The sequence below is a fragment of the Desulfosporosinus acidiphilus SJ4 genome, from assembly GCF_000255115.2.
Taxonomy (GTDB): Bacteria; Bacillota; Desulfitobacteriia; order Desulfitobacteriales; family Desulfitobacteriaceae; genus Desulfosporosinus; species Desulfosporosinus acidiphilus.
This window is the reverse complement of the sequence record NC_018068.1, coordinates 634,385-749,727: the sequence shown is the minus strand read 5'-3', so window position 1 is coordinate 749,727 and position 115,343 is coordinate 634,385. Positions and strand designations below refer to the sequence as shown.

The following is a 115,343-nucleotide window of genomic DNA, read 5'->3' as shown; positions in this document are numbered from 1 at the left end:
ACTTGCGGAGCACCTTCTTTAGCAGCTAATGCCAACTGCAAGCTTCGATAACCACACTCTCCTGCATTTTCGATAAGCCGAACCGGTATGTCGTTGATTTTTCTCACGTCACGCTGCAAACCCCTGAAAATTGCCTGGTCAAATTCCGGCCCGGCGGGGTCGAATCCATAAGGTCCCTCTTTCTTTAAGCGATGGGAAAGATCTCCGCTGGCAATAAGAGCGACTCTTCCCTGATATTGATCAAGGATCCGCCCTATCTGCCTGCCATACTCATCAGGATGTTTCAAAGGCATTCCCATCAGTACAACCTTACCTCTCCATCCTGCCTCTTGCAGAAAATAAAGCGGCACCAAGGCTCCATGGTCAATTTTTCCTTTGATTGGGATCATGTTTTTAAGATGTTGTTGTAATTCGTTGACGATTGATAGATCATTGGACCAGGAAGAATTTAATCCCCCTGCCCCAAATTGAGCAAAACTGCCTTGTACATTTGCCTCCGCAAATAGAGTTATTCCTTCATTTGTTAGGGGAGCATGAGGCGAGACTAAAACTACCGTCTCAATATCCGCAGCAGCCAGCCGCCTTGCTATTTCCCGATACGCTTCCAGAGTTGATTGACATTTATGGACTTCCTCACCGCCGATTTCCGGAATAACAATAGGTGGATGCGGAACAAAGGCTATGTAAACTAAACTCATGTCAGCACTCCCTTCTACAGTATTCTATTGAGATTATTTTACCCTGTTCCTATTGCAAAATCCAAAACCAAAGAACTAAAATACAATTTGCTTGGTTAATTCTTCAAAAATCAAGTATACTTATAGCTAGTGTTCTTACTAGAATTATTTTTCCAAGGAGATGATATGATGAGCAAACAAACCCTTAATACTCAAAAAGCCCCTGCAGCCATTGGCCCCTATGCACAAGGGATTAAAGCAGGAAATCTGATTTTTACCTCCGGCCAGCTCCCCATAAATCCAGAAACCGGAGAATTAGCAACAGATATTGAAGGGGCAACCAGACAATCGTTAGATAATGTTAAAGCTATCCTAGAGTCCTCTGGGGCTTCCATGGAGAAGATCGTGAAAACTGTAGTTTTTCTCAGAGACATGAATGATTTTGCCGCTATGAATGCCATTTATGCCGGGTATTTCCCAAATGATCCTCCGGCTCGTTCCGCTGTGCAAGTTGCCCGCCTGCCCAAAGATGCAATTATCGAAATTGAAGCAATTGCACTTGCCGACTAACGTTACATTTCATTAAAGATATAAAGAAAACTTAGCTGTCGCTAAGCCTCTGGCGAAAGCGGCAGCTAAGTTGCACTTATGCTAGAAGACGAAGACACTGTCTTCGCACGAATTAGCTCTTCTTGCAGTATATAACCAAAGGTTATACTTTCCGATAGTATGAAATAAGAGCAAGCAGCTGCACATTTTGTGATAACTGCTTGCTCCTTTCTATTATTCAACATAATGCAATAACTTACATAATTTATCCATTATTTTAACAAATTCCCATCTAATGCATATCGTGTATTATGAACAAAAACCATCCTGTAATTCAAAAGGGGGTTTTGCCCATGTCTCCATTAACGGGGCAACGGGGGTTTTTCCCAACTCAGCAGACAACGTTCTCTTCTCCTGATCGATCCTATGATTTTATTTCTAAGCAAAGACCAGGGCTCGTCCCGGTTCAGGGGAATAGTTCCAAAACCTTCATTCCGCTGGACATTAAAGCGGAAGAAGTACCTGCCCCACAAGAAAATGTCAAACCTTTTCCTGTTTTAAAGAAAAACTCTCATCAAGAAAAAGAATCTTCATCTTCATCTTCATCTTTCACCTCAGAAACAACCGATCTTTGGCAACAACAAGCAGGAATTCTCCTGAAACAATACGGTCCTTCTTTTATGAAACAGTTTGGTCCTCCTCTGGCGCGAAAAATCGGATTACCTCTCGCGCAACAGTTCGGACCGCCTTTAGTCAGAAAAGTAGGGCTGCCGCTTGCCCAACGTCTGGGTAGTCCTATTGTGAACAAACTGTTTATACCCCTTGCCAAAAGAGCCGGGTTTGCGCTCATTCGGCGCCTAGGATTTCCTTTCTAAACTATAAGCAAATTTGTAAGGGCCGTTGCAAAACGAACTAGAACAGTTCGCAAACAACGAGCCCTCTTTTGACCATAATACCATTGCTCGATTTCGAAAGGATTATCTGAAGAACTTCGAGACACCCAAAGAAGGAATACTGCTACTTCACAATAAGAACGGGACACTTAACTCGTTGCAGGACGCCTTGGCTTACACTCCCCAATACAGAACCAGTGATAGGCCCATAGCCATGACTTCCCATGACCACTAAATCAAACGTCTCATTTTCTGCTTCAGAAGCAATGACGGTTGCGGGATGCCCCTCAAGTTTTTTCCTGGTGATTTTTACGCCCTCAATATCCATGCCTTCAAGAGTTGTATCTAAGGCCAGCTCTCCTCCTTCTTCAAGTTGTTCGGGAGGAACTATGAAACTTGCCGCAATAGCATATCCCCAATAAGCTTCCGGAACGTACGTCACGAAGAGCAGCTCAATTTCAGAATTAAACGTTCTTGCCATGTCCAAAGCAGTTTTAAAGGCACGGCGAGAATATTCGGATGCATCTGTGGGTACTAATATTTTATTAAACATAAGATTACCTCCTTTATCACTCAATTAAAGTACTTGAAACTATATATAAAATATTCTTCGTAATTTATTAAACTCCTTCTTTTTTAAGAAGAATTATATTAACAGGCAGGAATTCCTAATTGAGTGTAGAAAAAATCTCTAAGGATGAAGTTATTTAAACATAGAAAGGATGGGGCCCTACATGCAAAATGCTAAAATGATTCAAGCGCTGAACGAACAACTTAATAAAGAACTCTTTTCTGCTTATTTCTATCTTGCCATGCAAGCATATTTTTCATCCCATAATCTTGATGGCTTTACTAATTACTTTCGGGTCCAAGTACAGGAAGAACGTGATCACGCTTTAGGCTTTTTTAATTATTTGAACAAAATTGGCGGCAAAGTCACCTTAACAGAAATTCAAGAACCTCAAAATGACTTTTCCAGCCCTTTAGAAGTTTTTGAGCTTGCCTTAAAGCATGAACAATTTATAACCCAATCCATCTATTCCCTAATGGATATTGCACGAGAGATTAAAGATCATACTACGGAAATTTTCTTGCAATGGTTTATTACAGAACAATCGGAAGAAGAAGAAAACATGGGGCGTATCGTCAATAGATTAAAGCTTATCAAGGAAGACGGAGCCGGGCTCTTTATGATAGACAATGAACTTTCGCAAAGACTATATACACCGGCTGTTATCCCGGGAATAACACTTTAACCTTAACAGCCAATAACAAATACTATCGTACTGAAGGGTGGACTCGACCCCCATCGAAGCAGAAAACAGGGCCTAATCCCAATAAAAGTGGAAGTCTCACGATTGGATAAATTAGAGGCAGTAACCATATGTTGTTACTGCCTCTAATATTATTTAGCGGTTTTGATGGCTGCGGGCTTCATGAAATCCTTCAATATTAAGTCCTTCAATTCAAAGGCAAAATATGGTCTAATATCTCCCACAGGAATAGGTTTGGCAAGCAGAAAACCTTGTACCACATCACAGTCCTTTTTGCTAAGGAAATCTAACTGGTCAGGACTTTCTACTCCTTCAGCGATAACCTTGAGGCCTAAATTCTTAGCTAACTGGATGATCGTTAGAACAATAGCTTGTTTGTCTGCATATTCACTCAAAGAGGAAATAAAAGAGCGGTCAATTTTTAATGTATCCAGAGAAAACCGGCTAAGATAACTCAGTGATGAAAATCCAGTCCCAAAATCGTCAATGGAAAGACGGATTCCCATAGATTTCATTTTTCGAAGAATCTCCGAACTTAATTCTACGTCTTCCATACTCAAACTCTCGGTAATCTCCAATTCCAGCCAATGCGGTTCCAGCCCTGTATCATCTAAGATCCGGGTAATTTTTCCAATGAGATCCTTCTGACGAAATTGACGTGGCGATAGATTTACTGCAATGCTCACGGGGGGGTAACCCAAATCCTGCCAAAGTTTATTCTGAGTACAGGCTGAGCGTAGAACCCATTCTCCTAAGGGCAAGATAAGGCCATTTTCTTCAGCCAAGGGAATAAATTTCCCCGGATAAAGAATTCCTCTTTCCTGGTGCCGCCAGCGTACTAACGCTTCTATGCCACAAATCCGTCCATTCTTCAGACAATATTGAGGTTGATATTCAAGAAAGAATTCATTATTTTTCAAAGCACGACGCATTTCATTTTGCAGTTTCAACCGTTCCGACAGACGCTCATTAAGCGCTTCCGTATAGAAGTGATAATGGTTGCGTCCTTCAGCTTTAACCTGATACATAGCCACATCAGCATGTTGAATCAGAACCTCCGGTTCTTCGCCATCCACAGGATAGAGGGCAATACCCAAACTGGCCGATATATAAGTTTCTTGATCACCAATCTGAAAGGGGGAATTCAGGGCCTTTAGCAGTTTTCGCGCGATTTGAGCAGCTTGCTGCTCAGAAGACAGTTCCGGCAATAAAATAAGAAATTCATCACCCCCTTGTCTGGCGACCGTATCATCAGGCCTCAAAGCTTTTTGCAGTCGTTCGGCTATCTGGCAAAGTATAGTATCACCTACCTCATGTCCATAGGTGTCATTGATAAGTTTAAAATCGTCCATGTTAACGAAAAAGACGGCAATCTTTTCTTGACGACGGCAGGCCTGCAAAATAGCCAATTGTAAGCGGTCTTTAAACAATAAGCGATTGGGCAAATCTGTTAATGAGTCATGATTAGCCTGATGGGTTAAGCGATAAAGCAACGTTCGTTTTTCGGTCACATCGCGAAAAACTAAAACTGCCCCAACCACCGTTTCTTCCCGGTCGCGCATAGGAGCTACAGAAACTTCAATATGAAAGTACTGTTGGCTATGTCGCTGCCTAATCATGGCCGGATTTGTCACAGTGATGACTTTATGTTCCCGCAGGCATTGACGAACCGGCTGAACTAATGCTGTCTCCGCACTTTCACTGCAAATATCAAATACCTGCTCAATCCTCAGACCGACAGCCTCCTGACCGTTCCAGCCCGTTATCGTTTCAGCAACAGGGTTAAGGTAGGTTATATTCCCAAGAACATCCGTGGTAATTACACCATCTCCGATCGAGGCCAGGGTCACTTCAGCACGTTCTTTTTCTTGCCAAAGAGCTTTTTCGTTAAGTTTACGGTGAGTTACATCATCATACAAGAAGACAATGTTCCCAGTGGCGAGTTTATAGATGACCCCTTCGCTCCATCCTGAACAGCGCGGATTATTATAATAAACGGCCGGGAAATGTCTCTTCTCTCCAGTGCGATATACTTCAAGCACAAGGTCCCAGACACCTAATTCTTTGATCATTGGAAATAGTTCAGTGATCAATGCCCCAATCCCTTGCTGCCTGGGAATATTTTCAACTCGCTCCGCCGTCTGATTAAGAGCCGTGCAGATAAAATTTTCTCCATTGTTAATAGGTTCAAAAATCACCACCGCACTGCTCATGTTTTCAAACATATCACGATATAGTTCTTCCTGCCGCAGCAGCTCATTTTGAATTGTTAGGCGTTCACTGATGTCTTGTTTCACAACGACAGCGCAGCCTAACATCAGATCATCTTTTAAAATTGGAGAAGTAATAACTAAAGCGGAAATATTGGTCCCATCTGAGCGAAGGATTTCTTTTTCTTTAGCTTTGACAGGTTCTGAAGAAATTAGCGAACTCTGAAAAAAACAGCATTCTTCTTGAGAAATCTGAGCAGGGTCAAACAAATCCTTGAAAGATCGCACCCCTATGTCTTTAGCCGCATTCCAACCCAAAAGACGCTCAGCTTCCATATTCAAATAACGAAGAATCCCTTCCTGATCAAACAGCAGCAAGCCCTCTGCTAAAGCATAGGTCAGTGACTGAAACTGAAACTCGTTCGTTAAAAACACATCCATACTTCTCCTCCCAACGGAAAGGATTTTCAGCTTACATTATTCGACATAAACAGACTTAAAACCTTGTTAATTAAGATCTTTGCGAAAATAAAAATCAACGTTAAATTAATCATTTTTCTTTCACACTGATATTTCACCAGATCATTATTTTGAAGGCTCGAACTGTTGAAAAGGGATCAAACGATCCTCTAATTCTAGAAGGACCCTGTCCTAAAACCCCTTAATCCGGCATACAAAGAAACTATAGGTAATCAATCTCCACACCTAATAATTATCATCTTCGCATAACCAAACCTGCCAAAATTATTTACAAACATTCAAGCAAACATTATAATGTTTATTAAGTAAACTAAATAAGGGGGGATATTTTTGAAACGTCTAGTTAATCAACACTTGTGCAATCCGGATTGCCACATTCCCCCTAACCGTTCAAAGGAGTTGTCTCACTCACTCTCCCAAATGGAAGGCGTAACCCCTATTTTTAAGGCCTTAGCCGATGAAACTCGGGTGAAAATTATTTATGCTTTACTCCAAGAACCAAATCTTTGCGTTTGCGATCTTGCTCAGATTACTGAATTGACGATTTCAGGAGCCTCTCACCATTTACGCTTGCTTAAGAACATGGGACTCGCCCGCTCGCATAAAGAAGGAAAACACGTGCGCTATTGTATCCATGATGAGCACGTAAAAATTATCTTAGAAGAAGCGCTCAACCATTGTAACCACCTCCCAAGATAACCTACCTATGGAGATGATTTTGCATAATACGTCAGTGGAGGATGAAAATGAGTAGAGTTTTAAATATCGGATTAGACGTAGGTTCTACAACAGTAAAACTCGTCGTGCTCGACAATCGAAAAATAGTCTATAAGAATTATTTACGACATTTTTCCAATATACGAAATACAGTTGTTATGATGCTTGAGGATGCCAAAACAATCCTCCAAGGACATGCCTTGACCTTAATGGTTACAGGTTCCGGGGGATATAACATTTCTCAAACATTAGACGTTCCCTTTATTCAGGAAGTTATGGCCTGCTCCAACGCCATAAAAATTGTTATCCCCGCCACCGATGCGGCAATAGAACTTGGTGGTGAAGATGCTAAGGTCACTTATTTTGGCGATTCCCTTGAACAGCGAATGAACGGAACCTGTGCCGGAGGAACCGGAGCCTTCATTGATCAGATGGCTTCCTTGCTGCAAACAGATGCTCTTGGTTTAAACGAACTGGCGAAAAATTACAAAACCATTTATCCCATTGCCTCACGCTGCGGCGTATTTGCTAAAACAGATATTCAACCCTTGCTTAACGAGGGAGCTGCAAAAGAAGATATTGCCGTTTCTGTTTTCCAGGCTGTTGTTAACCAAACCATCAGCGGTTTAGCTCAAGGACGTCCGATCACGGGTAACGTGGCTTTTTTAGGTGGCCCTTTATTTTTCCTTTCGGAACTAAGAAAGCGTTTTATTGAAACCTTGAATTTGGATGAAGAAAGCATTATTTTCCCTGATGACTCTCAATACTTTGTAGCCATCGGTGCAGCCCTTTCCTCTCGCGATCAGCAACCGGTCACTCAAGAGTGTCTCTATGAACGGGCACCTATGATTTACAAAATCAACAATGAAGAAAACGCAGAGTTAAATCCCCTCTTTAAAGATGAGGAAGATTATGAGGCCTTCAAACAAAGGCATGCCCAGCATAAGGTTAAGCGCGTAGATTTAGAATCTTATCAAGGGAATGCTTACCTGGGGATTGATGCCGGATCTACAACGACAAAGCTGGCCTTGATTGACGACCAGGGAGGTTTGCTCTATTCTTTCTACAATAGTAATCAGGGGAATCCTCTTGAGTCAACGGCTGAAGCCTTAAAGAGCCTTTATGCCAAACTGAATCCGAAGATTAAAATCCTTAACTCTGCCGTTACCGGCTACGGCGAACATCTCATTAAAGCGGCTCTCAAAGTCGACATTGGAGAAATAGAAACAGTAGCTCATTATGCAGCTGCAAATTTCTTCCTTCCCGGCGTTGACTTTGTGTTGGATATCGGTGGACAAGATATGAAGAGCTTAGTTATCCGTAATGGAGTCATCGAATCCATCACGTTAAACGAAGCTTGTTCATCAGGATGCGGCTCTTTCGTGGAAACCTTTGCCCAATCCCTGAATATGAGTGTCCAAGAATTTGCTAAGATCGGCCAAGAATCCAAGCATCCAGTGGACCTCGGCACACGCTGTACCGTCTTCATGAACTCCAAGGTTAAACAAGTCCAGAAGGAGGGTGCTGAGGTCAGCGATATCTCCGCAGGCATCGCAATTTCTGTGATTAAAAACGCCCTTTTCAAGGTCATCCGTTTGCGGAACGCTGATGAACTGGGTCAAAAGATTGTTGTCCAAGGAGGTACGTTCTATAACGATACAGTCTTGAGGGCTCTCGAAACGCTTGTTAATCGTGAAGTGGTGCGTCCGGATATTGCCGGGATTATGGGAGCTTTTGGAGCTGCTCTAATAGCTAAAGATCGCTTGGAGACCGGCTATCAGACAACACTCCTGCCTCTTGAAGAACTTCAAGAGCTCTCCTCAGAGACCTCCATGAAACGATGCGGCCTCTGCGGAAACAACTGTCTGGTTACAATTCGACGCTTTTCCAACGGCAATGAATTTTTCTCCGGGAATCGCTGCGAACGCGGTGAGGGTAAAACCATCACAAAATCTCAAATCCCCAACCTTTTTGACTATAAATATAAACGGGTCTTTAATTATGTGCCCTTATCTCCCTCTAAAGCGACTCGCGGCACCCTTGGAATTCCCCGGGTTTTAAACATTTATGAAGATTATCCTTTCTGGTTTACCTTTTTTACCGAGTTAAACTACCGGGTTATTCTCTCCGGGCGATCTTCAAAACCCCTCTATGAACGTGGTATGGATACTATTCCTTCCGAATCGGCCTGTTATCCGGCAAAACTTGCCCATGGTCATATTGCCGATTTAGTGAAAAAAGGGGTAAAAAAAATCTTTTATCCTTGCATACCCTATAACCGTCAAGAAGACCCGGAATCCAATAACCATTACAATTGTCCCATCGTCACTTCCTATCCGGAGACCATTAACGCTAACATGGATATCCTGAGAACCCCGGAGATCACCTTTTATCACCCATTTTTACCGATTGACAATCCCCGTCGCATGGGGAAACGCTTAATTGAAGAGTTAGCACCGGAAAAAATCCCAAGCCAAGAGATTCTCAAGGCCATGGAAAAGGCTTATGCAGAGTTAGACAACTATAAAGAGGACTCCCGAAAGAAGGGTGAAGAAGCCCTTCAATATATCAAAGATCATCAAATAAAAGGGATTGTTCTGGGGGGAAGACCCTATCATCTTGATCCTGAAATTAACCATGGAATTCCGGAGATGATTCAATCCTACGGGTTTGCGATTTTATCGGAAGACTCTATCAGTCACTTAAACCAGGTCGAACGGCCTTTGCGGATTGTGGACCAGTGGGTCTATCATACAAGACTTTATGCGGCAGCAAGCTATGTAGCCCAACAGAGCTCTCTGGAGTTGATACAGCTAAACTCCTTTGGATGCGGTTTAGATGCCGTCACGACAGACCAAGTTAAAGAAATCCTCGAAGCATACGGCAAGATTTATACCGTTATTAAAATTGACGAGATTAATAATTTAGGGGCTGCCCGAATTCGTGTCCGTTCTTTAATCGCTGCCATCAATGAACGGGATAAACGTCAGGTAACCCCCGAAAAGCTGATCACAAGACCTTCGCGAGTAATTTTCACTCAGGAAATGAAAAAAACTCATACTCTCTTAGTACCTCAAATGTCCCCAATTCACTTTCAGTTTTTTCAAACCGGTTTTGAAATGGCAGGCTATACGATTGAAATTTTACCTTCCGTCGATAAATCTGCCATTGATGAAGGCTTAAAATACGTGCATAATGATGCTTGCTACCCGGCTATTATTGTCGTCGGACAAATCATGAAAGCCTTAAATTCCGGCAAGTATGATTTAAACAACACCTCAGTTATCATCTCCCAAACCGGTGGAGGATGCCGGGCGACCAACTATATTGCCTTTATCCGCAAGGCCTTGGCGGACGCCCATCTGGGACACATCCCGGTAGTTGCTTTAAATACGGGAAATTCATCCAGCTTAGAGCAAAACCCAGGCTTTAAAATTACCCTTCCCATTTTTAAGAAAGTGATGCAGGGATTGATCTACGGAGATCTCCTGATGCGCGTTCTTTACCGAGTGCGCCCTTACGAAATGGAACCAGGCTCAGCGAATCGCTTATATGAATCCTGGGTAGCACGCTGTCAAGAATCCTTAAAGACAGGTAATACCAAGGACTATGAAAAAAACATCCGGCAAATTGTCGAGGACTTTGACTCCCTCCCGATTCACGAAGATTGGCTCAAACCTAAAGTCGGGGTTGTGGGTGAAATTCTTGTTAAATTCCATCCCACGGCTAATAATAACATTGTGGAACTGCTGGAATCTGAAGGCGCGGAAGCAGTTGTACCTGACCTCGCAGATTTCCTATTATACGGTGCTTTTGATAACCGTATTAAATACCAACAATTATCCGGAAGTTTTTGGAGTATGGTGTCCGGCAATTTCTCCATCGGTCGGATTGAAGCCTATCGCCGGGAGATGAAAAAGGCTCTCAATGCCAGTAAACGCTTTACAGCCCCCAAACCTATTGAAGAAATAGCCAAATACGCTTCAAACCATCTTTCCCTTGCCAATCAGTCAGGAGAAGGCTGGTTTTTGACCGGAGAGATGGTGGAATTGATTCGCAGCGGAGTCAACAATATCATTTGTTTGCAGCCTTTTGCCTGCTTACCAAACCATATTACAGGAAAGGGTATGATTCGTGAACTCCGGCGCTCATACCCTGCGGCCAACATTGCACCTATTGACTACGATCCCGGAGCCAGCGAAGTTAATCAGCTTAATCGGATTAAACTAATGCTGTCAGTAGCCATGGAAAACCTCTAATTGAACTACTTCTAAGGAAATCGCCTCCTGTGCGAAGTACCTGGCACAGGAGGCGATTTATTTAATCCAACTGTCTTTAACTCAATTACTACAGAGTTTATTAAGTATCTCCTTAAAAAATAGCCCCGAACACTATAGACCTCAAAGGAAGGCAGCTTCGCCCACAATAGTGAACTCATTGCATGGAGAATCGGTAAAGCTCTGGGCGAAGCTACCCGACCTAAAGTCATGATCTATTTTCATCATCCGCTGGTGCTGCAATTGCAGCATGGGAATCTAAACAAGATTTTATATAATCAACGGGCACATCCATTCTAATAGCAGTTTCTTCGACCGATAGGCCACTATTTATAAATCGCCGGACAACCATCATCAAATTTTCTCCAACTTCTATGATATGCTTGTCTGGATCATAGAAGCGAACAACACGCTGTCCCCAAGAATGTTCCAGCAAAGGATGTACATAGTTAATGTCTGCAATAACATTTATCTTTTGAAGAAAACCCTCAAAATCATCTTCTTCAAAATATAACTCCGCTGCATTTCCTCCGAAAACAATTTCATGATCCTTTTTTCGAATAAATTTAAGCCAAGTATCTTTTGTTTGTAAAGCAATACCGCCTGTTAGAGTTACATTGGCGCCAAAATCAAAAATAACTTCTAGGCCAAGCACTTCATAGTAAAAATGTTTTGCCGTTTCCATATTCGAAACGACTAACAAAGGACTTGAGAATTTCATTGTACGCCTCTCCATTCTAATTCTAATCTCTAATCTCATTTCTGTTTTTTAAACCGAATTTACCTTGCAAAACATCTTCCAGACACTTTTGCGGCCTGATTACTTATCATCATAACCCTAAATCAGGGAAATTCAACCATCAGTTTACAGAACCTGAGGAGTTAGCGGTAATCCATAAATTACCTCAAACTATTACTCCATTTACATCTTGACAGAAAAAAGGGTTTACTTTATAGTAGCTATATTATCTTGATTCCAAGTAAATATTGAATCTCTTATCAAGAGTGGCGGAGGGACTGGCCCTATGATGCCCGGCAACCGATAGCAAAGCTATAAGGTGCTAATTCCAGCAGAACCTTACTTAGGTTCTGAGAGATGAGAGCAGCGTGTTAAATACTTAACGATCGCTTCTCTGAAGCGATCGTTTTCTTTATTTATCAATAACTTCGCTGAACTTACCCTCTCCTGATAACCTATATAAACTCAACGGCAATCAAGATTCTCAAAAGTACGTCTCAGTGGAAATTACTGCCCCGAAAAACCTATTACGAAAAGGAGAGAAATGCAATGACCGAAAAACACCAATTTGGATTTGAGACTGTTTCATTACATGGGGGACAAAGTCCCGATTCTGCAACCAATTCCCGTGCCGTTCCTATCTACCAAACCTCTTCCTTTGTTTTCAACGACACAGAACATGCTGCTAACCTCTTTTCTTTAAAGGAACCCGGCAACATTTATTCTCGGATCATGAATCCCACCCAAGATGTTTTTGAGCAGCGCCTTGCCCTTCTTGAAGGAGGCGTAGGTGCACTGGCTACCTCGTCCGGACAAGCGGCTATTACGTATGCTATCCTTAACATCGCCCAAGCCGGAGATGAAATTGTCGCTTCAGGCTCTCTTTACGGCGGTACGTATACCTTGTTCGCCTACACCTTAGCTAAATTGGGAATTAAAACTCACTTTGTCAACGGCGATCATCCCGAAGAGTTTCGCGCTAAAATTACGGAACGAACAAAAGCTCTCTATACCGAGACCATTGGCAATCCTCAAATCAATGTAGCCGACATTACGAAACTTGCCATTATTGCTCACGAAAATAATCTTCCGCTCATCGTAGACAATACCTTTGCCTCCCCTTACTTATGCCGCCCCATTGAACATGGCGCTGATATCGTTGTTCATTCAGCGACTAAGTTTATCGGCGGGCACGGGACATCTATTGGAGGAGTCATTGTTGATTCCGGAAACTTCAGCTGGAATAACGGCAAATTCTCCGGACTCAGCGAGCCCGATCCTAGCTACCATGGAATTGTCTATACCGAAGCCTGCGGCAGAGCCGCCTATATCACCAAGGCCCGGGTATCTCTCCTGCGTGATACTGGAGCCGCCCTATCTCCGTTTAACTCCTTCCTATTTTTGCAGGGCTTAGAAACCCTTCCGCTTCGTATGGAACGTCACGTAGAAAATGCTCAGAAGGTGGCAGAATTTCTAAACCAGCATCAATTCGTCACTTGGGTAAATTACCCCAGCCTGCCTAACAGCCCCTATCGCGCCCTTGCCGAGAAATATTTACCTAAAGGTGCCGGCTCAATCTTTACCTTTGGGGTCAAAGGCGGTTTACGCGAGGGAGAAAAATTCATCAACAAGCTTCAGCTGTTTTCTCATTTAGCCAACGTGGGCGATGCAAAATCCCTGGTGATTCACCCGGCAAGTACCACTCATCAACAGCTCGATGAAGCCTCTCAACGCGCCGCCGGAATCTCACCGGACATGATCCGCCTCTCTATTGGTTTAGAGACTATCGATGACCTTCTTTATGATCTGGATCAAGCTCTTAGTGCCAGCCAGATATAAATATCGTAAATTTAGAAGGGCAAAGAAGGAAAAGAATCAACGATTTCGCCTTGAATATCAGGAATTGAAAGATAGAACCTCCGTTTTATCACGATCTTAGCAGCAACAATAAATTTGCAGATACCAAATCAATGAGTTTTCAAAATTCTTTATCTATCTGAAGTGAAACGGAGGTTTAGTTAAATGCCGATTAAAATCCCGGAACATTTACCGGCTATGGAAATACTCAATCAAGAAAATATTTTCGTCATGGGTTACGAACGTGCTTTTCACCAAGATATTCGCCCCTTGAAAATTGTGATCCTTAATCTTATGCCCCGCAAAGAAACCACAGAAACTCAACTCTTAAGACTGCTCGGAAATTCCCCCTTGCAAGTCGAAATCGTTCTTTTGCGAATTGAAAGCCATCAGTCCAAAAACACCTCTCAAGAACACTTAGATGCTTTTTATCAAAGTTTTAGTGATATAAAGAACCACAACTATGATGGCATGATTATCACAGGGGCACCGGTAGAACACTTAGACTTCGAAGAAGTTACCTACTGGAAGGACCTGCAGGAAATTATGGATTGGTCAACAACTCACGTCACATCGACGTTTCACATTTGCTGGGGAGCTCAGGCCGGATTGTATCACCATTATGGTATTCCCAAATACCCTTTGCCTGAAAAGTTGTTCGGTATCTTTCAACATGATGTCAATAAGAGCGGCTTCAACGGTATGCAGCTCCTGCGGGGTTTTGATGACGAATTCTATGTTCCCCACTCCCGTCATACGGAAACCAAACGCAGCGACCTCGCTAAGCATCCCGAATTAGAGATTTTATCCGAGTCCAGCGAAGCAGGAGTTTACATTGTTGTTTCCAAGGATAGGCGCCAGGTCTTTGTCACCGGTCATTCTGAGTATGATACCTTAACCCTCAAAGAAGAATATGACCGGGATCTTGCCAAAGGTCTCCCAATAGCTCTTCCCAACAACTACTTCCCTAACAACGATCCCACGAAAACTCCCGTTCACCTGTGGCGCTCACATACAAATTTACTCTTTCAGAACTGGTTGAATTATTACGTCTACCAAGAAACGCCCTATGATCTTGGCGGCCGCTAAGAGGAAACCGCCAATCTCAAAAGCGCACCCCAAATGTTGGCTATCCAATATTTGAGGTGTGCTTTTTTAATATTTTTTATAACTGAAAAGATCCCTAAATGAAACAAGGCCGCCTTTCTTAGAAACGGCCTGATGATATCACCCTCTGGATAGGAACAAATCTACATGCATATACTGAAAAGGTCAAATCACAAACATTTTATAGGAAAGGAAGCAAGAAATTTGACTTCGGTACAGAACAAATCTTCCAAAATGTCGGCATTTTCCTTAACCATGTTGGCCATAGGGAGTATTATCGGCGCGGGAATGTTTTTGGGAGTCGGCTTAACGATCAAACTTGCCGGTCCGTCGATTATTCTCGCTTACGCCCTCATGGGTATCTTAATGTATTTTAACTTATCCTTTTTGGCAGATCTCTCTTTGCTCGATCCGGAAAAAGGTTCGTTTCAAACCTATGCTTCCAAGGCTTTTGGAACGGGAGTCGGGTTTGTTATCGGTTGGCTTTACTGGATCTCCGGAATTCTGGTTATGTCCAGTGAGGCAACAGCCGCCGCAATTTTCAGCGCTCTTTGGTTTCCAGGAATTCCGCTTTGGGCCTTCATGCTTATCTATTCGGTTGTTCTGACAGTGGTAAACCTTGCTGATCCGCGCTGGTTTGGGAAATTAGAATCAGGTCTGGCAATCATTAAGGTCATCGCCCTTATCGGATTTATTCTTTTGGGAATAGTTCTTGCCTTTTTCCCTCTTCTCGGAACTGCCCCAGGTTGGCACAATGTTACGAATACTCCCTTTTTTGCTCATGGCATTTCAGGCTTCGCAGGCTCTCTTTTACTTGTCTTTTATGCTTTTTCAGGAACTTCGGTAGTTGGGTTAGCGATCTCAGAATCTTCCGATCCGGAGAAAACTGTACCTAAAGTAGTTCTCTCTACTTCGGGGATAGTCACATTCTTTTATGTTATTTCTGTTCTCTTCCTGCTTTTACTCCACCCCTGGACTACGTATAACGCCAGTACAAGCCCCTATGTCAGCGCTCTCTTGCCTTACAAAATCCCTATTGTTCAATCTCTTATGAACTTTGTCATCCTAACAGCTACCTTATCGGCCATGAGCGCCAGCATGTACGGAACTTCACGGATGTTAAATGCCCTTGCCCAACAAAATGAAGCACCGAATTTTTTTAACAAAGTCACACCAAAGGCAGTTCCAAGACGTGCTCTCCTGTTCACAAATGCCTTTCTTATTGCCATCGCCTTCCTCTCCTATATTATTCCTAACAAAATTTACTTGCTGGTAACCGGCGCCAGCGGCCTGCTCTCACTCGTTAATGTCTTAACCATTAGTCTTGCACACTGGCGCTTACGTCAAAAGCTGCTGGAAAAACGGCAAGACTATAAAACCCATGTCCTCGGTTACCCAACAAGCAATTTTATTGTAACAGCGATTTTTGTAGGTGTTTTCTTCTCGGCTTTTGCAATTCCTGACCAAAGGGCTTCCTTCTTTTTAGGGCTTAGCCTGATCGCTGTTACAGCAGGCGTTTATTTCTCAGTTCGCCACAAGCTCGGAGCAAAGTCTCAATGGCCTATAAGTACGGCAGAGCACCATGAAATCCCAACTACAGAGAATAGTTTACATACCCTAAAACATTTGGCTCAGGAAACTGAAAAACGAATATCCGAAGGATTAAGACCTAAGAATAGATCTTAATGGCCTTCATTGCAATCCCACTTTTACTTGCCTAACATTAAGGAAAGCTTAGCTGACACTCTAAGTGTCTTCGCATGAATTAGCCTTCTCGCAGCCTCTGACGAAAGCGGCAGGTCAGTAGCACTTGGGGCTAGTGGACCAAGCACGTATTACACCTTTTTGCGGTATTTTGCCGAAGGTTACTTTCTAAATTGGATAAAGAAAGGCGTTTTCACTCCACTATACACAATAATAGTGACGTGAGAACGCCTTAGCTATTTACACTCACTTTGGATTTTTATAGTTAAGTTTTAGACGCCCCCTTTCTCTCCATCAAATCGAAACAGGTTTGATTTCTGTAATGTCTGTTGTCCTAGAATTGGGAACTAACTTAATCCTAACCCTTTTCGTTTGCTAATAATATGGGCTTCAATATTATTGGCAACTTCCACAGGATCGTCCCCAAGCGCGATCTTCCCTCCCGTTAATCCTTCCACATCTTGAGTCAAGAGTTTCACGAGTTGGGGAGCACCGGTCACGAAAGGAGTCGGAGACAGGTGCGTATAGGCACCATAGGCTACAGCAAAAACCCCGTCAATAGTGGCTTTTTGTTCCATCCACTCAGGAGCGGTTACCGCAATCGGCAATTGAGGAACATCTACGTCAAGATGATCTGCTAAGGCTGTTACCAACATGGAAATTCTCCCAGTATCGGTACAGGTTCCGAAGCTCAACACAGGCGGTATCTTTAAGGAACCGCATACTTCGCCTAAACCTTTGCCTGCCATCTTCACGGCATCAAGATTGCAAAGCCCCGCTACTTCCAAGGCATGATTTCCGCAGCCACCTGCAACAACCAAAATATCTCGTTTTATCAATTCTTTAGTTAAGTTCACCGTATTCCAATCCTGGGGACCGTTGCGCAGCGTTGAACAGTTAGCTAAAGCAACAACCCCTTTGATCTTGCCTGCAGCTATCACATCGACAAGAGGATCGAGCTTATTACCTAAAGCTCCTAAAACGGCTTCCGTAGAAAACCCAGCTATGGCCTTTTGGGTGATTTTAGGAACCTTAGCTGTAATCTTCCCATGACGCTTTTTAAAATTTTCAATCCCCAAATTGATCAGTTGATCTGCCATACTCTCGACTTCATTGGGATGGTAAGGGATTTTATGTTCAAGTCCCGGTACTCCGATAATTGTGCTGACACTGACAAGAGTCACTTGATATTTTTCCGCATACATATCAATGGCCGGCGGAGAGCAATTTTCTTCCATAGCCATGACATCGACGGTACCGGTTGCCAGTAGAGGTTCTATGGACAGCCAATTTCCCATAAGTCCCACAAAAACATCATCTACAGGAAACCTTTGGAGCAGCTCTTGCCCGGTTTCAATAGAACCGACAACTCTCAAACCTTTGGCCCCGGCCGCTTTGGCCTTGGCTTGAATTTCCGGAGTTTTGGCCTTTTGAATCGTCGCCACCCCAGCCCAGGGTTGGTGCCCGTTAAAAACAATATTAACGTAGTCAGGATCCATAATTCCAAGATCGACATTAACTTCATGAGGTTGAGGTGTGCCAAACAAAATATCCTGAACCATTTCCAGTCCAATCTGAGAATTATAGATGGTTGATAATCCAAGTCTCAGAGCTTTCAAGGCCAAGGAAACATAATCTCCGTCAACATTAGTCAGACAGCTCGCCACACAGTTCTGTTCCTCATGCACAGTCCCCGCCGGATAGATATGTAGATCTCTCCAAATCTTTTTTCTTTTTTTGGGGGCAAAGGCTTCCACCATGAGGTTAGGTTCTTCTGTGCCAATATTCATCTGGTTGTTGAGAAGGTCTGCCAATTGAATTGCCATCTGATTAACATCCTGATTGGCATTAATGCCAAGAGTTTCGCACATCCACTTTAGTTTATTAACATCAGTGATTTTAAAGGGGGTTTTACCTTCTCCCGTTGCCCGAAGAGTACGAAATGCTTCGTAAGCGTGATGACTGTAGGTCCCTGCGCCCATAATATTTTGCAGCAGCAGTTTCCTCATAGCCATTGCATCGGCTCCAATTCCACAAACGCCCTTGTCTTGACCGCTCTTCTCGCTGATCCGGCAAGGTCCGTTGGAACACTGCTGACAGCTAAGCCCCTGCAGGCAAAAATTACAGCGGATTTTTTCCTGTTTCGTCCAACGGTCAAAAACGTTAGACATTCCGTCCTCTCGAATTCTGGGCAGCATTTCTTCAACGGAATCGTGATAACTTACCCTTCCTTCAGATCTTTCTAAGATTGTTTCAGTCATTGCCTATCCTCCTTTTGAATTACTATACAAAGTTTGTACATCAGAATACCTAAATATGTACATGCTAGAACATGAAGAATGCCTGCAAAATTATTATTCTCCCCGTGAAAAGTTGTTGCGTCAAACTATTGTTTAGCTTGCCGGATATTTGGGAAAATAACTTGTATCAACTAAAGGAGGTATAACCATGGACGAAGGTACTGTAAGGAAATCCGGGCCGGAACATCTTAAAGCAAAACAAATTGTCTACTATGTTTTAGGGGTTCTCGAAGTCCTCTTCACCTTCCGCCTTATCTTTAAACTTCTTGGAGCAAATCCTCAAAGCCCCTTTGTCTCTCTTATGTACGCAGTTACGCAAGTTTTCTTAGCTCCTTTTTCGGGAATTTTTCCATCAGCTGTCACCAAAGGCCTGGAAACCCAGTCGGTGTTAGAATCCTCAACCATTATTGCCATGATTGTCTATGCTGTCCTCGCCTGGGGCGTTCTTAAGCTGATTGAAATCAGCCGGAATTCTCATAACTCAGAAATTCATTGACAGCTCAGCAACATACCATCACATCTAATAAACTGGTGAATGAACATGCTTCTATAAGTGGGGGTTATCTTTTCTCCTCGATAAAACCGAAAAAACAATTAGGGCGCAGCGAACTTCTTTAAGTTCCGCTGCGCCCTTTTGGGGTCTATTTATTAAAGCCTTTTTTTGCTCCTTCGCTGAATATTTAGCTTTTAGAGCAATTCGTAAACTCCTGCTGCTCCCATACCACCGCCTATGCACATGGTAACTATTCCGTATTTTTTCTTCTGCTTAATCAATTCATGGAGTAAGGTTGCTGTGAGCTTAGCTCCCGTACAGCCCAAAGGATGGCCTAAAGCAATGGCTCCGCCATTAGGATTTACTTTCTCCGGGTCAATGTCCAGCGTCTTAAGGATCGCCAGCGATTGTGATGCAAAGGCTTCGTTCAGTTCAAAGATATCAATGTCCTCAAGCTTTAAGCCGACTTGCTTCAGTACTTTAGGGATAGCCTTGATGGGGCCGATTCCCATCAGTTCCGGTTCTACTCCGGCAACCGCAAATCCGCGCCAAACCGCTAAGGGTTTTAAGCCAAGAGTTTTGACTTTCTGTTCTGACATGAGAAGGGTCATAGCCGCTCCGTCACTAGTCTGGGACGAGTTCCCTGCTGTGACTGAGCCTCCGTTCATAAAAGCGGGCCGAAGTTTAGCCAAAGTTTCTGCTGTGGTCTCCGGGCGTATCCCCTCATCTTTCGTGAACCATTTCTCCCCCGGCTTCCCCCAAGTCGGCAAGGGAATCGGAACAATCTCATCATCAAAGCGCCCGCTGCTTTGAGCAGCCCAGGCCTTTTGATGGCTTCGTGCAGCAAAAGCATCCTGCTGTTCCCGAGTAATTTCATATTTTTTTGCCACATTCTCAGCGGTTATGCCCATGGAGAGATAGACTTCCGGAGCATTAACGAGCATAAAAGGATTGGGGGCCGGTTTACTTCCGCCCATGGGAACCAATGACATACTCTCTGCTCCGCCTGCGAGCATCACATCAGCTTCACCCAAGCGAATTCTATCCGCGGCCATGGAAATTGCCTGAAGTCCTGATGAACAAAATCGATTAATCGTCACGCCAGGAACGTCGATGGGAAGACCGGCGCGCAGGGCTATAATTCTGGCCATATTCATTCCCTGCTCGCCTTCCGGAAAAGAACAGCCGAGTACAAGGTCTTCTATTTCTTCCGTTTTAAGGGCAGGAACATTTTTTACAACGTCTTGGATTACAAAGGCACCTAGATCATCCGGGCGGACCTGAGCTAAAGCTCCCCTGGCCGATTTTCCAATGGCCGTCCGCTTCGCTTGGATAATGTACGCTTCTTGCATGGTTTTCCCCCCTAATTCCGTAATGGCTTGCCTTTAGTGAGCATATGGCGAATGCGGTCCAAGGTCTTCGCTTCCCCAAGCAAACTCAAAAAGACTTCACGCTCTAAATCTAAGAGATATTGCTCATCGACGAGCATGCCTGCGGGGCGGTCTCCGCCGGTAATGGCATAAGCCAGTTTATTGCCGAGATGCCGGTCATACTCTGAGATGTAACGACCTTCAAGCATTCCATACATGGCCAATTCCAAAGTACCGCGAACACCTGGACCCGCAATTTTCACCTTCGTCGACAAATTAGGTCTGAAGTTTTGAGCCAGATCCTCAACCCGTGCTTTAGCATCCATAATAATATGATCCGGGTTCATGCTGTAACGGTCGTGGTCTCGTAAAAAGCCCAGCTGACGAGCCTTTTCCGCACTTGTAGAGACTTGTGCCATTGCTATTACTTCAAAGCGTTTGGCGAAGAAATAGTCCGGAGCAACTTGAACTCCCGGTAAAATTCCTTCCATGGCCCGAACAGCCATTTCCTTCGTTCCACCACCGGCAGGAATTAAACCCACACCAACTTCAACAAGACCCATATAGGTTTCGGAGGAAGCCTGAATAGCATGAGAGTGCAGACATACCTCCGCTCCGCCGCCCAGGGTCATACCAAAGGGAGCCGCTACTACAGGCTTTTTGGCATATTTCAAAGCCATCGTCGCATTCTGTAATTGACGAATGCCCTGATCCAGATCCGACCAGTTCCCTTTTTCTGCCTCCCGCAGGATATCCACTAGGTTAGCACCCACGCAGAAATTCTTGCCTTGGTTGCCAATGACCATGCCTGTGTAATTTTTCTCGACTTCTTCCAGCGACTTGTAGATCATCTCCACAACATCGGTGGTAATCGAGTTGTTGGGAGAATGGAATTCTAAGCAGGCAACCCCGTCTCCTAAATCTATTAAGCTTGCTCCGGCATTGCCAATAATGACTTTGCCGGTCTTATGAGCCTGCTTCAGAGAGCAGGAATATTGGCTCACCGTTTTCTGTCGATATTCGCCATGATCATAATAGGTGATCTCACCGGCTTCAGTCTTGCGATAGAATCTCTCATACCCTTTGGAGAGCAATTCTTCTACAATAGCCGGCAGTTTCCCGCCTTCAGCGGCAATACGATCCGCTGTTGCTTTTACTCCAAGAGCATCCCATAATTCAAAGGGACCCAGTTCCCAGTTATAACCCCAGCGCATGCCTTCGTCGATTCCGGTAATATCCTCAGCAATGTCTTTGACTAAATTAGCTGCGTAGAGAAGCGTTGGTTTTAATACATTCCAAGCAAACTCTGACCCGACATCATCACTGCTGACTAAGGTACGGAGTTTCTCGGGCAGGCCTTTAGCCGCTTTGGCCTTTTCCAGGCAGGGAAAACTCACACTCTTTTGCGGACCGTAGGTCATGGTTTTGACGTCCAAAACTTCAATGACCTTGCCTTTGGGGCCTTTTGATTTCTTGTAAAAGCCCTGTTTCGTTTTATCTCCTAGCCAGCCGTTTTTCTGCATGGTAAAGATGAACTCTGGCAAAACGAAATCATCTTTCTCCTCTGGAACTCCGTTGGCAACATTATTATTAGAATGGATGAAAACATCCAGACCAACGAGGTCGATTAACCTGAAGGATGCACTCTTCGGGCGTCCCATAACAGGTCCCGTTAAAGCATCGACTTCCTCAACTGTCAGCCCCAAACGGAGCATTTCCTTTAGCAGAACAGGGGAACCGATAGCTCCAATACGATTAGCTATGAAGTTAGGCGTATCTTTACACATGACCACGCCTTTGCCCAAGACGCGTTCGCCAAACTCTTTCATAAACGCAATCACATTCGAGTCGGTATCAGGCCCGGGAATAATCTCTAAAAGTTTCATGTAGCGCGGCGGATTAAAGAAGTGGGTTCCGCAGAAATATCGCGTGAAGCTTTCCGGCAGCCCTTCCACCATAGCCTTCAGCGAAATCCCCGAGGTATTGGAAGTGACAATGGTTCCCGGACGAACCACTGCGGCAACCTTTTTGAAGAGATCTTTCTTAATATCAAGTCGTTCAACAACGACCTCGATAACCCAATCGACTTCGTTTAAACGCCCTAAATCATCACTGATGTTTCCAACCTCGATTCGCTCTGCAAATTCCGGAACCAGGAATGGAGCAGGATTCAGCAAATTTAACTTGTTTTGTTCGGCTATACTGTTTCTGACTCTTTTGTCCTCAAGTGTTAAACCGGCCGCTTCCTCTTTAGCAGACAGCTTGGATGGGACAATATCCAACAATAGGCTTGGGATCCCGGCATTAGCCAAATGAGCAGCGATGGTACTTCCCATCACGCCGGACCCTATGACCGCTACTTTATGAATCTGCATTGATATCCCCCTCTCGTTTTGTGAGATAACTGAAACTAAACTTCTGCTCCAGTTCAAGATGGATTTAACAAGTCCAGAATTAGAGTCATGAAGTTTCCCAATTCAAATTAATGGCGTGCTGAATGACCGATCATTCAGTGCTCCCCCTTAAAAAGCTGCTTCCGGTATGTCCATAGCTGAAGTATCGGCTTCCTTAATAATTCTTACGGTTGCCGCTACATCAGGGACGATATTAAGCACAAAGAATTTCGCCGACTGAATCTTACCGTTGTAAAAGTCTTGGTCAATATTTCCTTGAGCAAGCTTTTCTTTGGCGACCAGTGCTTGCTGCATTAATAAGCATCCTCCATAAAGTTCGGCAGTAATCCGCAAAATTCTTGTACTATAGAGCGGGACCAGCCGGATATTTTCTTTATAGTAACCGAGAACTGTGCTCACCAGGTCTTGATAAGCTAATAAGGCTTTGCCTAATACCGCGAATTCACGGGCAAAGGTGTCATGGTTCTGATTAGCTTGGACAAATGCTGCCAGCTCCATCATCCACTCCCTGAAGACATTTCCTTTATCCAGATTCCACTTACGACCCACAAGATCCATGGACTGAATAAAATTAGTGCCCTCCCAGATAGAATAAATTTTTACATCTCTGGCTTGACGAGCGATGGGATATTCTTCGGTATACCCATAGCCCCCTAAAACTTGAATAGCTTCCGTAATCATGAGCCATCCCTGATCGGAACAATAAGCTTTGACCAGAGGGGTGATAACTTCAAGGGAACGTTTAGCGGAATGAATGTCTTCCGGATCATCTCCATGCTCGATTAAGTCGATATAATAATATCCTTTGAAAATCATGGCCCGCATAGCTTCCAACGTTGCCTTCTGTGTTATAAGCATCCGCCGGACATCTTCATGCTGAATAATGGGTACACGATTCCCTTTAGGATTAGTAATGGGGCGGCCCTGAATACGCTCTCTGGCATAGTTGACAGCATTGTTGTAAGCCACTGTAGCTACTGCTAAAGCACTGTGTCCGGTATCCATCCGGGAACCATTGATCATCTTAAACATTTGTGCCATGCCTTGTCCTACGCCATTTTCATCAGGCGCGCTCCCTAACAAGACACCCCGGCAATACCCCTCTTCTCCGAAGCTAAGTACAGCGGTTGCCGAACCTTTAAGACCCATTTTATGTTCGATGCCCACGGTAGCAACATCATTGGATTCGCCTAAACTGCCGTCTTCATTGACCCAAATTTTGGGAACAATAAATAGAGACAAACCTTTAGTCCCCGGAGCAGCTCCGTCAATTCGAGCAAGCACCAGATGAATGATGTTTTCAGTAAGATCATGATCTCCTCCGGTAATAAAACATTTTGTTCCTTTGACTTTATAAATTAATGGGTCATCGGTGGGATAAGCTTTGGAAGTCATATCCCCCACATCAGAACCTCCGCCGGGTTCCGTTAAGCACATAGTGCCCTCCCAAACTCCTTCGAACATTTTCGGAGTATAAAGAGCAATCTGCTCCTGAGAGCCAAAGGCCTTGATCACAGAAGCAATTCCGCCGCTCAGACCAATATAGGGGGACATGGAGGGATTAGCCCCAATAATATACTCACGGACAGCCTGGTTAAGGATCTCCGGAAGAGCTCCTTCTCCGTCTACGTCATTGTTGCTGGCCCCCCACCCATTGTCGTGAAGAAATCGAAAAGCCTTGTGAAAGGATGGCGGAACTGTTACTTTTCCATCATGAAATCTTGCGCCGATGGTGTCACCATCATCATTAGTTGGAGCAACCACGTCTCTGCACACCTTCAGGGACTGGTCGAGGATTCCATCGACATCCTCAATAGAGAGATAATCCCGAAAACGCTTTAAACCAAGAATCTTTTTGCAATCCAGCCATTCTTTGAAAATAAATTTATGATCCCTGTTGCTGTAAATAAAATTACTTGCCATGAGACTCATCCTTTCATTTTAAAATTGATATTCCAGAATCTCTAACCAATCGTTATTAGAAATCCATGGATTTCCTGGTCTTCTTTAATTAGCCTAGATCATAATTATTGAACACTCCTTTTCCGAAAAACTTAGAAATTTTATACTAATTCTCTAAGCAATATTTATGCCAAGTATAGAAAACTTAGCTGGCCCTCAGAGACACTGTCTTCGCACTTGTTTGGCTTCAGAGACACTCGGCCAATCCACAAGCAGGAGTATGCGTGATGAGTTACGGTGTGGAGATTAGCTCATATACCTATCAAAACACCTCCTGAGAGACTAATGACCTCAGGAGGTGTTTTGATAGGTGTATGATTATGGTACAAAAACCTGTTTTTAATTTAAAATTTGTGCGTAAAACACACATCTGCTCTTACTAATTCGTCTATGATCGCTCTGTTCCGCTCATTCAATACCGTAACGTCGCAATTTATCGTAAAACACTCGCCTGGAAAACCCTAATTCTTTCATAGCCTTAGTCCGGTTATTCTTATTAGTTGCTAAGGCTGATAAAATAAGTTCCTTTTCCAGGGAAGCAACGATTTCCTTAACAGTTTGGGACTTACTCCTAACTTTTAACTGGTCGTCGTTAAGGTGAAGCACCTGTGATGGCAAATGAAACATTTCAATCGATGTGCCATTGCAGACAATACTTGCATGTTCAAGTACGTTTTGCAATTCTCGAATGTTGCCTGGCCAGTCATACTCCTGAAAAAACCTTACAACTTGGGGAGACAGTGTCAGTTCATGGCCGATCTCCCGGGCAAACCGTTCCAGGAATGTTTTAGATAAGGCTAAGATGTCATCTTTTCGTTCTCTGAGGGGAGCAAGATTTAGAGGGACAATGTTTAAGCGATAATACAAATCACGCCGGAAGGTACCTTCTTTAATCATGGTTTCTAAGTCCCTATTTGTGGCAGCAATCACCCGTATATCAACTTTGATTGTTTTCGTACCGCCTACCCGCTCAAATTCTTTTTCTTGCAGTACGCGCAGTAACTTGGCTTGCATAGTAATACTCATATCACCGATTTCGTCCAGGAAAATCGTGCCGCTATGAGCCAGCTCAAACTTACCGAGCTTCCCTCCCCTTTTAGCCCCTGTAAAGGCGCCCTCCTCATACCCGAACAATTCACTTTCAATCAGGTTATCATTGATGGCAGCACAATTTACCTTAATCAAAGGCTTATCCTTGCGGCGGCTGCTATTATGTACCGCCCTGGCTAATACTTCTTTGCCCACACCGCTTTCCCCCCGGATTAAAACGGTGCTGTCTGTTTTAGCCACCTTTGCCGCTAACACCAAGGTTTCCTTCAAATTACTGTTTTGTCCCACGTATTCTTTAAAAGAAAGAGGCAGTTGTTCCCACTGTTCTAACTGCTCTTTCAAATAATCTGCCACGCCTTTCGTTTGCTCCAGCTCACGATTTAATTCTATAACTTCGGAAATGTTTTTGAAGATTGAAACACAGCCAATGATTCCGTGTCCATCGTTTAAAAGAAAGGAGCTGCCTACGACATCAATACCCAAAGAATCCAAATAGTCTTTCCCCATATGAAAGGACTTTCCGCTGCGCATTAACTTAATCGCTTCTGATTTGGGTTCAATTTTATCCAGCCTGCGGCCTAAGACTTTCTCCACCGGTACCCCTAATATCCTCGCATAAGCCTCGTTGGCATAGACAATGGTCGTATCGGTATCAATAACAAGTACCACATCGTGAATGTTGTCCATAATTCGGAAGAGGAGCTCTCGATCCCATTGCGGAAAATTACTGGTTGTCACAGCATGGACTCCGGTACTCATATTTATCCCCCACTTATATTGCATCTTCTATCACCATTATATAGAACGATGACAACCGAAGTAAAGGAACAATTTTCAATAGTCTAATAATTGAGGCTATATCTCTTGCTTGCGACTGTTTCAACCCTATGTAGGTGCCGTCCATAATGACTGTAACCTTTAAAAGAGCATCGTTCTTATAATCAGCATCGACAACCTTGGCACTCACTAACGTATTGATGGGTTCAATCTATGGTTAAGGATAATTCAGGACCGCTACCTATTTAATTTACGATAAGAGAGTCTTCCGGACACTCCTGGATTGAAAGATCGGTATTTCTTATTATTTCTGTCAAGTTAAAAACACCCGGCAAGATATTATTGGCATAGTACTTAGCGCAGGCAATTTTCCCTTGATAGAAGTTAAAATCATAGTGGTCTGCTGACAATTCAGCCATTGTTCTTTGTGCAGCTAAAGACTGCTCCAGCAAACAGGATGCAACCATAACCATAGAACATATATATAACGTTCTTAGAGCATAGAGTCCGATTAACTCGTCCTTTTTGTTAAGATGCCAAAAATCATAGAGATTTTTCACTTCGGCCAGGCAATGATAAGCCTGACTAAGATTGATAAACTCTCTTTCCAATCCTGCAGTCCCTTCATTCACAGTAATAAAGGATTCTATATCCTTCATCCAGCTAAGAAACGGCTTTCCATCACCCATTCTCATTTTGCGTTTAACGAGGTCCTGAGCATGAATAAACGACGTTCCTTCCCAAATGGTTAGGATTTTGGAATCTCTCAAGGACTGTTCAAGGGGAAACTCTTGAGTATAGCCCACTCCCCCTAATACCTGCATCGCCTCGCAGTTCATTAAAACAGCTGTCTCACTGCCATAGCACTTAATTAAAGGAGTGAGTATAGCTGCCCTTTCGGCACTTTTTTGGGCCTTATCCTTATCTGCCGAATTTTCAGCGATATCTAAATTAAAATAGCCCTTAAAGATCATCGCTCTTATGCCTTCGGTATGAGCCTTCATATCCATAAGCATTCTGCGCACATCCGGGTGTTTTATAATGGGAACACGTTCTCCTTTAATATAACCCTGGATTCTTTGGCAAGCATACAGAGAGGCCTGGGCATAGGCTGAAGACGCTTGGGCGTTAGCATTGTGGCCTGTTCCGATTCTGGATTCATTCATCATTCTAAACATCATCGCTAAACCTTGAGATCGTCCCTTCTCATCTGGCGGAGCACCCAGCATAATGCCAAAACACTCGTCATTCTCCCCATAGTTCAGCATGCAGGTAGCCGAACCTTTAAGCCCCATCTTATGCTCAACTGCTACAGTAGTGACATCATTGAGCTTACCCAAACTCCCGTCTTCATTGACCCAAAACTTAGGAACAATATACAGCCCTAACCCTGCCGAACCTTGGCAGCCTTGGGGAGGACGCGCTAAAACTAAGTGGATGGTATTTTCGCAAATTGAACCATCCCCAGCAGTAATAAACATCTTAGTACCTTTGATTTTATAGACTTTTGGATCATCTGTGGGATAAGACTTTGTTAAGGCATCACCCACATCGGAACCGGCAGAAGGTTCGGTAAGATTCATCGTTCCCTGCCATTCCCCGCTTAACATCTTGGGAAGAAACCTTTTCTTATCGTCTTCGCTCCCAAAATTAATAATCACATTAGCGGCTCCCGACGTTAATTTTATATTCGAGCCCATAGCCGGACAGGCCGCTGCGATCATCTCAAATACTGACTTGTAAATAATCAGGGGCATGCCGCCTTCTAATTTGCTGCACTCGCTGCTGGAACCCCATCCATTCTTCTGAATAAATTGGAAAACTTCTTTATAGCCTGGCGGAGATGTAACGACTCCATTATTAAATACCGCCGGATTTCTATCGCCCACCACGTTAATTGGACTAATAACCTCACGGCAGACTTTATAGCCTTCCGTAAGAATTTGGTCAATATCCTCCAGACTGTATAAATCCTTGAATCTATCACACTCTAAGACTTCCTTTGTCGGCAGCCACTCTTTCAAAATAAATTTTAAATCCCGGACATTGTATTTAAACTCCATAGCCAAGCCTCCCAATTATGACATCTTAAATTGCAGTCTTTGGACAAGCTCCCAAACAGTTTGTGTTTAAGTATCTAGCTGAGATTCTCTACTACTGTAGAAATGCCTTGACCGCCGCCGATGCACATGGTAGCTAAGCCGTATTGTTTTCCGCTGCGCTTCAGCTCATTGATTAATTTAATTAAGATGATTGCCCCCGTGGCACCTAAAGGATGCCCTAGGGCAATCGCCCCACCGTTGACATTCGTCTTAGCCATATCCAGTCCCAGTTCTTTGATAACCGCAAGGGACTGGGCTGCAAAGGCTTCATTAAGCTCAATACGATCAATTTGGTCTAACGTCAGTCCGGCCATCTTAAGAGCAGCTTGTGAGGAGGGCACAGGGCCAATGCCCATGATTTGAGGCGGCACTCCTTTGGCACCAAGTCCGATCACCCGAACTAACGGTTTTAAGCCATAGCCTTTGGCCCTTTCCGGAGTAGTTACAAGCAATACAGCTGCCCCATCGTTGCGCCCGCTGGAATTTCCGGCTGTGACAGTGCCTTCTTCCTTAAAAACCGGCGGCAATTTGGCAAGCTGTTCGATATTCGTTTCCCTGGGATGCTCGTCCGTATCAAAGGTGATAGTCCCTTTTTTCCCTTTAACCTCATAAGGAACAATTTCTTCTTTGAACAACCCCTCTTTAATTGCTCGCATAGCTCGCTCTTGACTGCTTAGGGCAAATTCATCCTGCTCTTGACGGCTAATATTATACTTTTCAGCTAAATTTTCAGCAGTTAATCCCATGTTCAAATATCCGTAGCGTTCCTGAGGTTGACAGCGGGGCTGACTCTCAGTATTGGAATCCAAAATCTCGGCATTCCCCATGCGAAAACCGTAGCGAGCTTTTCTCAGATAGTAGGGGGCGGTACTCATGCTTTCTGCTCCACCGACCAGGACAATTTCTTGAGCTCCCGCCCAAATAGACATAACCGCATTATTGACCGCAGTCAGGGCTGAACCGCATTGCCGGTGGACTGTATATGCCGGAACCTCTTCGCACATATTGGCCCTCAGCCAGGCTAAGCGGGCCACATTTGGATTATCGCCGCTTTGTTTCGTATGCCCAAAGATAACCTCATCAATATCCCTGTCTGGAATTCCGCTGCGAGTCATAATTTCTTTTATAACCTGAGCTGCCAGGTAATCGACCTCGATATCCTTCAAGGTTCCGCCGACTTTGCCGATGGCCGTGCGAACCCCGGCAACGATCACTGCCTCTTTCATCCTGCCCTCCTCCTTTTCTTATCAGACAAATTCTTTTCTTAATTGGGCCGCAATAATGTTGCGCTGAATCTCTGAAGTCCCCTCATAAATACGGGCAATTCGAGCATCCCTGTAATATCGTTCTACTTCACATTCCCGCATGTATCCCATGCCGCCATGAATCTGCACTGCTAAATCTGCAACCCTCCCGAAGGCTTCCGAACCAAAAGCTTTGACAATGGCAGCTTCTTTTATCACCTTTTGGCCCTCATCAATTTTACGGGCGACATCATAGGTCAAGCTGCGCAAAGCCTCAATGTCGATAGCCATATTTGCTAAATAATGCTGGATAATTTGATTTTCAAAAATCGGTTTGCCGAATTGTATTCGCTGCAAAGCATATTTAACACTTACTTCCAGCAGTTTCTCGCAAGAACCAAGATTACGGGCAGCCAACCCGGCTCGTCCATTAGCCAATATTCTCAGGGCATTAACATAACCTTGCCCCACTTCGCCTAAGACATTTTCCACAGGCACTTCGCAATCTTCAAAGATAAGCTCTGCTGTTTGAGACCCGTGCAAACCCATTTTCTTCTCAAATTTTCCTACCGAAAACCCTTTGAAATTCCGTTCCACGAGAAAGGAAGTAATTCCTTTGCTCCCTTTGCTCTTATCAGTGATGGCCATGACAGTGAAAATATTGGCTATATCACCATTAGTAATAAACTGCTTAGTTCCATTTAAAACGTAACGGTCGCCTTTCAAAACAGCCGTTGTTTTCAAACTAGCCGGATCGGAGCCGGCAGATGCTTCCGTCAGGGCAAAGGCTCCTATCATTTGGCCTGACGCAATTTTCGGCAAGTAACGTTCCTTTTGTTCTTCGCTGCCGCACTCTACAATTCCGACACTGCCAATTCCATTATGACAGCCAATAATCGAGGTGAAACAATTGGGACCTCTGCCCAATTCCTCGTAAATCATGACCTTGCCGACCATTCCCGCACCTAAGCCGCCGTATTCTTGAGGTGTGCTTAAACCGAATAAGCCAATCTCTGCAGCTTTATCCAGTAAGCTTCGCGGAACCATATCTTCTTCTTCCATTTGCTGAGCCAGGGGTTCAACTTCTTTGGCAATAAAATTATGCACCGTCTGCCGGATGATATTAAGCTCTTCTGTTGTGACTTGAGATTCGGCCATAACGTTTCCTCCAATCTGACAATCTCAGTTAGCTGAACGTGTTGTTCACTTTCAATGACCTTCTGCCTCTTTACTAATTTACAGGGAAGCTATCATTTTAACAGCAACAGCATTTAAGCTATTTTTCTGGATACTCGTAGAATCCCTTACCCGTTTTCCGTCCCCACTCTTTCCTGATATACTTTTCCACAATCGTTGGAGAAGGACGATAGGCCGGATCACCGGTTTCTTGATAACGCTCCGTTCCCACGTAATAGGTCAGATCAATCCCTGTAAGATCCATCAAACGGAAAGGACCCATGGGATGACCCAAAGCAAGAGTGACAGCTTGATCTATTTCTTCATGGCCGGCGATCCCCATATCATGCAAAAAGATAGCTTCATTTTTAAGGGCTGCCAGAATTCGATTAACGAGAAATCCATAAATTTCTTTCTTCAATAACACCGGCGTTTTGCCCATGCGTACAGAGACATCCATTACGATGTCCGTGGTTTCTTCCGAAGTATGAGGTCCTTTAACCACTTCCACAAGTTTCATAACTAAGGCAGGGTTAAAGAAATGCATATTGCAGACTTTCTCCGGACGGCTTGTGACATCTGCGATCTTGGAGCTTACAATGTAAGAACTGTTGGTGGCCAAGACTGTGTGCAAGGGACAAAGCTTATCCAGCTGCCTGAATAATTGACGCTTGAGCCCTAATTTTTCAAGCGCAGCTTCTATGACTAGGTCTGCATCCCCTGCAGCTTCTTCCAAACTGCCGGTAAACAAAATATTAGCTCTGGCAGCGTCAGCCTCAGAGGTCTGCAATTTTCCTTTAGCAACTCTCTCCGGAAGATAGTTGGCCACGAATTGCTCAGCTTTTTGTAAAGCCTCCTGATTAACATCGGTACACTTCACCTTAAAACCGGCTAAAGCTGCGCTCAAGGCAATCTGGTGCCCCATGTTCCCTGCTCCGACTACGCAGATACGATGGGTTTTAGGCTTCTCCACATTAATCCCCTCCTGATCCATATCCCCCAACCTTTACAAGTCGGGGGACCTCTTAAATCGTTTCCCCATTGGCCTAAACCCGTTCCAAAATAGTCGCGATACCCTGACCACCACCGATGCAGGCGGTAAGCAAGCCAAACTGGACATCCCGGCGACTCATCTCATAAACCAGTTTTGTCGTTAAGATGGCACCGGTAGCACCAATGGGGTGACCGTGGGCAATGGCTCCACCGTTGACATTCACTTTGTCCATATTAAACTTCAGCTCCCGATGAACGGCCAAAACTTGCGCCGCAAACGCCTCATTTAATTCGATGAGCTCTATATCGTCTAAAGCAAGTCCGGCTTGAGCCAAAGCTTTTCTTGTCGCAGGAACAGGACCAATCCCCATAATATTCGGATCGACCCCGGCAACGGCAAAGGTCCGAATCTTGGCTAGAGGCATAAGACCCAGACCCTTTGCTCTGTCAAGGGACATGACAATCACTGCCGCCGCCGCATCATTTAAACCGGAACTATTACCGGCAGTGACTGTTCCGCCCGCTTTAAAAGCCGGCGGCAGCTTGCTCAGCCCCTCAAGAGTCGTCTGCGGGCGGGGATGTTCATCAGTATCGAAAACAACAGTTTTACCTTTACCCACGGGAATCTTCAAGGGAACAATCTGGCTTTTAAATAAACCTTCTTCCATGGCTTTACCCATTTTTTGCTGGCTGCCCAGGGAGAACTCATCTTGTTCCAGACGGCTGATCTCATACTTTTCAGCCAAGTTCTCGGCCGTGATTCCCATAGGCGGGTTCCCGATTTCCTCGGGGGAGAGCTGGAACCCAGCGCGGAACTTCGGCGGTGTCTTGCTGAAAAACTCCATATGTTCCATAACATAAGGCTTAAGCGAACAACTCTCCGTTCCACCGGCAACATAGACCCCATCCATACCGGCCATCACGGCTTGAGCCGCCAGGTTGACGGCATTGAGCCCTGACCCGCACTGGCGATCCACAGTGATCCCCGGAGTCTCCAAGGGCAAACCCGCCATCAAAGCACATAAGCGTGCGATATTGCCGCCGGCATTGAGACAATTGCCAAAGATCACATCAGAAATTTCAGCGGGGTCAAGATTTATGCGCTTTACAGCTTCTTTAATAACTTCCGCTCCGTAATATTCTGGCGGAGCCTTGCCTAAAGTGCCTCCGGCACGGCCAATTGGACTTCGTACGGCTGAAACAATTACGGCCTCTTTACTCATTTAGAACCCTCCTAAGTTTCACTCACTCGTAAGTGTAGTAACCTTTTTTCGTTTTCTTGCCCCATTCGCCCTTAACAAATTTCTCCACAACTAACGGCGAAGGTTTATCTTTAGGATCACGAGTCCTTTGATAGCGTTCCAGAGAAGAATAGTAAGCAAGATCAATACCCGTTAAATCCATTAAACGGAAAGGCCCCATAGGATGCCCCAAGGCATTCGTTACAGCAAGGTCAATCTCTTGGGGAGTGGCAATTCCCATGTCAGCGAGGAACAACGCCTCTTGAGACAGGGCCGATAATATCCGATTGACCAAGAAGCCATAAATTTCTTTTTTAAGCAAAACAGCGGTCTTGCCCAATTTAGCACTTAGGTCCATGGTGATTTGCGCAGTTTCAGCAGATGTATGGGGTCCTTGTACAACCTCCACCAGTTTCATAACCAAGGCCGGATTAAAGAAATGCATGTTGCAGACTTTGTCAGGACGCTTTGTTACATCGGCGATCTCCGAACTGACAATATAGGAGCTGTTGGTGACAAGAATTGTCTGAGGAGGAGCAATTCTATCCAAATCGGCAAAAAGCTTCCGCTTAATATCCATTTTTTCCACGGCCGCCTCAATAACAAAATCGGCGTTTCCTGCCGCTTCTTCTAGACTCACAGTAAATTTCAGCTTCGTCAAAGCACTGTCTGCCTGCTCTTGCGTCAGTTTTCCTTTACTAACCCGTTCCGGCAAATAGGATTTGGCAAAAGCCTCTGCTTTGTCCAGCATATCCTGACTTATATCCGTACAAGTGACGTTATAGCCGGCTAAAGCGCAGCAGAGGGCAATCTGATGGCCCATGTTACCGGCTCCGACAACACAAATTGTTTTAATGTCTTCTAATTTCAATTGAATCATCTCCCTATGAATAATCTTTAAAATGCTCCCTCAGGAATCTCGATGGCTGATGGATCATAATCCTTAATGATTTGAACAGTTGCCATGACATCCGGCAGGATATTTCGCAAATAGAATTGGGCTGAACTAATTTTGCCTTTATAAAAATCTTCATCAACGATTCCCTGAGTTAACTTTTCACGAGCTACTAAAGCTTGCTGCATCAATAAAAAGGCCCCATAAAGCTCAGCGGTCACCCGTAAAATCCTCGTGGTATACAAAGGAACGAAGCGAATATCCTCTTTCATGTATACAAACACGGCGGCCATTAGCTCCTGATAGGCTTTTAAAGCCTGACTCAGGATAGCAAATTCGCGAGGAAATTCGCGGTTCGCAGAATTTTCTCTGACAAATTCCACGATTTCCTGCAGCCAATCCTTAAATACGCTTCCTTTATCCAAGCCCCATTTGCGGAAAACGAGATCGAGAGACTGGATAAAATTCGTTCCCTCCCAGATGGAATATATCTTGCAATCCCTGGCCTGGCGGGCAATGGGATACTCCTCGGTATAGCCGTAACCACCATGAACCTGAATGGCTTCCGTAATCATGAGCCAGGCTTGATCCGAGCAGTAAGCTTTAATTAAAGGAGTTATAACTTCAATATAACGTTTAGCTTTTCGAACATCTTCCGGATCATCTCCGAAAGAAATTAAATCCAGCGTATAGTACCCTTTAAAAATCATGGCTCGCATTGCTTCCAGGGTGGCCTTTTGAGTGAGCAGCATGCGGCGGATATCTTCATGCTGGATAAGAGGAACCCTATTTCCCTTCGGATTGTTGATAGGTCTGCCTTGAATACGTTCTTTAGCATAAGCAACCGCGTTATTATAGGCCACAGTTGCTACAGACAAAGCACAATGACCGGTGTCAACCCGAGAACCGTTAATCATTTTAAACATTTGAGCCATACCTTGACCTTGCCCTTTTTCATCCAAGGGCGCACCTAACAAAAAACCACGGCACAAACCCTCTTCGCCGAAATTAAGCACTGCAGTCGCTGACCCTTGAAGACCCATCTTATGTTCAATTCCCACTGTTACAACGTCATTGGGCTCTCCCAGGCTCCCATCCTCATTGACCCAAATTTTAGGGACTAGGAAAAGGGACAAACCCTTCGTTCCAGGCACTCCACCGTCAATTCTCGCCAAGACCAAGTGAATAATGTTTTCCGTCAGATCATGATCCCCGCATGTAATAAAACATTTTGTCCCTTTAATTTTGTAAATCCTAGGATCATCTGTTGGATAGGCTTTACTTAACATGTCTCCTACATCAGAACCCCCGCCAGGTTCCGTGAGGCACATGGTTCCTCCCCAAGTGGTTGCGAAGAGTTTGGGAGTAAAAAAGTCAATTTGTTCCTTAGAACCAAACTGTTTAATGACGGAGGCAACGCCGCCCGGCAAACCTAAATAAGCCACAAAAGCTGGGTTGGCCGCAATCATATATTCATGCACGGCACCATAGAGAAGGGATGGCAGGGAAGCTTCTCCATCGACATCCTTGTTGCTGGCACCCCAGCCATTGTCGGCAACGTATTTGAAGGCATGATGGAACGAGGGGGGAACCATCACGTTTCCATTCTTAAAGACTGCTTTCATCGTATCCCCGTCATCATTAGTCGGGGCAACCACATCTTTGCAGACCTTTAAGGCTTGCTCAAGAATACCATCCACATCTTCCATGCTGTAGATGTCTCGAAAGCGTTTTAAGCCAAGAATCTTTTTACCATCAAGCCATTCTTTGATAATAAATTTATGATCTCGGGTGTTATATCTAAAGTTACTGGCCATCTAAAACACACTTCCTCTATACACTCGTTACGATTTGACGTTGTTGGATTTTCTGAAGGAATTAAACGAATAGACTCTAATTTATCTGTCATAGCGGGAGGACGCACCATCTGACTGTTTCATGAATTAAGTAGATTTTGTGAAATACTCCTTAACATTTTTGGAAGATGCTCGTTATTTCCCTTGAAAATTTGGTTTACGTTTTTCCATAAAGGACTTCATGCCTTCTTTTTGGTCCTCAGTAGCAAACAATAAGCTAAAGCATTTGTGCTCATACTGTAAGCCCATTTCCAAGTCCATGCGTTGGCCTTCATTGATACATGTTTTCGCAAGACTTAAGGCTACGGCTCCTCTGGAAGCAAATTTTTTAGCCATTTTCTTAGCCTCCGCTAATACCTGATCTGCGGGAACCACTTTATTAACAAGGCCGATCCTTAACGCTTCCTCGGCGTTAATAAAATCTCCGCTGAAGATCAATTCTTTGGCTTTGCCGGCTCCAATCAAGCGCGGCAGGCGCTGGGTCCCTCCTCCGCCGGGCAAAATGCCTAATTTAATTTCCGGCAGACCCAATTGAGCATTATCAGCGGCGATGCGGATATCCGCCGTCAAGGTTAATTCACACCCTCCGCCAAGAGCATAACCATTGATAGCAGCGATAACCGGCTTGGACATGTTTTCCAGACGGTCAAAGGCAATCCTTGAAGGTCTGACACTTGTCGCGACATCAACAGCGCCTAAGGAGGCCATCTGCTTAATATCCGCTCCCGCCGCAAATACTTTATCGCCGCCGGTAATGATAACTGCTCGAACCGAATCATCGGCCCCCAAATTCGCGGCTACCTCGGCCAATTCATTAAAAACCTGGCTATTTAAAGCATTCAGAACTTCCGGGCGATTTAGGGTGATGGTTGCAATTCCATCTTCAATTTCCACTACAATTGTTTCGAACGCCAATTCCACTACCTCCCAAATAGTTTTAAGATAAACTGTGACCTACTCCCCCCTTTTGGTCTTTTCAAACTCCTCTGCTCTTTCTATTACAAAAATCATGCCAGCTTATATTTTGCGGCTCAAAGTAGCATGAGCCTTTAATTTATAGTGCGATTAGTCCATATATCATCCTGTCAATCCCTTAGAGTTGTATAAAAATAAAACTAAATAGGCTTTAAAACCCCAATTAGAGTTTACAAAGTAAACTATTCCTTTCTGCCCCTCGTTAGTAGCATTAATACCAGATCATAATTAAGGCAGAAATCCAGCCTGACAAAAATAATAACCTCTCTTAAATGCGTAATCAGCATAGAGAGGTTTAAAACCTTGCCAGAAGATAACAAAGCGTTTATTAATCCGTCCTTGTCTTATAATCGATGAATAATACAATAGCAGCGGCAATTTCCATGAAAATTAATTCCCATATCATTAAGACCCCTCTTTTCAGGTTTTTTGTTCCTGACAAGAAATCCGTACCTATAATAATTTGAATGGTTATACTGCATATTATGATTCTTGCTGAATATTTGCGAAAACTTCCTAACCAATGCTCCTATTGCTCGTAGGTTTCATATTCTAGTAAAGAAAACTTGGCGGCTGCCTAATTAAAATAAAACCGCCGGTTTGGCGGTTTTTAAGGACATTTAATTTCTTAGAGGAAATTCTGTTAAATTGCAGAAATACTAAAGCTGTGTAGTACTTACCTTAAGTCTTATACACTTTATATTTCATCAGTTTTCAAACATACTAAGGATAATACTAAAGATAATCTTAAAGGAAAAAAATCAAGAGAAGAGGTTACGCTATGAGTATTCCTGTTGATAAATTTGTCAATTTCCAGGGCAGCATGGTTCATTACCTAATTTGCGGTGCAGAAAACCCCGGCGACTGGGTCGTCTTACTCCATGGCAAACGTTTTTCTGCAAAGGATTGGAAGGAATCCGGTCTTCTCGATCAACTGAATAAAGAAAATTACAAGGTCGTTGCCTTAGAGCTTCCCGGTTATGGGACAAGCGAAAAGCTTCAGAACGAACTGAGTTTTGAGGATTTTATCAGTGAATTTACTAAGCAGCTTACCCTGCCGGCGTTTCACCTCGTCGGCCCCTCCTTCAGCGGAGAAATTGCCTTAAAATTTGCCTTAAAGCACCCGGAACGGCTTTTGTCATTAACCTTGATTGACAGTATTAATGTGGACCAATATGAAATGCAATTAAATAAAATAAACGCTAAGACCCTCATTGTCTGGGGGAAAGAAGATCAAATTGCACCATATAACTATGCGTTAATTCTTAAAGAGAAAATTCCTAACAACCAATTATTGACCTTCGATCATCTTGGTCACACATGCTATTTCGATGATATGCCAACATTTTCTCAGAAACTCTTAGGATTTTTGCGCTGAAGGATGGACTCGAATCAGGCCGAGTTAGTGCTATATTTTGCCTACCCGGCTAAAATCTTTTATTATGCCTTGTTGTCCCGGGCACCATCCCGCCTGAACACCAAACCCGGTTGCTTCCTCATACTGAAGTCCCTGAATGACCCGAATAATTTCTCCTACATTGCGGCCAACTTCAGGGGGATATAGACAGGAATATTTTACTTCGCCGCCTGGAGCTACAATGAATGTTGCTCTAAAGGCCACCCCCGACTCTTCTCTCAGAACACCGTAATCAAGAGAGATTCGATGCGTTCTGTCAGAGAGTAAGGGATACTGTACTGACCTTGCAGAGGGAGATACTTCAGCAAAAATTTTATGCGAAAATACACTGTCAGTACTAATGGCCAATACCTTAACTCCTAACTGCTCAAAAAGGTGGTGATGGGCAGCCACGGCTCCCAACTCTGTCGGTCAAACGAAGGTAAAATCGCTGGCATAAAAGAACAGAACAACCCAATCTTTTCTATAGCTGCTTAAGGTAATTGTAATTCTATTTCCTAAGAAATAGGCATCGGTTGAGAAATCGGGGGCAAGCATTGTGGGTTTAATCATAAAAAATGCCTCCCAAATCATTTTGGTTACAATTACATTACGCCCAAAGGTTTAATTCTGACATTGAATTCTCCCGGATTATTTTTTACTCAAGATTTCTTGAACAATTTCCGGAACTTGAAAGGGCAATTCGGCCACTCTAGCCCCTGCCAAAGTCAAAGCTTTTACCTTGCCCTGATAAGTCCCATTCCCTCGTTCGATAATTGCGCCGGCGTGTCCCATGCGTTTTCCCGGAGGTGCGCTTTTACCGGCGATATACGCTATCACCGGCTTTGTCATACCTCGAATATACTTGGCAGCCTCTTCCTCAGCGCTCCCGCCAATTTCCCCGATTAAAACAACTGCCTTGGTCTCCGGGTCCTGTTCGAATTTCTCCAAAACATCGGTAAAAGAAAGACCGACAACCCGATCCCCGCCCAAACCCACAACGGTGGACTGACCAATACCCTTAGCGGTTAAGTTCCCCACGATTTCGTAAGTTAAAGTTCCGGAGCGAGCCACAACACCAACAGGCCCAGAAATAAAAAATTGGTTAGGCGGGATACCCATCTTACATTTTCCTGAGGAAACGATGCCAAACGTATTTGGTCCAATAACAACAGCCTTAACGCGTTTAGCATAAGCGACTATCGCCATTTCATCATGGACGGGAATGTGTTCGGTAACTACCACGACTGCCTTAATCCCGGCTTCTAACGATTCCAAAGCGGCATCTTTGGCCAGCGAAGCCGGGATAAAAATTACCGAGGCATCGATTTTATGGTCTTCACAGGCGGCACGAACACTGTCATAGACAGGAATACCTTCGACACGGGTTCCTCCTTTCCCGGGCGAAATGCCGGCGACAATCTTTGTCCCATACTCCAGCATTTGTCTAGTATGAAAAAGTCCCTGTTTACCGGTTATTCCCTGGACCAATACATTTGTTGTTTCATCAATGATAATAGCCACTTATTGCCCTCCTTTAGCCTTCTTTTCCAAAACACAAGAAGTTTGACCGGCAAAGTCACATCCACTATCTTGCTAATTCTACAGCTTTCTTGATAGCATCTTGCATGTAATCATAAGCTTCTATTCCAACTTCATTAAGAATAGCTCGCCCAGCTTCTTGATTAGTACCAACTAAACGAATGACAACGGGAACCGGAATTCCTCGTTTCCTTTTAACGGAGGCCAAAGCCCTGGCGACATCATCACAGCGCGTAATTCCGCCAAAGATATTTATAACGATTGATTTAGGATTTCGGGACAAAATAAGTTCCAAGGCTTTTGCCGTTCCTTCTTCACCTGTTCCCCCGCCGGCATCCAAAAAGTTTGCAGATTTTCCTCCGAAGTAGGCAACGGTATCCAATGTTCCCATAGTAATCCCAGCCCCGTTAGCCATTATTCCGATATCACCATCCAATTCCACAAAAGAAAGTCCCAGATCATGGGCAGCCTTTTCAGTGGCAGTGCGTTCTTCCACCCGCTGCAAATCCAATTGTCGATAGAGGGCCTCATCATCAATCGTCATTTTTGAATCAGCCGCAATGACCCTGTCTCCGCTGATTACGAGAGGATTGATTTCAACCAGTTCAGCATCTCTTTGGCTGAAAAGCTTATATAAGATAAGGATAATTCTCACTAATTCCTTACCCTGCGGGCTGTTTAAGGCAATCCCCATTCTACTGACTATATCCTTGGCCATGAAGGTCTGCATGCCTAAATCTATGTCAATCGTTCGTTTAATAATATACTCTTCGGCGACCTCTTCGATATCTATACCGCCATGGGAGGAGGCAATCAGAACGGGCCTTTGGGCAACTCCGTCTATAGCGAGTGACAAGTACAATTCTTTATCAATTTTTAGCTTTTCCTCCACTAAAAGATAGTTTACCGGCAAACCTTGTATCGTCATTCCCAACAATTCCTGGGCTGCAGCTTGTGCCTCTTCTGGATTATCGGCAAACTTGATCCCCCCGGCTTTACCCCTTTTACCCGATAAAATTTGAGACTTAATTACCACAGGAGCACCCATTTCCTGAGCTGCCCGAGCGGCATCCTCCGGATTATCCACCATGCGCCCTTTGGGAATTGGAAGTCCGAACTCGGCGAATAGTTTCTTCCCCATATATTCGAATAACTTCAATCCATATCTCCTCCATCTTCGAGCATTTTAAATTTTTAAGAAGTGAACTCGTTCGGCTAAAACTGAAAATCGGGGCTTCGGTAACGAAAGTGTCCTCGGAAGTCTCACGATTGTCTGAAACAAGCCAACTATTTTTATTTCAACATTATGTTAAATATGTCAGCTATGACTAAATTATTGCAAGATTTATACCAATACATTTTAGATATACTTATCATCAGCCTGATTTTTGAGATCTCCACCGCCCTTAGAGACGGTTGCCTAGATTCACTCTCGTTTGAGACCCCATGTGGTTTAAAGCAGCCCAGAAATAGGTACAAAAAAACCCTCTCTGCTTTTTCAGTCAAGAGAGGGTTTTAAGGAGTTCTAGAATTCTGTATATAGTTTATACAAAAAACTATACTGGGCTCATAATTTAGTTTACAAAAAAAACACCCGCCGCAAGAGGTTAAAGTTCAATTCCATACTTCCGTAACTTTTCGTAAAAGGATCTCCTGGAAATTCCTAAGGCATGCATCGCTTTGGTACGATTATTGAAGGCAGCCAGGGCTGACAGAATCAATTCTTTTTCCACTCGGCAAAAGGCCGCTTTCACATCAAAAGGCTTTTCTTCATCGATTTGATTTAGATTTTGATTATTAGCAGGGATAATATATGCAGGCAAATGATGAACCTCAATAGAACCGTTACTGCAAACAATACTTGCATGTTCTATAACATTCTGCAATTCTCGTATGTTCCCCGGCCATTCATAGGCTTGTAAAATCCTTACAACTTGTGGAGTCAAAGACAGCTCGCGTCCTACCAACCGCGAGTTTTGATCCAGGAAGGTTTTGGCCAATGCCAACAAGTCATCTTTGCGCTGGCGCAGAGGCGTTAGATGAAGGGGGACAATATTTAAGCGGTAATATAAGTCCCGCCGAAAGGTTTCATTTTCAATCATACTTTTGAGGTCACGATTGGTGGCGGCGATGACTCGGACATCAACCTTTATCGTTTTAGTCCCTCCAACCCTTTCAAACTCCTTTTCCTGCAAGACGCGCAATAATTTAGCCTGCATGGTAAGGCTCATATCTCCAATTTCATCAAAAAATATAGTACCGCCATGGGCCAGTTCAAATTTTCCCAGTTTTCCCCCTCGTTTCGCTCCGGTAAAAGCTCCTTCTTCGTACCCAAACAGCTCACTCTCCAGCAGAGCCTCCGGAATCGCCGCACAATTCACTTTGATCATTGGCTTATCCGGGCGCCGGCTGCTGTTATGGATAGCTCTCGCCAACACTTCTTTACCGACACCACTTTCACCAAGAATAAGGACCGTACTGTCGGTAGGCGCTACCTTTGCTGCTAAGATCAAGGTTTCTTTTAATTGATTGTTTTGACCCACATATTCTTTGAAGGATAGGGGCAATTTCTCCCACTGTACCAGTTGTTCCTTCAAGTAATCTGCAACGCCCTGTGACCGTTCCAGCTCGCGATTAAGATGAACAACGTCGGTAATGTTTTTAAAAATCGAAACAGCCCCAATTATCTTTTTGCCATGGTATAAGGGGAAGGAACTACCGACAACATCAATATTTAAAGAGTCTAAGTACGATCTGCCATTATTGCTGACTCTTCCTGTCCGAAGGGAAGTGATTGTTTTAGAGTCAGGTTCAATGGTGTCCAGCCTTCGGCCTAATACTTTTTCCACCGGCACTCCGAGAATCTTGGCATAGGCTTCATTGGCATATACAATGGTTGTATCCAGATCAATTACAAGAACGACATCATTAATATTATTTAGGATTTCGAATAAAAGGTCACGGTCCCAGCGGGGAATATTACTGGTAGTGACTGCGTGCACTCCCTCACTCATTCTATTCCTCCGTCGTTTGTTTCTTTTATAAACATTATACAGGAGCAATTTCCTTTGAGTAAAGAACTATTCTAAAAATACCCAAATTTCAAATAATAATATCCTATGCTGGGTGATGGACGCTTATTGATGAGGTACCGACACTGTCAAAACTGCGAGAGTTTTACCTCCAGCTTTTAAAGGCATATATACTTTCAAGAACCCGCTGTTTAAGGAGCTCGTTGTCTTTCCGCTCTTCATAACCTCTCTAACTGTCTCAGGTGTCGGGAAACCTTTTAAGACCCGTTCCGTCCCTTTTTTTACGCTCGATGAAATTCTCTCCTCGCCAATGAAAATTGAGATGCCCATTGTCCCGGGAAATAACGTTTCAATTCCGTCCACCAATTTATAACGGCCATTTTCAATATAATTTCCCTTACTTAGCGTTGTTCCCACAACATTCCAGTTACCCGGGTAGTTTTTAGCCAGCCAATCGTTGATTTTTGATTCCACGGCCAATTGACTCCCCTTATCACTGGTCGTATCCGGAGTTTCCGCCGGATGACTTTCCGAAAGTTGTGCGCTGGTTGGCAAGGGCTTTGAGGTTCCAAGATTCTGATCCTTGGAGCAGCCCGTCTGAGAGGCCATCAAGACCATAATAGCTGCGGTGATCAGCCATTTTCTCTTTATCATAGTTTCCTCCTTTAATTCCTTAAATTTTAGACTTCAGAATCCTAGCTTTCCCTATACTTTGTCCATAACTAGTTGTATAATATGCGGACTTACCCAGAAATCTAAGGATATTTAAAGGTAACTCCTTTAAACTATAATCAGGTGGTGAAACAGTAATGCGCTTACTTTTAATTGAAGACGAGCCGCGACTCTCGGAGGCTCTGGCCTACATACTTAAAAAGAATAATTATGGCGTGGATACTGCCTTTGACGGAGAAACCGGACAGACGTTGGCTGAAACCGGAGTTTATGATTTGATTATCCTCGACCGAATGCTGCCCCGCAGAGAAGGGGTTGAACTACTAAAAAATTTGCGCCGCCAGGGCATTCATATCCCTGTCTTGCTTTTAACCGCAAAAGATTCTATTCAAGATAGGATCGATGGACTTGACGCCGGTGCAGACGATTATCTCATTAAGCCCTTTTCCACGGATGAACTTTTAGCTCGCTTAAGGGCCTTAGGAAGAAGAATTCAGGGACAAATCCAGGGGGACACCCTTACTATGGCTGGAGTCATGTTCAAACCCCAACACTGTGAACTGACAAAAGATGATCACACCATCAAACTTACGCTTAAAGAATCTTTACTTTTAGAACTCTTTATGCGTAACCCCGGTCAAGTAATTACCAAAGAACAGATCCTTGACCGCGTTTGGGGACTGGAATCGGATGTTGAAGCCAATAACGTAGAAATCTATATACACTATTTACGTAAAAAGTTGAACTCGCCTAACCTTAAAATTGATACGATACGAGGAATTGGCTATTGTATGAAGGAGGAGCCTAATGTTCCGTGAATTAAGGCTTAAATTAACACTCATCAACGTTGGAATCATGGCTTTGCTCCTGTTGTTCTTTATTATTGGCACCTTCTTGGTCATGAAGATTCAAGTCTTTAATCAATCCCAGCAATTAATGCAGATCGTCGCTAACGAAGCCGGTTCAGGCACCATTGTCAATCCCAGAGAGCACGATAAGCACCTTGCTAAATATTTTTATATAAAAACCGATAATGCCGGTACAATCACTGATAGTTCTTCCGCTCTCCCCATGACTCTCGACCAATTGACTCCTTTAGTTAATATGGCATTTCACAAGCCTAATCCCCAGGGAGAACTGGAACTGCACGATGAAACCTATAGCTATCTAAAGGTGCCTCTTAAGGAAACTCCAGGGTTTATCATTATCTTTGTCGATCTTGAACGGGATAAAGATATTCTCCAGGAACTATTGCTGTCTCTCACCGTCGGAGGGTTTATTTGCCTGGGTCTGGCCTACTACGGCAGCCGATTTATGGCCGACCGGGCGATGGCTCCTATTAAAAGCTCCTGGCAGCGTCAGCAGGAGTTTGTCGCTGACGCCTCACATGAACTTCGAACCCCTCTGAGCGTCGTACAACTCAATCTAGATATCGTGAAAGGAAACCCTGAGGAAACTGTGGCCAGCCAATCAAAATGGATAGATTACAGTCTGCTGGAGATACGGCGTATGTCCAAATTAGTAGACGACCTCCTCTTCCTGGCCCGAGCTGATTCACAACAGCAAACCTTAAACCCTCAAATGTTTTCTCTCAAGACCGCACTAAGCGAAGTGATTGAATCTTTCACACCACTGGCTCAAACAAACGGAATTTCTTTAGAAGCTTCCTTCCGCGAAGAAGGAATGTATTACGGAGATGAAAACAGGATTAAACAACTCATTGTCATTCTCTTGGATAACGCTCTTAAATACACCCGCCCGGGTGGAATGGTCACGCTTCGTTTTCAGGACTGGAGTACCCATGCGGAAATTACGGTCTCTGATACGGGGGAGGGAATTGAGCAAGAGCACTTAAACCAAATTTTTGAACGATTTTACCGTGTGGATCGAGCACGCTCTCAGCAAAAAGAAGGGACCGGACTGGGGCTGGCCATAGCGGATTGGATTATCAAAAGCCACCGGGGCCGAATAAAAGTAACCAGTTCTCCCGGAAAAGGAACAACGTTTGTCATCAATCTTCCCCACGGAAACTTAGATAAACTATAATTGCTTTACCGTATGCCTATAAAAGCTTGCACAAAAACTCAACCCCTAACGTAGTCTAGATTAGGACTTGTTTCATTTTGGAATTGGGTCGTTAGGGGGAAGAATGAATTTGATTGATTATAACCATTGTCCTCATCAATGGACACAAAGCGTTCCCTTTATACCTGCCTGGGTACAAGAAATGCCTAAGACACCTTGCTGCCCGCAGACTCCCCGCCCTGTCACACCCAACCCGATCTTTCCCACGAATGCCGCCTTGCCAACATGCACCCCTTTAGAATTAAAGAAGACCGGCCCACGTACAGTCTTAATCACAGTTTCAATCCCGGCAGAATCGATTATCACGTTACCATCAAAGGCATTAGAAATTAAGACGATCCGAAAGAATTTAAAATTAACCCAATGCCGCTTTTTCAATTCCCCTCCGCCGCTGCGCTGTATTCCTCAAGATACCCCTAAATTATTCCTTGGCGGGTATGTTCGCAAAAATGTCCAATACTCCGAACCGATTCGGCAGACTGCAACCACAGTTGAAAGCTCTCTCAAAGATTTTGTTATTGATGTGCCCTATTCCTGCGTCATCGACCTTGGCCGGATACGCGCCATTGCACCTACTCTTTTTAGTGAGCAGCAAGAGTATGAATTTTCAAGCACGGCACCCCTGCCTTCCGGTTTCTCAACCAAGGATAAATTAATATCCGGTGACCTTACGGAATTAAATGTTGTAAGTCATCAATTCATGAATTCATTGCCGAGCTGTGAACTTATTTTTAGCCAAATTAACGAAATGGATGATGCCCTTGATCGTGTTCCGATGACTGGCGGTCCTTTTGAAGAAGGTGTATTTAGAACTGTTCAGGAAAAGATGGTCATACTAATCCAACTTGAACTGACATTCCCGGCCGAGATCAACCCTCAGCCCGCCCCTCACCCTCCAAATGATCATCATCACTCAAATACCGGGAACTGTCACAATCCGTTTTTTTCGATGACGCTGAAAGTATTAAGAGCTTTTATTAAGATTAAAATATGATCCGACATCCCATAACTTTAATCATCCTGTGCAATGATCTAAACACCTTGCTCCGGATGATTTTTTACGCCGCTTTCTCTCCTTGGGAGTATGAAGGATTACTTCTTCATTATTACAACGTAGTTTTATGATATGCTATAATAATTTAAGAAAAACTCAGCTGATGCTGATACATAATAAAGATCTAAAATAATCCTTATGCTTAATTCTCAATAGCTTATGGCTTATACGAACATTTTAAGGAGAGATAGGTGCGGTAAACAATGCCAAATGATGTTTCTTATACTCCTGAGGAAGTTGCCAAAATCCTTAAAATTTCCAAGTTTACTGTTTATGAAATCATCAAACGAGGTGAGCTGAAGGCCTATCATATAGGACGCAAGGTACGAGTAGAGGGTGCAGATATCGAGAGTTACAAACAAAAATCAAAAGCTATGTCAAGGACGTCTGCAACTGAATCAAGCTCCGGTTCCCCCCTGCCCTTCAATGAATCATATCAGCAAGAGCCGGCGGAAGCCCTGGTAATCTGTGGCCAAGATATTGTCTTAGATATCTTAACTCGTTATTTAGAAAAGCAATTTCCCCATGTTCGTTTTCTGCGCCGTTACACAGGCAGCATTGATGGCCTTATGTCCCTTTATCGCGGCCTCGCCAATGCCTCAGCGGTCCATTTGTGGGACAGTGACTCTGATGACTATAATCTGCCTTATGTGCGCAGAATTCTGCCTGGTCATCCGACCTACATCATTAACTTACTTTTTCGATTTGAAGGTTTTTATGTCGCTAAAGGAAATCCTAAGAATATTGTCACTTGGAGCGACTTGACCAAACCAGGTGTGCGTTTTGTCAATCGGGAAGTAGGATCGGGGGCAAGGGTTTTATTAGACGAACAGTTAAAACTTCTAAAAATCCGCCGTCATGATATTCTTGGTTATAAAGATGAAGAAATGACTCATCTGGCCGTTGCCAGCAAAGTTGCTCGATCGGAAGCGGATGTTGGCTTAGGAATAGAAAAGGTTGCTATGCAAGTCAATGGTCTCGATTTTATCCCCCTAAAAAAAGAACGCTATGATCTGGTAATTCGTCAAGAGGATCTTGAACGCCCTCATTTTCAGGCCATGATAAACATCCTGAAGTCGGCTTCTTTTCAAAATGAAGTGGCAGGAATAGGAGGGTATGACTTATCACTTATGGGACAGATTATTTCTGAAGTATAACTCATGAACTTAAAGTTCACTGCCGCCGGATAATCTAGACTATCACTGAACATTAATAGTCTAGATTATCTAATACGCACCTCTGCCTGAACATAATGAATGTTCATATTCCTAATTCGCTTAAAAGGTATTTCGCTAAGTATCGCGAATTTAATATTTAATACTTAAAAAACTCACACTAATCGGTAAAAGAGGTGATTTTTTGCGTTCTCTAAAACAACAGATTCTTATATTGCTCCTTGGTTCCCTAGTTTTACTTGCCGCTTGCTTCATCACAATCCTCGGATGGTACATGAAGGATAAAGCTGAAGCAGCCGCTTTTATAAAGGCACAAACGGATTTGGCAACCTGTGAAGAAATTATTGAAAAAACTTATCCCGGCTCTTGGGCTGTAAAAAATGGAGAACTATATAAAGGATCCGAAAAAATCAACCTCAATAATAATTTAGTGGATCATTTATCTTCTCTTACCGGAGATACCGTTACGATCTTTTTGGGTGACACAAGGGTGGCGACGACAGTGCGCGGCTCAAACGATGAAAGAGCTATTGGAACCAAAGTTTCTGCCAGCGTAGCCCAAACCGTTTTGCAGGATGGGCAAAACTTCGTGGGTAAAGCTAATGTCATCGGTCAATGGTACGAGACAGGATACATGCCCCTGAGGGCCGAAAACGGCCTTATAGTAGGAATGTTTTACGTAGGTATTTCTCATTCCTACGATCAAAAAACTATTAACGGTTCATTAATTACCTTTGCAGTATTAGGGTTTTTTTTAACGTTATTCGTATCACTGATTGCTTGGTTTTTCCTGCAAAAGTTTGTCATCAACCCCCTGCACAATATTACACTGGGCACTAGAGACGTGGCAACGGGACATCTGACCGAAAAGATTAAAGTCTCCGGAGCTAAGGAAATCGAAGAACTAGAGGAAGCTTTTAATCAAATGGTAGAAAAAATTCAATCACTGACAGATGACCTGAATCGAAGGACCGATGATTTTGACAATAATTTAGTGGTAAAAGACGACAATCCCGAAGTCATACTAGAAAAGGGCGAAGAATTTTATGAACCCCCTTCATTCTTAACTGATCTTTCCGGACCAACATCTACAATGTCCCAACCTCCAACAGATTCATTAGGTGAAGAAGATTTACCAAAAGGATTAAATCAAGCAACACTTGACCATATCGTACAATTTATCCAAACAACTCAGCGCCCTCTGTCAGCAGAAGAAGTCGCGGAAAGCGTAAAATTGACCAGAGTCACCGTACGTCGCTATCTTGAGTATCTTGAGCAACAAGGACTTGTGAAATCCGAACAAAAATACGGAAGAGTCGGTCGACCTGTAAAACTGTTTATCCCCATCTAACCTCCATTTCTAAAATGGGGGTTACTACTTTTACTTCTCGTCGGAAAGAGTTCGCCACCGAAACACCGGGATTCGGGTTTAGTTGAAGAGGAAATTATACAATCCAAAATTGCACTTCGATATAAAAGTATGCAATTGAAGGTTATCCTTGCTGGCAGTAGTACAAAGGAGGTGTCGCAAAACTACTTTTCTAAAGTAGCAAGCGATGCTCCCTTTTTCTTTTTCCCTTGAAAGATATTTATTGGTTTGATTGAAATGCTTAATCTCTACTTTCTTCTTAAATTTGAGTATAACAAAATAAGCCTTCAGGATTAGGCCGTTTTTCTCTCCTTTTTATGCGGTTTTTAGTGGATGAAGGGGTTTCCCAATTCGTTCATTTTGTATTTTAGAGTGAAGTTTATTCACGTTATACCCAAAACACAGCAGCATAAATTCAGTTTTCACACTGTTTTTGCCTCGTGTTAGAAAGCGGTTGAAGTTATAGTCATTTTTGAGGACCCCAAAGGCTCCTTCAACCTGTATGGACCGATTTACTCTTAGCAGTATTCCTTCTTTGGTTGTGATGTTTCTATACGAGATCTGGCGTTTGGCCACAAACGTTTTGGATACTTGCATTCGTCGATTGCCTTTAGCTTTTGTACAGCGACTTTTACACGGACAGTCACTGCAGTCTTCACATTCATAGACTGTTATTTCGGACTGGTAACCGGTTGCTGATGTTCGATGAGTGATTCCAACGGGTTTGAGTTGTTTTCCATTATGACACGTGTATTCATCGATTTCCGCATTGTAAGCCATGTTTTCTCGCTTACTAATATCTTTTTTGAAGCTCTTCTTTTTCCATTGTTCATAGGTCTGTGGCTTTATGTAGCAGGTCTGATGTTTTCCTTCGAGATAAAGATAGTTCTCTTCGCTCTCATAACCAGAGTCTGCGGTAACATTCTCATAATGCGCCTGTAGTTTTGATTCAAGCATGTTTAAAAAAGGAATTAATGTGGCTATGTCGTTACGATCCTGGAAGATCCCAACCCCTGTTACATATTCGCTTTCCACGCCAATCTGGACATTGTAAGCCGGCTTTAACTGAGCATTGCGCATATGATCATCTTTCATATGCATGAACGTTGCATCAGGATCGGTCTTAGAGTAGCTATTTCTTCCTTCGAAGAATTGGTGATGTGCATTGTACTTTTCTTGCCGGGTATAGAATTCCTTCAGGCTTTCTATAAATTTCTGCAGCTTTGATTTCCGTTTTCCAATACCGTGAACAAATTCAATCTGCTCTTGCTGACATTTTTCTTCTAGGTAAGAGATAGCAGTCTTAAGATCCTTAAGTAACGTCTCTTTGGTTACGTTGAAGTCCTTTAAATAGGTCAAATTGATCTCCTCAAGACAAGACTGAATTTTCAAGAACATCTTTGCCTCATTTTTGTTAACGACTTTTTTCCAGACAAAGGTATAACGGTTAGCACTGGCTTCAATTTTTGTTCCATCGACAAAGAGGTTCTTAAACTCTACTTCACCAAGCTCATGTAAATGCTTTACCATTTGGAAAAAGAGGTCTTCTATGGCTTCCTTCAGATAGTCTTTTCGGAATCGAGCAATGGTGCTGTGGTCAGGTGCTTTGCATCCTGCCAATAACCACATGAAGTTAATGTCTCTTTTACAGGCGACTTCAATTTTTCGGCTGGAGTAAATGTTATTCATATAGGCATAGGTCAATACTTTAAACAGGATTTTGGGTTCGACTACCGGTTTTCTTCCAGTGGAAGAGTAGGCCTTATACAACGCTTCGTAATTTAATCCCTCCAAAATGTGGCTTAGTAGTCGAACGGAATCATCCTCTGGTATTAACACGTTAAAATTAAATGGCAAAGCTAATTGATAGTGTCCACCTAATTCGTTATAATTCTTAGTGTGTAATTTGGTTTTTAGCATAACTTAAATTATACGCTAACTGCGAGTTCTTTGGGACCCGCAGTTTTCTATTTTTAGTAAGAAAAAGGGCTGTTGCTTGCGAACTATTTTAGTTCGTTTTGCAACGGCCCCTTTATTTACAAAACCAATTAGAATGTTTTCCTAACTTACAATATTCACATAAGGGTTTTTTAAATTTTCATAAACAAGACAATTCAGATAATTAGCTCTAAACTAAAAATAACTCAATCAGCTTATCAGCCCTCTACTCTCCCCCTGAGCCGCTGAAATGTTGGATTGAAATTTCATAATGAAGGAGTGGCTAATTTGGAGACAAAGGGATTTTTAACACCGGCAGAAATAACCCAATCCACTATCCAGACAGGTATGAAAAAGGTAGCCCTGCCTATTCCAAAACAGATCCTTTTAGGGATTTTGGCAGGTGCGTTCATAGCCTTTGCCGCAGAAGGTTCAAACATGGCAGCATTCAATTTATTTGCAAAACCGGAAACCTATGGCCTCGGGAAAGTTTTGGCTGGAGCAATCTTTGGTACCGGACTTATGCTTGTTATCATAGCCGGAGGGGAATTGTTCACTGGTAATACCTTGATCTCAGCTGGAGTATTAGAAGGAAAAATTAAAATAACCGATATGCTTAAAAACTGGTTTTTTGTTTATATAGGTAATTTTATCGGCTCAGTATTTATTGCCTACCTCATGGTTCAATCCGGATTATTCAGCAGCAGTGTTGGTCTCTTAGGTGGAATCACGATAAAGATTGCTTCCTATAAAGTTGGGTTATCTTTCTCCTCTGCCTTTTATTTAGGGATTATGTGTAACTGGTTGGTTTGTTTAGCAGTTTGGATGGCATATGGAGCCAAAGACATGACAGGCAAAATTCTTGCCATCTTCTTCCCAATCTGGCTCTTTATCACATCAGGTTTTGAACACAGTGTCGCCAATATGTACTATATTCCAGCCGGAATCTTAGCTAAGGCAAACCCAAGTTGGGCGGCTGCCTCTCATTTAAGCCCTCAGGCACTTGCCGGACTAAACTGGAGTACTTTTATCACTAACAACTTAGTTCCGGTAACTCTTGGAAACATTGTTGGGGGCTGTGTCTTTGTAGCCGGTATCTATTGGTTAGTCTATAAAAAATCTGCCGTTGAAAAAGATTCCATACCATCATTGTCGCCCCAAGAATTAGAAATGAACGCAGGAAAATAGCAGTTACAAATGTTTTATAACCCTAATCAACTCTTGGCTTTACATTAATAATGTGAAAATTCAACGAGCGCGCGGAGACACTGTCTTCGCGCGTATAACTTTCTTGCAGTATTCAACGGAAAGTTATTTTTAAAAACACCACAGCTTTTCCCTCTGAATATTCTATCCATGGATTCAGGAGAAGGGGGAAAGTTCAATGCACATAATGACTGCCTTATTCGTTGGCCTCGCGGCAAACCTTGATAATTTTGGAGTTGGTGTAAGCTACGGAGTTCAAAAAATCCGTATTCCTTTCCTCTCCAACTTTTTTATTGCCTTATTATCCGGTCTCGTTACCTTCGCGGCTGTTTTTACCGGTCATTTTTTGAGTCACTATATCACCGTCGCTAATATGATTGGCGCAATATTAATAATTCTGATCGGAATTTGGGTTACCTTTCATAAACCAGCCGTCGATCAACCCTTACCGGCAGCGATTCCAGCCATGAAAACCTATTCTATTTCCATTAAACCTCTCAGCACCATTGTTAAAATAACCAAGAATCCCTCAATGGCTGACATTGATGCCAATGGCTACATTTCTGCCAAGGAAGCAGCAGCCCTCGGATTAACCCTATCCTTTAATTGTATAGCTACAGGAATAGGAGCCGGCCTAACCGGACTTGCACCTTTACCGCTGGCGATTTCGGTGGGTCTGTTCAGTATGGTTACCATCAGTTCAGGTTATTGGACTGGATGGAAAACTGCCTCAGACCATTTCGAGCGCTGCTCCCAAATTCTTTCGGGGGCTCTGCTGATACTTATAGGAATCTATGAATTAATCAATTGAAAAAGAAACCCACACTATACTTCCAATCAGTTCGGTTGGAAGTAATTACATAATAGTTCACTTAAAGGCTTCACTCCTCATAAAGTAGTTTAAGGGCCAATTATGGAGTCAGTCGTGTAATTTGTACAAGGCTATTTTTGCGAAGGAGGAGTCTTAAAAATAATGTTCTGGAGATTAGTTTTCTTAATAATTTATATTGCCTTTTTTCTTGTCCGCTCACGTTACGGAAACAAGAAGCCGAATAGGAAAGAGGCTATCGAGTATTTTGATGAGCAAAACCTAGCACTCCAACGTGAAGGAAGACTAAGCATGACCTTGCGTTCAATTCTTTCCTTCATTATGTTGCTTAGTATTATAATTTATGGTATAAGCCCATCATGGCTGCAGTTTTTTAACTTGCCCTTGCCAAATTTCTTAAGGCTTGCCGGTTTAGGCCTGGCTATAGCCATACTTCCTTTCCTCTATTGGGCGCATCGTGCGTTAGGACGTCACTATTCGCCGGATCTTGATCTGAAAGAAGGCCACAAGCTTATTACTAGCGGACCCTACAACATTGTCAGGCATCCTATGTATACGATTCTCATTGTCTTTATGCTTAGCATCTCAATAGTCTCAGCCAGCGCCTTGATTCTCATCCCGCATACTGCAGCTATTCTTTTGCTGATAATGCGTTTAGACAAAGAAGAAGCCATGCTGATTGAAGAATTTGGGGATGACTACCGGGAGTATATGATAAAAACCGGACGCCTCTTGCCGAAATTCAATTAAGCTTGCATCCGTAGTTTGCAAGCTTAATTGGAGTATTTATGTCGCCTGCATTTCCAACAAATGGAGATCAGGCGACATAATTTCTCCGTTGTTTTGTTCATTTCACATGCTATCGCGCTGAAGGATGGAATCCCCCACCGAAGCAGAGACCGGGGACCACTCCCAATAAAGAAGTGGGTGTCTCACGATTGGATCAATTATTTTTATAAACATTAGATTTGGAAATGACCTTATTTCTGCTGTCAGAGAGTTTAACTTGGATCGTTGCCTTTACCAGACTCTCAGGCAGATCAATACTTAAGGAGTTAGGATTTAAATAAGTCGTTTTGACTTCCTTACCGTTCAAATATACTTTGTCATTTTCTACGAAGTTATTCCCTTCGATTATTAGCGAGCCCTCGGAGGGTATAACATCAGCAACTGTTGGCAAGGCATCACCTTGAATATAGTTAGTTTTCGATGGAGGTCTATGATCCGGCAGAATATCATAGCTGTACTCTTTGCCGAACAGCAGATCATATTGAAGCGATTCATAATCCGCGAAGGTATTGGCAGGGATATTGGCTGCATTCCAGTAATCCTTATTAATAATTATATCTGTCCCGTTTTGCATCAGATTGGATAGGAGATCAGTCATGGGGCTTCCTGACTTTTGAGCAAGTTGAAGGGCAAAAGTTCCCATAAAATTAGCAGACAAATTGAGATTGTGATGCACAGTTGTCGAAAAGTTATTCCAAGTTACGAAAGGAACACTATGAAGATTTAAATAATCTTGATACGTGTTGCCGTTTTCAATAAATCCGGCTTCTTTGTATACACTGTAATTATCACCGAGCATAGGCAGATGATCGCCATAGAATATGACCATCGTCGGTTGATTGATTTGCTTCAAGCCATCAATAAGCTGCTTTAGTGATTGATCAACATCAGAAATTCGATTGGCATAGTTATCAAGTATCGCTTGAGAGTCAGGACTTAAATTTGCTGAACTTGCCTTGATCGTATTTCCGGGGTCCTCGGTGGTGTCGTATGGACCGTGGTCTTGCATGGAAACCGAATAGATGAAATCAGGTTTATTCGTTTCTTTTACCTGATTCAATATTTGTTGAGTCAGAACTGTATCGCGAATGTAAGGACCTTTGTACTCAGGATTGTTTAAGAATTCCTTACTGATGAATTTATCAAAGCCTTCTTGCTGATAGACCTTATCCCTGCTATAGAACCAATCATCATAAGTATGGATGGCAGAGGTCGCGTAACCTTGCCTGCTTAGAATTGTGGGTAAAGCTTCAAGCGGACGATTTACGTATTGATCATAGGCAATAGAACCATTAGGTAAAAACTGAGTTGAGAAGCCTGTCAGGGCCTCAAATTCAGTATTGGCCGTACCCCCGCCGTAAACAGCGGAAAGCATTGTCCCGCTCGTCTGTGATTTTTGGAGGGAGTGAAAAAAGGGAATCGGGTCTTGACTAAAAGAAACGTTTTTCATCAGAGTTGGGTCCCAAAACGCTTCACTCATCACGAAAATAATGTTGGGCTTAAAATCAGCATTCACCGGGTATGAAGGGGTGTTCTTTTGGATAATATCATTTATCGTAGACTCTTGATAATTACTTGGTTTGGCAATCTTGAGATACTCTGTATCCATAAGAAAACCCAGCATTGTTCCGTTCTGCTGATAATTCAGAGATTGGCTATAGCTAATGAGCTGGAGAGCAAAAACATTTTGGATAGAGTTAAAGAAGGAGTAGAAAACAAACACGACTAAGAATGAAGAAACGAATACTATTGAGCTATAACGCTGCTTTCTTTCTCTAGCAATATGTTTAAGGATCAGCCTTACCAAGGCAACTGTCACCGCAAGCAAAATTCCGAGGACAACAAAAACATTTCGAAAATGATCAGAAATTCCAATCGCCTCCTTAGCCAAAAGAAAGTCAGAAGGCAGCAAAGGGTCTCCTTTAACTTTTAATTTTTGCTGGCTAATAAACCCGAGGCAAGAAAATAGGGAAAGAAAAATCGTTGCAATCACTAAGTAGGCTCTTTTCGGCAAAATGTAAAATATGTTAATAATCCCGAACATCAGAATATAACTAAGGAAAAATTCCGAAGGATAACTTCTAATCCAAGTTATAGCTTTTATTAAGCTCCCATTCGAAAAACCTTCCAGGGCTAATAACGCGATCAAAGGCACGACAGCAATGACAAGCGGCTTGTTTTTAGTAAAGAACTTAAAAGTAGGCTTGAACATAAAAAACTCTTCCTCCACCAGTTAAAACTTAATACAAAACATTATAACAAATATACTTCCCGATGATCATAAAATGTTTGTAAAAGTTGTGAGAAACTACGAAGTCAATATTAAATTATCTGCTGAATATTAAAACAATATGCCGTTTCCAAGCACTCACTGAAAATTAATTGTAGAATATAAGTTCAACAAGTTAAAGGATCACCCTCCAGTGTGCTGTATTTTGCTGCCTTATGTTACTTTCAAAGCTCTGAAGCATCTAAAGTATTCGGGAAAAAGAAATTGAGTTTTCAGTACTTTCTTCTTCCTTCCATCCATCTTTTATGTAAAATCTTATAGCTCTTTTATTCCAGGGTAAAGCAGATAATCCTGCTTCCTCATAACCAAGTTCCTTCATTTCTTTGCAAAACTCAGCCGTTAAGTCACTTGCTATACCTAATCCTCTATAACTTCGATCCACTGCAATGGCCAATAGCCTTGGCTGCCCACCCTTCATTTCCACGTGATCGATAGACCCTTCAGAAAAGGAAACCAGCGCTTTCAGCGCTAAGAATATATGTCCAAACTTCTCCTTAAGATGTTTTCGGATAAAGGCATCCTTAAGAAATCCCGATATTGTGAGGCAAACTAAACTTATAAAGTTATCCCGATAAAAATTACGAAATGGGTTTTCTGAGGTACTTGCTAAAATGAAACCGATTGCTTCATTTTTAAAGGTTGCCACATATCCAAAATTTCCTCTTGAATTAACAAACTCAGAAATAAAAAGCATGAGAAACTTCTGTCCCATATGACCTAAAAAGTGATTTTGAAAAGATCTCATATATAGCTGGGCAACTATAGGGATGTCTCGGGCCTTAAGATGCTCAACGTTCACTTCACATTTGCAATTAATATAATTAAGTCTATCAGTTGGCACGCAAACATACCTCTCTTTGGATCATTTCCCGAGCACTATTTTCTACGGCAACCTCCAAGCCTAAAAAACCATAACTAATGCCCAAAGACTTTGTTTAAACTACATGTTAACCTCTAAAAACTCAAGCAATCCTATGTTCCCATTCCAGGCTTTGGCTTTGGCTTTAGGGTATAGGATAATCCATGGAATCGGCTGTCTAATTGCACCATCATTATTTAAGGCCGACAGTACTTGCTTATACTATGATAAGATATATTCATAACTGTATCTTTAGCATAGTTTATAACTTTTAAGATATTGTCAAGTCACTTTGATATTTATATGGAGATCTCATTAAGATTAGAAAATCATTGTATATTCGATTTAATTTACAAGCAGTAATGTAAAATATCCTACTAAAGAGGTGATGCCGCATGGGTATTGATTTTCGAGGCCTGGGGCTTGGTTCCGGCACAGGAGGTAACGACTCCGGAAGAAAGCGCTGGCAGTTGAGAGAACTGGCGAGTCATGAACATTTCGACTGGCCGATCATTAAACGGGTCCTTCTGGCGTTTAGACCGTATTGGCTGAAAGCTATCCTGGTCACACTCATTATTTTTATAACCTCCATAGGAAGTGTCATCCCTGCCTGGCTGACACAGAAAATTATTGATGACGGTATCCAAAAAGGACAAATGATGACGGTTATTTATTTGACATGCGTGATTATTGCCGCTGCGATTAGCACAGGCTTACTCGGTGTTTGGCAAAACTGGCTTAGCAACCAAATCGCCCAAAGCGTGATGGCGGATTACCGATTGTCATTATTTCGCAATCTCCAGCGACAGACCGTGAATTTTTTTGCATCTCGTCAGTCCGGAGACTTAGTATCTCGGATTATCAGCGATGTTACGGCAATACAAAATGTGATTACCTCAACGTTGGTAGGGTTTATCAGCAACATCCTTACCATTTCTGTAACCATACTTCTCATGTTTCAAATGAATTGGCGAATGTCAATACTCGCCCTTATTGTTGTGCCTGGTTTCGTAATCCCCACTCAAAAGGTCGGCAAATTCAGGCAGATACTCCAAGCAGAAATACAACAATGGCTGTCGGCAATGACTGTCCAGCTCAGCGAGGTTCTCGGAGTCAGCGGAGCCCTTCTCATTAGAATATTTAACCGTGAGGCAAGTGAAGAAAAAAAATTTATCGTTGCTAACGATAATTTACGGGATTTACAAGTACGTCAAGGCCTTATTGGACGTTGGCTGTTTATGTGGCTGGGGATGTTCTCTTCAATAGGTCCGGCACTTTTGTGGGGATATGGCGGATGGTTAGTTATCCATCAGGAAATGCGTCTAGGAGTCATTGTCGCCTTTACGACCTTGTTAACCAAATTGTATGGCCCACTAAGCCAGTTAGCACAAATTCATGTCAATGTCCTCTCGTCTATTGCTCTATTCCGAAGAATTTATTCTGTCATGGACATTGAACCTGAAGTTCAAGGCGGTTTTAAGACGATTTCCCCCAACAGCGTCAGAGGACATCTTGAATTTAAAAACGTCTCCTTCTCTTATCAGCGCGACTCTCAAGTCCAGGAAGGAAAAATGGCCTTACATCAGATCAACTTAACCATAGAACCCGGGCAAACAGTCGCACTGGTTGGTCCAAGCGGTGCCGGAAAAACCACGCTCTTAAACATGATACCCAGGTTTAGTGATCCAATATCAGGCCAAATATTTTTAGATGGCATTGAAAGCAGAAACTTGTCCTTAGAGTCATTAAGGTCACAAATGGGATTAGTCCCCCAAGACCCCTTCTTTTTCCATGATACCGTCTATAATAACCTTCTTCTTGCCAAGGAAAAGGCAAGTCAAGAAGATATGGAAGCAGCTTGTAAGGCAGCCCAAATTCATGATACTATCGTCAGTTTATCTCAAGGTTATCAGACCATCGTCGGAGAACGGGGATACCGGCTCTCGGGCGGGGAACGGCAGCGGTTGGCGATTGCCCGAGTACTGCTCCAAAGTCCCCGAATCGTCTTGTTGGATGAAGCAACGAGCGCTTTGGACACAGTTGTAGAACGAAAAATTCAGGAAGCTTTGGCCTTTTTATTAAAAGGAAGAACTGCCATCGTTATTGCTCATAGGCTGTCAACAGTTCTTGCGGCAGACAAGATCATTGTTCTGGACAAAGGAAAGATAATTGCCTCAGGCAAGCATCAAGATCTTGTGCAAACGAATCCCCTATATAAGATACTTTACGAGACCCAATTTTCCGTTCCGCAAGACCCTAGCCAACGGTGATTATTCTCAAATTAATCATAATCACTGCCAAACCGAAGCTGAACTTTTAGCTGCTGCCTCTGGGAAGCTAATGTATGCTTCATATATTCAACAATTTCTACATCCAGCTCTTGACTGAGAGCTAATATTTCATCAGAAGAACTTTTTCCCCAAGCTGAATGAAGCTTAGATCTTAGCTTTTCAATTCTTTCAAACATAATATAATCCTCCCTCAAACTTACTTATTCTTCTTGCATTCATCTTTGGTTTCAGAAAACGACTTTAGAATAAATCCGACAGCACCTGACTCCATGGCCTCTTGTACCTTCTGTTCATGATCAGAAGAGGCAATAATGAAAATCCTGGCATCTTTATCTATTTTTTTAATTATTTTAAGCGTCTCTATACCGTCTAACTCCGGCATTGAAATATCCATTGTCACAAAATCGGGGTTCAGCTCATGATAAAACTTTATACCCCTTAACCCATTTTCGGCTTCGCCCACAACAACAAAGCCGCTATTTTCCAAAAGCTTCTTGATAGATCGTCTTTCCGATGCTGAATTATTAACAATCAATGCTCTTTTCAAAATTTCACCTCATGTTCCCCTGATGGAAGCATTCAATTTTTCTTGTTAATATTGTAGCAATTCTTCGAATGCATGATTAGTACATTAGGTCATTGATTTTGATGCTAAAAGCACTTCTCCAATTTCAAATTATGCCTTTTGCATTTTATAGTCCTATCAGCTTAGGGATTTCCAGAAATTATTTAATAATAAGACGCCTTATTCCAAATTTTCTTAATATATTGTAAAGTTCATTTCTACACAATGTCGTTGTATAATAGCTAAGGATAAATTTATAGAGGTGTATCAAATGTCATCAGAAATTAAAGATAATGATAAGATGATTCAAACGTGTCGGGATATCTTGGAATCTTGTGATAAACCTTTTGTCTGGGAAGAAGAAGGTTCCTATCGATATGGCAACTTCAAAAAGTTTTTTAATCTTTTTTTCCCTCACCCACAGATAGAGCATGAACTGCAAGCGTTGCTTGAGAAATTCTCCAATTCCCCCTATTTATACGATCAGGTAAAAGCCACCTGCTCCCTCGATGCAGAATGGGCTGAATCCGGAACATACGGCTTAGATAGGGATTTTACCTGTTACTTCAGCAAATTCAGTTTAAAACCCGAATATGCATCGCACATCAAAACCTATTTTACACATCGCCTTAGTGAGTTGCTAAGCCCCGATAGATAATTGTTTTATGCTGCTTAATTGACAAATCATTGTCTAAGTAAGGCTTTATTTAAAATGAGAGATTTCATCCAGCATTTGAAACATAGTTTTGTAGAATGAAACATGGCTAATGCAAAGTTTCCGAAATATGCTGTTAACACAAAATTTTGTTGCGCTACTTCTTGATAAAGGCTTTACTTTTGGGTATGTTAGAAGTTGATGGTTATTTGCCCGAGCAGAAGTTTTTTGGGGATATGTGAAATATTTGACAATTAACTAATAGGAGGATTAATCGATGAAAATCAACAAAACTGCACAAGCCGGAGCTATCGAATCAAGTGATGTTCTTGTTACAGTTGCACCTAATCCTGAAGGCGGTATTAAAGTCGAGCTCGAAACAAAACGTGTCATTCAAAAACAGTTTGGTAAACAAATCGAAAAAGTAATTCTGGAAACCGTAAAGCAAAAAGGAATTGATAACGCACTGATTAAAGCTCAAGACAAAGGTGCTTTAGATTATACCTATAGAGCAAGAGTTCTGACCGCCCTTGAAAGAGCTTCTATTTGAGCTTGGAAAATCACTAAGATGAATGCAAAAGGAGTATCGAGATGAGTTTAAACAGGAGTATGCTTATTATTCCAGGAAACAATCCCCAACGTCTTCAAAATGCACCGGTGTTTAATCCGGATTTGCTTGCCCTAGATTTGGCAGATGGTGTAAGTATTGACGAAAAAGACAGTGCCCGTATCTTAGTAAAAGAGGCCATTAACTTTATGGATTATGAAAACGTTCAAGTTGTAGTGAGAATAAACTCCCTGCAATCAGGTTTGGGAGCTAAAGATATTGAAGTCATCACCCCTGTAAAGCCGGTTGCCTTCATAGTTTCTCAGGCAAGCGCAGAACAGCTGCAAAACGTTGAAAAAGTTTTATCAGAGTCTGAAAAGAACGCCGGACTTAACCAAGGCAGTATTGGATTGATCCCGGTGATTGAAACGGTTGAGGCTCTTGAGAACATCTCTTCAGTTCTTAGTGCTTCACCCAGAGTCAACGGAGTCTTTTTCAATGCAGAAGGTTTAGCACGAGAACTTGGGATCAACCGCAGCAAAGAAGGCGACGAAATCCTCTATGCTCGGAGCAAAGTCGCCATGGCTTGCCGAGCAGCAGGCATTAAGAGTTTTGATACCGTCTTTACTGACGTCAACGATATCGAGGGCTTAGAGAAGGATTCTCTAAATGCTCGTAATCTTGGTTTCACGGGCAAGGCTGCCATTGATGGCCGGCAAATTGATACAATTCATAAAATCTTTGTTTAAGCAAATGGAAACGAGGGGTATGCATGAAGAACAGAGTAGGACGTGAAATTCCAGAGTATATTAAGGGTTACGGTCAAGTAAAACCTTTTGACGGAGCTCTTGCAAATTATGGAGAGCGCACTAAAACATCGGTAAAATTGCGTTCGGTAAAGCCAGGTGAAAACAAACTCGTAGAAACTATTGAAGAAGTCCTGGATAAAGTCGGCATTCGAGACGGCATGACAGTTTCCTTCCACCACCATCTCCGGAATGGAGATTACGTAATGAATCTAGTCATGGAAGCCATTGCGAAACGCGGGGTTAAGGACATTACTGTTGCTGCCTCCGGTATTTTCAAAGTTCACGAACCACTTGCCGATTATATTAAACGTGGGATTATCACCGGAATGTCGGCAAACTACATCGCACCCGGGTCTGTAGCCACAGCAATCTCTAAAGGATTTTTACAAAAACCGGCAGTTCTTATGAGTCATGGAGGCCGTCCCCGTGCCATAGAGAGCGGAGACCTGCATATCGATGTTGCCTTTATTGCTGCACCTACGGCAGATTTTTACGGCAACCTGAATGGAGTTCAGGGAAAGGCTGCCTGCGGCACATTAGCTTATTCAGTTTCGGATGCTCAATATGCGGATTATGTGGTTGCTGTTACCGATAATCTCGTACCTTACCCGGCTTGCCCTATTGAGATAAGTCAGGATAATGTTGATTATGTCGTTAAAATAGAATCAATCGGTGATCCCAACGGAATTGTCTCGGGAACTTTAACCGTCACGAAAGATCCCGTTGGTTTGCGCATTGCTAAGCTTGCAGCTCAAGTGATTGAAGCAACGGGATATATTAAAGAGGGTATGTCCTTCCAAACGGGTGCCGGAGGAACATCTTTAGCAGTAGCGGCCGAAGTCCGTAAGTTCATGCAAGAAAAGAATGTCGTGGGAAGCTTTGCTGCCGGCGGCATCACCGGTTATATGGTAGATATGCTCAATGAAGGTCTATTTCGCTCACTTTTTGATGTTCAGTGTTTTGACCTAAAAGCAATTGCTTCAATTCGTGATAATCCCAAACACCAAAAAATGAGCGGTTCACTTTATGGAAATCCTCACAACCGGGGAGCCGTTGTCAATAACCTCGATGTCATGATCTTAGGTGCTACAGAGATTGATACCGACTTTAATGTCAATGTTGTCACCGGTTCTGACGGAATTATTATTGGCGCTTCCGGCGGACATAATGATACCGCTGCAGGCTCAAAACTGGCTATCGTGGTTACAAACCTAACTAAAGGCCGCCTTCCTGTTGTCAAGGATCATGTAACCACGGTAACGACTCCCGGAGAGACCATCGATGTACTTGTTACTGAACGCGGGATAGCGGTTAACCCTGGTCGTCAAGATCTGATCGATAAACTTAAAGAGACTGACCTTCCAATCGTCCCGATTGAAGAATTAAAAAACATTGCCGAACGTTTAACCGGCAAACCGGAACCAATCGAACTATCTGATCAGATTGTTGCCATTGTTGAGTACCGGGATGGAACCGTTATTGACGTGGTTAGAAAACCACTCTAAACATTTTGTTGCGGTACCGTCTAATTTTATAATCCATAGTCGTCAAGTTCGTAGCTACTATAGGAACCCCGCAGATTTAACTGGGGGTTCCTTTTTGTAGTCAAAGCTAAAAAAGCCGTTTTTCGGAATCTTGGATAACCGGCTTTTTTAACTTTGTTAATTTTTGATTTCTCATTATCTTATGTTTGGCTGTTTGTTTAATGTAAGCGACTTAAACTTTCACTTCCAATATTCGTCTGATTATACATAATTTCAGGTGAGAGTTTTGATTTACTTGATTGACTTATTCCCGTATAAGTTGAAGGAATTTGTTTTGAGGAACTATTAATTTTGGAGGGAAAAAGGCTATCATCACCCAGCTTTGTAATTAGCGTTGAACACAAAGCTCCATATAATAGGTGTTCTAATAAACGCATAGTCGGCGCAAACGGTTTACTGCTCTTTATTTTTAATAGTTGACTTCCGATGAATCCATCGACCATAATCCAGGAAAACGCACCTGCCCCCAGACCTTTTAAAAGTTTATAGTCTTTACCCGTTGCAGACAGAAGATAGGTCAGTGCTATTCCGTTGGCAGCTACACCAATATTGTTAACAACCAAACCAAGCAGTACACCTTGCCGGCTCTGGATAACTTTCTTGGGCAAAAATAAATTAGCTGCCATGGGATTATATCTAATATCGGTCAAGCCAAGCGCATAATTAACTTTATTTGCAGTTCTTCCAACAGATGCTGAGAGGATGCCGCTAATAGCCCCCACTACAATACGATCTTTAATTTTGAACATTAATAAAGTCACCTCCAGTATCAGGGTCTCCATTAATTTCATAAGAATACACTCCTAACGCTAGAAGTTTGTTTTGGTTTCATAAAACTCCGTGCCAAAACCAGCATTACTCAAGATACCTTGAAGGATCAAATGCTTGTTTAAGAGTAAGAGGCCGAGAGTGAACTCGTTCAGCTAAAGCTGAACATCGGGTTTTCAGATGAGGACTCTACCCCACCTTCGTAAACCGTATAAAAAATAGGCTATCACTTTTTAACAGTGATAGCCCTCTAAATCCTGCTTAGCCATGGCTAATTTTTAATTGCCGCTGTTTTATTGCCATATCTCTTTCCCCCGGGAACTGTCGTATCAGTTTAAAAATCTGATAACAGGAAGTAACTATTACCACTGCACAGGAGATAAGAAAAATACTCAGGATAATCATTGAAATCCATGTTAACATAAACAACGCCTCCTTAAAATATCATTAACCGTATTAACCATCCAACTTAACCAGGACTAATCCTTAGTAAGAGTAAATTTTTTAAATAACTTAAAGAAAATTGTCTTCGGCCTTGAGATAGTGTATACAATCACAAAACCTTTTGAATTATTTCCTTTTTCTGCACTTTTAATTAACCTTACCTTTATCCTTTACCTGTTTCTTTTCTTGGCTTATTGCTTGTGCTTGTGTGTTCTTGCTCATGTTCATTGAATTTCTTTTCTTGTTCAAATAATAACATTCACAAGGTGAAATGTCTATAGGCAGAGCGGATTTTAGTGATATGATTTATTAATGACCATTTATTCATGATTAGAGTACCAGTACCTCTCATTTTTAAGAATTTAGTTATCGCCCCTTTTTTTCGGATGATCAATATGATGTATAATAAACACAAGCTCAATCACAGGATTTATAGTATTTCTATTTGATTTCCCCCATAAATAACCAATATCCGTTGTGGATTGATAACGGACAATGAAAAATCCAATTAAGGATGTGACTTCATGGCATCATTTTCATTTCGAATTTTAGTTGTCGATGACGACCTCTCGATCCGGCAAATGTTAGATTTAGGCTTGCGTAAGGAAGGATATATTGTTAAAACTGCAGCCAATGGCCAAATCGCTTTGGATCTCATTCCTGATTTTGATCCTCATTTGATTATTTTAGATTTAATGATGCCCGTTATGGATGGAAACAGCTTATGTCAGGCTGTCCCAGAAATCAGTCAAGCGCCAATGATTATGTTAACAGCAAAAAATTCAGCTACCGATATTGTTATAGGCTTAAGGCAAGGGGCCAACGATTATCTGACGAAACCGTTTCATTTCGAAGAACTATTGGCTAGAATCGAGGTTCAACTGCGCAACCGCTACCCGGAATTAGCAGGACAACATACTATAGGGGCGTTTTGCTTAGATGAAGCGCACCATTCCATTACCCTTAACAACTGCTCCCTTCCCCTCTCTCCCACCGAATATAAACTGTTAACCTACATGCTTTGGAACCCTGGCCGAATACTTAGCAAGAATTCTATTTTGAACCACGTATGGGGCTATGACTTTGAAGGTGAGGACAATATCGTCGAAGTATATGTCCGTTATCTTCGTGATAAACTGGGCGACAAAGAACATCGATGGATCGAGACAGTACGTGGCGCAGGTTATCGCCTAAACCCTGCACTCAAATAGCTATTGCTTGCAGCTTATGTTTCAGTGATCTAAGATTCAGAGAAGAGGACGGTGCAAAATGACGAGGGCTGAAGGTAAAGTATCTTGGAAGGATTCCTTAACCGGAAAATTATTATTGAGATTTTGGTTAAGCCTTATACTAGTTTCCCTATTTATGGGAGAAATACAATATCAGGCACTTCATTCGTTTTTAATGAAAGGTGAAACCCAAGCACTGCAAGCACAGATCGGTTCGTTCGATGTCAATCAACTAAAGCTATGGATTAACCATAAAGAGTCCTTTCCCAAAGCTTGGACAAACCTTGGTCCCGGGGTTGTTGCCGGTTTCTTTTCACCGGATAAAAAATTAGAGGACATACTAGGCCGGCAAGAAACTGAAGCCAAAAGGCCCTACGCCTTGGAAAGGTCCTTTTTTCTAAAACAGATTGCTAAAAACAAACTTCGCACTACCGCCGTTTTTACTTCTCCAAAAGGAGTCCGGTATCTGGTTATTTCCGGGCCTATATATCTCAACCAAGAGCCGGTAACCAGTTTAACCGGACAAAATATAAGCCTGACTGCCAACAGCACTTTAATCGGCTATGCGATACTATCTGCCCCGCTAACGCAAATGAGTAATATCCTCGACCACCAACTCCAGGTTTTTCTTATCAGCACTTTACTAATCCTCGTGATTGGCGGGCTTCTAACATTTTATATATTGAAAAAACCTCTTCAGCCCTTGTCCCGCATGTCTGAGATATCCGACAAGATTGCTGCCGGCAATTATACCCTGCGAATTCCTTCCGAGCCCTCGGCCTCGGAAATAGCACATCTAAGATCTGCCTTGAATCAAATGTTAGAAACTCTTAACCGTTCTTTAGCGACTGAAACAGAAGCGAGAGAACAAATGGCAAGATTTATCGGCGATGCTTCCCACGAATTAAGGACTCCATTGACTTCCATACGCGGATTTCTGGAAATCTTGCTGCGCAACCAGGAAACAGACCCAGAAACTTTAACTTCAGCCCATAAATCAATGCTGACTGAAACCGAACGATTGATTCATCTTACCGAGGATTTATTAACTCTCAATCGCTTGACTAAACAGATCAACCAGGAATCTTCGTCAAAACCAGAAACCTCCATTCAAAGCATTCTTCCGGAACTCTTACCCCTGCTTAATTCGCTTCTGGAATACCGAACATTAGAAGTCGATGTTGAGGAAACATCCCTGCCGGTGGAACCAGGCGAATTAAAACAAATCATTTATAACCTTGTACATAACGCTATTCAGCATACACCAGTCAATGGAGTCATAACGCTTAAAGCCGAAACTAAAGCTAACTTAAGATGCCTATCCGTAGCAGACAACGGGGAAGGAATTGCTTCCCAAGATCTCCCTTATATATTTGAGCGTTTTTATCGGGGCAGCCGTTCCAGGGAAAGAAAGGCCGGCAGTGGCGCCGGATTAGGATTGGCTATTGTCTGGGAAATTGTAAATTTACGCGGCGGCAGAATTGAGGCCGAAAGCAAACAGGGTGAAGGAACAACTTTTACCATTAGTTTTTCCATATAGTTGGTCTCTCCCCGCCATCCTTGGCCAGTGGTCTCTTCCCGCCATCCTTGGCTCCAGAGACAATCGGCTAATCCATACTACAGGAGTATACGTAATGAGTTGCAGTGTGGCGATAAGCTCGTCCGTATATTATCTTGGCCGGCAGCATGTTATTTGCACCATGTCAGAGGAAAGCAAAAAGTGAAATTTGCACTTTCTGCCCTAGAAAATTAATTTCCATCGTAAGCGGTATTACTATGAGGGGCCGAAAGTACAAAAAAGGAGCCGTCTTACTAATTTTAAGCAGCTCCTCTTTACTTATTGAAAAATATGATAGATGGCCTAGATTAGGTACAAGAAGTAACAAGTTTAGACAATCATTCCAAACTTGAACCGACGTGCGACTTCAGCCTTAGGTTGTCTGCGCACTTGATGGTGCAGTATTGGAAGGAGTAGTTGTCGAGGATGCTGTAGTCAAATCCCCATTAATTTTCTGAAGATCTCCTAAAATCTTTTGATAGACGCTAATTCTATTCTGAATGTCTGATTGGACTTTACTCAAGTCCGCCGTGACCGCCGAAGCGTTATTGGCTTTATTGTCAGTCCGTAATTGGGCCCAATCGGTTTTAGCGTTTTGAGCAGCTTCCCGGGCACTGGCTATATCATCTTGCATAGGGATCATATCATTAAGTGCTGCAAGTAACGCGGTATAATTTTTGGCTTGACGGTCCGTTTTTACCTGTGCCTGAATAGTTTTTCTCAGGGCTATCACCTGATCGTGCAATTGTTTGTCTTGAGCCTGAAGCTGACGAATAGGAGCTAAATCTTGTTGGAATTGCTGGGCATTTTGCAAATGAAGTATTTCATTTTGCAGCTTCTGTTTTCTGGCTGCCGCTTGGTCAGCCGGAGTTATCTGAGTCGATGAAGGTGTTGCAGTTCCTGTGGATGAATTTTGAACTTGGTTAGTCGAGGGTGCAGTCGTTTGAGTAGATGTATCTGCCAGTGCGGGTATAGTAAAACTTAAGATAGAAGAAGACACAATAAGGCAAGCCAACATTTTACTTGATTTTCGCATATTAATAATTCTCCTTTAAGTAAATTCACTTGAAAATTAAGTTTTTGCATGTATCATTAAAATCATCCTTGACCAACGGCCAGAACCAGACTTAAAGGCTTCCTAAGCTTTTATTTAGGTCATTAAGAGATTTATCCAGGTTTTTGAGGTTTTTATTGATTTGAACATTAACCTCTTGCTGTCCTTTGGCCGCTTTTATGTCGATTGATTTTACCTGTTGCTGATTTGTTATAAGCTGAGGATCCGTGGTTCCCTGAGTATTAGCCGTTGAAGCCGAAGTTGTAGCACCTGTAGTCGAGGCAGAAGTTTGAGTACCACAGCCTGTTAGAACTGACACGGATGACAGGATTACTAACGAAACTGCAATGAAGTATACATTGAATCTCTTCATTTAGCAGACCTCCTTTCTTGTCAGAGATATCGTTTACAGTTGATATTCTAAAAAATGAAGCTGAGAATTCGCTGAGAATTATCACATTACGCAAAAGTTTCCTAAGAAAAGTTCTTGAGCAGCCGTGGCCAAATAAAAAAGCAAAGGAGCAGATTACTTTATGATTAATAAAAAAATAGCCCCATCAATGGATGAATGGCTCAAAGAAGCAAAAAGCGATTCGGCGGCATTACAGGAAGGGATGTTTCTAGTGCATAACGGAGTTGTGCGCCAAACTCCCAAAGCCAAAGTACGCCAGGGAATTGATGACGGTTCTTCAGTAAAGGGGATGGAATTTACCTATAACGCGGCAAAAGTGGATGCCGCGATTGCTGAAACCTCTAAGATGGGCGGTATCTTCCATGTCAGGGTCTGGCTTAATGAAGGTATGCTTGAACTTGGTGACGACATAATGTATGTACTCATTGGCGGCGACATCAGACCTCATGTTGTTGATGCCCTGCAATTCCTGGTTGGAAAGATAAAGAGTGAATGTGTTACTGAAATTGAGCAAAAGTAGTAGTTTGCTTCAAGTGTTCGTCATACTTCACGGTCTAGGCTAATTCTGTTTTCAAAATTAGGAAGCGGGTTGCAACAGTTTAATATAACAGTTTGCAACCCGCTTTTGTATTTTCATTTTGACATTTCGGTCTAGTTTATAACCAAGAAAGTCCCGCAGCAAAGCGGGACTCTTTCCGTATCTGAAAACTTCACCCATTGAATTCACTTCGCCATTAATTCGCACAATGCAGCGTGGTCTCATCGCAATTAGTTGTATCCAGTATGTTTTTCGCCTTTTCTAATTCCTCAACAGTTCCATGTATAATCACCAGAAACTTATCAGCCCTCAGTGAAGTTTCATATTTTAGGATGCTGTCTTTTGGAATACCCATACTGTATAACGCTGCCCCAAAAGCGCTTAACCCACCCGCAAGAACTGCACCTTCAAGCGCACCAATGATCCATGTCACTAGCGGACCGCCAACAACTATAGGACCGATTCCGGGAATGAAAAAGAACGCTGACCCAAAAAGAAATCCCCATAATCCGCCCCAGAATGCCCCTAGCTTTCCCCAGTATTTTACACGATCGCCAGTATTATAATAACCTACTACATGCTCATCAGTATGATAGTCCTTGCCAACGACTGATAGTTTCTTCATATCAAATCCTGCTTTTTGGAGTTCCTTTATACCCTCCTCAGCCTCTTGGTGAGTGTTAAAAACAGAAACAACCGAATTCCCTTTTGACATAAGCTCACAACCTTTCTTTTAGGCTCGTCTAGTTACCGTATTATTTAACTATAAGCACAGAACATTTGGCTTTATGGAGGACGTGCTGACTAACGCTGCCGATTAAGGAACCAGCAACCGCCCCATAACCATGACTTCCCATTATAACTAAATCAATTTTCTCATTTTCGATTTCTTCTAAGATTCCTTTTGCCGGCTTTTCAGCCTGTGATTTCTTTTTAATTACGCTAACATCACTAATATCAATTCCATTAAGTGTGGCCTCGAACACGTGGTTTCCAACTTCCTCAATCTGTTCCGGCGAAATTATATAACTATTGAAATTAGAATCATATGAAATCGGACTATGCATTACAAATAACAATTCAATTTCTGCATTAAATTTCCGGGCAAACTCCAAGGCAGTTTCTAAAGCCCTTCGTGAATATTCTGAAGCATCGGTCGGAACTAATATTTTTTTCATCTTCACCACTCCTCATTATTAGTCATGATCTTATTATTTTTCATTGCTCTTGACCGTTACCATATCCTTACTTTGCGATTAGTACCGAACATTTTGCCTTATGGATGACATATTGACTTACACTGCCTAGTAAAGTTCCCGTGAACGCCCCGTATCCATGACTCCCCATAACAATCAAGTCAATATTTTCAGATTCAGCTTCTTGGATAATAACTTCCCCAGGTCTTCTCCCAACGATCTTTTTCTGAATCACAGTGACTCCACTGGTATCAATTCCTCTAAGTGTGTTTTCGAAAACATTTTCACTTTCCTTTTCTATATTTTCCGGCGATATTAAATACGCAAAGACAGTTGATTCATATGCTATTGGCATTTCCATAACAAATAGAAGCTCGATTACTGCGTTAAATATCCGGGCAAGCTCCAGAGCGCTTAATAATGCTTTTCGTGAATAACCTGAAGCATCTGTTGCTACCAATATCTTTTTCAATTAAATTCCTCCCTAAGAATATGACCTTTTAACACTTTCAACGTCATTATTAATTTCATGACATTTCCGGTCACTTCTTCAAACGTCTCATCTGAAACTATACTAATTTACCCAACCTACAGGAGGTCTTTTGTTTGAAGAATCTATGCTTTTGCTAGACATGATTGCCCGAATTATTTTAGCCCATTTTTCAAATCCTGCTTTTTGGAGTTCCAGAATAGTATCCTCCACTTCTGGTTGGGTGTTAACAACGAAAATCAATGAATTATCTTTCGACATAATCACACAACCTTTCTTCCGATTATTGGCCCATTTCATGCGATTGCCGGCCCTAACCGATTGATTTTACTTAGGCTGATTTTCCCGGTATAAGCCTTTATCGACTTAGGTAATCGCTATCATTTACCGTTTTTTCCTTTGTCACTGAACCTGACCGGAAGATTGGATAACATGATTTACAGCGAGATTAGCAGCTGATTTAGGCAAAAAACCTATTCCTATGAGTAATAATGCCGATAAGGCAATGAAAATTATTATTTCTTTTGATTCCCTCATGATTACCTCCTCCGCTTCCTATTAGACTTCTTAAAGTGTTTCCCTTACTGAGTGCCGCATTTATTGTCGTTTATCTTGGGTAAATGATAATAAAAAAAAATGCCATTATCATGACATTTTAATACTATTCAAATAATATTTAAGTAATATTATTTATAAATTAACGACCTAGAAACTTAATTTGCGTATGATTTTAATTTTAATCTGATATTTCATCTGCAAAGGCCGAAAGTAACTAATGAAATAGTTTTCGAACTTCCTTATAGATTCTTAAGCATTCGTTTTTCTCCCGCTTTTTAACTGCTTTTTCAAGATCTCCAACCAATTGATAAATTGGAGTTATACATAGATTTCCGGCGGTCCCTTTTTCCTTATGAGCAAAAATCTCTAATTTATCCAGTTCTTCATTGGCAAGATAATTTTCAGCCTCCAGCAATATCTGGGGGAGTTTTTTAGCATAATCTATAAATATTTCCTCAGCATCATTTCTTGAAATGCCGGTGCGATCAATAAATCCTTCAATATAATTTACGATAAAATTAAAGTATTTCGAACCGCCCTTACTTTTCTCTATATAGGATTCTATTATTTGAAACAAGTTATCAAAATTGATAGGCTTGCCAATATAATCATCCATACCGGCCTGAATACACTTTTCTTTATCGCCTTCCATAACATTAGCTGTCATAGCAATAATGGTAGTGTGTTTACTGCTGCCCTCCATCTCTCTTATTTTGGCTGTACACTTATACCCATCCATAACCGGCATCTGGCAATCCATAAGAACAATATCGTAGTCTTTTTTCTTAACAGCTTGATAAGCGTCCAGGCCATTTATCACGACATCACACGTAATGTCCCTCGTTTTAAGCACTGCTGTGACAATTTTACGATTTATTTCATTGTCCTCAACTAAAAGTATTTTAGGTTTCCTATGATCAAGACCTTCTTGAACAACATATTTGGTCACAATAGGTTCATTATTTTCCTCGCTTTTTAAGCCTAAAACGATAGCAATACAATTAAGCAGGTCATCTCTTTTAATGGGCTTAATAAGATATCCCGCGAAGCCTAACTGCTTTGCCTCTTTGGCACCTCCACTTTGAGCTGCCGAGGTAAGCAGTATTAATTTAATATCTGATGCAAAAGGAATGGCTTTCAGAGAAGTCGCCAGTTCAAAGCCGCTCATACCGGGCATTCGGTAGTCTATTAGCGCAATATCAATTTTATCTCTTGTACTCACTTTGGAAATAATGGTAGTGATTGCTTCGCCAGGATCTTTAGCTTCAAATACTTTGCAACCCATACCTCCTAGGTATGATATAGCAATTCTTCGATTACTGGGATTATCGTCAATGATAAGGATATTGACTCCCGCCAACTCTTTAAAGACATAGTTGTGGTCTGGAACTCTTTTCGCTATTTTGAAACGCACGTCAAATTTAAAGTTAGAACCTTCTCCAAGTATGCTTTTAAATTCAATATTCCCTCTCATCAGGGACACTAATTCCTTTGAAATTGCAAGCCCAAGGCCCGTTCCCCCATACTTTCTTGTCGTTGAGGAATCAACTTGGTTAAAAGACTGGAACAGTTTTTGAAAGTCTTCCTGACTAATTCCGATTCCAGTATCCTTAATCTCAAATTTAAGTAAAGCAATTTCATCCTCTTCCTCTATGCAATCAACTGTAACAGAAATCTCGCCTTTTTCGGTAAACTTCACAGCGTTCCCAATTAAATTATTTAAGACTTGTCTTAACCGTTGAGCATCACCAATAACCTCTTCCGGAACATTGGCATTTATCATAGAATGAAGTTCTAAATTTTTCTCAAAAGCTTTATGCACATGGAGCGATACCGCATCTTCAATAGCTGTTCTGGTCTTAAAGCAGGATTCTTCCATTGTAAGCTTACCAGCTTCAATCTTAGAAAAATCCAATATATCATTAATTACATATAATAATACCGCTGAAGCAGACTTCGCCTCACGTATATACTCTTTTTGTTCTGTAGAGGGGTTGGACATATTCAGCAACTCAAGAAAACCCATGATGCCGTTCATGGGTGTTCTAATTTCATGGGACATATTCGCAAGAAAGAGACTCTTGGAAATGTTTGCGGCCTCGGCCGCCTCTTTGGCTTTAATTAATTCCGCTTCACGTTTTTCTTTCTCTTTGTTTTGATTGGAGAGCTCATTTATTGTCATTGCCAGACGTTCTGTCATACTGTTAAATGACTCAGAAAACTCTCCCAAAAAAGCAACACGTTGAGAAAAGTCGCCCGAGGAAATTGCCTTCGTTTGCCATACTAAGTGACGCAAAGATGCTTGCCAACTCTTGATCGCACCGGGAAAGTATCCTTTTGACTTAATAGGATATGTCAGTTCTCCCTTACCAAGAGCTATAAAAACATTGCGAATCTCCAGTAAAGAGGAATATATTGCTCCAAACTCTTCGATGTTTGCAATCTCTTCCGGAGGTACTTCGGGAACTTCTTTGTCTTCAATGAGGCTCTTTAAACATTTTATAAGTAGAACAATTTCTTTCGAGTTATCCATCTAAAGTGCCACCTATACTCTATTTTATCGCCTTTGCCCTAAAGCGACACGTTCTGTCACCAGTACACCAGCAATCCACTTCCTTGACTTGGAATGGTACTCCCGAAAAGCATTCAAGCAGTGATGAAATAAAACCCTCATCGTATGTGCAAATTTCAAAATCCATTTCTGGCAAACCAGAACAATCTATGTCTTCAGAAACTGTCCAGACAAGTTCTCCATGTTCCAGATCTGTTTTTTCAACGCGCAAAATCCCTATTCCTAGTTCCAGTAAAGCCAATTGTAATTGTCGAAGGAATTCATTAAAATCTTTTGTCGGAGTAAGCACGTGATTATAGAATTCCTTACCGGCCAGTTTACCGGCTTGATAGAATACTTCATCGGTTTTTTCCGTACCTAGATATTGTTCCATAACATCTCGACAAGAAAACTGCATGAGACGATAGGCCTCGACACTTGCCGTATTGCCCAAATTAGGACGACCGTCTGCAATATCGCCAATATGATTCCACGAAAACGTGTATTTTCGGCCTTGTTCCATATATACCCCTCCTTTCGTTCTTACATACGAAACGGTACAGCGAACCACCCCTGGCCAATTCGTTAAAGAGGTTTCACTCCCAGTTTGTATCCCACCCCATGGATCGTTTTAATATAATATTGATTAGAAACATCGGGCTCAATCTTTTCTCGAAGACGTTTTACCAGTGAGGTTACAACTGAAGTGCTCCCGTAATAGTCTACATCCCATATTTGATCAAGAAGCTGTTCTCTTGTGAAGACCTGTTCCGGGCGGTTAGCCAGAAGCCAGAGCAGAGCATATTCTTTGGGGGTTAGATCAACAACCTTCCCTTTAACCTCGGTAATTCTGCTGGTATTATTAATTGTCATGCCAGGAAGCTCAACAATATTCCGTTCGTTTTCCGGCTTACTGTGTTCTTTAGCTCTGCGCAATACTGCTTTAATGCGTAACACAAGTTCTGTGCTATCAAACGGCTTTGTTATGTAGTCATCACAGCCCAAGATTAGTCCTGAAATCTTATCCTCATTATTTTCCCTTGCAGTTAAAATGATGATGGGCAGATTACTTTCTTTCCGTATGTTGCGACATACTTCAAAACCATCCATCCCAGGCATCATTATATCAAGCAATAGTAGATCCGGCTTAGAAATACGGCACTCAGTGATTACCTCAGTACCTCTTTCAACGACTTTTACATCAAAACCCTCTCTAGTCAGCAATATACTTAGGAATTTTCTGATACTATCATCATCTTCCGCGACTACTATTGTTTCGATGATCAACAACCTCCTTTTCCCTGGATACCGAAAACTGCAGTAAAATAAAACTTACTCCCAATCCCCTCCGTACTTTCGACATATAGTTTACCCTTCATTAATTCAACGAGTTTTTGGGAAATTGCCAGCCCTGCGCCTTCAGATTCCAACCTATTGATACTTCCATCCTGACCGAAACTCTCTAACAGTCGGACAAGCTTTTCCTCAGGTACCCCTGTACCAGTATCTGTCACAATGAATTTTAATTGCATACTAATTTCATCTTGATCTTCAATATCAACTTGTATGGTTACTTCACCGTTGTCAGTGAAGTTGATACTATTATCAATTAAGTTCGAAAGTACCTGTTTTAGTCTGGTTGCATCGCCAATAAGCTTTTTCGGAATACTTTTATCCAAACTATTAAGCCTTAGATGAATATTCTTTTGTTTTGCCGCAATCGTAACTATATCAATCACTTCATTAATTGTTTCACGAATAGCAAATGGAACTTGCTCTAGATTAGCTTTGCCCGCTAGGATTTTCGAATAATCCAGAATATCATTTAACACTTTCAAGAGTGATTTTGTTGATGACTTGATGACTGTTAAATAATCCAACTGTTCTTCTGTTAGCTCCGTCATAAGTGTTAAATCTGTCATTCCAATGATTCTAGTCATATATGTCCGAATTTCATGGCTCTTATAATCTATAAGATGGCTTTTTAACTTATGGCTGCTTATATCTTCTTCCATTGCTAAATAGCTCCTTAGCTTTTATTTGATGATTATTACATTAGCCAGATGTAACATACAAAGGAATTCGATTATCTTAGCGCATAAATTGACTTCGTGAAAATATTGTTGAGTGAGCATATACATGAGTTTAAAGATGATAATTTATTATTCTACATTTTAACCGCTGTTTCCTCCTATGATATCTACAGAAAAACCCATAGAAGGTCAGACCGTCCAAAAGACAGTCTGACCTTCTATGGGTATCCCCCATCACCAATTCCATATATCTTATTTTGAATTAAACTTATCACAACGCCATTACATATACCCTTTAAGAACTTAATAACTCTCCATCGTCTGTATCAGGGTAATTTTCAATATTTTCTTCGAAAAGATTAAGAACATCCTGCCAATTAATGAAATTCCACCATGCTTCGATCCAACTTGCTCTCTTGTCTTGATAATTGAGATCATTTACGGGATTCCAAGCATCAAAGATTAAAAGTGGAATAACTCCCCACTGGGTAAGATCCTGATTTTTCTCTGCTTGGATAATTTCCAATTCTTTAAAACATGGACTCCAAACTAATAATGTCCAGCTAAATTCCTCAACTGATGCAGAAGTATCCATAAACTTCTTTTTAAAATTATCAAAAGAGCCAAAATCATTAGTAATTTGCTCAGCTAATATTCCCTGTACCGGCCCATTGCCGCCAGGACATAAATTCTGCAAAATAATGTTGTTTAACTTGGATTTTCTGCTATGTAAACCTTGGCAAGGTTTTATATTGATCTTGTTGTAATAGTATTCTGATAAGTTATAAGGATATAGCCATTCTGGTAATCGACTTGTCATTTTGATCTCCTCCTAGTTATTTGTAAATCTTTAACCAAATGTCTTCCTTAGATAGAATGTTAACTGAAAAGAATGCCATTATTATGACATTTTTCTTCTATTTGAGTGATTTCATAATGTTAATATTTTCATCTAAACATCAAAGACAACAACTAAAGGAGTTTTACAGTCCCTCTGCATTAAAATGATATGCAGACTTCGTTCGTCTTTTAGTAAATGATAAAGAAAACTTAGCTGGCGCTTAGCCTCCGGCGAAGCGCCAGCTAAGTTGCACTTATGCCAGAAGAAAGTATACAACCAAAGGTTATACTTTCCGATAGTATAACAAAAAAAATGCCATGATTATGACATTTTTCTCAAATAGAGTCATTACGCCCTGCCCCTCATGGGTTTTCTTTGAATCATAATGTACTACAGTTCATCAATGATTTTGAACATTTCTTCAAAGTCAATGGGTTTGCTGATATAATCATCCATGCCCGCTTCAAGACATTTTTCTTTGTCACCCATCATAGCATTTGCCGTCATAGCAATAATTTTTGTATGCTTGCTGCCTTCGGCTTCTCTGATCTTCTTTGTGGCTTCATACCCATCCATAACAGGCATTTGACAATCCATAAACACTAGATCGTAATCTTTTTTTAGCATGACTTCATAGGCTTCTTGTCCATCCATGGCAACATCACAGGTCATGCCGCGAGATTTAAGTGTTGCTAAAACGACTTTACGATTCACTTCGTTGTCTTCAACAAGTAATAGTTTGGGTTTGAGTACACTTTGATTTTCATTGTGAGTATATTTTGTAACTATTTCCCGGCTATTCTCTGGATCTCGTTCCAAACCTAATACGATTGACATACAATTAAGTAACTCATCTCTTCTAACCGGTTTCGTAAGATACCCTGAAAAACCTAGTTCTCTCGCCCTACCAGCATCCCCCATTTGGGCAGAAGAGGTTAATAATATTAATCTTAAATCCTTTGTAGCGGGAATCATGTTTAAAGCTGTGGCCAAATCAAAACCATTTATACCGGGCATATGATAATCTACCAGAACAAGCTGTATCTTGTTGTTTTCTGAATAAGCATTGTTTAGGATAGTAGATAGTGCTTTATCACTAGATTTGGCTTCCATAACTTTGCACCCTGCATCCTCAAGATAGGATCTAACTATTCTGCGATTGTTATCATTATCGTCCACAATAAAAACATTGACGTTATTTAAGCTGACATACTTGTCGCAAACAGCTTTCTTATTAAGAATTTTAAATTTTGCCGTAAAGTAAAATGTAGAGCCCTGGCCCGGCACACTATCCACACCGATGGTTCCCTTCATGATCGTTACTAGTTCTTTAGTTATTGCAAGGCCCAGTCCTGTTCCTCCATACTTCCTCGTTGTTGATGCATCAGCTTGGTCGAAAGGCCGGAAAATCCTTTTGGTATCCTCTTTAGGGATTCCAATCCCAGTATCTCTAACCTCAAATCTAATGGTTGCAAAACCATTTTTTTCTTCAACTGTTTCAACGACAATCGATACTTCCCCATTTTCAGTAAACTTCAAAGCATTAGAGATAAGATTGCTTAATATTTGCTTAAGTCTTGAAGGATCGCCGCTCACTTCATCCGGTACGTTTGCTTTTATTTGGGTATACAGTTCAAGATGTTTTTCATAAGCAGTTGGTACAAACAATGACATTGCATCCTCTATAGTAGTTCTGAGATTAAAGTTCAAGTTTTCCAACGTGAGTTTTCCAGACTCTATTTTGGATAAATCCAAAATATCATTAATAAGGTGCAGCAATGTTTCGGAAGAGGATTTTACCTCACGAATATATTCCCGTTGCACCTGTGACAGCTGGGAATGATTTAATAATTCCAGAAACCCAAAAATACCGTTCATCGGTGTTCTGATTTCATGGCTCATATTGGCAAGGAATTGACTTTTGGCCTGGTTTGCTGCTTCGGCAGCTCTTTTCGACGCTTGTAATTCTAAGGCTGTTCTTTGATGGTCTGAAATTTCCTCCTCAAGAGTTGCATTGGTTTCTTCTAATTCGGCATTCATTTCTTCTAATTCAGCATTCATTTCTTCCAATTCATAGTTCATTCGCTTTATTGCTTCGTCTGCTTTCTTCTTTTCCGAAATATCATTACTTATAAGAAGATAACCAATGGGATTCCCTGCAGCGTCATCTCGGCGTGTGACAACAACACTTGCAATAAAACGCGAGTTATCTTTCCGAACGCGCTGAAACTCACCTTCGGCAATACCCTGCTCATAAGCCAACTTCAACATCTTAGCCACCTCACCCGATTGGAGGTCTTCGGGTGTATGTAGGATGCTTGAGTCCTGGCCGATAATCTCGTCCGCTCTATAGCCGTAATTTCGCACCGCTCCCTCGTTCCAGGAGAGTATCCGGCCATTTAAATCTTTACCGATGATAGAATACCTCGTTGAACTTTCTAAAATATTATTAAGGTATATCTTCGTCTCCAAAAGTTCATGCAAGGTTTCTTGTAATTCTGATGTTGTTTCTCGATGCTCATGAATTTCTTCTTCCAGAGAAGCATTTGTCTCTTCCAGAAGCATGTTTGTTTCTAATAGCTGTTTATTCAGCTTTTTAATGTCATCCTCGGCATGCTTTTGATGAGTGATATCACGCGCTGTTACTACTGAACCAATGATGACACCATTCTCATCTCTTATAGGACCAAAGCTATAGCTGCCGATCCAAGTCTCCCCGGTATCTTTCCTCCGCAGTGTATATTCAGCATTGCTGATTGATTCACCCCTCAATGCTCTCGATACAGCCCACCCCTCTAAAGGCGCTAGCTTGCCGTCTGCCGTAAAAACATCAAGTATATCCGGGTATTCGCTCAGAGTCTTCAAGCATTCATCTTTGTCCCTAAACTTATGGAAGGTCGCGAAGGCATCATTGAAATTGATGAAATTACCCTCTGCATTAGATATGAAGACGGCATCGGTCATGCTTGCAAGAGCTGATTCCAGTTTTGCTTGGCTTTCCCGCTCCTGTTTAACTTTTTCGGTAATATCTCTAATGCAAAGAATAGCTTCTTTAACCAAACCATCATTTCCTATAATAGGGCTTCCATTGATGCTCGTATAAATCTTTTTGTCAGGCCGGACAATTGTTAAGATATAATTATCAAAACTACCTTTATTGATTATCCTAAAAGCCGGCAAATCAGTCTTTGGGATCTCTTCACCATCAATACCATAATAGTACTTGTTATTTTTTAAGGAATCCCCGGCATTTAATTTTGATTCGGGACAATAAAAAAAATCTTTCGCAGACTGGTTCAAGAAGGATATTTTTAATTCATTATCAACAATTTCCAGACCATCAGACATACTTTTAATAATTGCTTCTAACCGTTCTTTTTGCTGTTGTTTTTCTGCCTCACTTTTCCTAAGCGCTTCTTCGGCTTTTTTATGTTCAATAATATCAGTTCCCAGAACGGTAATTCCTTCCACCGAAGGAAATGCAGCCATTCTATAATGGGCTTCAGAATAAATACCGCTCACTTCGAAGCGTGTTATCGCCCTTGTGCTCATTGCTGCCCGAAAGTTCTTTTCAAATAGTGTTCCCTTATATTTCGGTAAAACATCCCAAATATTATTCCCGATTATATCTTTAGATTCCTTACCGATTCTAGAGGTAAATTGTTGGTTGGCAAAAACGAAATTCCAATTATAGTCAAGAACATAAACATCATCTCGTATACTGCTCAAAACCTCATTAATCCTCTTATTTTGAAATTCATTAATTTCAATCTGCTCTTCAATTAGAGTCTTTTTTAGTACTCTTTCTGTTACTTCCGTGCATGTTTGAAAGATATATTTGAGCTTTTTGCCTTGAAATATTGGAACTACCGAACCATCCCAATAGGTAATTCCTCTTTCATAGTGGTCATATTTAAATTCGTTATAATATCTAGGCATACCGGTTTTCAGGATAGATAAAAATAACTCTTCAGAATTACTGCCTTCAAATCCGGGTATACTTTCCCACAACGATAAACCTATGCATTTTTCCATTGTACTGTAGGATTGATCCATGAAATCAAGATATTTGTGATTTGCTTTTAACAAAATTAAATCCGGTGCACTGTAAATAGAACAACCTACAATATTATCTTTAAATAATTGCTCTTCAAAAATAAGTTTATCGTCTAGCCTGGAATTTTGCTTTTCGACAACAGTATAAATGAGACTTTTCGAATCTTGATCCTGAACAGATATTATGACTTCTCTTACTTCTAAAGACTTTGTGAATATGTAACACTCCAAATCATTCTTCGAGTCAATTTGTTCAAACTTCTTTTGTGATAATCTTAAGAGTTTGGTGAACACTTCAGAAATATCTTTATTTTCAAGTTCATTTTTTAAATATCCCGTTAACTCAAGAAAACCATTACCTATGTAAGTCACCTTGGAGTCCGAGGATATTATGTTCGAATTATATTTAGAATCAAGGTTATTTGCTTCCGTTAACAATTATAATTCCCCTCTCTCCAAAACGATTAAATTAATTTATTAGATAAAGATATTTATAATTACCAGATCTTTGTAATTCTGTAACCCTCTTTATAAATTCCGGATGGTCATACGATAAGATTTTTAATCTATAACGGATTATTTTATTTAATATTAATATTGAATTATTATAACATTATTTACTCAACTTTAGCATCCCGGTGGGTCGAATAAATCTTTGATATACGTAGGCAATTTCATAGATCCGGTTGTGTAACTGACTAAGCAATTTCCGATTCTTCGAATTGTTCAATGTTCAATAGTTCAGCACGGTGCTTTTACAAGTGAATAAATTTAAAATAGAACAAAAATGTCATATTAAAGGCATTTTCTTTTATTATCATTTTTATTGGGTAAGTTTTTATTATTAAATAGAGAACTAAAATGAAGGAAGGAGACTAAAACATGCCAGACTTTGGAAACCCTTTTTCAGGATTAGCAAACAATCACAAGTTAACCGATGAGGAACTTATAAGAGCAATCCGGTTCATGGTTTCGGCTGAATATGAAGCCATTCAGCTCTACATGCAGCTTGCAGAATCAACTGACAACAAGCTAGCGATTGAAGTTCTGAAAGATATTGCCGATGAAGAACGTGTACATGCAGGAGAGTTTTTAAGGTTACTAATGGCACTCGCACCTGATGAAGAAAATTTCTATGCGAAAGGCGCAGAGGAAGTCGAAGAAGAAATTGAGAAATTGACAAATTAAGTGATCATCATAAAGATTTAAAATGGAGGTGTCGCAAAACTACTTTTCTAAAGTAGCAAGCGATGCTCCCTTTTTCTTTTTCCCTTGAAAGATATTTATTGGTTTGATTGAAATGCTTAATCTCTACTTTCTTCTTAAATTTGAGTATAACAAAATAAGCCTTCAGGATTAGGCCGTTTTTCTCTCCTTTTTATGCGGTTTTTAGTGGATGAAGGGGTTTCCCAATTCGTTCATTTTGTATTTTAGAGTGAAGTTTATTCACGTTATACCCAAAACACAGCAGCATAAATTCAGTTTTCACACTGTTTTTGCCTCGTGTTAGAAAGCGGTTGAAGTTATAGTCATTTTTGAGGACCCCAAAGGCTCCTTCAACCTGTATGGACCGATTTACTCTTAGCAGTATTCCTTCTTTGGTTGTGATGTTTCTATACGAGATCTGGCGTTTGGCCACAAACGTTTTGGATACTTGCATTCGTCGATTGCCTTTAGCTTTTGTACAGCGACTTTTACACGGACAGTCACTGCAGTCTTCACATTCATAGACTGTTATTTCGGACTGGTAACCGGTTGCTGATGTTCGATGAGTGATTCCAACGGGTTTGAGTTGTTTTCCATTATGACACGTGTATTCATCGATTTCCGCATTGTAAGCCATGTTTTCTCGCTTACTAATATCTTTTTTGAAGCTCTTCTTTTTCCATTGTTCATAGGTCTGTGGCTTTATGTAGCAGGTCTGATGTTTTCCTTCGAGATAAAGATAGTTCTCTTCGCTCTCATAACCAGAGTCTGCGGTAACATTCTCATAATGCGCCTGTAGTTTTGATTCAAGCATTTTAAAAAAGGAATTAATGTGGCTATGTCGTTACGATCCTGGAAGATCCCAACCCCTGTTACATATTCGCTTTCCACGCCAATCTGGACATTGTAAGCCGGCTTTAACTGAGCATTGCGCATATGATCATCTTTCATATGCATGAACGTTGCATCAGGATCGGTCTTAGAGTAGCTATTTCTTCCTTCGAAGAATTGGTGATGTGCATTGTACTTTTCTTGCCGGGTATAGAATTCCTTCAGGCTTTCTATAAATTTCTGCAGCTTTGATTTCCGTTTTCCAATACCGTGAACAAATTCAATCTGCTCTTGCTGACATTTTTCTTCTAGGTAAGAGATAGCAGTCTTAAGATCCTTAAGTAACGTCTCTTTGGTTACGTTGAAGTCCTTTAAATAGGTCAAATTGATCTCCTCAAGACAAGACTGAATTTTCAAGAACATCTTTGCCTCATTTTTGTTAACGACTTTTTTCCAGACAAAGGTATAACGGTTAGCACTGGCTTCAATTTTTGTTCCATCGACAAAGAGGTTCTTAAACTCTACTTCACCAAGCTCATGTAAATGCTTTACCATTTGGAAAAAGAGGTCTTCTATGGCTTCCTTCAGATAGTCTTTTCGGAATCGAGCAATGGTGCTGTGGTCAGGTGCTTTGCATCCTGCCAATAACCACATGAAGTTAATGTCTCTTTTACAGGCGACTTCAATTTTTCGGCTGGAGTAAATGTTATTCATATAGGCATAGGTCAATACTTTAAACAGGATTTTGGGTTCGACTACCGGTTTTCTTCCAGTGGAAGAGTAGGCCTTATACAACGCTTCGTAATTTAATCCCTCCAAAATGTGGCTTAGTAGTCGAACGGAGTCATCCTCTGGTATTAACACGTTAAAATTAAATGGCAAAGCTAATTGATAGTGTCCACCTAATTCGTTATAATTCTTAGTGTGTAATTTGGTTTTTAGCATAACTTAAATTATACGCTAACTGCGAGTTCTTTGGGACCCGCAGTTTTCTATTTTTAGTAAGAAAAAGGGCCGTTGCTTGCGAACTATTTTAGTTCGTTTTGCAACGGCCCCATTTCTTTAGAGATATGCAATTTTTATTCTCTGTTTTGACGTGAAGATATGATTTCATTTACACTGTCTGACAATTCTTCAGTGCAAGGTAGGTTTATTTTAATTGCTGAATAACCTCCTCAACATCTGGGATCTCAGGAATATCGTAAATTTTAACCCAACTGATTTTACCGTTTTCATCAACAATCACATTGGCCCTTTCAGAAAACCCTTCCAGTTCACGAAACAAGCCGTAGGCTTTGGCAACGGCTCCATGAGGCCAAAAATCCGAGGGCAATTTGAGATTGGCAATTTTAAGTTCCTTGGCCCAGGCATTTTTAGAAGGAACCGGATCAACACTTAACCCCAAGGGAATCGTACCGAGTTCTGCAAATCGCGCATAATTCGTTTCTAATGATTTCATCTGTTCGGCACATACACGAGTCCAGGCTAAAGGATGCCAGGAAAGCAATACCTTTTTGCCGGTATAATCACTTAAGCTAAGCATATTACCACGATTATCCTGCAACTTAAAATCCGGAGCAGTTGCTCCAATCATTATTGGATTTTCCATGATTCGTACCTCCTATTTATATTCTACTTACCTTCTGTTGTTCAGTAATAATAGTTTCATACATCGGAACGAGATATCTCTTGAATTTACAGATATTCGTTCTACTCATTTGGATATTAACAAATAAAAATGCCATTATAATGGTATTTTTATTACATTGCGAAGCTATATTATTTTTCAGTGCTTTGCCTGAAAAATAAACACCCCTCTACCCTTAAGTCACTTTCAATCACCTATTTGTTTTCTCGGTTTGGGTTCGCAGCCAAGTTTTTATTTCATCCGTAACTAAATTTTTATCCATCTTCCACTGCCAATTCCCATAAATAGTCCCAGGTACATTCATTCTTGCTTCCTCGCCTAAACCTAAAATATCTTGCATCGGTAGGATTACCCACGCCGCTTGACTGGAATACACTTCTTCCATCAATTTACGGCATGATTGTTTATTCGATGTTTTTTGGTCAACACCACTGCTGAGCTGATTTTCCTCTTCCACCAAATTATTTAATTCATACCAACCTAATAAAGTGTTGTTATCATGGGTTCCTGTATAATAGACAAAATTGGTCTCAGAATTCCCTAATATCTCTTGTAGTGAAGTAAATTGCAGGACCTTTATACCCGGAAAACCGAAAATTTGTTTTAAGATGTTAACTTCCGGAGTTAAAACCCCCAAGTCCTCAACAATAAAAGGGCATCGTCCAAACTCTTCTAACATACTTTCTAAGAACCTTTTCCCAGGTCCTTTAATCCAGCGACCCGTTTCAGCCGTCTTTTCTCCAGCATCAACTTCCCAGTAGGCTTCAAAACCCCGGAAATGGTCAAATCGCAGGTAATCAAACATTTCCAAGCCGAGCTGAATCCGTCTTTTCCACCAACCATAGCGAGTAACAGCATGAACGTCCCAAGCATAAACAGGGTTTCCCCATAACTGACCTGTCTTGCTGAAATAATCAGGGGGTACCCCTGCAGTTTTAAGAGGTCGGCCATGCTCATCCAGAACAAACAAACCGCGATTTACCCAGACGTCACAGCTGTCGGCGGCAACAAAATGGGGTAAATCCCCAATGATTCGAACTCCTTTTTCCTTGGAATAGGCCTTGAGTTTACCCCATTCGTAGGAAAAAGTATATTGTAAGAACTTTATATAATTAATATCATCTTGCAAAAGCCGAGCATAATCGGCTAACTTACTTGGATCACGCCAAGCAATTTCGGATTCCCAATCATACCAGGGAACATCCCTAAAATATGCCTTTAAGGCCTTGAAGAGTGAATAATCTTCCAGCCAATCTTTGTTTCTGGTTTGAAATTCCAAAAAGCTTTCCTGTGATAGATACGATGATTTTACAGCATCAACAAGATTCATAAATTGCCGGTAGGCTTCACGAAGCAATTCCTGTTTTAATTCTTTAAAAGCAAGAGATAAGAAGCTGTCTCTCGGGTCAAGGCTCCGAATCTTATCGTATTTTTCTTTAGTTTCCTCAAAATTTAATAATCCTTCCCTGATTAAATGATCAATACTGATAAATAGCGGATTTCCGGCAAGCGCTGAATCACTTTGATAAGGGCAATCCCCTTCTCCGGCAGGATTCAAGGGTAAGACCTGCCACAAAGATTGACCGCAGTCAGCCAAGAAATCTATAAATTCATAAGCCTCTTCCCCTAAATCTCCCAGTCCCCAAACGGAAGGCAATGAACTGATATGCAATAATACACCGCATGAACGGTCAAGCTGCAAATTACGAGGCCGGCTTTTCTTTCTCAACAAACACCTTCCGCTCAAAGCATTTATGGGCAAGGCACTTAGCGCTTCCACCGCCAGTGTTTCCCCATTTATAAGATCAATTATAAATGGGCTAGGCTCTAGCTTTGTATAGAGATTTACGATTTTAGACTCCAAAGCATGACGATTGATAAGGATGATGATTTCTTCTTCATCCACGGAACGTGTAAAACCAAAAATATCCGGAGCGAAATAGAACGATCGGAAATCACCCATCATCAGCGTCTCGTATTCTTGACGCCAGCGCAGGATGCGTCGATACCACTCCATGATCCGGTAGTCTTCCTGGCCCCACGGATATGTCCCCCGGTTATAAGGGTCGGCATACCCCTCCATACCTGCTTCATCTCCATAGTAAATACAAGGAACTCCCGGAAAGGTCATTTGCACTAAACTTAATAATTTTAGTCTTTGTACAGCTAATTGCTTGGCAAGAGGAGAAAGCCGAAAGGTCCTCTGTTCGGTATCCGTTAAACTCTGTTGCGGGGGAGCATCTCCCAAAAGGGTCAAAACTCGAATAGTATCATGACTCCCGATCAGGTTCATAGCAGCATAAAAATTTTCTCGAGGATAATTTTCATATAAACTCATAACTTCTTGATCAAGGGAATCCGAATCACCTGTTCCGAGAATAAAACGGAGAAAACTAGCCCGAAAAGGATAGTTCATCGTCGCATCCAGTTCATTTCCCAAGAAATATTTGCGTTGTTGACTATAGCTTACTTTATTGGAAGCGTCTTCCCACACTTCGCCGATCAGAACAGCGTGGGGGCTAACAGTCTTCACCGCCTGGCGGAGCTCCTGAATGAACTCATCAGGTAGTTCATCGGCAACATCCAACCGCCATCCGGCAACCCCTAAAGTTAACCACTTCTTAATGACACTATCTTCCGAACCATAGATAAACCTTCTGTAGGTATGGTCCATTTCGTTGACTTCAGGCAGGGAATCAACGCCCCACCAGGCTTTATAATCATGGTTGTCTTTATTAAATTTATACCAGTTGTAATAAGGTGAGTCAGAGGATTGGTAGGCACCCACCCCCGGGTAATTGCCATATTTGTTAAAATAGATACTATCACTTCCTGTATGACTGAAGACGCCATCCAGGATTATAGAGATTCCTAATTGCCGGGCAGTCTCAATTAAGGCTTGAAATACCGCCTCATCTCCATACATTGGATCAATCCGATGATAGTTCGCCGTATCATATTTATGATTACTTGGAGCGTCAAAAATAGGGTTAAAATAAAGAATGCTTACTCCCAATTCTTTAAAGTAGGGTAATTTTTCGATGACCCCTTGCAATGTTCCGCCAAAAAAGTCCCAGTCTGTAACTTTACCGAGCTGGTCTTTAATATAAACCGGCTGATCAGACCATCGGGCATGCAGCAAAGCATTTTTGCGCGGATATCTAACGAACATGTTAGGGTCATTGTTAAAAAAACGATCGACAAAAACTTGATACATAATCCCTCGTTTATACCAGTCAGGTACTGTCATCTGCTTATAAACAGTGATTTGATAGGACTTGGGCTCTCGCTCCCAGAGTGCTCCCTCTCCCCCAAGACCTTTTTGATTATTACCATAGTAATGAACTTGGGTTCCAACCTGAATCACAAAATAGTACCAGACAAGCCCAGGATCATCGGGCACTTCGTATTCCACCTCAAAGATACCGGTATCTGCAACTTCCTCATTCGCAGAAGCTGTCCCGCAATCCGCTGATTGACATTGGCGGCCCTTGGTATTTGGGGACATATCAATAGTTCTTTCTCTATCCATTTCCCAAAGACGAAGAACGCAATGGTCAACAGAAACATCTGAAAACGTTCTCAAACGGAATGTTATCCTTTGACCGCATACCACCGCTCCAAAAGGTTCCCGATAAAGCAAATCATGTGAATCATGAAACGCGTTAAACATTATCATAATAATGACTCATAGATCTGCATGTAGGCATTTGCAGATCTCTCCCAGCTGAAATCACTTCTCATAGCGTTCTGACATAAGTTGTCCCAGACAGCCTTATCCTCTTGGTACAATTTTACCGCCCGCTGCACTGCGAACAATAATTCATGGGCATTATAATTGGTGAAGCTAAACCCATTACCCTCACCGGTAAATTTATTGTAGGGTATGATCGTATCCTTTAATCCTCCCGTTTCCCGCACAATGGGAATTGTCCCATAGCGCATAGCAATCATCTGGGAAATACCACATGGCTCATAACGAGAGGGCATTAAAACCATATCCGCTCCTCCGTAAATTTCATGAGCATGTCTATCAGAGTATTCTAGTTTTATGGCTGCCTTTTCGGGATAGTTTGAGGCGAAATATCTAAGCATTTCTTCATATTTCTTTTCACCTGAGCCGAGGATAACTATTTGAATATCCAGCTCAAGTATTTCTTTGAGGACGTGGGCCAATAGATCCACACCCTTTTGGTCTGCTAGCCTGCCGATCATCCCCAAGACTGCAACATCTCCCCGAACCGGGAGTCCAAAATCTGCTTGCAAATTCTTCTTATTTTCTTCCTTAGCGAGACGAAAATTGTTATACGGCCTGACGAGATAGGGGTCAGTCAGCGGATTATAAACCGCATAATCAATACCATTCAGGATTCCGGTTAGAGATTGACTTCTTTTCCTCAAAAGTCCATCAAGTTTTTCTCCGAAGTAGGGATTTTGAATTTCCTGAGCGTAGGTTGGACTGACCGTTGTTAGCCAATCTGCATAAAGTAAGGCGGCCTTCATAAAATTGACTCCGCCATGAAATTCCAAGCTGTTTTCCGTAAAATACTCCATGCCCAGCCCCAAAATATCGCCAAGGACTTCCTTAGCAAATATCCCCTGATATTTAAGGTTATGGATGGTAAAAATAGTTTTTATCGGAAAATAAAGGGGCTCCTGGCCGTAAAACACCTTAAGCATGAGCGGAATTAAAGCCGTATGCCAATCCTGACAATGGAGAATATCCGGTTTAAACCCCGGTATATGGATTAAGCTTTCCAGAGCTGCCCGGCAAAAAAATACAAATCGTTCCGCATCATCATATTCCCCATAAATACTTGGCCGGGAGGAAAAATAATACTCATTGTCAAGGAAATAATAATGAACCCCTTCATAGACAATCTCATCTAAACCGCAATACTGTTTACGCCAAGCGACTGGGACATCGAAATGAGCGAGATGCTCAAACTCTCTTTGGAAACTTTCCGGAATGGCATTGTACTTCGGCATAATAACACGAACGTCTACACCTTTTTTATGCAAGAAGGCCGGTAAGGAGCCCATCACTTCTCCCAAACCACCGGTTTTAATAAAAGGATCAGCTTCCGCAGTTACAAAAACAATTTTCATACTCTCCCACCTTCCTAATATTCAATGAGAAGTTAGGTTATTAACATTACGATATTTGATTTTCCATATCCCATCTGCATATTCTCTAATTGACCTGTCACTCGAAAAGACCCCTGACTCCGCCATATTAACCAGAGAAATTCGGTTCCAACTTTTTTGATCTAAATAAAGAGCTTGGAGTTTTTTATGGGTATCAATATAGGAAGGAAAATCCTTTAAGACAAAAAATTCATCATTATAGATCAGCAGGGAATCGTATAATACTCTGAACTCCTCCCCCATGTTCTCGAAAAATCCACCCCTTAATTGATCCACACACGTGCTGATAACCGAATTGGCATGGTATTCATCCCAAGATTTATAACCGCCATTGCGAGTGTAATTCAATACTTGTTCGGCGTTAAGCCCAAAAATAAAGATATTTTCCTCGCCCACAGCCTCTTTAATCTCAACATTGGCTCCATCCAAAGTGCCAAGGGTAAGGGCACCATTCATCATGAATTTCATATTTCCGGTCCCGGAAGCCTCCTTGCTCGCTGTTGAAATCTGTTCACTAATATCTGCGGCAGGATAAATCAATTCTCCTTGTGATACATTGAAGTTTTCAATAAAGACGACCTTCAACTTTTTGTTAACCTTCGGGTCTTGCTCTATTTTCCGGCTCAGAGCATTTATAAGCTTAATCACGGTTTTGGCATAATGATAGCCTGGGGCTGCCTTCCCGCCGAAGATAAAAGTATGTGAACCGGTTAAGGATTCTGGGTCGTTTAGCGCCTTGTTGTATAAGTGCATAATCTTCAAGACATTAAGCAATTGTCTTTTATAGGCATGGATTCTCTTTACCTGCACATCAAAAATTGACGCAGGGTCAAGGATAAGCCCTTGGGTCTTCTTAATCCTCTCCACCAAACGACATTTATTTTCGTATTTAACTTTCGCTAGCTGTTCCAAAAAGCTGGAATTATCCTTTAAGCCATGCAGTTTCTTAAGTTCAGCCGCATCTTCCTTCCAGTTTGGTCCTATAGCATCCGTTATCAAATGAGACAATTTTGGATTAGCGGCCAAAAGAAATCTTCTATAATTTACACCGTTTGTTTTATTATTAAATTTATAGCCAAAAATTCGATAAAAATCTCTAAATATCTCATTCTTAATAATATCGGTATGTAATTTAGCAACCCCATTTACCGATGAACACCCAATGATTGCTAAATTTGCCATCCTAACATAGCCGTCTTTAAAAATCTGGGTATTGCCAATTGTCTCCTCATCATCCATAAACCTCCTCTTCAAGTCCTCCTTAAATCTGCGATCTATTTCTTCAATAATTAGATAGATTCTTGGCAGAAGACTTTTAACCAGATCAATCGGCCATTTCTCCATAGCTTCCGGCATAATGGTATGGTTAGTAAATGAGATAGTGTTAACAGTGATATTCCACGCCTCATTCCAACCCAATCCTTCTTCATCAAGCAAGATGCGCATCAACTCAGGGATACACAAAACCGGATGGGTATCATTGATGTGAACTGCCACCCAGCGTGAGAAACCTTGTAAGGAACTTGAATTATGCCTTTTTTTGTAATCTCGTACGATGGATCCTAAGCCTGCGGCAACAAAAAAGTATTCCTGTTTAAGCCTTAACTCTCTGCCGGCGCGGCTGCTCTCGTCAGGATAAAGAATATAGGAGATGGTCTCAACTTCTGATTCATAACTGGAAGTCAGATTAAACTCTCCACGATTGAAACAGGCCAGATCCAGTTCTCCGCAAATAGGTTTCGCACTCCATAACCTTAATGTGTTAATACTCAAAGTGTTATCGTAGCTCATAATCGGAACATCATAAGGTACAGCCAGTACAGATTCATAGTTCTCGTGGAAAAACGTCAGGCGCCCGTCGATTATATCTGTTCTCACATTTCCTTTGAGTTTTACAACAATCGCCTCTTCAGGCTTACAAGTCTCCCAGGGATATCCATTCGTAAGCCAATTATCCGCTACCTCAACCTGGTTGCCGCTTACAATCTTTTGTTCAAACAACCCATACTTATAGCGAATCCCATTACCATGACCGCCGATTCCCAAGAAAGCCATTGAGTCGAGAAAACAAGCTGCCAATCTGCCTAACCCTCCATTACCCAGGCCCGGATCCGCTTCTTGCTCCAAGAGATCATCAAGGTCAATACTTAAATCCGCTAAACCCTCTCTGACAAGGTCTTCAATTTTAAAGTTAATTAAGTAATTTAACAGAAGCCTGCCAATAAGAAACTCCATTGAAAAGTAATAAACCTGTTTAACCAGCGACTGAGAATTTCTGTTTACGGCCCGATACATACTGATTTTTTCTTTGAGCAAGATGACCAAGGCACTAAACTTATCCCAAAGAGTTGCTTCATTGAGAGTAAGCCCTTCCCCCTCAAGCAACTTCATTAGATAGGCCTGCTTAAAGCTTTCTTTGTCCGCAAACATAATTTTTGTTCCTCCAATACATTACTAGGCTGTTTTGCTTTTAATATAATTGTTGCTAAGGGAGCAACTTTGATGGTTAAGGAGAACTTTCGACCATGCCAGGAAACCTTTTCGGCCAAGATCAACGACTTATTGACATGACCCGTCCCCCCATATATTTCTGCATCGGAATTAAGTATTTCTTGATACCCCCCCTGGCTCGGAACTCCTAAACGAAAGTTATCATAACTCCGGTCTTGGAAATTGATTAAAATGATTAGAAAATCATGATCCTTCCGTGATTTTCGGCAAAATATTAAGATACTTTGCTGGTGATTATGGACATCAATCCATTCAAAACCAGACCAATTCTGTTCATTTTCCCAGAGGGCTTTTTCGCGCTGATAAATTTTATTCAGATCCCTAACATAATTATGGTATTTTCTATGCATCTCATAGTCCAAAATAAACCAATCCAGTTCTGCAGCATCTCGCCACTCGATAAATTGGGCCAGCTCCCCACCCATAAACACCAATTTTTTGCCGGGATGACACATCCAGTATCCATATAAGCTTCTTAGCCCTGCAAATTTTTGACCATAGTCACCTGGCATTTTGTCCAGTAATGACTTTTTGCCATGGACAACCTCATCGTGAGACAGGGGAAGGATGAAGTTTTCCGAAAAAGCATAGGTCAAGGAGAACGTCAATAGTTGGTGATTGTTTTGGCGCAAGGGAAAGTCGAGACTCATATACCGCAACGTATCATTCATCCATCCCATATTCCATTTGTAATTATAACCAAGCCCATCCACGTATGGAGGATAGGTTACCAATGGCCAGTCGGTCGATTCCTCGGCAATCATCAATATCCCAGGAAAAGCTTGCAGAACTTCTTTATTTAGCCTTTGCATAAAAGCAATTGCCTCAAGATTCTCTTTTCCTCCATTAATGTTTCTTTGCCAGGAATGATCGTTTTTGCCAAAGTCTAAGTAAAGCATACTGCTTACCCCATCGACGCGCAGACCATCGATGTGGAATTTATCCAGCCAAAACATCGCATTGGAAATAAGAAAACTCCGGATCTCCGTTTTGGCAAAATCAAAGTTATATGTCCCCCATTGATCGTTTTCTGTTCTTTCAAAAACTGCCATGCCATTTAATCGTCCTAAACCATGAGCATCTTTACAAAAATGACCCGGTACCCAGTCTAAAATGACCCCGATCCCAACTTGGTGACATTGATTAACAAAATACATAAAATCATGGGGCGTGCCAAATCTGCTCGTACATGAGTAATACCCTGTCACTTGATAACCCCAGGACCCATCGTAAGGATGTTCCATAATGGGCATTAATTCAATATGGGTATACCCCATTTTCAGAGCGTATGCAGGCAGCTCCTCAGCCAGAGTCCGCCAATTATAATAGTCTCCATCCTCTCTCCTCCTCCAGGACCCCAGGTGAACTTCATAAATTAAAAGAGGCCTTTCCCATACATTAACCTTTTCACGCCGGCTCATCCAAGCCTGATCCTGCCAGTCAAAACCCTCCAGCGAATAGACAATTGAGGCTGTGGCAGGTCGTAACTCCGAGAAAAAAGCAAAGGGATCGGATTTCAAAAACACTTGTCCGGTTTTAGTGTGAATTTCATATTTGTATAACTGCCCTTGGAGTACTTCGGGCACAAATAAAATCCACACCCCGCTGTTTCCGATTTCAACCATGAAACTATTGGCGGAATCCCAATTGTTAAACTCCCCGACGAGACCTACGTTTAAGGCATCAGGCACCCACACCGCAAAATGTGTCCCCTCAATTCCATCTCTTTCTGTGAGATGGGCACCAAATTTGCTGTAACTGCGGAACAGTTCGCCTCTATTAAAAAGATATATTTCATGCTGCTCAAGATAAGACTTTATTTCCATAACAGAACATCCTTTTTATCCATCACTATTCCCCCTCTATATCCAGAGATAGCAACTTACCTTTAAATCTTTCTATAATTTAAATAGCCCGAGGCCAGGTTCCGCTTATACGCTCTCCTATCACTGAACCTTCAGCAACTTTCTGATAATCCTTGATAATTGTAATCTCCTCTTGGTCCATATGGATACTTCCCCAAGCACCAACGGTACAGTTGTTCATAATTTCGGCATTTTCCCCAACAATTGTTTTGAGAAGGCGTGATCCCGATTGAACCTTTGCAAAGGGTAATAAAATCGAATCCTTAATTTGAACACCTTTTCCAACATAAACCCCCGGAGCCAGAATTGAATTCCTTACCTCGCCATGAACAATACAACCTTTACTCACGAAGCTATTTTCTACTTTTGCTGTAAAACCAAACGAGCTGGGTGATTGGATATCTTCATTCGAAAATATTCTGGATTTCGAATCAAAAGTATTAATGAAATGATCCTTATGCAAAGAATCCATATTTGCCTGATAATAGCTTTCGATGGTCCCAACATCCCGCCAGTAACCCTGAAACTTATAGGCGTAGATTTTTTTCCCATGCTTTAGTTGCTGAGGGATAATGTTTTTACCAAAGTCATGCTGAGATTGAAAATCACCTTCATCTTCAAGTAAAGCCTCTTTAAGTGTCGACCAGTTAAAAATATAGACTCCCATGGAAGCAAGATTACTCTTAGGTTGAGCTGGTTTTTCTTCAAACTCTGTAACCCGTTGATCTCCATTGAGAGCTAAGATACCAAATCGAGAAGAATCTTCCCAGGGCACCTCAACCGTTGCTATGGTTATTTCTGAATTCTTCATTTTATGGAACGCTAACATCTGTGAATAATCCATTTCGTAGACATGATCCCCGGAAAGAATAATCACATAGTTGGGATCGTACAAATCTATAAACTCAAAATTCTGGTAAACGGCGTTTGCGGTTCCATTATACCTAGTTTCACCCGTTTCATTGGGAACAGGGGGAAGTATATTGACTCCGCCATATGGATTAGCTAAGTTCCAAGCTGAGCCCAAGCCGAGATAAGAAATAAGCGATAAAGGTTTATATTGGACAAGAACTCCAACCGTGTTAATCTTTGAATTTGCGCAGTTACTTAAGCTAAAGTCAATAATTCTGTATTTTCCGTAGAAGGAGACTACAGGTTTAGCCCTTTTCTCAGTTAGAGCACCCAACCTGCTACCTTCCCCACCTGCTAATAGCATTGCTACACATTCTTCCTTGTACATCTTCGTGCTCCCTTCTCTCATTCTAGTGAATGTAAACTCTCTCAACCCATAATTTAATGGGCTAGCCCATTTATATAATCCGGCTTTGTGAAGGTCCGAGATAAACCTCGACTTCCGTCCGGTCTGTTGCTGCCAACATTTCGTCTTGGCTCAAGTTGTCTTTAGTAAAATCCTAATAAAAAAAAATGCCATTATCATGACATTTTTCTTATATTCAAGATTTTATTTAGTATTATTTTATATTTTTAACTTAACAATCTCATCATTGAGTATATATCCGCACCAGAAACTTCATAATTAGTTTACTGAATAAATGATTATTTTGTTATCTCTCTTACTCCAGCTCTCTCATAAACCTCTCGGCATCGCGCGGTTCCCAAACCCGGTCGACGAGCGGCGGTCGATCAGACAGCCAATTAAGACGTTCTTGGAATGTTTGTTTTTGCACACGGTAGAATATGCCGATGGGTATCCTTTCTCCCCATTCCTGGGCAAGCTCCATGGCCTTACTCAGATTCCCGGTATCAAACTCCTCTGTTAATTCGTAAACCCGCTCCGCGTACCAACGGTTCGTATTAACTTTATTAAAACTGACGCAGGGTTGAAGAATGTCAATCAAAGCATAACCGGGATGTTTAATAGCCTCTTTCATTAGTTTGATGAGATGTTCCTGGTGTCCGCTGAACCCCCGCCCCACGAAGGTGGCTCCGGCTGCCAGGGCTAACATGAGCGGGTTAAGAGGTTGATCTATATTTCCTTTCGTCTGAATTCCGGTCACCTGTCCCAGAGCTGTTGTGGGTGAAGCCTGCCCCTTGGTTAAACCATAGATCTGATTATCATGGACAAAATGGGTTATGTCTACATTGCGCCGGATATTGTGAATAAAATGATTCCCACCCTCACCATAAGAATCACCATCACCGGAATGCACGATAACCGTTAATTCCGGATTCACGATTTTGGCCGCTGCTGCCGGGGGTAAAGCACGCCCGTGCAAACCGTTAAAAACATTGCTTCGCAGATAATGAGGGAGTTTTGCCGCTTGGCCTATGCCTGATACCATTAAAATTTCTTCCGGCCGCTTGTTTAATTCAAACAAAGCCGTCTTGATCGCCTTCAGAATGGCGAAGTTCCCGCAGCCCGGACACCAGGTGATTTCGTCATCGGAATCAAACAGCTCTTTTATAAGCTCTCCGTTAGACATTCGCCATGACCTCCTTTACTTTTGCCGAGATATACCGACCGCTCATTGGTCTGCCGTCATAGCGCAGGATACTGTCTTGACAGACTAGCTGGGCTTCTTGGCGGATTAGAGCTGCCAATTGGCCGGTGGCATTTTGCTCCACGTTTATCATGATTTTAACGTCGGGATGCAGCTCCTTAAGCAGCATGGTCGGCAACGGATAAATATCTCCGAAGATTAAGGCCCCAACAGAGTAATCTGCTTCCAATAGTTTGATTGCTTCACGCACCGGTCCGGCTGATGAACCCCAAGCCACGAGCAGAATCTCAGGCTTAGCCTGTCCGATAAGCCACGGTTCCCGAACTTCCTTCCTAAGATTCTCCCAACGCTGCAGCCTTGTTTGCGTCATGGCTATTCGTACCTCTGCCGCTTCAGTAATATGTCCGGTCTCAGTATGCTCATCACTATCCGCGATGACCACCTGTGATCCGCATCGACCGGGAACTAAGCGAGGAGAAACCCCGTCCTCAGTCAATTTATAGCGTTCATACAGTTCTTGTTGCTGCCATACTTCTTTACCGGCTAAAGCACGTTCAATGGTCAACGTGGAGAAATCAAAGGGAGGAATCGTCTGATAATAATCCCCTAAATATTGATCGCCAAGCAAAATCACCGGGATCTGAAATTTATCAGCAATATTGAAGGCCCGCACTGTTTGATAAAAAGCATCTTCCGGATCACGCAAAGCTATAATCATTCTCGGAAATTCACCGTGGGAAGCCGTTAGAACAAAACTCAGATCGCCTTGTTCGGTGCGTGTCGGAAAGCCCGTCGCCGGACCCGGTCGCTGAATATTGGCTATCACTAACGGCGTTTCCGTCATTGCCGCTAGGCCCAGTCCTTCAACCATTAAGCAAAACCCTCCGCCGGATGTTGCAGTCATGGCACGAGCTCCGGCATAGGATGCCCCAATAGCCATATTGATAGCTGCTATTTCATCTTCAGCCTGTTCCACCACAATCCCCGCTTCTTCCATCTTGCCGGCTAAATAAGTCATAATCCCTGTTGAAGGGGTCATAGGGTAGCCCGAATAAAAACTAACCCCTGCAGCCAAAGCCCCCAATCCAATGGCTTGGTTTCCTGTTACCATGATTCTCGGCTGAGTTTCCGGAAATTCGAGCTTGAATCGTGATTGGGTCAAATTGTAACCATATTCCAAAGCCCGCCGGTTCATCTCAAATATCTCCTCTTTCAACAGACTTCTTAGTACCGGCCAGATCTTAGCGAGGTCTAAATCAAACAGCCTCAAAATAGCACCTACGGCTACAATCCCTTCCGTCACTATGTTTCCTGCCTCGATAGCCTTACCCTTCAACGGAAGCCAAAAAGCCTCGCCCTTACTTAGAGACCCGCTGTTACTCTCGTCACTAACCAGAACACCTCCTGGAGAAAGCTGAGAGGAATGCAGCTCTACCGTTGCGGAATCAAGCGCCAGGATAACATCAATATCCTCGCGATGGGAGTATAGGGGCCTATCTGCAAAACGAATCTGATGGAAATTATGTCCGCCCCTTACACGGGACATGTAATCTTTGTAGGAAAAAACTTCGAAACCTAGTTTTTTGATGATTTGTTCCAGTACTTTTCCAACTGTATCAATCCCTTGGCCAGCAGCGCCACCCACTAATATGTTGAAATCCAAATTAATCACCTCGTAACTTCAAGTTATAAATAAACTCCTTTTTTCCTTAATTTCATAACCGTACCTTATAAAGACCTTTATCTATACTGACTAGAATGACGGGGTTGTCCCTTCACCAATTTGACTATTCTTTACCCTTATTCAACCATCCGGCAATTTCGATAGTTCTTTTGGCCTGATGGAAAACAGCCTCTTTTACGTCTTCTACCATTTTGCCATCTTGGCCTTGAGTAACTGAGGTTCCATATGGATTGCCGCCTGCTTTAAAAATCGAAGGGTCTGTATAGCCAGGTGGCACAATGATTGCTCCCCAATGCATCAATGAAGTATATAAACTCTTAATGGTGACTTCCTGACCACCATGGGGATTCTGGGCTGAGGACATACCGCTCACAACCTTATTCATCAGCTTCCCTTGGGCCCATAAGCCTCCTTGAAGGTCAATAAATTGTTTCATCTGGGCAGCTAAATTTCCAAAGCGCGTCGGAACACTAAAAATTATGGCATCTGCCCAATCAAGATCATTTGAGCTTGCTTCCGGAATTTCTTTGGTAGCTTCTACATTTGCTTTCCATAAAGGATTGTTATTAATCGCTATTTCCGGCGCCAGTTCATGCACCTTGAGCAAACGCACTTCCGCACCCGCTTCTTTTGCTGCCTCTGCTGCCCACTGAGCCAACTGATAATTTATCCCTGTCATACTGTAATAAATAACTGCAAGTTTAACCTTTTCCATCTTACATTCTCCTTTCTATTTGCGAACTTCAACGCATTTTCATTGCCTTCTTGAACCTCTGCGATTGTTCACTTCAGCCCTTCATCACTTGTTGTAATAAACCATTTTCTCTATTAAACGGTAACAAAAAAAAATGCCATTATCATGACATTTTTCTAATAAAGATATAAATTTCGCACGAATCAACTTGTACTTATGGACGACATTCTTTAAAACGACTTAAGCCACTCATGAATCGGAAAGGTTTCCCTGAAAGCAATTACAACAATCAATCTTATTCATGCCAAACATTTTAGCAACAAGATTTATTGGACCATTTCTCAACAATAGTGTAAAAATCGTTTGTTTCAATAGGTTTTGTTAAGTAATCGTCCATTCCAGCATTGAGGCATTTTTCCCTATCTCCTTCTAAGGTGTTAGCGGTCAGGGCAATAATAGGTATATGCGTACCGCTGTTACTCTCCAATTGTCTTATCGCTCGTGTTGCCTTGAACCCGTCTAATATAGGCATCTGGCAATCCATGATGATTACTTCAAATTCCAGCTTCTGATAGATATCAACAGCAACTTCTCCGTTCTCTGCCAATAAAACCTCCCATCCTTTTCTAATTGCTATTTTTTCCATCACCATTCTATTGATCTCATCATCCTCTACGATTAGCAATTTTAACGGCTTCTTCTGGCGATTATTATCAGTATTTTTAACTATGTTCTTCTCTATTTTATTCACTTCCCTCTTATCTTCCCAATTAGTTAAACAATATTTAGTTGATCTAATTCTACTCCCGAAGCAACGCTTCTGCAGCCTTGCGTATATCTTCCAAGGCTGTAGGATGATCCAGGATCTCTCCGGCCCGATCAATCCCGCTGTAAAGACAAGGTTGATCATACTTGATTCCCAACATATGAAAGAATGTTTGAATAGAACGTTCGGCACACTTGAATACATCTGGTTTTTTAGTACCGGCGGTCGATAGGAAAAGTCCTCTCCGCTCGGATTTAGATGAATTAATTAACGGAAGATTAAGTACGTATTTACGAGCCCAAAGCACCTGCATGCGGTCAATTAAAATTTTTGTTTGGGCATTTACGCCCATCATAAAAATTGGAGCAGCTATCATAATCCTATCTGCAGAGATCAGCTTATCTTGAAGTTTTGAAATATCGTCTTTGATTATGCAGACCCCGCTAATCGAACAGGCATTACAGCCTTGACAGGGATTTACTTTCAGATCAGAAAGATAAATCAGCTCAAAATTGTGACCCTCACCTACTATAGTTTCTTTTGCCTCTAATAATAGTCGGGTAGTGTTGCCACTGCGGCGAGGACTGCAGGCAATACCAAGTACTGATAACGGCATATAATCCCCAACTCTCTTTTTCTAATCTAAGTAGTTATAACTTGATGGCCCTGAACCGGCAACAGGTTTCTTCATGATTCTTTCTCAAGTCTTATTTGCAACAACTGAGGCAAATTCTCGTCCGAAATTCCTGGCTTCTTCCAGATTGTCAGCATTCGGTACGAAATTAACACGCAAACCAGGCTGGGTAATCTTAAACTGCAGTTGTTGCAGCCGCTGTTCCATGTATTTTACTGCCTCACCACTCCAACCATAGGAGCCAAAGGCAGCTGCAGGTTTGCCTTTGTTAATAATTGCTGAAACCTCCGCCAGCAATTCCCAAATAGGAGGTATAGCGTCCCTATTGAAGGTGGGAGAACCAATCAGGAGTCCATCAGCTAGGTCGATCTTTTTCCGCAGATCAGCTTTGGAGTGCTCCAAGATATCCATTACCTCAACCTTCACACCCCCATCAGCCAGACCGACAGCTATTTCCTTGGCAAGTCTGGCGGTATAACCATAATTTGAAGTATATATTACTATAACACTTTTTGACCCTTCCTCCATTTCCCTTGTAGACCAATCAACATAACTATTAATATATGACCAGGGATCCTGACGTAAAATCGGTCCGTGAGACGGACAAATCATGTCAATTTCCAGATCTTTGATCTTGCTGGCTGCTTCAAGAGCATAATTACTAAAAGGATATATAATGGCATCGTAATAAAACTTGAATTCTTCGGAAAAGTCACCTACTAGGTCATTGAATAGCTCTTGATTGCAAAAATGACTGCCGAAAGCATCACAACTAAACAGAATTTTATCTTCCGGCAAATAAGTCATCATGGTATCTGGCCAATGTAAAAAAGGTGTAGAGAGAAAGCGCAATGTCTTTCCGCCAAGATCCAGTTCTTCCCCATGTTTAACAATTCGTTTATTAAAATCAGTGTTTAGAATTTGAGAAAGAAACGTTATCGCCGCTTGAGAACCTAAAACCTGGGCCTTCGGCATCTTCAGTAAAACATTTTGAATAGAACCAGAGTGATCCGGTTCGGTGTGATCAAAGATAATGTAGTCGATAGCTTCGGGGTCAATCACACTTGAGATTCTTTCGATAAGTTCATTCTCAAAGCCATCTTTAACAACTTCAAACAAGGCTGTTTTATTTTCACCTCTGACTAGATAAGAGTTATAGGTTGTGCCGCTTTTTGTCTCCATTATGACGTCAAAAATGCGCAGATCAGGATTTAATGCTCCTACCCAATATATCCCGTGTTTAACTTCGATTGCCTTCATTGAGTTACCTCCTATAATTATAGTTATTTAATCTATCACCATTAAATTTGACGGTATGTTCATTATCTTCTTTATTGACTCAATTTGCTCGATTTTTAGGGATTTATTCATTTCTAAATCTCAATATCTGTCTTCCCCTGTTAAGAATGATAATTATAAAAAATGTTATTATAATGACATTTTCCTATTATTTATGTTAATTTTTAATGCCCCTTGGCTCCACCTTTTCTCAATGCTTGATTTCCGCCATTATATGTAATTAAATAAGGGTTCACGAGAAGTCCTTGGAAGAACTACCTCCGCATCTCTTCCGAAACCATGACGCCCCGTGGGGCTCTTTTTATTTATTTATCTATAGTCGGCGGGTATAGAAAAACCCGCCGATGTAACAGGATTGCTCCTGATTACACCAACGGGTTTCACCACCTTATTTTCATTTTCACCATACTTTATTATTTTCACCGGAGTTTATTATCATATGAACAATAAATGTACAGAAAATAAAGTTATAGACTGTCGTTGCTGAAATAACGTGGATAAGGGCATTTTACATTACGTTATTACAGACAGTGGCTTAAGGTGAAAACAATTGAAATGCCCCTTAATGAAATCTTGTTAAATATCTGCGATTAATGGATTAATTCTTTGCGGTTAACAGTTTCTGGGATCCTTTCTAACCAATTGTTTTCAATCAATAAGTCAGCGCCATGCTTGGCATACTCTAAAGACTCAATGCTCAGTCGACTAAAAGCAGTAACTAAATCTTTTCGGGCAGAGCTCGTCAGAGCAAAGGCATCTGACAATGTACTATAAGATGTTACAACAGTTGAATGGAAAAGCATTAACTTTTCGCTATAAGGAGAATGTTTTGAGTCAGAGACCTGAAATTCCCCTGGCATGGGTATAGTTAAATTTTCTTCTTGTAGGATACTTCCTAAAATTTTAGTATGTTCACTATCAATTTGCTTTCCTCTCTCGAAATATTTCTTAATATCTTTTGACTTAGTAACTTGAGCGAAGCCTAAATTCAAAGTAGAAAATACCATTTTGATTACGATGCAATGGTATAAGTGACTAATCTCTACAGCATTTAGGGTTCTTTTCCCTCCGAAAATTGAACCATAATAATTTTTGTCATCAACAAGTTTAAGTTGATCGGGAACAACAATAATTGGGGATTTCGGAAGTAGCCCTTTTGCTAATAAGACATTCGTTGTCTTTTCGATGAGATTGCTCGAAGACGTAATTGCATTTAAATATATTTGTCTAAAATCAGAGCGGGGACTCCGAGTCAATGCTAAAAGATAATGCTCCACAACATAAAGGCTCATGAGCCGCGTGTAGATCAAGCCAAAAGCTTCAGAGAAAAGACCAGGAGCACTGGCATCTACGTCTTTTTCCCCAAAACCAATTGGGATTGGATGATGGATGGAAGTATACAAGTTTTCCATTGATTTAACCCGTTCGGTTGATAAATCGAGAGCTTGTTGCAGGATAGGCTTTATATCGGGGTCTTTCGTTTGTTCTGTGATATGTTTAAGCATACATACAGACATGGTTTCTGCCATATAACCTGTCCAAAGATGTCCGATATCTGAAGCTGTAGGCGGAATATCTGATAAGTTATGTTGGTAATTGCCAAATGGCAATTGTTCGAGGGTACTTTGCTGAATCTCATTGAGATTTTCCATGGTATTCACCCCACTTTTTTTATAATTAGAAATTAGTATCTGTAATTTTTAGTTAATCATTCGAAAGAGAATATTTTAAGTGACTCTGTACCAGCGAAGTGACAGTTTTCTTAATTTCCTAAATTCAACTTTTGTTGTTCTATTCTAAGGGTAAAAAAAACATCCCCTTAGCTTTCGTGATTTCACGTTTGCGTTTTGCCATGATGACACCCTCATTAAAAGAAAACTGGGCTACCCGAAGGTGTATATTTGAAAAACGCCCCTTCCCCCCGCAATCTCTCAATGTTTGATTTACGTAGTGTCCATCTATTTCCACGGAATAGAGTCTTACTGGGAAGTAGGTTTGAGAATTTCAAAGAAAATGGAATACGGTCTTCCCTCAAATCAGGGTAAAGTATCATGGAATAAAGGTTATTCCGTGACCCGTATCCCTTGATACATAAGCCTTTCAGCGTTTGAAATAAAGTGTTACCGTCCAAATACTAACAAAGATAAGCAAAAAAGGGTAGAGTGAGGATTTTACTTTCGATAATCCTTCTCTACCCCTTTGTTTTCAAGGGTTTCGGGCATTTTTCAGTTCTATTTTTCTATTCCCTTTTCTCCTCTTCACGGTAAAGCTTTCATTGGAGGGAAAGGGTTTATCAGGGGGAAACACTTTCTGTAGACAGTAGTAGAGCTCCTACTCAACCGTCACACTCTTTGCCAAATTCCTCGGCTTGTCAACGTCGCACCCTCTGGCCACAGAGACATAATAAGCCAAGAGTTGGAGCGGAATAACTGTCAGAATCGGGGCCAGTTCATCCCTTGTCTCAGGAATATAAATAACATGGTCTACAGACTTGGCAAGACTGGTGTTGCCTTTGTAAGTCATTCCGAAGACTTTGGCATCCCGGGCTTTTACTTCTTTGATATTGGAAACAGTCTTATCAAATACGTCTCGTTGTGTTGCTAAGGCAATGACAGGGGTCTGTTCTGTGACAAGGGCTAAAGTACCGTGTTTTAATTCTCCTGCAGCATAGGCTTCAGCATGAATATAGGAAATCTCCTTCATCTTCAGAGCGCCCTCCATAGATACGGCCCAGTCTAAAGAGCGACCCAGGAAGAAAGCATCTTCTACGCCCACAAAGGATTGGGCTAATTGACGAATGCTGCTCTCCTGATCAAGAATTTCCTGCACTTGAGCAGGGATCTCTTTTAAATCACTGATAATTTCACCGATTTTGCTTGCAGGCAAAGTTCCTTTAACTTGAGCAAGATACAATCCAAGTAAGACCATACCTTCTAATTGAGTTGTATAAGCTTTTGTCGAGGCCACCGCAATTTCCGGACCTGCCCAGGTATATATTACATCATGAGCGTCCCTGGATACTGTGCTGCCCACGACATTGGTGATGGCGATGACACGCGCGCCCCGATTTTTAGCTTCTCTTAAAGCAGCTAAAGTATCTGCCGTTTCACCGGACTGACTTACAACCACAACCAGAGTGTGCTCATCAATGAGCGGCGAGCGATAGCGAAACTCTGAAGCAATGTCCACTTCTACAGGGAGATGGGCCCAGCGCTCTATCAGAGTCTTGCCTACTAAGCCGGCATGCCAAGCTGTTCCGCAAGCAACAATATATACTTTATGCATCTGAGAGAGTTGTTCTGAGGACAAATCCACTTCCTGGAGAACAACTTTCTCCTCCTCTAAACGCCCCAGTATTGTATCTCTTAAGGCACGAGGCTGCTCGTGAATTTCTTTAAGCATAAAGTGTTCATAGCCGCCTTTTTCTGCTGCTACAGCATCCCACTTAACATGCATGACTTCTTTTTCACGAGGATTTCCCATGAAATCTGAAACTCTAACCCCATCTTCTTGGATTACAACCATTTCACCGTCATCTAAAATATAAACTTGGCGAGTATGGTTTAAAATAGCGGTTATGTCACTGGCGACAAAAAATTCTCCAGTACCAAGCCCGACAACCATGGGGCTGTCTTTGCGAGCCGCTACCAGCTTATCCGGTTCCTTGCGGCTGAGCACGACCAGAGCGAAGGAACCGCTAATAACTTCTAAGACCTTGCGAACGGCAGCTTCCAGATCTCCTTGGTAAAAGTCTTCAACAAGGTGCGCCAACACTTCTGTATCAGTTTCCGAAACAAAGGAATGCCCTTTTTCGATAAGCTGATCTTTTAATTCCAGATAATTCTCGATAATCCCGTTGTGCACCACTGCAAAATCCTGTCCGCAATCCCCATGAGGATGGGCATTGACATGGGAAGGACGTCCGTGAGTAGCCCAGCGTGTATGACCAATGCCTATGCAGGATTGGGAAAAATTATCTCCGATCTCCTTCTCCAAGGCGACCAATTTGCCAACACTTTTGGACACAGATATTTTATCAGTATCCAACACGGCTACCCCGGCTGAGTCATACCCACGATATTCTAATTTCTTTAAACCTTCTACTAAAATAGGAATAGCAACTTGTTTCCCCACATATCCAACGATTCCGCACATTCTATATTTCTCCCCTCAAATTCTGTTCTGCTTTTAGTGACCTTTTCATTTTTATCGAGTTTAAAACACAAGAAAAAGCCGCCCGACCTTGGACGACTTCGTTGTTTCATTTTTGGCATAGCTTAAGTCAAGGAGGTAAATGGGCACACTACCCCCTTGTCTTGTTCACTCACTCTTTGTCCCGAAAATTACTTTCCGGTTTTATGTAAGCGTAACGGTGACAAGCCACCGAGAGGAACCCGCCGAATGGTTCGATAACCCTCTTCCTCGTCGACCTTATTTTATATAAGGCCCTGGCGCTTAAACGTTTCTGAAACAACGCAATTCAATTGTACCTACAGCTCACTTGGCTAAAGATATTTCTGTCCTGCTTTTCTTATAGCATCACTCCTTTCAAATAACCAACTTAGCAGCTCAGGTCAAACTAAACCAGCCAGCTAAATCATTACTATCTGCGCAAAACGGTTCATGTATGAGTCAAATACGTATGTTTTATCACAAAGTCCGATCGATTTATAAATTATAAGGACCCTTATATAGATCATATTGATATTATTAAGATTTAGACCACTCTTGCTTCTTTATAGATCCTTATAAATTCTCATAAATCAATGGAACTTATGGATGTTATAAGTATAACGCCAATATCATTCTATGCGTTATATCTGCATTTGTTCCCACACATGAGCCTATTATACGCTAAAGTCAATAAGTAATCCAATGGTATCTTTATGCATTGTTATCATGCATCACATTTAATGATAAAGTCAATAACTCCTTGGGCTAATTCTGTTAATTTTTCCTGATCAGGTCCTTCTACCATCACTCGAATCAAAGGCTCTGTCCCCGAAGGACGTACTAAAACCCGGCCCCTTCCGCCCAGAACTTCTTCGGCTTCCCTAACTTTGGCGAGTATCCTGTCATCGGACATTAAACGTTCTTTATTGGTTACCCGGGCATTGAGAAGAACTTGAGGCAGTCGCTGCATTTGCAGAGCAAGCTGGGACAGCGGGATTTCCCGTTCTTTGACCACCGACAGCAAATGAAGGGCTGTCAATAAGCCATCCCCTGTGGTGTTCTGATCCAAGAAAATTATATGACCTGATTGTTCTCCGCCTAATTTCGCTCCTGTGCGCAGCAGTTCCTCCATGACATAACGATCTCCGACTTGGGTCTCGTGAATGGTGATTCCCGCTTCCTTAAGCGCTAAATGCAACCCCAGATTGCTCATGACTGTAACAACCACAGCATTTTCTGCTAAGGTTCCCTTCGCTTTCTGGGCTAAAGCACAGATCACCATAATGAAATCCCCATCAAGAATATTTCCAAGTTCATCCACTGCTATCAAGCGGTCGGCATCACCGTCATTGGCCAGGCCAAGGTCTGCGCTGTGTTCCAAAACAGCACGCTGCAGCTCTTCAGGATGAGTCGAGCCGCAGCCTGCGTTGATATTCACCCCATCCGGAGTATGGAAAATCGGAATGACCTCTACGCCAAATTCCCGCAAAGCCGCCGGTCCTACGTAAGCCGCGGCGCCGTTGGCACAATCCAACACAACTTTAAGACCATCGAGGCGTCCTATGGACTGCTTAAGAAAGTTTATGTACCGTTCTCCGGCATCCTTAACCTCAATAACACGTCCAACTTCCCCGCCAATGGGAGTATCCCATGGTTTATCTTCATTGAGGACAATACTTTCAATTTCATCCTCGATGGCATCCGGTAATTTAAATCCGGTGGAATCAAAAAATTTTATTCCATTATCTTGAACAGGGTTATGGGATGCTGAAATCACGACACCTGCACTGACATCTAAGGTACGTGTTAAGTAAGCGATCGCCGGTGTCGGCAGAACACCTACCCGTAAAACATCCGCTCCAACAGAGCAAATCCCGGCGATTAATGCCGCTTCAAGCATATCCCCTGAAATCCTGGTGTCCTTACCTATCACAATTCGTGGGTGTGGATGCTCCTTGCTTAAAACATACGCACCTGCTTGCCCAAGTCGAAAAGCAAGGCCCGGTGTCAGCTGGCTGTTAGCCACGCCGCGCACTCCATCGGTTCCAAAGAGTCGGCCCAAATCCTTTCTCTCCCTTTCGTTTCAAATTTTATCCCCATAAAACGTTTAAGCTCGATAGAACTATACATAACATTATCTAATTATAATCTTATAAACAAGATGTTCAACTTCTTTTTTGTCAAGACACTCTTATTCTACTCTACCATCGCATATTGCGCCATAAGGTGCTCGGCCATTCTTAAACCATCCACCGCTGCGCTTGTGATGCCTCCGGCATAGCCGGCACCTTCTCCCGCCGGATAAAGTCCTGCTATGCTTATTGATTCTCCTCGTTCATTTCGTACGATGCGAAGAGGAGAGCTTGTCCTCGACTCAATTCCAGTCAAAGTTGCTCTAGGCCCTGTAAATCCATGAATCTTGCCATCGAAAGCTTGTAAGGCCCTGCCTAGGACGTCCCCGACCTCCTGGGGAAGGACACCATGAAGATCATAAGGCACAATACCCGGCAGATAACTGGCAGGCAAGTCAAAATTATCGGAAACCCTTCCCGCTAAAAAATCCTGGACCCGCTGTGCCGGAGCACGATAACTGAATCCTCCGGCAGCGAAAGCTTTTCTTTCCCAGGTCCTTTGAAACTCCAGACCCGCCAAAAGATGGGGCGTTGCAAAATCATCGGTTCCTATGGTCACGACAATGGCACTGTTAGCGTAGTTAGTGTCCCGGGAGTATTCACTCATCCCATTAGTAACGACTCCACCTTCTTCCGAAGCAGCAGCTACGACCTTCCCGCCAGGGCACATACAAAAGGCATAAGCGCCCCTGCCGGTCATGGAGTCCTTAAAAGTCAACTGGTAATCGGCAGGACCCACCAGGGGGTGCTCCTCGACACCGTATTGCGCTAAATTAACCATGGCCTGGGGATGTTCAATACGCAGGCCTATGGCAAAACCTTTCCTCTCCAGAGCAATCTCCCGGTCATGAAGAAATCCATAGACATCCCGGGCGCTATGCCCCACAGCTAAAACAATGGCCTCCACGGGAATTTCTACCTGACCATTCACCGTAACACTTTGTATCTGACCACTTAAGGACTTTAAAGCTGTCACTTTAGCTCGAAAGCGAACTTCGCCGCCCAGAGAAATAATTTCTTGCCGAATACCTCTGACTACATCTTTAAGAATATCAGTACCAATGTGCGGTTTAGCTAAGAAGAGGATTTCGGGGGGCGCCCCGTGTTTAACAAAGGTTTCTAAAACCTCTGTAATACGGCGATCTTGAATGCGGGTTGTCAGTTTTCCATCAGAAAAGGTTCCCGCCCCGCCTTCACCAAATTGTACATTGCTCTCTGTGTCTAATCTCCCTGTCTGCCAAAATTCCTGAACCTTCCGAGTACGCTCTTCCACCGAATCTCCCCGCTCCAGCACTATGGGCCTATACCCTCTTCGAGCTAAGGCCAAGGCTGCAAAATATCCGGCAGGACCTGAACCAACCACCACCGGACGATGCTTTAGCTTTTTGCAGGGCTTGGACCATACGACAGGAACTTCCGGCGGGGCTTCTTTAAGTCCGGGAATCCTTGATAAAAGCCTGGATCCCTCTTTTTTGGGGATTCCCAGAGAAAATTGAACTGTATAATCAAAGACGAGATGAGGTTTTTTACGAGCATCCAGGGAACGGCGCAAGAAACGAAGTCCCTGAATCATTGCTTCAGGGACCTTTAACTTGCGGGCCATAGTAACTGTCAACAAGTCGTCGTTTTCCACGGGTATCCTTAAACTTGTCCATATAAAATCCACGTTTGCTTATTCTCCTTTTGACGTAGAAGCCTTCGCTTTAAGACTATAGGTTATCTGTGGCGTCGTAGGCATCGTTACTCCGGGGGGAAGCTGCCAGAGAACCGGCGTATTGGGATAGCTTCCTACTGCTTGACCGGAAGCATCGACCCAAAGCTGAATCTGATCGGTGGTTACGTTATTCACAACATCCGGAAGGCCTTCAATCACCACATCGAGGGGTGAAGTTGTTTGATCAACTTGAAGACTCTTGTCAACATTACGTATCTCAACCGGAACACCTGTAATGGTTTTTTGTATTGGACCGGCTCCTATTTGAGCAATAACGCTGATAGTCGTACCATCGAGGAATGAGACTCCCGACGGCAGGCTGATTTTATCTAAGGGAATCGGAAAGGTTTTGTCTTCCGTAAGACCGCTGAGATCCACAGGGCCAACCGTCAAGGAATCAAATCCCTTTAAGGCCTGGGCGCTGCCGGTAACCTGTACACTGATGGGCGAAGGCAGCACAGACTTCAGCACCTTTCCCTGTGCCACTGTCCCTGTGGTTTTCACATTGAGGGTTACCATCTTGGTAGACAGGCCTTTAGCCGTGACCGGAACGACAACATCGACACTGCTCGGGTAAGCAGTCAAGATATCGACACTGGGGTTGGGTCCAAGAATAGGCTTGCCCGCTTTATCGCGGAAACTTATTGGCGGAGAGACTTCAACAGTATTATTGGCTCCGGCAATATTAACCTCTGCAATAACTTTATCCAAGGTCGAGACAAACTTACTAGGACCTCTGACGTTGACCGCCGAAGGTTTAACCATTGGAGTCCCAACTTGAAAACCGTCAGCAGGATTGCCGGACATAGCCACCTGAACCGGTACAATTTTCTCTTGAACAGTATCGAGAGTTAATTTAATACTGGTAGGCTGCCAATCAACAACATTTGTTCCCGATGGATAGTTTACTTTCACATTGTAATCATGGTCCCCGGCAGTCCCCCCAGTCAGATCAACCTGGGCATAAATGTCTTTAATATTAGCACTGGGATTAATCCCCTGGAAACGGACACTGACTAGAGGAAGCGTACTCATGACGATCATATTTTGAGGTAAGTTAGTGACCACTAAGGGAACGTTCAGCGTCTGTTCAGGTATTATTTTATCGGAACTTCCTTGGTAAATGACAAAAAGCCAAAATAGAATGGCAACTAGGAATGAAAGCAACTTGACTCCGAGGTTTCGCCGCAAAATCCCCATCATAGCTACCACCTCCAAAAGGGAATTGTCAGGGAAGAACTGGTATTCAGTTCAAGCTCCCTTAATAACAATTCACGTAACATTTTATCATCCATGAAGCGAGTCAGAGCACCATCGATTCCCACAGAAATTGCCCCGGTTTCCTCTGAAACAACAAGAGCTATGGCATCGGTAATTTCCGTCAGTCCTAAAGCAGCCCTGTGTCGGGTCCCTAAATCTTTTTGAATGTTAGGATTTTCGGAGAGGGGCAGGAAACATCCTGCAGCTGCTACCCGATCCGAACGTATGATGACTGCCCCGTCGTGAAGCGGTGTATTGGGAATAAAAATATTAACCAAAAACTCGGAGGAAACCACACCATCAATTTTAATTCCTGTCTCTACAAAATCCTGAACGCCTGTTTTTCGTTCAAAGACTATTAAAGCTCCGATGCGATTCTTCGAGAGGACTTGGGTACAGCGCACTAATTCTTCAATTACCTGTTCTAAAGAATTAATGCCGGGATTTAAAGGATGGCGAGTCAAGAACCTTCCCCGGCCAAGCTGCTCCAAGAATTTTCTCAGCTCGGGCTGAAAAACCACCGGAATTGCAAAAACAAACATCTGAAACAGTTTGTCGAGAATCCAGCTGAGGGTCCTCAGTTGAAAGTATTTTGCCAAAAGGTAGGCCACGAGAAGGAACAAAACACCTTTGACCAACTGAACTGCCCGGGTTCGTTTAATGAGCATATAGAATTGGTAGAAGACCACTGTCACTACTAGAACATCAATAGCATCAAGCCAGCCAAAATTGCGAAATTGAGATAAAACTCCCGTCATGGTCTTCCCCCCTTCTTATATACTCCATCTTACAGAGAGTTGCATCTAATTATTGATTCTCCACATTTCTAAAAATACCTTGCCGCTAAAAAATATTTTTAAAAAATCAAAGGATTTTTAGGCCTGCCAGTAAACCAAAACAACCTGTTAACATCATATCCCCATAAGGGGCCGCTTCATACCACTGTAAAGATTTAACCATACTTCTCCTCGGACCGGTAACAGCCACAAAATCCCAACCCGATTTCATTTCCGGATGCCACGCTGCCCCATGTCCTCCATGCTGAAAGACTTCTTCATTCGTCAATTCCGCCGTTTGAAAGCGCTTAACAAAGGCAGCCAAGGTTTCAAGGGTCAGCAAGCTCGTATGATGTTCGAAAATACCGTAGACCCGTTCTCCACGTATCGCTGCCACAAGGGTATGAGAATTTCCGACGTTAACTGCTAAGATCCCCTGTTCCAGATGGGGCTTCACCACAGGATCGGCCATAATTCCCATAAGCGCTGCAGTCCCGGTATCGGTGATAACCGCACCGGGCAGGATCTCCTGAACGGCCCTCATCCGAGTAAAGACCTCCGGGATCTCCTCTTGGAAAACCAAGGTTTTCAGATCGCCTCCCTGGAGCACAAAATCCTTCCAAAGGCGAAAGCGCAATGTTCGATTACTTTCCGTTTTGCTATAGCCGTGGTCCTGCACAGCTACAGCCCATTTCTGCGGGTACTCTAGGCCAAAAGCACCAATAGCCTGCTCCAAGGCAGATGTATCAATGTCTCCCATCCACATGGAAGCTGCTGCAGGAGCGGGGGCTTCCGAGCAGAGTTCAATTCCCATAGTTTTAACCTTTTCCAGGTTATCATTGAATGTCAGAGCGGCCTTTGGGGTAGCATAAGCTTTCAGCCCTAAGGCCAAGTGTTCTTTAAGAGCCTGGGAACAGGCTCCGCCGCCCATCAGGTGCCCATGTAGAAAAATTTCCCTGCCCGCAGAACTGGCCTTCCGTATCTGAGCTGCAACAACTTGAGTACGACTGGGAACAATAAACTTAGGACAATTTTCCAGGGCGGTGCCCGGTTGATAAAGGAGGACATCTTGAGTACCGGACCCTACATCAATAGCAATTACCTTATTATCCATTGCAACACCCTCTATCTCTATATACAAAACCGACTGTTTTAAAATCCGAATCATCTTCGCCCATACTACTAAACTTTGGTAAGAAATGCAATTATTTGAGAAGCCTTTTCCCGATCCAAGGCTTAAAGATTTTTACAGCTTGCTGCGGGCAAAGCTCCTGGCAGCAAAAGCAACGTATACAAGCCTCCAAATCGACTTCTGGGCGCTGATGTTCATTCAGGCTCAATGCTTTCGGCGGACAGTTATTCACACAGTCTTTGCACCCCACGCAAACAGAATGTTCAAAAACAGGGCGTGGGCGGACTCGATTAAGCATAAACTTCTTAGCGGTTTTTGGCAGCGGCACCATGTCCAGAAAATTTGTGGAAACTGTTTTAGGAATTTCAAAATCTTGAATGCGCCACAGTGAACGGGCATCCCCCTTTAGTTCAATTTCGTCCATTCGGCTGGTTAATCCCCGATTACGCGCTGCCAGCACCGTTGGAACCCTTTCAGGCTTCAACCCAATCAAATCTGCCGCAACGACATCTAGAGCGAAGGGATCAGAACTCATGATCAATACTCCGATGTCACGGGGCTTTCCTGCCGAAGGACCATCCCCTTCCATTCCCACAATTCCATCCATAATATTTAAGGTTGGTTTAACCCAAGAGGCTATGTCTACCAACAGATCGGCAAAATCCGTAATTTTAAACATTTTTAAATGATATTCAGCCTTCAGAAAACCGGGAATGACTCCGAAAAGAATTTTCACTGCCCCGGTAAAGGTCATCATGCCATGAGTCTTAAGCTTAGATATAGGGATGATCACATCTGCGTCAAGAGCACAATTGGTGACTGTCAAACTTTTAACTATTTTCCCCGCGGGAAACGGAATCGTCGTTTGGCCAATGTCTTCATTAAGAAGCGCTCCCGTTCGTTCTGCCACGTCACGCAAACCCGAGCGCGTATAAACGGCCTGAAGGGCATTCAAGGTGTAAGGCCCTCCGGGGCTGTCTCCAATGATGGGAATCCCGCCGGCTTCCTGCACCAGACGTACTACTGCTTCCACAACACTGGGATGAGTCGTTACGGCTTCCTCGGGACGCTTCTTCATCAAGAGATTGACCTTGAGCAGCACCTTTTGACCGGGTTTCACAAATTCAGACATACCGCCCCATTCTGCCAAACCACCCTTCAAGCTTTGGACAATGTCTGCCGAATAATCCGGGCAGTATTTTAAAACTACTTTTTCTTGCATTTGAGTTTTTCACCCTTTCCAGATCGTTAAAGTGCTCCTCTCCTCCCCTAAGAAAGAAGTATATAATTGAGTAACAAGAAATTTTCATACTATTATGTAAAACCGATCCTATTAATAATTTCATCTTAGCCCCTGAAAAATTGAATTTCCGTTGATGCCGCTCAACAGCATTAAAGAGATTTAAAGATATTTAATAGTTTTAATAACGTCTTCCATACTAAAATGAATGATTAGAAATATTATACCTTCTTTTTTCAAAAGAGGGAAATTGTCAAAAACAGACGAATACAATCGATCTTGTGTCAAAAAGTACCATTTGACGAGACAACTTGTCATGATATACTACAGTTGTCTTCGACAAAAACAACAAATTTTTGCAGTCACAATAAGGAGGATATCCATGAAAAAACAGTTTAAAGTCTTCGCAGGAATTCAAATGGCTTTGCTCATGACCACTGTTGCTATGCCGGCACAAGCTG

Annotated in this window: 91 protein-coding genes, 1 pseudogene and 1 riboswitch (2 of these 93 running past the window's edge); of the genes and pseudogenes, 28 read left to right on the top strand and 64 right to left on the bottom strand. The window is 42.2% G+C overall.

All coding sequences use genetic code 11. The features are described from left to right. A protein-coding gene (amrA, locus tag DESACI_RS03520; protein ID WP_014825793.1) for an AmmeMemoRadiSam system protein A crosses the window boundary here: on the bottom strand, nucleotides 1-698 show its 5' portion. 565 nt of this gene lie to the left of the window's left edge; 698 of the gene's 1,263 nt are visible here — the first part of the coding sequence; it begins with the start codon at nucleotides 696-698; its stop codon lies off the left edge, out of view. Between the two features lie 168 nt (nucleotides 699-866). Here amrA and DESACI_RS03515 point away from each other — a divergent pair, with 168 nt between their 5' ends. Together DESACI_RS03515 and DESACI_RS03510 are read left to right on the top strand one after the other, a co-directional pair. After that, nucleotides 867-1,247 carry a RidA family protein gene (locus DESACI_RS03515; protein WP_041275954.1) on the top strand — a complete coding sequence of 127 codons (381 nt, stop codon included), beginning with the start codon at nucleotides 867-869 and terminating at the stop codon, nucleotides 1,245-1,247. Nucleotides 1,248-1,579: 332 nt separating this feature from the next. Beyond that, the gene (locus tag DESACI_RS03510; RefSeq protein ID WP_014825791.1) at nucleotides 1,580-2,101 is read left to right on the top strand and encodes a hypothetical protein; all 522 of its coding nucleotides are present in this window, start codon (nucleotides 1,580-1,582) and stop codon (nucleotides 2,099-2,101) included. 142 nt (nucleotides 2,102-2,243) lie between these two features. On the opposite strand, the gene DESACI_RS03505 is transcribed toward DESACI_RS03510, so the two are convergent. Continuing rightward, on the bottom strand, nucleotides 2,244-2,672 hold the full coding sequence (locus DESACI_RS03505; RefSeq protein WP_014825790.1) for a universal stress protein: 429 nt from the start codon (nucleotides 2,670-2,672) through the stop codon (nucleotides 2,244-2,246). 181 nt (nucleotides 2,673-2,853) lie between these two features. Between DESACI_RS03505 and DESACI_RS03500 the strand changes: the two genes are divergently transcribed. After that, nucleotides 2,854-3,375, top strand: coding sequence for a ferritin (locus tag DESACI_RS03500; protein ID WP_014825789.1), 522 nt, complete (start codon nucleotides 2,854-2,856; stop codon nucleotides 3,373-3,375). A gap of 149 nt (nucleotides 3,376-3,524) precedes the next feature. On the opposite strand, the gene DESACI_RS03495 is transcribed toward DESACI_RS03500, so the two are convergent. Beyond that, nucleotides 3,525-6,044 (bottom strand): sensor domain-containing protein, encoded by a 2,520-nt coding sequence (locus DESACI_RS03495; RefSeq protein WP_014825788.1) that lies wholly within the window; start codon nucleotides 6,042-6,044, stop codon nucleotides 3,525-3,527. 369 nt (nucleotides 6,045-6,413) lie between these two features. Between DESACI_RS03495 and DESACI_RS03490 the strand changes: the two genes are divergently transcribed. Beyond that, entirely contained in the window at nucleotides 6,414-6,782 is a 369-nt protein-coding gene (locus DESACI_RS03490) for an ArsR/SmtB family transcription factor (protein WP_014825787.1), read from the top strand. 47 nt (nucleotides 6,783-6,829) lie between these two features. Beyond that, complete coding sequence (locus DESACI_RS03485) at nucleotides 6,830-11,059, top strand: 2-hydroxyacyl-CoA dehydratase (RefSeq protein WP_014825786.1); 4,230 nt, start codon at nucleotides 6,830-6,832, stop codon at nucleotides 11,057-11,059. Nucleotides 11,060-11,285: 226 nt separating this feature from the next. On the opposite strand, the gene DESACI_RS03480 is transcribed toward DESACI_RS03485, so the two are convergent. Next, nucleotides 11,286-11,798, bottom strand: coding sequence for a VOC family protein (locus tag DESACI_RS03480; RefSeq protein ID WP_014825785.1), 513 nt, complete (start codon nucleotides 11,796-11,798; stop codon nucleotides 11,286-11,288). Between the two features lie 272 nt (nucleotides 11,799-12,070). Continuing rightward, nucleotides 12,071-12,180: riboswitch (SAM riboswitch) on the top strand. A 185-nt stretch (nucleotides 12,181-12,365) separates the two neighbouring features. Here DESACI_RS03480 and DESACI_RS03475 point away from each other — a divergent pair. The 3 genes from DESACI_RS03475 (at nucleotide 12,366) to DESACI_RS03465 (ending at nucleotide 16,466) form a co-directional block, all read left to right on the top strand. Beyond that, nucleotides 12,366-13,655, top strand: a complete 1,290-nt coding sequence (locus tag DESACI_RS03475; protein ID WP_014825784.1) for a homocysteine synthase — start codon at nucleotides 12,366-12,368, stop codon at nucleotides 13,653-13,655. 183 nt (nucleotides 13,656-13,838) lie between these two features. Further along, nucleotides 13,839-14,762 (top strand): homoserine O-acetyltransferase MetA, encoded by a 924-nt coding sequence (gene metA, locus DESACI_RS03470; RefSeq protein WP_014825783.1) that lies wholly within the window; start codon nucleotides 13,839-13,841, stop codon nucleotides 14,760-14,762. A gap of 222 nt (nucleotides 14,763-14,984) precedes the next feature. After that, on the top strand, nucleotides 14,985-16,466 hold the full coding sequence (locus DESACI_RS03465; protein WP_041275953.1) for an amino acid permease: 1,482 nt from the start codon (nucleotides 14,985-14,987) through the stop codon (nucleotides 16,464-16,466). 365 nt (nucleotides 16,467-16,831) lie between these two features. On the opposite strand, the gene cooS is transcribed toward DESACI_RS03465, so the two are convergent. Next, on the bottom strand, nucleotides 16,832-18,745 hold the full coding sequence (gene cooS, locus DESACI_RS03460) for an anaerobic carbon-monoxide dehydrogenase catalytic subunit (protein ID WP_014825781.1): 1,914 nt from the start codon (nucleotides 18,743-18,745) through the stop codon (nucleotides 16,832-16,834). 187 nt (nucleotides 18,746-18,932) lie between these two features. Here cooS and DESACI_RS03455 point away from each other — a divergent pair, with 187 nt between their 5' ends. Further along, complete coding sequence (locus DESACI_RS03455) at nucleotides 18,933-19,280, top strand: YggT family protein (protein WP_014825780.1); 348 nt, start codon at nucleotides 18,933-18,935, stop codon at nucleotides 19,278-19,280. Between the two features lie 191 nt (nucleotides 19,281-19,471). Here DESACI_RS03455 and DESACI_RS03450 read toward each other — a convergent pair whose 3' ends face one another. The 13 genes from DESACI_RS03450 to DESACI_RS03395 all read right to left on the bottom strand — a co-directional run bounded on the left by DESACI_RS03450 (nucleotide 19,472) and on the right by DESACI_RS03395 (nucleotide 37,272). Beyond that, entirely contained in the window at nucleotides 19,472-20,629 is a 1,158-nt protein-coding gene (locus tag DESACI_RS03450) for a thiolase family protein (RefSeq protein WP_014825779.1), read from the bottom strand. Nucleotides 20,630-20,640: 11 nt separating this feature from the next. Then, on the bottom strand, nucleotides 20,641-23,022 hold the full coding sequence (locus DESACI_RS03445; protein WP_014825778.1) for a 3-hydroxyacyl-CoA dehydrogenase/enoyl-CoA hydratase family protein: 2,382 nt from the start codon (nucleotides 23,020-23,022) through the stop codon (nucleotides 20,641-20,643). 147 nt (nucleotides 23,023-23,169) lie between these two features. After that, the gene (locus DESACI_RS03440; protein ID WP_014825777.1) at nucleotides 23,170-24,984 is read right to left on the bottom strand and encodes an acyl-CoA dehydrogenase family protein; all 1,815 of its coding nucleotides are present in this window, start codon (nucleotides 24,982-24,984) and stop codon (nucleotides 23,170-23,172) included. Nucleotides 24,985-25,431: 447 nt separating this feature from the next. Beyond that, nucleotides 25,432-26,832, bottom strand: a complete 1,401-nt coding sequence (locus DESACI_RS03435; RefSeq protein ID WP_014825776.1) for a sigma-54 interaction domain-containing protein — start codon at nucleotides 26,830-26,832, stop codon at nucleotides 25,432-25,434. A gap of 13 nt (nucleotides 26,833-26,845) precedes the next feature. Then, nucleotides 26,846-27,040: a hypothetical protein gene (locus DESACI_RS24095; RefSeq protein WP_148271260.1), complete on the bottom strand. Its 195-nt coding sequence runs from the start codon at nucleotides 27,038-27,040 to the stop codon at nucleotides 26,846-26,848. A gap of 55 nt (nucleotides 27,041-27,095) precedes the next feature. Beyond that, the gene (locus tag DESACI_RS03430; RefSeq protein ID WP_014825775.1) at nucleotides 27,096-28,913 is read right to left on the bottom strand and encodes an acyl-CoA dehydrogenase family protein; all 1,818 of its coding nucleotides are present in this window, start codon (nucleotides 28,911-28,913) and stop codon (nucleotides 27,096-27,098) included. Between the two features lie 74 nt (nucleotides 28,914-28,987). Further along, a complete protein-coding gene (locus DESACI_RS03425; RefSeq protein WP_014825774.1) occupies nucleotides 28,988-30,178 on the bottom strand; it encodes a thiolase family protein in 1,191 nt (396 codons plus the stop codon). A 21-nt stretch (nucleotides 30,179-30,199) separates the two neighbouring features. Continuing rightward, nucleotides 30,200-31,354, bottom strand: coding sequence for an acyl-CoA dehydrogenase family protein (locus tag DESACI_RS03420; RefSeq protein ID WP_014825773.1), 1,155 nt, complete (start codon nucleotides 31,352-31,354; stop codon nucleotides 30,200-30,202). 118 nt (nucleotides 31,355-31,472) lie between these two features. Beyond that, on the bottom strand, nucleotides 31,473-32,366 hold the full coding sequence (locus DESACI_RS03415; protein WP_174270316.1) for a 3-hydroxyacyl-CoA dehydrogenase family protein: 894 nt from the start codon (nucleotides 32,364-32,366) through the stop codon (nucleotides 31,473-31,475). 52 nt (nucleotides 32,367-32,418) lie between these two features. Further along, nucleotides 32,419-33,588, bottom strand: coding sequence for a thiolase family protein (locus DESACI_RS03410; RefSeq protein ID WP_014825771.1), 1,170 nt, complete (start codon nucleotides 33,586-33,588; stop codon nucleotides 32,419-32,421). 22 nt (nucleotides 33,589-33,610) lie between these two features. Then, the gene (locus DESACI_RS03405) at nucleotides 33,611-34,477 is read right to left on the bottom strand and encodes a 3-hydroxyacyl-CoA dehydrogenase family protein (RefSeq protein ID WP_014825770.1); all 867 of its coding nucleotides are present in this window, start codon (nucleotides 34,475-34,477) and stop codon (nucleotides 33,611-33,613) included. A gap of 26 nt (nucleotides 34,478-34,503) precedes the next feature. Beyond that, nucleotides 34,504-36,318, bottom strand: a complete 1,815-nt coding sequence (locus DESACI_RS03400; RefSeq protein WP_014825769.1) for an acyl-CoA dehydrogenase family protein — start codon at nucleotides 36,316-36,318, stop codon at nucleotides 34,504-34,506. Nucleotides 36,319-36,492: 174 nt separating this feature from the next. Beyond that, the gene (locus DESACI_RS03395; RefSeq protein ID WP_014825768.1) at nucleotides 36,493-37,272 is read right to left on the bottom strand and encodes an enoyl-CoA hydratase/isomerase family protein; all 780 of its coding nucleotides are present in this window, start codon (nucleotides 37,270-37,272) and stop codon (nucleotides 36,493-36,495) included. 841 nt (nucleotides 37,273-38,113) lie between these two features. Here DESACI_RS03395 and DESACI_RS03390 point away from each other — a divergent pair. Next, nucleotides 38,114-38,710 (top strand): alpha/beta fold hydrolase, encoded by a 597-nt coding sequence (locus DESACI_RS03390; protein WP_014825767.1) that lies wholly within the window; start codon nucleotides 38,114-38,116, stop codon nucleotides 38,708-38,710. A gap of 30 nt (nucleotides 38,711-38,740) precedes the next feature. Here the strand turns inward: DESACI_RS03390 and DESACI_RS03385 are convergent, their stop codons facing one another. The 5 genes from DESACI_RS03385 to DESACI_RS03360 form a co-directional block, all read right to left on the bottom strand. Then, complete coding sequence (locus DESACI_RS03385; RefSeq protein ID WP_014825766.1) at nucleotides 38,741-39,286, bottom strand: peroxiredoxin; 546 nt, start codon at nucleotides 39,284-39,286, stop codon at nucleotides 38,741-38,743. Between the two features lie 93 nt (nucleotides 39,287-39,379). Further along, nucleotides 39,380-40,252, bottom strand: coding sequence for a succinate--CoA ligase subunit alpha (sucD, locus tag DESACI_RS03375; RefSeq protein WP_014825765.1), 873 nt, complete (start codon nucleotides 40,250-40,252; stop codon nucleotides 39,380-39,382). 64 nt (nucleotides 40,253-40,316) lie between these two features. Further along, nucleotides 40,317-41,429: an ADP-forming succinate--CoA ligase subunit beta gene (sucC, locus tag DESACI_RS03370; protein ID WP_014825764.1), complete on the bottom strand. Its 1,113-nt coding sequence runs from the start codon at nucleotides 41,427-41,429 to the stop codon at nucleotides 40,317-40,319. A 448-nt stretch (nucleotides 41,430-41,877) separates the two neighbouring features. Next, a complete protein-coding gene (locus DESACI_RS03365; protein WP_014825763.1) occupies nucleotides 41,878-43,284 on the bottom strand; it encodes a sigma-54 interaction domain-containing protein in 1,407 nt (468 codons plus the stop codon). 123 nt (nucleotides 43,285-43,407) lie between these two features. Then, nucleotides 43,408-43,956, bottom strand: a complete 549-nt coding sequence (locus DESACI_RS03360) for a cache domain-containing protein (RefSeq protein ID WP_014825762.1) — start codon at nucleotides 43,954-43,956, stop codon at nucleotides 43,408-43,410. Nucleotides 43,957-44,111: 155 nt separating this feature from the next. Here DESACI_RS03360 and DESACI_RS03355 point away from each other — a divergent pair, with 155 nt between their 5' ends. The 5 genes from DESACI_RS03355 (at nucleotide 44,112) to DESACI_RS03335 (ending at nucleotide 49,639) form a co-directional block, all read left to right on the top strand. Next, complete coding sequence (locus DESACI_RS03355; protein ID WP_014825761.1) at nucleotides 44,112-44,792, top strand: response regulator transcription factor; 681 nt, start codon at nucleotides 44,112-44,114, stop codon at nucleotides 44,790-44,792. Next, nucleotides 44,782-46,020: a sensor histidine kinase gene (locus DESACI_RS03350; protein WP_014825760.1), complete on the top strand. Its 1,239-nt coding sequence runs from the start codon at nucleotides 44,782-44,784 to the stop codon at nucleotides 46,018-46,020. The genes DESACI_RS03355 and DESACI_RS03350 overlap by 11 nt, the downstream gene beginning before the upstream one ends. A 103-nt stretch (nucleotides 46,021-46,123) precedes the next feature. Further along, a complete protein-coding gene (locus DESACI_RS03345; RefSeq protein ID WP_174270315.1) occupies nucleotides 46,124-47,053 on the top strand; it encodes a CsxC family protein in 930 nt (309 codons plus the stop codon). A gap of 263 nt (nucleotides 47,054-47,316) precedes the next feature. After that, entirely contained in the window at nucleotides 47,317-48,270 is a 954-nt protein-coding gene (locus DESACI_RS03340) for a helix-turn-helix transcriptional regulator (RefSeq protein ID WP_014825758.1), read from the top strand. A 202-nt stretch (nucleotides 48,271-48,472) separates the two neighbouring features. Next, nucleotides 48,473-49,639 (top strand): cache domain-containing protein, encoded by a 1,167-nt coding sequence (locus DESACI_RS03335; protein ID WP_014825757.1) that lies wholly within the window; start codon nucleotides 48,473-48,475, stop codon nucleotides 49,637-49,639. 333 nt (nucleotides 49,640-49,972) lie between these two features. Here the strand turns inward: DESACI_RS03335 and DESACI_RS03330 are convergent, their stop codons facing one another. Continuing rightward, nucleotides 49,973-51,577, bottom strand: coding sequence for an IS1182 family transposase (locus tag DESACI_RS03330; RefSeq protein WP_014825273.1), 1,605 nt, complete (start codon nucleotides 51,575-51,577; stop codon nucleotides 49,973-49,975). Nucleotides 51,578-51,883: 306 nt separating this feature from the next. Between DESACI_RS03330 and DESACI_RS03325 the strand changes: the two genes are divergently transcribed. The 3 genes from DESACI_RS03325 to DESACI_RS03315 all read left to right on the top strand — a co-directional run bounded on the left by DESACI_RS03325 (nucleotide 51,884) and on the right by DESACI_RS03315 (nucleotide 54,380). Beyond that, on the top strand, nucleotides 51,884-52,783 hold the full coding sequence (locus DESACI_RS03325; RefSeq protein WP_014825756.1) for a formate/nitrite transporter family protein: 900 nt from the start codon (nucleotides 51,884-51,886) through the stop codon (nucleotides 52,781-52,783). A gap of 196 nt (nucleotides 52,784-52,979) precedes the next feature. Next, nucleotides 52,980-53,612 carry a sporulation membrane protein YtaF gene (gene ytaF, locus DESACI_RS03320; protein ID WP_014825755.1) on the top strand — a complete coding sequence of 211 codons (633 nt, stop codon included), beginning with the start codon at nucleotides 52,980-52,982 and terminating at the stop codon, nucleotides 53,610-53,612. 162 nt (nucleotides 53,613-53,774) lie between these two features. Then, on the top strand, nucleotides 53,775-54,380 hold the full coding sequence (locus tag DESACI_RS03315) for a methyltransferase family protein (protein WP_014825754.1): 606 nt from the start codon (nucleotides 53,775-53,777) through the stop codon (nucleotides 54,378-54,380). Between the two features lie 193 nt (nucleotides 54,381-54,573). Here DESACI_RS03315 and DESACI_RS03310 read toward each other — a convergent pair whose 3' ends face one another. Together DESACI_RS03310 and DESACI_RS03305 are read right to left on the bottom strand one after the other, a co-directional pair. After that, on the bottom strand, nucleotides 54,574-56,631 hold the full coding sequence (locus DESACI_RS03310) for an LTA synthase family protein (RefSeq protein WP_014825753.1): 2,058 nt from the start codon (nucleotides 56,629-56,631) through the stop codon (nucleotides 54,574-54,576). Nucleotides 56,632-56,890: 259 nt separating this feature from the next. Beyond that, nucleotides 56,891-57,550 (bottom strand): GNAT family N-acetyltransferase, encoded by a 660-nt coding sequence (locus DESACI_RS03305; protein ID WP_014825752.1) that lies wholly within the window; start codon nucleotides 57,548-57,550, stop codon nucleotides 56,891-56,893. Between the two features lie 413 nt (nucleotides 57,551-57,963). Here DESACI_RS03305 and DESACI_RS03300 point away from each other — a divergent pair, with 413 nt between their 5' ends. Beyond that, a complete protein-coding gene (locus tag DESACI_RS03300) occupies nucleotides 57,964-59,838 on the top strand; it encodes an ABC transporter ATP-binding protein (protein WP_014825751.1) in 1,875 nt (624 codons plus the stop codon). 11 nt (nucleotides 59,839-59,849) lie between these two features. Here DESACI_RS03300 and DESACI_RS03295 read toward each other — a convergent pair whose 3' ends face one another. Beyond that, nucleotides 59,850-60,035, bottom strand: a complete 186-nt coding sequence (locus tag DESACI_RS03295) for an aspartyl-phosphate phosphatase Spo0E family protein (RefSeq protein WP_014825750.1) — start codon at nucleotides 60,033-60,035, stop codon at nucleotides 59,850-59,852. A gap of 20 nt (nucleotides 60,036-60,055) precedes the next feature. Continuing rightward, nucleotides 60,056-60,406, bottom strand: coding sequence for a response regulator (locus DESACI_RS03290; RefSeq protein WP_014825749.1), 351 nt, complete (start codon nucleotides 60,404-60,406; stop codon nucleotides 60,056-60,058). Between the two features lie 289 nt (nucleotides 60,407-60,695). On the opposite strand from DESACI_RS03290, the gene DESACI_RS03285 reads away from it, so the two are divergent. The 4 genes from DESACI_RS03285 to citF all read left to right on the top strand — a co-directional run bounded on the left by DESACI_RS03285 (nucleotide 60,696) and on the right by citF (nucleotide 63,940). Then, nucleotides 60,696-61,082: a hypothetical protein gene (locus tag DESACI_RS03285; protein ID WP_014825748.1), complete on the top strand. Its 387-nt coding sequence runs from the start codon at nucleotides 60,696-60,698 to the stop codon at nucleotides 61,080-61,082. 274 nt (nucleotides 61,083-61,356) lie between these two features. Then, nucleotides 61,357-61,629: a citrate lyase acyl carrier protein gene (gene citD / locus DESACI_RS03280; protein ID WP_014825747.1), complete on the top strand. Its 273-nt coding sequence runs from the start codon at nucleotides 61,357-61,359 to the stop codon at nucleotides 61,627-61,629. A gap of 41 nt (nucleotides 61,630-61,670) precedes the next feature. Beyond that, nucleotides 61,671-62,375 (top strand): HpcH/HpaI aldolase/citrate lyase family protein, encoded by a 705-nt coding sequence (locus tag DESACI_RS03275; protein ID WP_014825746.1) that lies wholly within the window; start codon nucleotides 61,671-61,673, stop codon nucleotides 62,373-62,375. A 23-nt stretch (nucleotides 62,376-62,398) separates the two neighbouring features. Beyond that, nucleotides 62,399-63,940: a citrate lyase subunit alpha gene (gene citF, locus DESACI_RS03270; RefSeq protein WP_014825745.1), complete on the top strand. Its 1,542-nt coding sequence runs from the start codon at nucleotides 62,399-62,401 to the stop codon at nucleotides 63,938-63,940. Between the two features lie 197 nt (nucleotides 63,941-64,137). Here citF and DESACI_RS03265 read toward each other — a convergent pair whose 3' ends face one another. Together DESACI_RS03265 and DESACI_RS24725 are read right to left on the bottom strand one after the other, a co-directional pair. Continuing rightward, nucleotides 64,138-64,770 (bottom strand): hypothetical protein, encoded by a 633-nt coding sequence (locus DESACI_RS03265; RefSeq protein ID WP_014825744.1) that lies wholly within the window; start codon nucleotides 64,768-64,770, stop codon nucleotides 64,138-64,140. Between the two features lie 238 nt (nucleotides 64,771-65,008). After that, nucleotides 65,009-65,170, bottom strand: a complete 162-nt coding sequence (locus DESACI_RS24725) for a hypothetical protein (protein WP_014825743.1) — start codon at nucleotides 65,168-65,170, stop codon at nucleotides 65,009-65,011. Nucleotides 65,171-65,715: 545 nt separating this feature from the next. Here DESACI_RS24725 and DESACI_RS03260 point away from each other — a divergent pair. Together DESACI_RS03260 and DESACI_RS03255 are read left to right on the top strand one after the other, a co-directional pair. Next, nucleotides 65,716-66,402 carry a response regulator transcription factor gene (locus DESACI_RS03260; protein WP_014825742.1) on the top strand — a complete coding sequence of 229 codons (687 nt, stop codon included), beginning with the start codon at nucleotides 65,716-65,718 and terminating at the stop codon, nucleotides 66,400-66,402. 58 nt (nucleotides 66,403-66,460) lie between these two features. After that, the gene (locus tag DESACI_RS03255) at nucleotides 66,461-67,960 is read left to right on the top strand and encodes a sensor histidine kinase (protein ID WP_014825741.1); all 1,500 of its coding nucleotides are present in this window, start codon (nucleotides 66,461-66,463) and stop codon (nucleotides 67,958-67,960) included. Between the two features lie 391 nt (nucleotides 67,961-68,351). Here the strand turns inward: DESACI_RS03255 and DESACI_RS03250 are convergent, their stop codons facing one another. Continuing rightward, nucleotides 68,352-69,014, bottom strand: a complete 663-nt coding sequence (locus tag DESACI_RS03250) for a hypothetical protein (protein WP_014825740.1) — start codon at nucleotides 69,012-69,014, stop codon at nucleotides 68,352-68,354. 91 nt (nucleotides 69,015-69,105) lie between these two features. Then, on the bottom strand, nucleotides 69,106-69,405 hold the full coding sequence (locus tag DESACI_RS03245) for a hypothetical protein (protein WP_014825739.1): 300 nt from the start codon (nucleotides 69,403-69,405) through the stop codon (nucleotides 69,106-69,108). Between the two features lie 160 nt (nucleotides 69,406-69,565). Between DESACI_RS03245 and DESACI_RS03240 the strand changes: the two genes are divergently transcribed. Continuing rightward, nucleotides 69,566-69,964, top strand: a complete 399-nt coding sequence (locus DESACI_RS03240; RefSeq protein ID WP_014825738.1) for a molybdenum cofactor biosynthesis protein MoaE — start codon at nucleotides 69,566-69,568, stop codon at nucleotides 69,962-69,964. 214 nt (nucleotides 69,965-70,178) lie between these two features. Here DESACI_RS03240 and DESACI_RS03235 read toward each other — a convergent pair whose 3' ends face one another. From DESACI_RS03235 to DESACI_RS22950, 11 genes are all read right to left on the bottom strand, one after another. Beyond that, nucleotides 70,179-70,697: a general stress protein gene (locus tag DESACI_RS03235; RefSeq protein ID WP_014825737.1), complete on the bottom strand. Its 519-nt coding sequence runs from the start codon at nucleotides 70,695-70,697 to the stop codon at nucleotides 70,179-70,181. 40 nt (nucleotides 70,698-70,737) lie between these two features. After that, on the bottom strand, nucleotides 70,738-71,160 hold the full coding sequence (locus tag DESACI_RS03230) for a universal stress protein (protein WP_014825736.1): 423 nt from the start codon (nucleotides 71,158-71,160) through the stop codon (nucleotides 70,738-70,740). A 67-nt stretch (nucleotides 71,161-71,227) separates the two neighbouring features. After that, a complete protein-coding gene (locus tag DESACI_RS03225; protein WP_014825735.1) occupies nucleotides 71,228-71,650 on the bottom strand; it encodes a universal stress protein in 423 nt (140 codons plus the stop codon). A gap of 102 nt (nucleotides 71,651-71,752) precedes the next feature. After that, the gene (locus DESACI_RS24415; RefSeq protein WP_158310143.1) at nucleotides 71,753-71,929 is read right to left on the bottom strand and encodes a hypothetical protein; all 177 of its coding nucleotides are present in this window, start codon (nucleotides 71,927-71,929) and stop codon (nucleotides 71,753-71,755) included. 141 nt (nucleotides 71,930-72,070) lie between these two features. Further along, a complete protein-coding gene (locus tag DESACI_RS25360; RefSeq protein ID WP_014825733.1) occupies nucleotides 72,071-72,205 on the bottom strand; it encodes a hypothetical protein in 135 nt (44 codons plus the stop codon). A gap of 235 nt (nucleotides 72,206-72,440) precedes the next feature. Continuing rightward, a complete protein-coding gene (locus DESACI_RS03215; protein ID WP_014825732.1) occupies nucleotides 72,441-74,759 on the bottom strand; it encodes a response regulator in 2,319 nt (772 codons plus the stop codon). 19 nt (nucleotides 74,760-74,778) lie between these two features. Further along, a complete protein-coding gene (locus DESACI_RS03210; RefSeq protein WP_014825731.1) occupies nucleotides 74,779-75,300 on the bottom strand; it encodes a V4R domain-containing protein in 522 nt (173 codons plus the stop codon). A gap of 62 nt (nucleotides 75,301-75,362) precedes the next feature. Next, on the bottom strand, nucleotides 75,363-76,067 hold the full coding sequence (locus DESACI_RS03205; protein WP_242833117.1) for a response regulator transcription factor: 705 nt from the start codon (nucleotides 76,065-76,067) through the stop codon (nucleotides 75,363-75,365). After that, the gene (locus DESACI_RS03200) at nucleotides 76,061-76,792 is read right to left on the bottom strand and encodes an ATP-binding protein (protein WP_014825729.1); all 732 of its coding nucleotides are present in this window, start codon (nucleotides 76,790-76,792) and stop codon (nucleotides 76,061-76,063) included. The genes DESACI_RS03205 and DESACI_RS03200 overlap by 7 nt, the downstream gene beginning before the upstream one ends. 313 nt (nucleotides 76,793-77,105) lie before the next feature. Continuing rightward, a complete protein-coding gene (locus DESACI_RS03195) occupies nucleotides 77,106-77,630 on the bottom strand; it encodes a Fe-Mn family superoxide dismutase (protein WP_014825728.1) in 525 nt (174 codons plus the stop codon). 411 nt (nucleotides 77,631-78,041) lie between these two features. Beyond that, nucleotides 78,042-82,145 carry a response regulator gene (locus tag DESACI_RS22950; protein WP_014825727.1) on the bottom strand — a complete coding sequence of 1,368 codons (4,104 nt, stop codon included), beginning with the start codon at nucleotides 82,143-82,145 and terminating at the stop codon, nucleotides 78,042-78,044. A 444-nt stretch (nucleotides 82,146-82,589) separates the two neighbouring features. Between DESACI_RS22950 and DESACI_RS03185 the strand changes: the two genes are divergently transcribed. Then, the gene (locus DESACI_RS03185) at nucleotides 82,590-82,895 is read left to right on the top strand and encodes a ferritin family protein (RefSeq protein ID WP_014825726.1); all 306 of its coding nucleotides are present in this window, start codon (nucleotides 82,590-82,592) and stop codon (nucleotides 82,893-82,895) included. Between the two features lie 190 nt (nucleotides 82,896-83,085). On the opposite strand, the pseudogene DESACI_RS23400 reads toward DESACI_RS03185, so the two are convergent. The 21 genes and pseudogenes from DESACI_RS23400 to DESACI_RS03075 all read right to left on the bottom strand — a co-directional run bounded on the left by DESACI_RS23400 (nucleotide 83,086) and on the right by DESACI_RS03075 (nucleotide 114,864). Next, a pseudogene (locus DESACI_RS23400) lies at nucleotides 83,086-84,689 on the bottom strand (IS1182 family transposase). 205 nt (nucleotides 84,690-84,894) lie between these two features. Beyond that, entirely contained in the window at nucleotides 84,895-85,353 is a 459-nt protein-coding gene (locus DESACI_RS03170) for a redoxin domain-containing protein (RefSeq protein ID WP_014825725.1), read from the bottom strand. A 229-nt stretch (nucleotides 85,354-85,582) separates the two neighbouring features. After that, nucleotides 85,583-89,071: a bifunctional glycogen debranching protein GlgX/4-alpha-glucanotransferase gene (locus DESACI_RS03165; RefSeq protein WP_014825724.1), complete on the bottom strand. Its 3,489-nt coding sequence runs from the start codon at nucleotides 89,069-89,071 to the stop codon at nucleotides 85,583-85,585. Further along, nucleotides 89,068-90,501: a glycogen synthase GlgA gene (glgA, locus tag DESACI_RS03160; protein WP_014825723.1), complete on the bottom strand. Its 1,434-nt coding sequence runs from the start codon at nucleotides 90,499-90,501 to the stop codon at nucleotides 89,068-89,070. The genes DESACI_RS03165 and glgA overlap by 4 nt, the downstream gene beginning before the upstream one ends. Before the next feature lie 21 nt (nucleotides 90,502-90,522). Next, on the bottom strand, nucleotides 90,523-92,970 hold the full coding sequence (locus DESACI_RS03155; protein WP_014825722.1) for a glycogen/starch/alpha-glucan phosphorylase: 2,448 nt from the start codon (nucleotides 92,968-92,970) through the stop codon (nucleotides 90,523-90,525). Continuing rightward, nucleotides 92,931-94,877: a 1,4-alpha-glucan branching protein GlgB gene (gene glgB / locus DESACI_RS03150; protein WP_014825721.1), complete on the bottom strand. Its 1,947-nt coding sequence runs from the start codon at nucleotides 94,875-94,877 to the stop codon at nucleotides 92,931-92,933. The genes DESACI_RS03155 and glgB overlap by 40 nt, the downstream gene beginning before the upstream one ends. Nucleotides 94,878-94,956: 79 nt before the next feature. Then, the gene (locus DESACI_RS03145; protein WP_014825720.1) at nucleotides 94,957-96,156 is read right to left on the bottom strand and encodes a glucose-1-phosphate adenylyltransferase; all 1,200 of its coding nucleotides are present in this window, start codon (nucleotides 96,154-96,156) and stop codon (nucleotides 94,957-94,959) included. A gap of 334 nt (nucleotides 96,157-96,490) precedes the next feature. Beyond that, a complete protein-coding gene (locus DESACI_RS03140; RefSeq protein WP_014825719.1) occupies nucleotides 96,491-97,360 on the bottom strand; it encodes a 2-oxoacid:ferredoxin oxidoreductase subunit beta in 870 nt (289 codons plus the stop codon). Then, on the bottom strand, nucleotides 97,353-99,041 hold the full coding sequence (locus tag DESACI_RS03135; RefSeq protein ID WP_014825718.1) for a 2-oxoacid:acceptor oxidoreductase subunit alpha: 1,689 nt from the start codon (nucleotides 99,039-99,041) through the stop codon (nucleotides 97,353-97,355). The genes DESACI_RS03140 and DESACI_RS03135 overlap by 8 nt, the downstream gene beginning before the upstream one ends. Before the next feature lie 124 nt (nucleotides 99,042-99,165). Further along, on the bottom strand, nucleotides 99,166-99,777 hold the full coding sequence (wrbA, locus tag DESACI_RS03130; RefSeq protein ID WP_014825717.1) for an NAD(P)H:quinone oxidoreductase: 612 nt from the start codon (nucleotides 99,775-99,777) through the stop codon (nucleotides 99,166-99,168). A 292-nt stretch (nucleotides 99,778-100,069) separates the two neighbouring features. Then, nucleotides 100,070-100,507 carry a response regulator gene (locus DESACI_RS03125; RefSeq protein ID WP_014825716.1) on the bottom strand — a complete coding sequence of 146 codons (438 nt, stop codon included), beginning with the start codon at nucleotides 100,505-100,507 and terminating at the stop codon, nucleotides 100,070-100,072. Nucleotides 100,508-100,556: 49 nt separating this feature from the next. Next, nucleotides 100,557-101,138 (bottom strand): flavodoxin family protein, encoded by a 582-nt coding sequence (locus DESACI_RS03120; protein ID WP_014825715.1) that lies wholly within the window; start codon nucleotides 101,136-101,138, stop codon nucleotides 100,557-100,559. A gap of 84 nt (nucleotides 101,139-101,222) precedes the next feature. Continuing rightward, nucleotides 101,223-102,416, bottom strand: coding sequence for an FprA family A-type flavoprotein (locus tag DESACI_RS03115; RefSeq protein ID WP_014825714.1), 1,194 nt, complete (start codon nucleotides 102,414-102,416; stop codon nucleotides 101,223-101,225). Between the two features lie 629 nt (nucleotides 102,417-103,045). Next, nucleotides 103,046-104,107, bottom strand: a complete 1,062-nt coding sequence (locus DESACI_RS03110; protein WP_014825713.1) for a DUF3231 family protein — start codon at nucleotides 104,105-104,107, stop codon at nucleotides 103,046-103,048. A 679-nt stretch (nucleotides 104,108-104,786) separates the two neighbouring features. Continuing rightward, nucleotides 104,787-106,610 (bottom strand): glutamine--fructose-6-phosphate transaminase (isomerizing), encoded by a 1,824-nt coding sequence (gene glmS / locus DESACI_RS03105; RefSeq protein ID WP_014825712.1) that lies wholly within the window; start codon nucleotides 106,608-106,610, stop codon nucleotides 104,787-104,789. A gap of 742 nt (nucleotides 106,611-107,352) precedes the next feature. After that, nucleotides 107,353-108,690, bottom strand: a complete 1,338-nt coding sequence (glmM, locus tag DESACI_RS03100; protein WP_014825711.1) for a phosphoglucosamine mutase — start codon at nucleotides 108,688-108,690, stop codon at nucleotides 107,353-107,355. Between the two features lie 134 nt (nucleotides 108,691-108,824). Beyond that, a complete protein-coding gene (locus tag DESACI_RS03095; protein ID WP_014825710.1) occupies nucleotides 108,825-110,426 on the bottom strand; it encodes an NAD(P)/FAD-dependent oxidoreductase in 1,602 nt (533 codons plus the stop codon). Between the two features lie 6 nt (nucleotides 110,427-110,432). Then, the gene (locus DESACI_RS03090) at nucleotides 110,433-111,677 is read right to left on the bottom strand and encodes a CdaR family protein (protein ID WP_014825709.1); all 1,245 of its coding nucleotides are present in this window, start codon (nucleotides 111,675-111,677) and stop codon (nucleotides 110,433-110,435) included. 2 nt (nucleotides 111,678-111,679) lie between these two features. After that, nucleotides 111,680-112,492: a diadenylate cyclase CdaA gene (gene cdaA / locus DESACI_RS03085; protein ID WP_014825708.1), complete on the bottom strand. Its 813-nt coding sequence runs from the start codon at nucleotides 112,490-112,492 to the stop codon at nucleotides 111,680-111,682. A 106-nt stretch (nucleotides 112,493-112,598) separates the two neighbouring features. Then, nucleotides 112,599-113,624 carry a DUF1786 domain-containing protein gene (locus tag DESACI_RS03080; protein WP_014825707.1) on the bottom strand — a complete coding sequence of 342 codons (1,026 nt, stop codon included), beginning with the start codon at nucleotides 113,622-113,624 and terminating at the stop codon, nucleotides 112,599-112,601. Nucleotides 113,625-113,715: 91 nt separating this feature from the next. After that, nucleotides 113,716-114,864, bottom strand: coding sequence for a DUF362 domain-containing protein (locus DESACI_RS03075; RefSeq protein ID WP_014825706.1), 1,149 nt, complete (start codon nucleotides 114,862-114,864; stop codon nucleotides 113,716-113,718). Nucleotides 114,865-115,264: 400 nt separating this feature from the next. On the opposite strand from DESACI_RS03075, the gene DESACI_RS03070 reads away from it, so the two are divergent. Further along, nucleotides 115,265-115,343, top strand: the 5' portion of a protein-coding gene (locus DESACI_RS03070) for a CAP domain-containing protein (protein WP_014825705.1). It continues 914 nt past the right edge of the window; 79 of the gene's 993 nt are visible here — the first part of the coding sequence; its start codon is at nucleotides 115,265-115,267; its stop codon lies beyond the right edge, outside the window.

Excerpts from the sequence above, each read along its gene's own strand:
- DESACI_RS03260 (WP_014825742.1), top strand. The coding sequence starts at position 65,716 with ATGGCATCATTTTCATTTCGAATTTTAGTTGTCGATGACGACCTCTCG.
- DESACI_RS03505 (WP_014825790.1), bottom strand. The coding sequence starts at position 2,672 with ATGTTTAATAAAATATTAGTACCCACAGATGCATCCGAATATTCTCGC.
- DESACI_RS03145 (WP_014825720.1), bottom strand. The coding sequence starts at position 96,156 with ATGTACAAGGAAGAATGTGTAGCAATGCTATTAGCAGGTGGGGAAGGT.
- DESACI_RS03285 (WP_014825748.1), top strand. The coding sequence starts at position 60,696 with ATGTCATCAGAAATTAAAGATAATGATAAGATGATTCAAACGTGTCGG.
- glmS (WP_014825712.1), bottom strand. The coding sequence starts at position 106,610 with ATGTGCGGAATCGTTGGATATGTGGGGAAACAAGTTGCTATTCCTATT.
- DESACI_RS03390 (WP_014825767.1), top strand. The coding sequence starts at position 38,114 with ATGAGTATTCCTGTTGATAAATTTGTCAATTTCCAGGGCAGCATGGTT.
- DESACI_RS03445 (WP_014825778.1), bottom strand. The coding sequence starts at position 23,022 with ATGCAGATTCATAAAGTAGCGGTCATAGGGTCCGGCGTGATGGGAAGT.
- DESACI_RS03185 (WP_014825726.1), top strand. The coding sequence starts at position 82,590 with ATGCCAGACTTTGGAAACCCTTTTTCAGGATTAGCAAACAATCACAAG.
- DESACI_RS03155 (WP_014825722.1), bottom strand. The coding sequence starts at position 92,970 with ATGTTTGCGGACAAAGAAAGCTTTAAGCAGGCCTATCTAATGAAGTTG.
- DESACI_RS03195 (WP_014825728.1), bottom strand. The coding sequence starts at position 77,630 with ATGACAAGTCGATTACCAGAATGGCTATATCCTTATAACTTATCAGAA.
- DESACI_RS03115 (WP_014825714.1), bottom strand. The coding sequence starts at position 102,416 with ATGAAGGCAATCGAAGTTAAACACGGGATATATTGGGTAGGAGCATTA.
- DESACI_RS03210 (WP_014825731.1), bottom strand. The coding sequence starts at position 75,300 with ATGGAACAAGGCCGAAAATACACGTTTTCGTGGAATCATATTGGCGAT.
- DESACI_RS03230 (WP_014825736.1), bottom strand. The coding sequence starts at position 71,160 with ATGAAAAAAATATTAGTTCCGACCGATGCTTCAGAATATTCACGAAGG.
- glgB (WP_014825721.1), bottom strand. The coding sequence starts at position 94,877 with ATGGAAATAAAGTCTTATCTTGAGCAGCATGAAATATATCTTTTTAAT.
- DESACI_RS25360 (WP_014825733.1), bottom strand. The coding sequence starts at position 72,205 with ATGAGGGAATCAAAAGAAATAATAATTTTCATTGCCTTATCGGCATTA.
- DESACI_RS03295 (WP_014825750.1), bottom strand. The coding sequence starts at position 60,035 with ATGTTTGAAAGAATTGAAAAGCTAAGATCTAAGCTTCATTCAGCTTGG.
- DESACI_RS03360 (WP_014825762.1), bottom strand. The coding sequence starts at position 43,956 with ATGATAAAGAGAAAATGGCTGATCACCGCAGCTATTATGGTCTTGATG.
- DESACI_RS03350 (WP_014825760.1), top strand. The coding sequence starts at position 44,782 with ATGTTCCGTGAATTAAGGCTTAAATTAACACTCATCAACGTTGGAATC.
- DESACI_RS03215 (WP_014825732.1), bottom strand. The coding sequence starts at position 74,759 with ATGGATAACTCGAAAGAAATTGTTCTACTTATAAAATGTTTAAAGAGC.
- DESACI_RS03435 (WP_014825776.1), bottom strand. The coding sequence starts at position 26,832 with ATGAGTACCGGAGTCCATGCTGTGACAACCAGTAATTTTCCGCAATGG.
- DESACI_RS03200 (WP_014825729.1), bottom strand. The coding sequence starts at position 76,792 with ATGGAAGAAGATATAAGCAGCCATAAGTTAAAAAGCCATCTTATAGAT.
- DESACI_RS24415 (WP_158310143.1), bottom strand. The coding sequence starts at position 71,929 with ATGTCGAAAGATAATTCATTGATTTTCGTTGTTAACACCCAACCAGAA.
- DESACI_RS03340 (WP_014825758.1), top strand. The coding sequence starts at position 47,317 with ATGCCAAATGATGTTTCTTATACTCCTGAGGAAGTTGCCAAAATCCTT.
- DESACI_RS03275 (WP_014825746.1), top strand. The coding sequence starts at position 61,671 with ATGAGTTTAAACAGGAGTATGCTTATTATTCCAGGAAACAATCCCCAA.
- DESACI_RS03420 (WP_014825773.1), bottom strand. The coding sequence starts at position 31,354 with ATGGCCGAATCTCAAGTCACAACAGAAGAGCTTAATATCATCCGGCAG.
- DESACI_RS03245 (WP_014825739.1), bottom strand. The coding sequence starts at position 69,405 with ATGAAGAGATTCAATGTATACTTCATTGCAGTTTCGTTAGTAATCCTG.
- DESACI_RS03120 (WP_014825715.1), bottom strand. The coding sequence starts at position 101,138 with ATGCCGTTATCAGTACTTGGTATTGCCTGCAGTCCTCGCCGCAGTGGC.
- DESACI_RS03455 (WP_014825780.1), top strand. The coding sequence starts at position 18,933 with ATGGACGAAGGTACTGTAAGGAAATCCGGGCCGGAACATCTTAAAGCA.
- ytaF (WP_014825755.1), top strand. The coding sequence starts at position 52,980 with ATGCACATAATGACTGCCTTATTCGTTGGCCTCGCGGCAAACCTTGAT.
- DESACI_RS03400 (WP_014825769.1), bottom strand. The coding sequence starts at position 36,318 with ATGGCCAGTAACTTTAGATATAACACCCGAGATCATAAATTTATTATC.
- DESACI_RS03250 (WP_014825740.1), bottom strand. The coding sequence starts at position 69,014 with ATGCGAAAATCAAGTAAAATGTTGGCTTGCCTTATTGTGTCTTCTTCT.
- DESACI_RS03110 (WP_014825713.1), bottom strand. The coding sequence starts at position 104,107 with ATGGAAAATCTCAATGAGATTCAGCAAAGTACCCTCGAACAATTGCCA.
- DESACI_RS03090 (WP_014825709.1), bottom strand. The coding sequence starts at position 111,677 with ATGATGGGGATTTTGCGGCGAAACCTCGGAGTCAAGTTGCTTTCATTC.
- DESACI_RS03485 (WP_014825786.1), top strand. The coding sequence starts at position 6,830 with ATGAGTAGAGTTTTAAATATCGGATTAGACGTAGGTTCTACAACAGTA.
- DESACI_RS03165 (WP_014825724.1), bottom strand. The coding sequence starts at position 89,071 with ATGATAATGTTTAACGCGTTTCATGATTCACATGATTTGCTTTATCGG.
- DESACI_RS03510 (WP_014825791.1), top strand. The coding sequence starts at position 1,580 with ATGTCTCCATTAACGGGGCAACGGGGGTTTTTCCCAACTCAGCAGACA.
- DESACI_RS03480 (WP_014825785.1), bottom strand. The coding sequence starts at position 11,798 with ATGAAATTCTCAAGTCCTTTGTTAGTCGTTTCGAATATGGAAACGGCA.
- DESACI_RS03415 (WP_174270316.1), bottom strand. The coding sequence starts at position 32,366 with ATGGATCAGGAGGGGATTAATGTGGAGAAGCCTAAAACCCATCGTATC.
- DESACI_RS03425 (WP_014825774.1), bottom strand. The coding sequence starts at position 30,178 with ATGAAAGAGGCAGTGATCGTTGCCGGGGTTCGCACGGCCATCGGCAAA.
- DESACI_RS03235 (WP_014825737.1), bottom strand. The coding sequence starts at position 70,697 with ATGTCAAAAGGGAATTCGGTTGTTTCTGTTTTTAACACTCACCAAGAG.
- DESACI_RS03255 (WP_014825741.1), top strand. The coding sequence starts at position 66,461 with ATGACGAGGGCTGAAGGTAAAGTATCTTGGAAGGATTCCTTAACCGGA.
- DESACI_RS03315 (WP_014825754.1), top strand. The coding sequence starts at position 53,775 with ATGTTCTGGAGATTAGTTTTCTTAATAATTTATATTGCCTTTTTTCTT.
- DESACI_RS03345 (WP_174270315.1), top strand. The coding sequence starts at position 46,124 with ATGAATTTGATTGATTATAACCATTGTCCTCATCAATGGACACAAAGC.
- glgA (WP_014825723.1), bottom strand. The coding sequence starts at position 90,501 with ATGAAAATTGTTTTTGTAACTGCGGAAGCTGATCCTTTTATTAAAACC.
- DESACI_RS03500 (WP_014825789.1), top strand. The coding sequence starts at position 2,854 with ATGCAAAATGCTAAAATGATTCAAGCGCTGAACGAACAACTTAATAAA.
- DESACI_RS03515 (WP_041275954.1), top strand. The coding sequence starts at position 867 with ATGAGCAAACAAACCCTTAATACTCAAAAAGCCCCTGCAGCCATTGGC.
- cooS (WP_014825781.1), bottom strand. The coding sequence starts at position 18,745 with ATGACTGAAACAATCTTAGAAAGATCTGAAGGAAGGGTAAGTTATCAC.
- DESACI_RS03450 (WP_014825779.1), bottom strand. The coding sequence starts at position 20,629 with ATGCAAGAAGCGTACATTATCCAAGCGAAGCGGACGGCCATTGGAAAA.
- DESACI_RS03495 (WP_014825788.1), bottom strand. The coding sequence starts at position 6,044 with ATGGATGTGTTTTTAACGAACGAGTTTCAGTTTCAGTCACTGACCTAT.
- cdaA (WP_014825708.1), bottom strand. The coding sequence starts at position 112,492 with ATGACGGGAGTTTTATCTCAATTTCGCAATTTTGGCTGGCTTGATGCT.
- DESACI_RS03080 (WP_014825707.1), bottom strand. The coding sequence starts at position 113,624 with ATGGATAATAAGGTAATTGCTATTGATGTAGGGTCCGGTACTCAAGAT.
- DESACI_RS24725 (WP_014825743.1), bottom strand. The coding sequence starts at position 65,170 with ATGTTAACATGGATTTCAATGATTATCCTGAGTATTTTTCTTATCTCC.
- metA (WP_014825783.1), top strand. The coding sequence starts at position 13,839 with ATGCCGATTAAAATCCCGGAACATTTACCGGCTATGGAAATACTCAAT.
- DESACI_RS03355 (WP_014825761.1), top strand. The coding sequence starts at position 44,112 with ATGCGCTTACTTTTAATTGAAGACGAGCCGCGACTCTCGGAGGCTCTG.
- DESACI_RS03300 (WP_014825751.1), top strand. The coding sequence starts at position 57,964 with ATGGGTATTGATTTTCGAGGCCTGGGGCTTGGTTCCGGCACAGGAGGT.
- DESACI_RS03310 (WP_014825753.1), bottom strand. The coding sequence starts at position 56,631 with ATGTTCAAGCCTACTTTTAAGTTCTTTACTAAAAACAAGCCGCTTGTC.
- wrbA (WP_014825717.1), bottom strand. The coding sequence starts at position 99,777 with ATGGAAAAGGTTAAACTTGCAGTTATTTATTACAGTATGACAGGGATA.
- citF (WP_014825745.1), top strand. The coding sequence starts at position 62,399 with ATGAAGAACAGAGTAGGACGTGAAATTCCAGAGTATATTAAGGGTTAC.
- DESACI_RS03240 (WP_014825738.1), top strand. The coding sequence starts at position 69,566 with ATGATTAATAAAAAAATAGCCCCATCAATGGATGAATGGCTCAAAGAA.
- DESACI_RS03430 (WP_014825775.1), bottom strand. The coding sequence starts at position 28,913 with ATGGAGTTTAAATACAATGTCCGGGATTTAAAATTTATTTTGAAAGAG.
- DESACI_RS03265 (WP_014825744.1), bottom strand. The coding sequence starts at position 64,770 with ATGAAATTAATGGAGACCCTGATACTGGAGGTGACTTTATTAATGTTC.
- DESACI_RS03140 (WP_014825719.1), bottom strand. The coding sequence starts at position 97,360 with ATGTCTAACGGAGAGCTTATAAAAGAGCTGTTTGATTCCGATGACGAA.
- DESACI_RS03410 (WP_014825771.1), bottom strand. The coding sequence starts at position 33,588 with ATGAGTAAAGAGGCCGTAATTGTTTCAGCCGTACGAAGTCCAATTGGC.
- DESACI_RS03440 (WP_014825777.1), bottom strand. The coding sequence starts at position 24,984 with ATGGCAAGTAATTTTATTTACAGCAACAGGGATCATAAATTTATTTTC.
- DESACI_RS03330 (WP_014825273.1), bottom strand. The coding sequence starts at position 51,577 with ATGCTAAAAACCAAATTACACACTAAGAATTATAACGAATTAGGTGGA.
- DESACI_RS03475 (WP_014825784.1), top strand. The coding sequence starts at position 12,366 with ATGACCGAAAAACACCAATTTGGATTTGAGACTGTTTCATTACATGGG.
- DESACI_RS03170 (WP_014825725.1), bottom strand. The coding sequence starts at position 85,353 with ATGGAAAATCCAATAATGATTGGAGCAACTGCTCCGGATTTTAAGTTG.
- DESACI_RS03075 (WP_014825706.1), bottom strand. The coding sequence starts at position 114,864 with ATGCAAGAAAAAGTAGTTTTAAAATACTGCCCGGATTATTCGGCAGAC.
- citD (WP_014825747.1), top strand. The coding sequence starts at position 61,357 with ATGAAAATCAACAAAACTGCACAAGCCGGAGCTATCGAATCAAGTGAT.
- DESACI_RS03365 (WP_014825763.1), bottom strand. The coding sequence starts at position 43,284 with ATGAGTGAGGGAGTGCACGCAGTCACTACCAGTAATATTCCCCGCTGG.